The 115,343-nt window shown below is 37.8% G+C and carries 102 protein-coding genes, 1 pseudogene and 3 riboswitches (2 of these 106 running past the window's edge); of the genes and pseudogenes, 77 read left to right on the plus strand and 26 right to left on the minus strand.

The genetic code is table 11. From position 1 onward, the window contains the following. From R4Z10_RS02035 to R4Z10_RS02095, 13 genes are all read left to right on the plus strand, one after another. Window positions 1-1,278, plus strand: the 3' portion of a protein-coding gene (locus R4Z10_RS02035) for a DUF4129 domain-containing transglutaminase family protein (protein ID WP_338471575.1). Its footprint begins 915 nt before the window's first position; 1,278 of the gene's 2,193 nt are visible here — the last part of the coding sequence; the start codon falls outside the window, past its left edge; it ends in the stop codon at window positions 1,276-1,278. A 59-nt stretch (window positions 1,279-1,337) separates the two neighbouring features. After that, window positions 1,338-1,439, plus strand: a riboswitch (purine riboswitch). Window positions 1,440-1,738: 299 nt separating this feature from the next. Next, window positions 1,739-3,292 carry a glutamine-hydrolyzing GMP synthase gene (guaA, locus tag R4Z10_RS02040; protein ID WP_338473139.1) on the plus strand — a complete coding sequence of 518 codons (1,554 nt, stop codon included), beginning with the start codon at window positions 1,739-1,741 and terminating at the stop codon, window positions 3,290-3,292. Between the two features lie 155 nt (window positions 3,293-3,447). Next, window positions 3,448-3,549, plus strand: a riboswitch (purine riboswitch). A gap of 209 nt (window positions 3,550-3,758) precedes the next feature. Next, on the plus strand, window positions 3,759-5,084 hold the full coding sequence (locus R4Z10_RS02045) for an NCS2 family permease (protein ID WP_338471576.1): 1,326 nt from the start codon (window positions 3,759-3,761) through the stop codon (window positions 5,082-5,084). 133 nt (window positions 5,085-5,217) lie between these two features. After that, complete coding sequence (locus R4Z10_RS02050) at window positions 5,218-5,412, plus strand: NETI motif-containing protein (protein WP_338471577.1); 195 nt, start codon at window positions 5,218-5,220, stop codon at window positions 5,410-5,412. A gap of 94 nt (window positions 5,413-5,506) precedes the next feature. Further along, window positions 5,507-5,608: riboswitch (purine riboswitch) on the plus strand. A gap of 320 nt (window positions 5,609-5,928) precedes the next feature. Further along, complete coding sequence (purE, locus tag R4Z10_RS02055; protein ID WP_338471578.1) at window positions 5,929-6,417, plus strand: 5-(carboxyamino)imidazole ribonucleotide mutase; 489 nt, start codon at window positions 5,929-5,931, stop codon at window positions 6,415-6,417. Next, complete coding sequence (purK, locus tag R4Z10_RS02060) at window positions 6,410-7,528, plus strand: 5-(carboxyamino)imidazole ribonucleotide synthase (RefSeq protein ID WP_338471579.1); 1,119 nt, start codon at window positions 6,410-6,412, stop codon at window positions 7,526-7,528. The genes purE and purK overlap by 8 nt, the downstream gene beginning before the upstream one ends. Before the next feature lie 386 nt (window positions 7,529-7,914). Further along, complete coding sequence (locus R4Z10_RS02065) at window positions 7,915-8,085, plus strand: AIR synthase-related protein (protein ID WP_338471580.1); 171 nt, start codon at window positions 7,915-7,917, stop codon at window positions 8,083-8,085. Window positions 8,086-8,283: 198 nt separating this feature from the next. Further along, window positions 8,284-9,768, plus strand: coding sequence for an amidophosphoribosyltransferase (gene purF / locus R4Z10_RS02070; protein WP_338471581.1), 1,485 nt, complete (start codon window positions 8,284-8,286; stop codon window positions 9,766-9,768). 65 nt (window positions 9,769-9,833) lie between these two features. Next, complete coding sequence (gene purM / locus R4Z10_RS02075) at window positions 9,834-10,877, plus strand: phosphoribosylformylglycinamidine cyclo-ligase (RefSeq protein WP_338471582.1); 1,044 nt, start codon at window positions 9,834-9,836, stop codon at window positions 10,875-10,877. A gap of 30 nt (window positions 10,878-10,907) precedes the next feature. Beyond that, a complete protein-coding gene (gene purN / locus R4Z10_RS02080; protein ID WP_338471583.1) occupies window positions 10,908-11,489 on the plus strand; it encodes a phosphoribosylglycinamide formyltransferase in 582 nt (193 codons plus the stop codon). A gap of 49 nt (window positions 11,490-11,538) precedes the next feature. Further along, a complete protein-coding gene (gene purH / locus R4Z10_RS02085; protein ID WP_338471584.1) occupies window positions 11,539-13,074 on the plus strand; it encodes a bifunctional phosphoribosylaminoimidazolecarboxamide formyltransferase/IMP cyclohydrolase in 1,536 nt (511 codons plus the stop codon). A 256-nt stretch (window positions 13,075-13,330) separates the two neighbouring features. After that, window positions 13,331-14,608 (plus strand): phosphoribosylamine--glycine ligase, encoded by a 1,278-nt coding sequence (gene purD / locus R4Z10_RS02090; protein ID WP_338471585.1) that lies wholly within the window; start codon window positions 13,331-13,333, stop codon window positions 14,606-14,608. A 148-nt stretch (window positions 14,609-14,756) separates the two neighbouring features. After that, window positions 14,757-14,882 carry a hypothetical protein gene (locus R4Z10_RS02095; RefSeq protein WP_338471586.1) on the plus strand — a complete coding sequence of 42 codons (126 nt, stop codon included), beginning with the start codon at window positions 14,757-14,759 and terminating at the stop codon, window positions 14,880-14,882. Window positions 14,883-14,925: 43 nt separating this feature from the next. On the opposite strand, the gene R4Z10_RS02100 is transcribed toward R4Z10_RS02095, so the two are convergent. The 3 genes from R4Z10_RS02100 to R4Z10_RS02110 form a co-directional block, all read right to left on the minus strand. Continuing rightward, the gene (locus tag R4Z10_RS02100; protein WP_338471587.1) at window positions 14,926-15,594 is read right to left on the minus strand and encodes a DUF2642 domain-containing protein; all 669 of its coding nucleotides are present in this window, start codon (window positions 15,592-15,594) and stop codon (window positions 14,926-14,928) included. Window positions 15,595-15,627: 33 nt separating this feature from the next. Further along, window positions 15,628-16,971 carry an arsenic transporter gene (locus R4Z10_RS02105; protein WP_338471588.1) on the minus strand — a complete coding sequence of 448 codons (1,344 nt, stop codon included), beginning with the start codon at window positions 16,969-16,971 and terminating at the stop codon, window positions 15,628-15,630. A gap of 221 nt (window positions 16,972-17,192) precedes the next feature. Continuing rightward, complete coding sequence (locus R4Z10_RS02110; protein WP_338471589.1) at window positions 17,193-17,492, minus strand: DUF2892 domain-containing protein; 300 nt, start codon at window positions 17,490-17,492, stop codon at window positions 17,193-17,195. A 114-nt stretch (window positions 17,493-17,606) separates the two neighbouring features. Here R4Z10_RS02110 and R4Z10_RS02115 point away from each other — a divergent pair, with 114 nt between their 5' ends. The 13 genes from R4Z10_RS02115 to gatB all read left to right on the plus strand — a co-directional run bounded on the left by R4Z10_RS02115 (window position 17,607) and on the right by gatB (window position 35,071). Continuing rightward, window positions 17,607-19,355 (plus strand): adenine deaminase C-terminal domain-containing protein, encoded by a 1,749-nt coding sequence (locus R4Z10_RS02115; RefSeq protein ID WP_338471590.1) that lies wholly within the window; start codon window positions 17,607-17,609, stop codon window positions 19,353-19,355. Between the two features lie 48 nt (window positions 19,356-19,403). Beyond that, complete coding sequence (locus R4Z10_RS02120; protein WP_338471591.1) at window positions 19,404-20,456, plus strand: DUF3048 domain-containing protein; 1,053 nt, start codon at window positions 19,404-19,406, stop codon at window positions 20,454-20,456. 81 nt (window positions 20,457-20,537) lie between these two features. Continuing rightward, complete coding sequence (locus R4Z10_RS02125; RefSeq protein WP_338471592.1) at window positions 20,538-20,858, plus strand: YerC/YecD family TrpR-related protein; 321 nt, start codon at window positions 20,538-20,540, stop codon at window positions 20,856-20,858. Between the two features lie 193 nt (window positions 20,859-21,051). Then, window positions 21,052-21,750: a heptaprenylglyceryl phosphate synthase gene (locus R4Z10_RS02130; RefSeq protein WP_338471593.1), complete on the plus strand. Its 699-nt coding sequence runs from the start codon at window positions 21,052-21,054 to the stop codon at window positions 21,748-21,750. A gap of 55 nt (window positions 21,751-21,805) precedes the next feature. Beyond that, window positions 21,806-24,052 (plus strand): DNA helicase PcrA, encoded by a 2,247-nt coding sequence (gene pcrA, locus R4Z10_RS02135; RefSeq protein ID WP_338471594.1) that lies wholly within the window; start codon window positions 21,806-21,808, stop codon window positions 24,050-24,052. Between the two features lie 152 nt (window positions 24,053-24,204). After that, complete coding sequence (ligA, locus tag R4Z10_RS02140) at window positions 24,205-26,220, plus strand: NAD-dependent DNA ligase LigA (protein ID WP_338471595.1); 2,016 nt, start codon at window positions 24,205-24,207, stop codon at window positions 26,218-26,220. A gap of 191 nt (window positions 26,221-26,411) precedes the next feature. After that, complete coding sequence (locus tag R4Z10_RS02145; protein ID WP_338471596.1) at window positions 26,412-27,584, plus strand: CamS family sex pheromone protein; 1,173 nt, start codon at window positions 26,412-26,414, stop codon at window positions 27,582-27,584. A 267-nt stretch (window positions 27,585-27,851) separates the two neighbouring features. Beyond that, a complete protein-coding gene (gene aceB, locus R4Z10_RS02150) occupies window positions 27,852-29,453 on the plus strand; it encodes a malate synthase A (protein ID WP_338471597.1) in 1,602 nt (533 codons plus the stop codon). Window positions 29,454-29,597: 144 nt separating this feature from the next. Continuing rightward, a complete protein-coding gene (aceA, locus tag R4Z10_RS02155) occupies window positions 29,598-30,884 on the plus strand; it encodes an isocitrate lyase (protein WP_338471598.1) in 1,287 nt (428 codons plus the stop codon). A 243-nt stretch (window positions 30,885-31,127) separates the two neighbouring features. Further along, a complete protein-coding gene (locus tag R4Z10_RS02160) occupies window positions 31,128-31,571 on the plus strand; it encodes a YueI family protein (RefSeq protein ID WP_338471599.1) in 444 nt (147 codons plus the stop codon). Between the two features lie 297 nt (window positions 31,572-31,868). After that, entirely contained in the window at window positions 31,869-32,159 is a 291-nt protein-coding gene (gatC, locus tag R4Z10_RS02165) for an Asp-tRNA(Asn)/Glu-tRNA(Gln) amidotransferase subunit GatC (protein ID WP_338471600.1), read from the plus strand. 14 nt (window positions 32,160-32,173) lie between these two features. Next, complete coding sequence (gatA, locus tag R4Z10_RS02170) at window positions 32,174-33,631, plus strand: Asp-tRNA(Asn)/Glu-tRNA(Gln) amidotransferase subunit GatA (protein ID WP_338471601.1); 1,458 nt, start codon at window positions 32,174-32,176, stop codon at window positions 33,629-33,631. A 12-nt stretch (window positions 33,632-33,643) separates the two neighbouring features. Continuing rightward, window positions 33,644-35,071, plus strand: a complete 1,428-nt coding sequence (gene gatB / locus R4Z10_RS02175) for an Asp-tRNA(Asn)/Glu-tRNA(Gln) amidotransferase subunit GatB (protein ID WP_338471602.1) — start codon at window positions 33,644-33,646, stop codon at window positions 35,069-35,071. Between the two features lie 157 nt (window positions 35,072-35,228). On the opposite strand, the gene putP is transcribed toward gatB, so the two are convergent. Beyond that, window positions 35,229-36,722 (minus strand): sodium/proline symporter PutP, encoded by a 1,494-nt coding sequence (gene putP, locus R4Z10_RS02180; protein WP_338471603.1) that lies wholly within the window; start codon window positions 36,720-36,722, stop codon window positions 35,229-35,231. 266 nt (window positions 36,723-36,988) lie between these two features. On the opposite strand from putP, the gene R4Z10_RS02185 reads away from it, so the two are divergent. Further along, window positions 36,989-37,459, plus strand: a complete 471-nt coding sequence (locus tag R4Z10_RS02185) for a thioredoxin family protein (protein ID WP_338471604.1) — start codon at window positions 36,989-36,991, stop codon at window positions 37,457-37,459. Window positions 37,460-37,829: 370 nt separating this feature from the next. Here R4Z10_RS02185 and plsY read toward each other — a convergent pair whose 3' ends face one another. Together plsY and R4Z10_RS02195 are read right to left on the minus strand one after the other, a co-directional pair. Further along, window positions 37,830-38,438 carry a glycerol-3-phosphate 1-O-acyltransferase PlsY gene (plsY, locus tag R4Z10_RS02190; protein ID WP_338471605.1) on the minus strand — a complete coding sequence of 203 codons (609 nt, stop codon included), beginning with the start codon at window positions 38,436-38,438 and terminating at the stop codon, window positions 37,830-37,832. Between the two features lie 269 nt (window positions 38,439-38,707). Further along, the gene (locus tag R4Z10_RS02195) at window positions 38,708-38,860 is read right to left on the minus strand and encodes a hypothetical protein (RefSeq protein WP_338471606.1); all 153 of its coding nucleotides are present in this window, start codon (window positions 38,858-38,860) and stop codon (window positions 38,708-38,710) included. 53 nt (window positions 38,861-38,913) lie between these two features. Between R4Z10_RS02195 and R4Z10_RS02200 the strand changes: the two genes are divergently transcribed. The 3 genes from R4Z10_RS02200 (at window position 38,914) to R4Z10_RS02210 (ending at window position 43,034) form a co-directional block, all read left to right on the plus strand. Next, entirely contained in the window at window positions 38,914-40,089 is a 1,176-nt protein-coding gene (locus R4Z10_RS02200; protein WP_338471607.1) for a transposase, read from the plus strand. Between the two features lie 351 nt (window positions 40,090-40,440). Further along, the gene (locus tag R4Z10_RS02205) at window positions 40,441-41,796 is read left to right on the plus strand and encodes a hemolysin family protein (protein WP_338471608.1); all 1,356 of its coding nucleotides are present in this window, start codon (window positions 40,441-40,443) and stop codon (window positions 41,794-41,796) included. Window positions 41,797-42,110: 314 nt separating this feature from the next. Then, complete coding sequence (locus R4Z10_RS02210) at window positions 42,111-43,034, plus strand: diacylglycerol kinase (RefSeq protein WP_338473140.1); 924 nt, start codon at window positions 42,111-42,113, stop codon at window positions 43,032-43,034. A gap of 55 nt (window positions 43,035-43,089) precedes the next feature. Here R4Z10_RS02210 and R4Z10_RS02215 read toward each other — a convergent pair whose 3' ends face one another. From R4Z10_RS02215 to treP, 5 genes are all read right to left on the minus strand, one after another. Next, window positions 43,090-43,665 (minus strand): hypothetical protein, encoded by a 576-nt coding sequence (locus R4Z10_RS02215; protein ID WP_338471609.1) that lies wholly within the window; start codon window positions 43,663-43,665, stop codon window positions 43,090-43,092. Window positions 43,666-43,960: 295 nt separating this feature from the next. Continuing rightward, window positions 43,961-44,338 (minus strand): SET domain-containing protein, encoded by a 378-nt coding sequence (locus R4Z10_RS02220; RefSeq protein WP_338471610.1) that lies wholly within the window; start codon window positions 44,336-44,338, stop codon window positions 43,961-43,963. Between the two features lie 121 nt (window positions 44,339-44,459). Continuing rightward, window positions 44,460-46,142, minus strand: a complete 1,683-nt coding sequence (locus R4Z10_RS02225; RefSeq protein ID WP_338471611.1) for an alpha-glucosidase — start codon at window positions 46,140-46,142, stop codon at window positions 44,460-44,462. Window positions 46,143-46,271: 129 nt separating this feature from the next. Next, entirely contained in the window at window positions 46,272-47,933 is a 1,662-nt protein-coding gene (gene treC / locus R4Z10_RS02230) for an alpha,alpha-phosphotrehalase (protein ID WP_338471612.1), read from the minus strand. A 425-nt stretch (window positions 47,934-48,358) separates the two neighbouring features. After that, complete coding sequence (gene treP, locus R4Z10_RS02235) at window positions 48,359-50,293, minus strand: PTS system trehalose-specific EIIBC component (RefSeq protein ID WP_338471613.1); 1,935 nt, start codon at window positions 50,291-50,293, stop codon at window positions 48,359-48,361. A 367-nt stretch (window positions 50,294-50,660) separates the two neighbouring features. Between treP and rlmD the strand changes: the two genes are divergently transcribed. From rlmD to R4Z10_RS02250, 3 genes are all read left to right on the plus strand, one after another. Beyond that, window positions 50,661-52,040: a 23S rRNA (uracil(1939)-C(5))-methyltransferase RlmD gene (rlmD, locus tag R4Z10_RS02240; protein ID WP_338471614.1), complete on the plus strand. Its 1,380-nt coding sequence runs from the start codon at window positions 50,661-50,663 to the stop codon at window positions 52,038-52,040. Window positions 52,041-52,836: 796 nt separating this feature from the next. Next, on the plus strand, window positions 52,837-54,141 hold the full coding sequence (locus tag R4Z10_RS02245) for a phospholipase D family protein (RefSeq protein WP_338471615.1): 1,305 nt from the start codon (window positions 52,837-52,839) through the stop codon (window positions 54,139-54,141). A 1,377-nt stretch (window positions 54,142-55,518) separates the two neighbouring features. Continuing rightward, complete coding sequence (locus R4Z10_RS02250) at window positions 55,519-56,193, plus strand: cytochrome c biogenesis CcdA family protein (RefSeq protein ID WP_338473141.1); 675 nt, start codon at window positions 55,519-55,521, stop codon at window positions 56,191-56,193. 273 nt (window positions 56,194-56,466) lie between these two features. Here R4Z10_RS02250 and R4Z10_RS02255 read toward each other — a convergent pair whose 3' ends face one another. Then, window positions 56,467-56,847, minus strand: coding sequence for a VOC family protein (locus tag R4Z10_RS02255; RefSeq protein WP_338471616.1), 381 nt, complete (start codon window positions 56,845-56,847; stop codon window positions 56,467-56,469). Window positions 56,848-57,379: 532 nt separating this feature from the next. Here R4Z10_RS02255 and R4Z10_RS02260 point away from each other — a divergent pair. Together R4Z10_RS02260 and R4Z10_RS02265 are read left to right on the plus strand one after the other, a co-directional pair. Continuing rightward, complete coding sequence (locus tag R4Z10_RS02260) at window positions 57,380-57,838, plus strand: helix-turn-helix domain-containing protein (RefSeq protein WP_338471617.1); 459 nt, start codon at window positions 57,380-57,382, stop codon at window positions 57,836-57,838. Between the two features lie 26 nt (window positions 57,839-57,864). Then, window positions 57,865-58,299 (plus strand): hypothetical protein, encoded by a 435-nt coding sequence (locus R4Z10_RS02265; RefSeq protein WP_338471618.1) that lies wholly within the window; start codon window positions 57,865-57,867, stop codon window positions 58,297-58,299. A 251-nt stretch (window positions 58,300-58,550) separates the two neighbouring features. On the opposite strand, the gene R4Z10_RS02270 is transcribed toward R4Z10_RS02265, so the two are convergent. Beyond that, complete coding sequence (locus tag R4Z10_RS02270) at window positions 58,551-59,216, minus strand: type II CAAX endopeptidase family protein (protein WP_338471619.1); 666 nt, start codon at window positions 59,214-59,216, stop codon at window positions 58,551-58,553. A gap of 767 nt (window positions 59,217-59,983) precedes the next feature. Between R4Z10_RS02270 and R4Z10_RS02275 the strand changes: the two genes are divergently transcribed. Next, window positions 59,984-60,667, plus strand: a complete 684-nt coding sequence (locus tag R4Z10_RS02275) for an MgtC/SapB family protein (protein WP_338471620.1) — start codon at window positions 59,984-59,986, stop codon at window positions 60,665-60,667. Between the two features lie 173 nt (window positions 60,668-60,840). Here the strand turns inward: R4Z10_RS02275 and R4Z10_RS02280 are convergent, their stop codons facing one another. After that, window positions 60,841-61,695: a YsnF/AvaK domain-containing protein gene (locus R4Z10_RS02280; RefSeq protein ID WP_338471621.1), complete on the minus strand. Its 855-nt coding sequence runs from the start codon at window positions 61,693-61,695 to the stop codon at window positions 60,841-60,843. 760 nt (window positions 61,696-62,455) lie between these two features. Between R4Z10_RS02280 and R4Z10_RS02285 the strand changes: the two genes are divergently transcribed. Together R4Z10_RS02285 and R4Z10_RS02290 are read left to right on the plus strand one after the other, a co-directional pair. Further along, the gene (locus R4Z10_RS02285) at window positions 62,456-62,842 is read left to right on the plus strand and encodes a hypothetical protein (RefSeq protein WP_338471622.1); all 387 of its coding nucleotides are present in this window, start codon (window positions 62,456-62,458) and stop codon (window positions 62,840-62,842) included. 209 nt (window positions 62,843-63,051) lie between these two features. After that, complete coding sequence (locus R4Z10_RS02290) at window positions 63,052-63,207, plus strand: DUF1540 domain-containing protein (protein WP_338471623.1); 156 nt, start codon at window positions 63,052-63,054, stop codon at window positions 63,205-63,207. A gap of 328 nt (window positions 63,208-63,535) precedes the next feature. Here R4Z10_RS02290 and gltS read toward each other — a convergent pair whose 3' ends face one another. Beyond that, entirely contained in the window at window positions 63,536-64,747 is a 1,212-nt protein-coding gene (gene gltS / locus R4Z10_RS02295) for a sodium/glutamate symporter (protein ID WP_338471624.1), read from the minus strand. 594 nt (window positions 64,748-65,341) lie between these two features. Between gltS and R4Z10_RS02300 the strand changes: the two genes are divergently transcribed. After that, a complete protein-coding gene (locus tag R4Z10_RS02300; RefSeq protein WP_338471625.1) occupies window positions 65,342-66,310 on the plus strand; it encodes a tRNA-dihydrouridine synthase in 969 nt (322 codons plus the stop codon). 367 nt (window positions 66,311-66,677) lie between these two features. On the opposite strand, the pseudogene R4Z10_RS02305 reads toward R4Z10_RS02300, so the two are convergent. From R4Z10_RS02305 to R4Z10_RS02320, 4 genes and pseudogenes are all read right to left on the minus strand, one after another. After that, window positions 66,678-66,864 (minus strand): annotated as a pseudogene (locus tag R4Z10_RS02305) (metal-binding protein). Window positions 66,865-66,928: 64 nt separating this feature from the next. After that, entirely contained in the window at window positions 66,929-67,237 is a 309-nt protein-coding gene (locus R4Z10_RS02310; RefSeq protein ID WP_338471626.1) for an iron-sulfur cluster repair di-iron protein, ric, read from the minus strand. 39 nt (window positions 67,238-67,276) lie between these two features. Further along, complete coding sequence (locus R4Z10_RS02315) at window positions 67,277-67,510, minus strand: heavy-metal-associated domain-containing protein (protein ID WP_338471627.1); 234 nt, start codon at window positions 67,508-67,510, stop codon at window positions 67,277-67,279. 184 nt (window positions 67,511-67,694) lie between these two features. Next, window positions 67,695-69,554, minus strand: a complete 1,860-nt coding sequence (locus R4Z10_RS02320) for a heavy metal translocating P-type ATPase (protein WP_338471628.1) — start codon at window positions 69,552-69,554, stop codon at window positions 67,695-67,697. Window positions 69,555-69,966: 412 nt separating this feature from the next. Here R4Z10_RS02320 and R4Z10_RS02325 point away from each other — a divergent pair, with 412 nt between their 5' ends. Further along, window positions 69,967-70,434, plus strand: a complete 468-nt coding sequence (locus R4Z10_RS02325) for a hypothetical protein (protein ID WP_338471629.1) — start codon at window positions 69,967-69,969, stop codon at window positions 70,432-70,434. Between the two features lie 99 nt (window positions 70,435-70,533). Next, entirely contained in the window at window positions 70,534-72,801 is a 2,268-nt protein-coding gene (locus R4Z10_RS02330; protein WP_338471630.1) for an ATP-binding cassette domain-containing protein, read from the plus strand. A 178-nt stretch (window positions 72,802-72,979) separates the two neighbouring features. On the opposite strand, the gene R4Z10_RS02335 is transcribed toward R4Z10_RS02330, so the two are convergent. Beyond that, window positions 72,980-74,572 (minus strand): acetolactate synthase large subunit, encoded by a 1,593-nt coding sequence (locus R4Z10_RS02335; RefSeq protein WP_338471631.1) that lies wholly within the window; start codon window positions 74,570-74,572, stop codon window positions 72,980-72,982. A gap of 116 nt (window positions 74,573-74,688) precedes the next feature. Continuing rightward, entirely contained in the window at window positions 74,689-76,266 is a 1,578-nt protein-coding gene (locus R4Z10_RS02340; RefSeq protein WP_338471632.1) for an FAD-dependent oxidoreductase, read from the minus strand. 386 nt (window positions 76,267-76,652) lie between these two features. Between R4Z10_RS02340 and R4Z10_RS02345 the strand changes: the two genes are divergently transcribed. The 12 genes from R4Z10_RS02345 (at window position 76,653) to R4Z10_RS02400 (ending at window position 85,916) form a co-directional block, all read left to right on the plus strand. Continuing rightward, window positions 76,653-77,192: a copper resistance protein CopC gene (locus R4Z10_RS02345; protein WP_338471633.1), complete on the plus strand. Its 540-nt coding sequence runs from the start codon at window positions 76,653-76,655 to the stop codon at window positions 77,190-77,192. A 3-nt stretch (window positions 77,193-77,195) separates the two neighbouring features. Continuing rightward, window positions 77,196-78,293, plus strand: a complete 1,098-nt coding sequence (locus R4Z10_RS02350; RefSeq protein ID WP_338471634.1) for a CopD family protein — start codon at window positions 77,196-77,198, stop codon at window positions 78,291-78,293. Window positions 78,294-78,334: 41 nt separating this feature from the next. Further along, the gene (locus R4Z10_RS02355) at window positions 78,335-79,378 is read left to right on the plus strand and encodes an NAD(P)/FAD-dependent oxidoreductase (protein WP_338471635.1); all 1,044 of its coding nucleotides are present in this window, start codon (window positions 78,335-78,337) and stop codon (window positions 79,376-79,378) included. Window positions 79,379-79,428: 50 nt separating this feature from the next. Continuing rightward, window positions 79,429-79,689, plus strand: coding sequence for a DUF3986 family protein (locus R4Z10_RS02360; protein WP_338471636.1), 261 nt, complete (start codon window positions 79,429-79,431; stop codon window positions 79,687-79,689). 210 nt (window positions 79,690-79,899) lie between these two features. Continuing rightward, window positions 79,900-80,418, plus strand: coding sequence for a general stress protein (locus R4Z10_RS02365; protein WP_338471637.1), 519 nt, complete (start codon window positions 79,900-79,902; stop codon window positions 80,416-80,418). A gap of 119 nt (window positions 80,419-80,537) precedes the next feature. Next, window positions 80,538-80,834: a TIGR04104 family putative zinc finger protein gene (locus R4Z10_RS02370; protein ID WP_338471638.1), complete on the plus strand. Its 297-nt coding sequence runs from the start codon at window positions 80,538-80,540 to the stop codon at window positions 80,832-80,834. A 293-nt stretch (window positions 80,835-81,127) separates the two neighbouring features. Next, window positions 81,128-81,367, plus strand: a complete 240-nt coding sequence (locus R4Z10_RS02375) for a sulfurtransferase TusA family protein (RefSeq protein ID WP_338471639.1) — start codon at window positions 81,128-81,130, stop codon at window positions 81,365-81,367. Between the two features lie 38 nt (window positions 81,368-81,405). Next, window positions 81,406-81,768, plus strand: a complete 363-nt coding sequence (locus R4Z10_RS02380; protein ID WP_338471640.1) for a DsrE family protein — start codon at window positions 81,406-81,408, stop codon at window positions 81,766-81,768. Window positions 81,769-81,893: 125 nt separating this feature from the next. Next, window positions 81,894-82,607 carry an OsmC family protein gene (locus R4Z10_RS02385; RefSeq protein ID WP_338471641.1) on the plus strand — a complete coding sequence of 238 codons (714 nt, stop codon included), beginning with the start codon at window positions 81,894-81,896 and terminating at the stop codon, window positions 82,605-82,607. 14 nt (window positions 82,608-82,621) lie between these two features. Further along, the gene (locus R4Z10_RS02390; protein WP_338471642.1) at window positions 82,622-83,791 is read left to right on the plus strand and encodes a cobalamin-independent methionine synthase II family protein; all 1,170 of its coding nucleotides are present in this window, start codon (window positions 82,622-82,624) and stop codon (window positions 83,789-83,791) included. Between the two features lie 24 nt (window positions 83,792-83,815). Further along, window positions 83,816-84,268 (plus strand): OsmC family protein, encoded by a 453-nt coding sequence (locus tag R4Z10_RS02395; RefSeq protein WP_338471643.1) that lies wholly within the window; start codon window positions 83,816-83,818, stop codon window positions 84,266-84,268. A gap of 148 nt (window positions 84,269-84,416) precedes the next feature. Next, a complete protein-coding gene (locus R4Z10_RS02400; RefSeq protein ID WP_338471644.1) occupies window positions 84,417-85,916 on the plus strand; it encodes an aminotransferase class V-fold PLP-dependent enzyme in 1,500 nt (499 codons plus the stop codon). A gap of 76 nt (window positions 85,917-85,992) precedes the next feature. On the opposite strand, the gene R4Z10_RS02405 is transcribed toward R4Z10_RS02400, so the two are convergent. After that, window positions 85,993-86,295, minus strand: a complete 303-nt coding sequence (locus R4Z10_RS02405; protein WP_338471645.1) for a hypothetical protein — start codon at window positions 86,293-86,295, stop codon at window positions 85,993-85,995. Window positions 86,296-86,690: 395 nt separating this feature from the next. Here R4Z10_RS02405 and R4Z10_RS02410 point away from each other — a divergent pair, with 395 nt between their 5' ends. Beyond that, the gene (locus R4Z10_RS02410) at window positions 86,691-87,617 is read left to right on the plus strand and encodes a glycine betaine ABC transporter substrate-binding protein (protein WP_338471646.1); all 927 of its coding nucleotides are present in this window, start codon (window positions 86,691-86,693) and stop codon (window positions 87,615-87,617) included. A gap of 240 nt (window positions 87,618-87,857) precedes the next feature. Here R4Z10_RS02410 and R4Z10_RS02415 read toward each other — a convergent pair whose 3' ends face one another. Next, a complete protein-coding gene (locus R4Z10_RS02415) occupies window positions 87,858-88,484 on the minus strand; it encodes a YetF domain-containing protein (protein ID WP_338471647.1) in 627 nt (208 codons plus the stop codon). A 522-nt stretch (window positions 88,485-89,006) separates the two neighbouring features. Between R4Z10_RS02415 and ybaK the strand changes: the two genes are divergently transcribed. The 7 genes from ybaK (at window position 89,007) to R4Z10_RS02450 (ending at window position 96,834) form a co-directional block, all read left to right on the plus strand. Next, complete coding sequence (ybaK, locus tag R4Z10_RS02420) at window positions 89,007-89,501, plus strand: Cys-tRNA(Pro) deacylase (protein WP_338471648.1); 495 nt, start codon at window positions 89,007-89,009, stop codon at window positions 89,499-89,501. Between the two features lie 264 nt (window positions 89,502-89,765). Further along, window positions 89,766-91,151, plus strand: coding sequence for a rhodanese-like domain-containing protein (locus R4Z10_RS02425; protein ID WP_338471649.1), 1,386 nt, complete (start codon window positions 89,766-89,768; stop codon window positions 91,149-91,151). Window positions 91,152-91,793: 642 nt separating this feature from the next. After that, on the plus strand, window positions 91,794-92,678 hold the full coding sequence (locus R4Z10_RS02430) for a serine hydrolase (RefSeq protein WP_338471650.1): 885 nt from the start codon (window positions 91,794-91,796) through the stop codon (window positions 92,676-92,678). A 209-nt stretch (window positions 92,679-92,887) separates the two neighbouring features. Then, window positions 92,888-93,502, plus strand: coding sequence for a PH domain-containing protein (locus R4Z10_RS02435; protein WP_338471651.1), 615 nt, complete (start codon window positions 92,888-92,890; stop codon window positions 93,500-93,502). 104 nt (window positions 93,503-93,606) lie between these two features. Beyond that, a complete protein-coding gene (locus R4Z10_RS02440; RefSeq protein ID WP_338471652.1) occupies window positions 93,607-94,488 on the plus strand; it encodes a LysR family transcriptional regulator in 882 nt (293 codons plus the stop codon). Window positions 94,489-94,612: 124 nt separating this feature from the next. Then, window positions 94,613-95,677, plus strand: a complete 1,065-nt coding sequence (locus tag R4Z10_RS02445) for a branched-chain amino acid aminotransferase (RefSeq protein WP_338471653.1) — start codon at window positions 94,613-94,615, stop codon at window positions 95,675-95,677. 221 nt (window positions 95,678-95,898) lie between these two features. After that, the gene (locus R4Z10_RS02450) at window positions 95,899-96,834 is read left to right on the plus strand and encodes a DMT family transporter (RefSeq protein ID WP_338471654.1); all 936 of its coding nucleotides are present in this window, start codon (window positions 95,899-95,901) and stop codon (window positions 96,832-96,834) included. 123 nt (window positions 96,835-96,957) lie between these two features. Here the strand turns inward: R4Z10_RS02450 and R4Z10_RS02455 are convergent, their stop codons facing one another. The 3 genes from R4Z10_RS02455 to R4Z10_RS02465 all read right to left on the minus strand — a co-directional run bounded on the left by R4Z10_RS02455 (window position 96,958) and on the right by R4Z10_RS02465 (window position 98,321). Continuing rightward, window positions 96,958-97,296 carry a DsrE family protein gene (locus R4Z10_RS02455; RefSeq protein WP_338471655.1) on the minus strand — a complete coding sequence of 113 codons (339 nt, stop codon included), beginning with the start codon at window positions 97,294-97,296 and terminating at the stop codon, window positions 96,958-96,960. Between the two features lie 187 nt (window positions 97,297-97,483). Further along, the gene (locus tag R4Z10_RS02460; protein ID WP_338471656.1) at window positions 97,484-97,798 is read right to left on the minus strand and encodes a hypothetical protein; all 315 of its coding nucleotides are present in this window, start codon (window positions 97,796-97,798) and stop codon (window positions 97,484-97,486) included. An 82-nt stretch (window positions 97,799-97,880) separates the two neighbouring features. Further along, the gene (locus R4Z10_RS02465; RefSeq protein ID WP_338471657.1) at window positions 97,881-98,321 is read right to left on the minus strand and encodes a YtoQ family protein; all 441 of its coding nucleotides are present in this window, start codon (window positions 98,319-98,321) and stop codon (window positions 97,881-97,883) included. Between the two features lie 242 nt (window positions 98,322-98,563). Here R4Z10_RS02465 and R4Z10_RS02470 point away from each other — a divergent pair, with 242 nt between their 5' ends. The 16 genes from R4Z10_RS02470 to R4Z10_RS02545 form a co-directional block, all read left to right on the plus strand. Then, window positions 98,564-100,297 carry an ABC transporter ATP-binding protein gene (locus tag R4Z10_RS02470; protein ID WP_338471658.1) on the plus strand — a complete coding sequence of 578 codons (1,734 nt, stop codon included), beginning with the start codon at window positions 98,564-98,566 and terminating at the stop codon, window positions 100,295-100,297. A gap of 170 nt (window positions 100,298-100,467) precedes the next feature. Beyond that, window positions 100,468-101,271 carry a DNA-formamidopyrimidine glycosylase family protein gene (locus R4Z10_RS02475; protein WP_338471659.1) on the plus strand — a complete coding sequence of 268 codons (804 nt, stop codon included), beginning with the start codon at window positions 100,468-100,470 and terminating at the stop codon, window positions 101,269-101,271. Between the two features lie 67 nt (window positions 101,272-101,338). Continuing rightward, on the plus strand, window positions 101,339-102,172 hold the full coding sequence (locus tag R4Z10_RS02480; RefSeq protein ID WP_338471660.1) for a deoxyribonuclease IV: 834 nt from the start codon (window positions 101,339-101,341) through the stop codon (window positions 102,170-102,172). A 630-nt stretch (window positions 102,173-102,802) separates the two neighbouring features. Next, the gene (locus R4Z10_RS02485; protein ID WP_338471661.1) at window positions 102,803-103,294 is read left to right on the plus strand and encodes a DUF2975 domain-containing protein; all 492 of its coding nucleotides are present in this window, start codon (window positions 102,803-102,805) and stop codon (window positions 103,292-103,294) included. A gap of 9 nt (window positions 103,295-103,303) precedes the next feature. Next, window positions 103,304-103,519 (plus strand): helix-turn-helix transcriptional regulator, encoded by a 216-nt coding sequence (locus R4Z10_RS02490; RefSeq protein WP_338471662.1) that lies wholly within the window; start codon window positions 103,304-103,306, stop codon window positions 103,517-103,519. A 130-nt stretch (window positions 103,520-103,649) separates the two neighbouring features. Beyond that, on the plus strand, window positions 103,650-104,417 hold the full coding sequence (locus R4Z10_RS02495; protein WP_338473142.1) for a DUF817 domain-containing protein: 768 nt from the start codon (window positions 103,650-103,652) through the stop codon (window positions 104,415-104,417). Between the two features lie 22 nt (window positions 104,418-104,439). Further along, complete coding sequence (locus tag R4Z10_RS02500; RefSeq protein ID WP_338471663.1) at window positions 104,440-105,201, plus strand: isoprenyl transferase; 762 nt, start codon at window positions 104,440-104,442, stop codon at window positions 105,199-105,201. A 255-nt stretch (window positions 105,202-105,456) separates the two neighbouring features. After that, window positions 105,457-106,029, plus strand: coding sequence for a helix-turn-helix transcriptional regulator (locus tag R4Z10_RS02505; RefSeq protein ID WP_338471664.1), 573 nt, complete (start codon window positions 105,457-105,459; stop codon window positions 106,027-106,029). A 102-nt stretch (window positions 106,030-106,131) separates the two neighbouring features. After that, window positions 106,132-106,293 carry a hypothetical protein gene (locus R4Z10_RS02510; RefSeq protein ID WP_338471665.1) on the plus strand — a complete coding sequence of 54 codons (162 nt, stop codon included), beginning with the start codon at window positions 106,132-106,134 and terminating at the stop codon, window positions 106,291-106,293. Window positions 106,294-106,546: 253 nt separating this feature from the next. Continuing rightward, window positions 106,547-107,587, plus strand: coding sequence for an ABC transporter substrate-binding protein (locus R4Z10_RS02515; RefSeq protein ID WP_338471666.1), 1,041 nt, complete (start codon window positions 106,547-106,549; stop codon window positions 107,585-107,587). A gap of 16 nt (window positions 107,588-107,603) precedes the next feature. Then, the gene (locus tag R4Z10_RS02520; protein WP_338471667.1) at window positions 107,604-108,380 is read left to right on the plus strand and encodes an ABC transporter ATP-binding protein; all 777 of its coding nucleotides are present in this window, start codon (window positions 107,604-107,606) and stop codon (window positions 108,378-108,380) included. Continuing rightward, window positions 108,381-109,172: an ABC transporter permease gene (locus tag R4Z10_RS02525; RefSeq protein ID WP_338471668.1), complete on the plus strand. Its 792-nt coding sequence runs from the start codon at window positions 108,381-108,383 to the stop codon at window positions 109,170-109,172. Window positions 109,173-109,657: 485 nt separating this feature from the next. Further along, window positions 109,658-110,866 carry a glycine betaine/L-proline ABC transporter ATP-binding protein gene (locus tag R4Z10_RS02530; RefSeq protein WP_338471669.1) on the plus strand — a complete coding sequence of 403 codons (1,209 nt, stop codon included), beginning with the start codon at window positions 109,658-109,660 and terminating at the stop codon, window positions 110,864-110,866. Continuing rightward, window positions 110,867-112,600: a glycine betaine ABC transporter substrate-binding protein gene (locus tag R4Z10_RS02535; RefSeq protein WP_338471670.1), complete on the plus strand. Its 1,734-nt coding sequence runs from the start codon at window positions 110,867-110,869 to the stop codon at window positions 112,598-112,600. It abuts the gene before it with no gap. Window positions 112,601-112,886: 286 nt separating this feature from the next. Next, window positions 112,887-113,819 (plus strand): TIGR01777 family oxidoreductase, encoded by a 933-nt coding sequence (locus R4Z10_RS02540; RefSeq protein ID WP_338471671.1) that lies wholly within the window; start codon window positions 112,887-112,889, stop codon window positions 113,817-113,819. A 356-nt stretch (window positions 113,820-114,175) separates the two neighbouring features. Further along, window positions 114,176-115,343: the 5' portion of an SEC-C domain-containing protein gene (locus R4Z10_RS02545; RefSeq protein WP_338471672.1), read on the plus strand. 596 nt of this gene lie beyond the right edge of the window; the window shows 1,168 of its 1,764 coding nt (coding positions 1-1,168); it begins with the start codon at window positions 114,176-114,178; its stop codon lies beyond the right edge, outside the window.

Raw genomic sequence — 115,343 nt, forward strand, 5'->3', positions numbered from 1 at the left:
AGTACAGTGCCGATTACTTCTATTATTGAGAATGGAGCGGTTGAACGAATCGAACAAACCAGCTTTGTGAAGCAAGTTAAAGAATATCCTCATATTGTCTATCCTTTTGGAGTCAATGAGATCCAAAGCGGGGCAAACTATCGTTTTGAACTTGATCCTACCATTGAAAAATTCCACTCGTTTGCGGGTACTGACCCTTTAGGAATACCAGAGTACTCCGTTACATTTGAAAAGCCCAATTATTCGCTGACTGCTCTGCAAGCGACAAAAATGGTTCAGGATACGAATTTAAGTGAGGAATTTATCGAGCGGTATACCCAATTACCTAAGACCCTTCCACATCGGGTAAAAGAGTTAGCTGTGGAATTAACGAGGGGGAAAGAAACATGGTATGACAAAGCAAAAGCGATAGAACAATATTTGCAAGGGCCGGAATTTACCTATAGTTTACAAGACATAGCTGCACCTAGTGAAAATGAGGATTACGTTGATCAATTTTTATTTCAATCCATGATTGGGTATTGCAACAACTTTTCAACTTCTATGGTCGTTTTATTACGGTCATTAGACATTCCGGCAAGATGGGTCAAGGGATATACAGAGGGCGAATATATTGGATACGAAGATGGGATGTATGAATACGAAGTAACAAATAATAATGCCCATGCTTGGGTAGAAGTTTATTTTCCGCTTGTCGGTTGGGTAACTTTTGATCCTACGCCAGGATTCACAAATCCCATTGATTATTATATTGATGAAGAGGAGTCAGTAGAGGAGATTGCTGCAAATGTCGAAATGACTCAACCCGAAACGACAGATGATCTGGATTCAAGTGAGAAAACAGACTTAGAAGGAAATAACCGATTTAATCTACAAGGTTATTGGGCGAAGGTGACTAGCTTTTTCTCCCAGCATATCGGCTGGCTATATGGATTTGTTTTACTCTTCATCTTGGCTGCTGCCTATTTATATAAAATTCGAGCCAAATGGCTACCAATATATTATATAAGGAAATTTAAGAGTTTAGACGAAAATGAATGCTTTATCGACGCCTATCAAATCTTACTGAAGCAATTATACCGTTCGGGTTTGCATCGGAAATCTGGACAAACATTAAGAGATTATGCGGTTGAAATTGATCGGCATTTTGCTTCAAATGAAATGACTTTCCTAACCAGTCAATACGAAAAATATTTGTATGGAAATCGCCTTGAGAAAGGGACGTGGAGTGCCGCGAAACAATTGTGGGAAAATTTAATAAAAAGGTCAGGATCTTGACCATCCTATAAGGTCAATAGTAGAATAATGTTCGGGAATTATGAAATTCGGAAGATTTACTACAAATATTTAACTACCTTCATATATTTCGATAATATGGTTCGAAAGTTTCTACCCAATTCACCATAAATGATTGGACTATGAAGGCAGGAATCTGAGCGTTATGGAATTCTGTCTTCAGGTTTGAAGGGAATTCCTTTTTAATTTTATTGAGAAAGCTCTCCTGCATTTTGAGTGGATTATTGCTAGCTTAGCCACTTCAGTGAAGGTGATCCTCTAACTGAATAAATTAAGGCTGCCGGCAGATGATAAGCTTATGAATAGGGCTCGAAAAAATTCTGGGGGGCCAATACACCACTGTGTAAATAATTTTTGGGAAAAATATCCCTGCTCAAGGGAGTTTTACTTTATTAGTATTTAGTAAAGACTAGCAGTATACCAATATGGATGAGGTGAAAGACTGATGGGGAAAGCAATGCTTGAGAATCAAGAAATGATCGTTGTTCTTGACTTTGGAAGTCAATATAATCAACTAATTACAAGAAGAATTCGGGATTTTGGGGTGTATAGTGAGTTACATCCACATACGATTACAGCTGAGGAAATTAAGAAAATGAATCCAAAAGGAATCATTTTCTCTGGCGGCCCAAACAGTGTTTATGATGAAAATGCGTTTGGCTGTGATGAAGCCATTTTTGACTTAGGCTTACCTATTTTGGGAATTTGCTATGGAATGCAATTAATGACTAAGCATTTTAATGGAAAGGTAGAACCTGCTTCACAACGTGAGTACGGAAAAGCCGATATTGAAGTTAAAAACGAATCAGCTTTATTCAAAGGATTGCCAACAGAACAAGTTGTTTGGATGAGTCATGGAGATCTAGTGGTTGAAGCACCGGAAGGCTTTTCGGTAGATGCTACAAGTCCATCATGTCTAATTTCATCAATGAGCAATGAGTCGAAAAAGCTTTATGCCGTTCAATTCCATCCAGAGGTACAACATTCTGTGCATGGATTTGACCTGTTGAAAAACTTTGCCTTCAATGTCTGTGGTTGTAAAGGCGATTGGTCAATGGCAAACTTTATTGAAATTGAAATTGAAAAAATTCGTCAAACCGTTGGTGATAAACAGGTTCTTTGTGCCTTAAGTGGCGGCGTCGATTCTTCTGTTGTAGCGGTATTAATTCATAAGGCAATCGGTGACCAATTAACATGTATCTTTGTTGATCATGGCTTATTGCGTAAAGGGGAAGCCGAAGGTGTGATGAAAACTTTGGCAGAAGGATTCCAAATGAATGTCATTAAAGTCGATGCAAAAGATCGTTTCCTTTCAAAATTAGAGGGTGTAAGCGATCCGGAGAAAAAACGGAAAATCATTGGAAATGAATTCATTTATGTATTTGATGATGAAGCAACGAAGCTAAAAGGAATCGAATTCCTTGCTCAAGGTACACTGTATACAGATATTATTGAAAGTGGTACAGCAACTGCCCAAACGATCAAATCTCACCATAATGTTGGCGGCTTGCCGGAAGATATGCAGTTTAAATTAATTGAGCCACTTAACACATTATTTAAAGATGAGGTTCGTGCATTAGGTACACAACTAGGCATGCCGGATGAAATCGTTTGGCGTCAGCCATTCCCAGGACCAGGGTTAGGGATTCGTGTGCTTGGTGAAATTACAGAAGATAAATTAGAAATCGTTCGTGAATCAGACTTTATTTTACGAGAAGAAATCAAAAAAGCTGGCTTAGAGCGGGACATTTGGCAATACTTCACAGTTCTGCCAAACATTCGCAGTGTTGGTGTGATGGGGGATGCCCGTACGTATGATCACACGATTGGAATTCGTGCGGTCACATCCATTGATGGAATGACGTCTGATTGGGCTCGAATTCCATGGGATGTTCTAGAAAAAATCTCAACTCGAATTGTCAACGAAGTTCCACATGTTAACCGTGTTGTTTATGACATTACAAGTAAGCCACCAGCAACGATTGAGTGGGAATAATATGAAGGTACCGCTGGATTCTGTGTAAACAGAGAACAGCGGTTTTTTTTGAGCATTTTCATAATAGCGAACGTTCATAAATTCTTAATAAATAATGTTCGTTTATTATATTGACGAATAGGACGGTCATTGTTAGAATGTGAAAGTAATTTAAAACTGAAAACTTTAGTAAACATCGTATAATTTTGGGGATATGGCCCATAAGTCTCTACCAAGCTACCGTAAATGGCTTGACTACGAAGTGTACATAAAAAGATTATTAGTCCTATTATGTGTATATTTCTAGTCAAGCACTTCGTTTAATAAACGGAGTGCTTTTGACTTTGTTATTTTATTAAAAAGTGTGTGAGTGTTCAATTATTGGGTCATCCTAAGATTAGAATGACTCCATAAATAGGACATTCTGCTTTTTGATTAGAATAAATCTTAATGCCACTATTTTAGGACTTACTTGAGGAGGCTTATGATGAAGAAATATTTTCAGTTTGAAGAGTTAGGAACGAACTATCGTCGCGAAATCATTGGTGGTTTAACAACGTTCCTAGCGATGGCTTATATTTTAGTTGTAAATCCTATTACATTAACATTGCAAGATATACCTGATTTGCCAGAGCATTTAAGAATGGACTATGGTGCGGTATTTGCAGCGACAGCATTGTCTGCTGCTCTTGGTTGTATTATTATGGGCTTGGTCGGTAGATACCCATTGGCTCTTGCGCCAGGTCTTGGATTAAACGCATTCTTTGCATACGGGGTGGTTTTAGGAACTGGAGCCCCTTGGCAGCATGCTTTAGCAACTGTATTTGTTTCAAGTATGATCTTTTTACTTTTAACGTTAACCGGATTGCGTGAAAAATTAATTAACGCGATTCCGATCGAATTAAAACATGCGGTTGGGGCCGGTATTGGTTTATTCATTACGTTTGTCGGACTACAATCCTCTGGGATTATTGTTAATAATGAAGCAACGTTAGTTGGAATTGGTGATCTTACCCAACCAAATACACTCCTGTCTATATTTGGAATCATCGTAACTGTTATTTTAATGACGAGAGGGGTTAAAGGTGGCGTATTTTTTGGGATGATCATTACCATTATTGTAGGAATGATCTTTGGGTTGATTGAAACACCTACCAAAATTGTAGATAAAGTGCCTAGTTTAGAACCAACCTTCGGAGCGGTATTTACTGCATTTGGAGATCCTTCGTTCTACACAACAGCCATGATTGGAATTATCCTTACGTTTCTATTCGTAGATTTCTTTGATAACGCGGGAACGTTAGTAGCAGTTGCAAACCAGGCGGGGTTTGTGAAAGATAACAAACTTCCTCGTGCGGGAAAAGCTTTATTATCTGACTCGATTGCATCGGTTGCTGGCTCGATTCTAGGTACATCAACTGTAACATCCTATGTAGAGTCTTCAACAGGGGTTGCAGCTGGGGCAAGAACAGGTTTTGCTTCGCTCGTAACAGCAGCATGTTTCTTATTGTCGTTATTCTTTTTCCCACTCTTGCAGGTTGTTACATCCTATGTAACAGCACCTGCACTTATTATTGTTGGAGTATTAATGGTTTCTTCATTAGGAGACATTAATTGGAGAGATTTCGCAGTTGCAGTACCAGCCTTTTTGACAATGACGCTTATGCCTCTAACTTACAGTATTGCAACCGGGATCGCGGTAGGTTTTATTTTCTATCCTATTACGATGATTGTTACAGGTCGCCGTAAAGAAATTAACCCAATCATGTATATATTCTTTATTATATTTGTATTATATTTTATTTTTAAATAGAAATAGGGAGCTGGCTAAAAGGATAGTCAGCTCCTTTTTTATAAACATCAAATAAAAACAGGCGTCTTTGATTAACCTATACATAAGTTATCGTCTATGATTATAAAGTTTTGATGAAAGGACGTTAGAATTGATGAGTAAGAAAAAAATTTACGAAGTTGAAGAGCATGAAACGGTCAGCGATTGCTTAGAACGTATGAATAAGGACGGGTATATGCCCGTTAAGAGAATTGAAAAGCCTGTTTTTCAAGAAAAAGTAGAAGCAGGACAAGTGACCTACGAGCCAGTAGGAAGGAAAATTACCTTTGAGGCAAGAAATGTAGAGTAGCTAGAAAATCCGAACGATTTATTTTAAAGATTAAATAATTGTTCGTAATTTCCTGTTGACATTTGTCGAAAAGGCATGGTTTAATGGGAGTATCAATTAAATAAATCGTTGCCCTCATATAATAATAGGGATATGGCCTATAAGTTTCTACCCAATTACCTTAAATGATTGGACTATGAGGGAAAGCCATTACCGCGGCAACAGCCCCTATATAATTTATTTTAGGTTATATAGCTAGAATACATGTTGAAACCCGGACAGAATGCTTTCCCTTAATGGAAAATTCTGTCTGGGTTTTTTGGTTAATTGGACAAATAATAGAGTAAAATTATGAATTTTAAGGAACCGATTCTATTTAATAAATAATCGTTCATAAATATGGTTTATTAGTAAAAATTCCTTGAAATATATCGATGATGTTGGGTAATTTTCCCATAATAAATGTTATAATTTGCATAAAGATGTCGAACTGCGAAAATTCGTAATAATTAGGTGAAAGTGGATGGAGGGATTTTTATGAAGGCTCTAGTTGGAGTCATTATGGGAAGTCAATCAGACTGGGAAACGATGAAAAATGCTTGTGAAATGCTTGATATGTTGGAAGTTCCCTATGAAAAGAAGGTTGTCTCAGCGCATCGTACTCCAGACTTGATGTTTCAATATGCAGAGGAAGCGAGAAATAAGGGACTGAAGGTAATTATTGCTGGAGCAGGAGGTGCCGCTCATCTTCCGGGTATGGTTGCGGCAAAGACAACACTACCAGTAATCGGAGTTCCTGTTCAATCAAGGGCCTTAAACGGATTGGACTCTCTCTTATCCATTGTTCAAATGCCTGGGGGTGTCCCTGTTGCAACAGTTGCCATCGGAACAGCCGGTGCAAAAAATGCAGGATTATTAGCGGCACAAATCCTTAGCGCATTTGATGAAAGTTTAGCTGAAAAGTTGGAAAACTATCGATATGAAATGAAAAAAGCAGCTTTAGAAAGTAGTGATCAACTTGTCTAATAAAGTCATTTTACCAGGACAAACAATCGGTATCATTGGTGGCGGGCAACTCGGGAGAATGTTTGCTTTGGCGGCAAAGGCACAAGGTTATCGGATTGCCGTTCTTGATCCAACAGAGGATTGTCCGTGTGCACAGGTCGCGGACATTACGATCATTGGTCCATACAGTGATACAAACTCACTCCAAAAGTTGGCCCAAGTCAGCGATGTTATCACCTATGAATTTGAGAATATCGATGCCAATGGGCTTCGTTGGCTAAGTGAAAATGCCTATGTCCCACAAGGGGTCAAATTACTAGAAGTCACTCAAAATCGGGTGACGGAAAAACAAGCGGTTGTTGATGCAGGGGTAGAGGTAGCTCCATATAGAGTTATAGAGAATGAAGAAGATATAATTAACGGTCTAAACGAGTTAGGACACCCTGCCGTGCTAAAAACAGCTCGTGGTGGTTATGATGGCAAGGGACAATACGTCATTCACCATCAAGATGAGGTCAAGGAAGCCGCGAAACTATTAGATTCAGGTATTTGTGTTTTGGAAAAATGGGTTCCCTTTGAAAAGGAAATCTCTGTCATTGTATGTCGAAATGCGAGAGGCGAAACAGCTATTTTTCCAGTAGGTGAAAATATTCATCGGGAGAATATTTTACACGAAACGATCGTACCTGCTCGAATTAGTGAGGATGCTAAGGAAAAGGCAGTAGAAGTAGCTAAAAAACTTTCTCAACATTTTCAATTGGTTGGTATTTTGGCAGTGGAAATGTTCTTAACAAAAGATGGGATTTACGTGAATGAATTGGCACCAAGGCCGCATAATTCAGGCCATTATTCAATTGAGGCTTGTGAGACTTCTCAATTTGAACAGCATGTCCGTTCCGTTTGTAACCTTCCATTAGGCAGCACTGAACTTCTAAAGCCAGTTGTCATGGTTAACATCCTAGGGGAACATATGGAGAAAATCATCGAAAGTGTTCCAGAGAAAAAGGATTGGAAAATACATTTATATGGTAAAAAAGAAGCAAAAGTAAAGCGGAAAATGGGACATGTAACATTGCTACGTTCAACAGTTGAAGAGGCCCTAACGGAAATAGAAGATAGTAAAATATTTTAGCCAAATTAGGGGAGAATCTAGCATGTATATGTGGAGCTGAACAACTAGTGCTTACGAAGAAATAACTTTGGAAATCCAAAGAACCTAGAAATCTTCTGGGCAGATCAAAAAATCAACTGATGAGTTAGCAGAGACGTGTAGAGAACTAAATACACCAGTTATAAGCAGAAACATTTCTTTATATAATGAAACAAGTGGTGAAGCCATTTATCCAACACCAGTCATTGGAATGGTTGGGCTTATTAAAGACCTAGATCATATTACAACCCAATATTTTAAAGAAGACGGAGATCTTATTTACTTATTAGGAGAAACAAAGCCTGAATTCGGTGGCAGTGAGCTTCAAAAGTTAACAGAAAGAAAGATTTTTGGCCGCGCCCCAGAGATTGATCTTAGTTGTAGAGAAAAAACATCAAAAGGCTGTTCTTGAAGCAATTAGGGCTGGTTTTGTTCAATCGGCTCAAGATTTAGCTGAAGGTGGACTAGGTGTTGCTTTAGCTGAAAGTGCATTTGGTACAGGTCTAGGCGAAAGGTTAAAACCACTGGCAATGCGGTAACAGCATTATTCAGTGAATCTCAATCAAGATTTTTTACTAACTGTGAAAAAAGAACATCAAGCGGAATTCAAAAAATTAACTAGTGCAACTTTAATCGGGGAAGTCACAAAAGAACCAGTATCAAATTGTTAATGATGGTGAATCTGTTGTAAATTCTTCTGTAGAAGCATTAGAAAAAGCTTGGAGAGGAGCTATTTCATGCCTGGTAAGTTAATTGGAAAACCTAACTTAAACGGTTTGCCTGAAATAAAAAGGTTAGGTGAAATAAAAGGTTTAAATGAAGAGTGTGGACTATTTGGCATCTGGGGCCATAAGGATGCAGCACAAAATACGTATTATGGTCTCCATGCTTTACAGCACCGTGGACAAGAGGGAACGGGGATTGTTGTAACAGATGGAGAAGTCGTGAAAGGTGTGAAAGGGGAAGGTCTTGTAACCGAGATCTTTCACAGTGAAGCGATGAAGGAATTGGCATTTGGAAAGTCGGCAATTGGCCATGTACGTTATACAACAGCTGGCGGAGCTGGATTTGAAAATGTTCAACCTCTTGTTTTCCATTTCCAAACAGGAAGTCTTGCGCTTGCTCACAACGGAAGCCTAGTGAATGCAACTCATCTAAAAAGCCAACTAGAAGGTCAAGGAAGTATTTTTCAAACAAGTTCAGACACGGAAATACTTGCCCATTTAATTCGCCGTGGCGGTCATACTCCATTTAAAGAGCGTGTGAAAAATGCCTTAAGTATGCTTAAAGGGGCTTATGCCTTCTTGATTATGACAGAAGATCAAATGATGGTTGCTTTAGATCCGAATGGAATGCGTCCATTATCCTTAGGAAAACTCGGCGATGCATACGTGGTAGCATCTGAAACATGTGCCTTTGATGTTGTTGGTGCTGAATTCATTCGTGATATTTTACCAGGAGAATTATTAATCATTGATGATGAAGGCTATCGATCTGAGATATTTGCGCATGCTTCCAATCAAGCGATGTGCATGATGGAATATGTCTATTTTGCACGCCCAGACAGTAATATTAATGGAGTTAATGTTCACTCTGCACGGAAAAGATTAGGGAAAAAGTTAGCGGAAGAAGTAAGGATTGAAGCAGATGTTGTAACAGGAGTTCCTGATTCAAGCATTTCGGCGGCAATTGGTTTTGCTGAAGCATCTGGAATCCCTTATGAATTAGGTCTACTCAAAAATCGATATGTAGGACGGACGTTTATTCAACCTACACAAGCATTAAGAGAACAAGGCGTGAAAATGAAGTTGTCTCCTGTACGAGGTGTCGTTGAAGGAAAAAGAGTGATTATGGTCGATGATTCGATTGTTCGTGGGACGACAAGTCGCCGAATTGTACGATTGCTACGTGAAGCGGGAGCAACCGAGGTTCATGTTGTCATTAGTTCACCTCCGATTAAGAATCCGTGTTTTTATGGAATTGATACATCAAAAAGAGAAGAACTAATTGCCAATGATAAATCCATTGAAGAAATTAGAAAAATTATTGAAGCAGATACGTTGACCTTTTTAAGTGCAGAAGGAACAGTAGAAGCGATTGGCGGAACTGGTGAAGGTGAATACGGTGGACATTGTATGGCATGTTTTACTGGAAATTATCCGACTGAAATCTATGATGATTTAGAACAAATTAGAATGAAGGAAAAGCTTGTAGGAAAATAATAGTAATGGGGACGGTGCGATCTTTGGGTTGAACCGGCCTCAAAAAAAATTGGGGGATCTAATCAATGGCAAAAGCATATGAACAAGCAGGTGTAAATATTGAAGCAGGATATGAAGCTGTTTCTAGAATGAAAAAGCATGTGCAAAAAACGATGAGACCTGGAGTACTTGGCGGCTTAGGTGGATTTGGCGGCATGTTTGATTTATCCAGCTTACAATTAAAAGAGCCCGTATTAGTTTCAGGAACAGACGGAGTTGGGACAAAGCTTATGCTTGCGTTTATGATGGACCGTCATGATACGATCGGTATTGATGCTGTTGCAATGTGCGTAAATGATATCGTTGTACAAGGAGCAGAGCCGATTTACTTCCTAGATTACATTGCCTGTGGCAAGCAGGAACCCGCAAGAATTGAAGCCATTGTGAAAGGTGTTGCAGAAGGCTGTGAACAAGCGGGCTGTGCTCTTGTTGGCGGTGAAACGGCTGAAATGCCAGGGATGTACAGTGAGGAGGAATATGACCTTGCTGGATTTGCAGTGGGTGCTGTTGAAAAAAGCAAAATCATCACGGGGAATGAAATCAAGCAAGGTGATATTTTAATCGGCCTAGCTTCAAGTGGCATTCATAGTAATGGTTATTCACTTGTACGCAAGGTATTTTTAGAAGAAGCAAAAATGTCATTAACTGACCACGTCGAAGAGCTTGGCTGTACATTAGGTGAAGAACTATTACGTCCGACAAGGATTTATGTAAAATCCATTTTGGCTGCCCTAGAAAAATTTTCAATTAAAGGAATTTCCCATATTACAGGTGGCGGTTTTATTGAAAATATTCCAAGAATGCTTCCAGAAGGTTTAGGTGTTGAATTATCTGAAGAAAACTGGTCTGTTCCAGCTGTTTTCAATCTCATGCAGAAAATTGGTCAGTTAGACCGTCTAGATATGTACAATATTTTCAATATGGGTACTGGTATGGTCTTAGCTGTCCGTGAAGAGGAAGCTTCGGATGTGATTAAATTCTTCAATGAAAACGGTGAAAAGGCTTATCAGATCGGTGTAGTTACGGATCAACCTGAGGTGAAAATTCATCTAGCAAAAGAAGAGAAGTAGTCAATTTGCCGAACATCGGAGGAATAAAGAATGAAAAAAATAGCTGTGTTTGCTTCAGGGGTCGGAACGAATTTACAAGCCATTATTGATGCGATTGAAAGTGGAGATCTAGACGCAAAAATTGAGCTTTTGGTTTGTGATCAGGAGGGCGCTTTTTGTATTAAACGTGCCTTAAAGGCGAACATCCCTACCTTTGTTTTTACAGCTAAACATTACGAAAGTAAAGCGGCCTATGAACAAGATATTTTACAACAGTTGCAAGAGTTCAACATTGAATATATTGTTTTAGCAGGCTATATGCGCTTGATTGGACATACATTATTACATGCGTATCAAGGGAAAATGGTTAATATTCATCCTTCCCTCCTTCCTGCTTTTCCGGGAAAAGATGCAATTGGACAAGCTTTCACCGCAAGGGTCAAAAGGAGCGGGGTAACGATCCATTTTGTTGATGAAGGTATGGATACAGGGCCAATTATCGCACAACAAGAAGTCGATCTAGATGACAATGAAACGCTTGAGAGTTTTGAAGAGAAAATCCACGCGGTTGAACATAAATTATATCCAGCCGTTCTACAGAGACTGTTTTCAGAAGGAAAAACCTCTGTTTAAAGGCTTGTATCATTTAAGTTACGGAGAAACGGTAAGGAGGAGTCACTTTATGAGAAAACGTGCACTAATCAGTGTGTCAGATAAAACAGGGGTAGTTGATTTTGCTAAGCAACTTGTTGAGCTTGGCTTTGAAATTATTTCAACAGGCGGTACAAAGACAGCCATTCATGATGCAGGGATTCCAGTAATAGGTGTAAGTGATGTGACAGGATTCCCAGAAATTCTTGACGGTCGTGTTAAAACGTTAAACCCACTTATTCATGGTGGCCTATTGGCGAAATTTGACGATCCTAGTCACCAAGCGCAACTGGACGAACACAAAATTGATCCGATTCAAATTGTTTGCGTAAACCTTTATCCATTCCAACAAACGATTGAAAAGCCGGATGTCACAGTTGCTGATGCAATTGAAAACATTGATATTGGTGGGCCAACGATGCTTCGATCTTCAGCCAAGAATCATCAGTATGTTACCGTTGTTGTTGATCCGACAGACTATGCTACCGTAATTGATGAATTAAAAGAAGCAGGAGAGGTTGGATTTGAAACTCGCCGTTCTTTAGCAGCGAAAGTTTTTCGTCATACAGCTGCTTATGATTCGATGATTGCTGGTTACATGACAGAATTAGTTGGGTTAGAAACACCTGAAAAATTAACGGTTACATATGAGTTGAAACAGTCGTTGCGATATGGAGAAAATCCACACCAAAAAGCAGCTTTTTATCGCAAACCACTTGGCTCAACTTTCTCGATTGCAAATGCAGAACAATTACATGGGAAAGAACTTTCTTATAACAATATCAATGATGCAGATGCAGCCCTGCAAATCATTAAAGAATTCTCCGAGCCAGCAGCAGTTGCCGTTAAACATACCAATCCGTGTGGCGTTGGAATTGGGAAGGATATTTACACAGCTTACGAAAAAGCATTTGAAGCCGATCCTGTTTCCATTTTCGGTGGAATTATCGCTTTAAACCGTGAAGTGGATAAACGTACAGCTGAAAAATTACATGAGATATTCCTTGAAATTATCATTGCACCATCTTTCTCAGAAGAAGCGATTGAAATTTTAACAAGCAAGAAAAACATACGCCTCCTAACGATTCCATTTGGCAATCAAGAACAGAAGGAGCGTAAGTTAACTTCAATCGAAGGTGGATTATTGGTTCAAGATCGCGATGAATTTTCACTAGATAAAGCTAATATTACTTATCCTACAGAGCGTAAACCAACGGACGAAGAGTGGGAAGCTATGAAGCTCGGTTGGAAAGTAGTTAAGCATGTAAAATCGAATGCGATTGTTGTAGCAGATTCTCAAATGACGTTAGGTGTTGGTGCAGGCCAAATGAATCGTGTCGGTGCAGCAAAAATTGCTCTTGATCAAGCTAGTGAACGAGCAAAAGGGGCAGCCCTTGCCTCAGATGCGTTTTTCCCAATGAATGATACAGTTGAAGCTGCTGCAAAAGCAGGGATTACTGCGATCATTCAACCAGGTGGCTCGATTAAAGATGAAGATTCAATCAAGAAGGCCAACGAGTACGGAATCGCAATGGTATTTACAGGGGTTCGTCATTTTAAACATTAATTTCATTCAGCAGAAATCTCCTGTTTAAAAGTTAAGCATTGGATAAAGAGTTAAGTGTGTTCAAACCCCTGCTGACGAAATTGAGCCTCCGGCGGATGCCTCGGATTTTTTAAAAAAATTTTTATCAAACGAGTTGATAAAAATCCGGGCGCAAATTCGACGGGCGAATTTGATATTTTTAGGCTACATAAGCTTGTCTTAAAGACAAGCTTCTTAACTATATAAAGATAAATTATAAAATGGGAGCTGAAGCAGAATGAACGTACTAGTCATTGGTCGTGGTGGCCGGGAACATGCCATTTGCCGTAAAGTAAAGGAAAGCCCAAAGGTAGAAAAAGTCTTTGTTGCCCCTGGAAATGATGGAATGGTTGATGTTGCTGAATTAGTGGCGATTGATGAAGGAGCGCATGATCAGCTTGTTGAATTTGCTAAAGCAAATGAAGTTGGCCTTACGATTGTTGGGCCAGAAGTTCCATTACTAGCGGGGCTTGTTGATCGTTTTGAAGAGGCTGGTTTAAAAGCATTTGGTCCTAAACAAAAGGCTGCGGAAATCGAAGGAAGTAAATCGTTTGCGAAGGAATTAATGCAAAAGTATCATATCCCAACTGCCGAGTATGCTGTTTTTACTGAATATGAACCTGCCGTTGCTTATGTGAAGGAAAAGGGGTCGCCGATTGTTATTAAAGCGGACGGTCTTGCTGCTGGTAAAGGCGTTACCGTTGCTATGACATTGGATGAAGCCCTCGAGAGTTTGAAGGATTTCATGCTTGATGCTAAGTTTGGTGAAGCATCATCTAAAGTGGTGATCGAGGAATTTTTGAGTGGAGAGGAATTTTCATTAATGGCATTGGTAAATGGAGAAACTGTGATTCCACTAGAGATTGCCCAAGATCATAAACGTGCCTTTAATGGGGATCAAGGGCCAAATACAGGAGGAATGGGAGCTTATTCTCCGGTAGACCATATTGGACAAGAAACGGTTGATATCGGGATCGAAACCATTCTAAAACCTACGGCTAAAGCAATGATATCAGAAGGCCGTGACTTCTGTGGCGTACTATATGCGGGCTTGATTAAAACAGAAAAGGGTCCAAAGGTAATCGAATTCAATGCACGTTTCGGTGATCCTGAAACACAAGTAATTTTACCACGGATGAAATCTGATTTAGTCGACGTTTTAGAACGTGTGATTGATGGAGAACAAGTAGAAATTCAGTGGGATGAGCAGGCCATGCTTGGTGTTGTTGTTGCTTCTAACGGTTATCCTGAAGACTACGAAAAAGGTGCCGTCCTTCATGGCTTGAATCGGGTGAGTGAAGATTTATTTGTCTTCCATGCCGGTACGAAAAAAGGTGAATCTGGTGAGTTCGAAACAAATGGCGGCCGTGTCCTTTTAGCAGGTGTAAAAGCTAGTTCGTTAAAAGAGGCGCAGGAGGCTGTTTACAAGGGATTGCAAAGCCTTCAATGTGACGGTGTATTTTATCGTAAAGATATCGGTTATAAAGCGATTGATTTTGCTGAAAAAAATGAATAGGTTGGTTGACTCTGTTCGATTGCGAGCAGGGTCTTTTTTAATTTTTATAAAGGCATAGCCTGTCAAAAAGGATGCAAACTAGAAGTGTAGGTGCCTCGCATGGCTTTGGCATCTAAGATAAAAAAACTACACAATAAAGGTGATGGATATGGGTAAAGATAAAAAAAGTAAAAAGAATCATAAAGCCTTACCAGCAGCAGATGTAGAATTTGCGGAAGAAAGAGGAAATGGGCTTGAGAAAAAAGCGTTAAGAGCGATGAAAAGTCCAAAATAGGAAAATAACTAGGGACAGTTTTTAAAAATTCTGTCCCTAATCTTCAAGGTAAATGAATGGTCTTCAAATGATGACAATTCCAATAAACCATCTCTCCTTCAGCATTCACAAGGGCGAGTTTGTTATCAAATGCCTTCTTTAACAAACCAATCTTCTCTGGGTGATCGCCATTGTCGAGAATCACGATGTTGTTTTCAAGTCTTTTACATTGTTCTGAAAAGGTCCTAGCTAAAGATACGGAAGTGGGGTTCACGGGCAATTTTTCATTACTAAGTGAATAAGGGGTTGTATTCTTAATATAAGGAATCAGCCATTTAACATGATTCATCGATATATACATAACTTTATAAGCGGGTGAGTAGAAAACGAAATAATCATTCATTACACTTGTTAAATAACCATGAATGGTTCTGTTTCCTTCAACATTGAGAGATACAAAGATTCCTTTTGCATTGATTAAGATTTTTCGAAAGGATATATTGTCTGAAAATGATTTTAGCGGATGCTCAGGATGAAAGTTTACATCCCAATCATGTACCGATTCTGGATCAGGTTTAAAGCGCTGAATATGAGTAAAAGGAAGATAGTAGTATTGCTTGTTATAGATAACAAGGATATCTAAGCCTGCGTCAATTAACTTTCCATATAATTCCTTTTCACCTGAAACCTCAACTTTAATGTTTTGACCAATTAAAGAATTAAAATCAATCACGAGTCCCCCCTCCACCTTTCTTTTTGAGTTATCTTAGAATAACCATGAAACCCAATAATATAAAAGAACTAAAGTTACAATGGTAACGGGAGGAATGACAACGAAGGTCACTTTTAAATATTGTCTCCAGGTTATTTTTATTCCTCCGTCTTTTACAATATGCATCCACATAATGTTGGCTAATGTTCCCATAGGTAAGAGCAGAGAACCCATATCACTGCCAATTACGTTTGCAAGATAAGATATTTTTAATGTGAGTGGATCTAGACCCATATTCATTAATGTTAAGGTACCAACCATCAAGGCTGGGTGATTATTAAAAAGATTAGATAGAACGGACAGCAAGCTACCCATCAAGACGCTTGCATTGAGCAGGCTTCCAGAAACCATAGGATCCATAATTTGAATGAGCCAAGTTGTTAATCCTATATTATGCAAACCATAGACTACTACGTACATGCTAAAGGCAAAGATAAGGATATACCAAGGTGTTCTTTTTAGCATATCGATTGGCGAGATTTTCAAACGACACCAGCGCCATCCTAGTAATGCAGCAGAGCCAACGACAGCAGTAAGAGATACGGGAATTCCAAAGTATGATGCAACGAACAAACTAATTCGGACTAGTAAAACAAATAACAAAACTTTCAACATAAAACTGGTGTTCTCTTTAGACAATGGATTTGATGTTTGGTGTTTAAGTGGTTGTATAGAAGAGTTGGGAACGATGTGGACTTGTGTAGAAATGACTTTTGGAAGTTTTTTATAAAAAAGTAGATACAAAAGAAACACAAGTAATAATAATCCGGTAGTTGCAGGTACAAACATCATGGCAGTATGCAAATACAAATCCATATCAACGATTTTTAAAGCGATTAGGTTCACGATATTACTTACGCCAATTGGAGCACTTGAGGCAGTTGCGACCAACGCTCCAGACAGCAAATAGGGAATTTGTTGATTGGGCTTTAAACCTAAATTTTTCAATAAGATTAATAGGATGGGTGTAGTAATTAAAATGCTGCCATCGTTATTGACAAAAAGGGTCATTAAAAAGCAGAACAGATTGACATACCAAAAGAGCTTCAAGCCAGACCCTTTTGCTCGATTAGCCAAAACTTCAGCTGCCCACGTAAAGAAGCCGAAGCTTTCTAAAACGATCGCCATCACGATAGTTGCCATGATAGTAATAGCTGCACCACTTATTGTCTCAGTAATTTCACCTAAATCTGAAACCGAGACACTACCTGTCATTATAATTAAAATTGCCCCGATGGTTGCTGGAATCGCTTCGTTGACTCCCTTCGGCCTCCACATGACAAAGGTAACCGTTAGTAAAAAAAACAAGATTGTCAGTAAACTTGTAAATTCAAGCATTGCATCCACTCCATATATTTAATGAATTTAGGTGAATATCAATAAGGGACAAACCTCCCTTCACTTTATATGTCCTATATGTATATGCTCGTTGAATCGAACAAGCCTCTGACAATATCCTAATTTATAATAATTAAATAAAAATTATTAATTTTAATTAAAATGTTGTATAAAAAAAGAGAAGGGAAGTTGTTTAAAAAGCAATTCCTTCTCTTTCCATTTTATTTAGCTGTTGGTACTGTCTCACCAAATTCTGACGATTCCCTCTTAGGAGTTTTCTGATTTCCATCCATCTTTTCGAATGGATTGGACATATTGGTTTGTTGGAATAGAGCAGTCACCGGACAATAGCGCATAATCCCCTCTGCCACATGCATAGCACCCAATAAGGCAGTCCAGAAATAAGTCTGGAAAAAAGGTCTTTTTACCATTTTTGCTGTACTACAAGAAAGTACGGTTAACCCCAATGTGATGCGAATAAGCGCTCCAAGAATACCGATATTTGGTTTAATTTTTATCATAAAAAAACTCCTTTTAATTATTTTTAATACTTAAAAACTCTTTAGTGTGTTAAAAAGTGAAATATGTTAATATAGGTATGACATACAATTTAAAAATAAAAGGAGGGGCGTTACATGCTGGAACAGCGCTATCGTTGGAAAAACAAGCAATTGCGAGAACATGTTGATGTGATAGAAGGCAAGAAATCACCAAGTATTTTACTGAGAAATGCTCGCTATTTAAACCAAACGTTTCGCAAATGGATGACTGCCAACATATGGATTTACGATGACCGCATTGTGTACGTGGGTGAAAAACTACCACAGCGATTAGACGGTTGTGAAATTGTTGACTGTACCAATTATCTACTTGTTCCCGGCTATATTGAACCACATGCCCATCCGTTTCGTTTATATAATCCCCTAACGCTTGCAGCATATGCATCACAGTTTGGGACGACAACAATGATTAATGATAACTTACAACTATTTTTGCAAATCGAAAAAAAGAAAGCGTTTTCCTTTTTGCGAGAAATGAGACATATCCCGACTACCATGTACTGGTGGGCTCGCTTTGATGCCGAGACTGAGATGAAAGATGAAGAGGTAACCTTTTCGCATAGTAACGTTAAATCATGGCTTGAACACGATGCCGTATTACAAGGGGGAGAACTAACAGGATGGCCACGTATGCTTGATGGAGATGACATGATGCTCCATTGGGTTCAAGAGGCAAAAAGAATGCGAAAGAAAATCGAAGGTCATTTTCCAGGGGCTTCGGAAAGAACATTAGCAAAAATGACTTTATTTGGTGCTGATAGCGACCATGAGGCAATATCAGGAAAAGAAGTTTATGACCGGTTGATGCAGGGTTATATGGTTTCGTTAAGATATTCAGGAATCCGTCCAGATTTGCCAAGACTATTAGACGAAATTCATGAATTAGGAATTGATACGTACGATCGCTTTATGTTTACCACAGATGGTTCATCTGCAGACTTTTATGAAAATGGCTTCATAGATAATATGATCAAAATTGCCATTGATAAAGGGGTACCGGTTATTGATGCTTATAATATGGCAACAATCAATGTTGCGCGTTACTATAATATCGAGTATTTACATGGGAATATTGCAACAGGTCGAGTTGCGAACATTAACTTTTTACAGGACGAAAGGAATCCAACGCCTGTTTCTGTACTAGCAAAAGGGATTTGGGTCAAACGGAATGGCAAAAAGGATGTGGATCTATATGATACATTGCCATGGAATGAATTTGATTTAGAGCCTGTATCAATGGATTGGGAATTAGAATTTTCAATGGAAGATCTTCAATTTTCGATGCCATTCGGAATAGAAATTGAAAACACCGTTATTACCAAACCTTATTCAATTTCAATTGATGCCTCATTTGATGAGTTAAAGAGTCGAGATGAATCATTCTTTGTCTTTATTGACCGTTATGGCAAGTGGCGGATCAATACGATATTAAAAGGATTTGCTGAACGCCTTTCCGGACTGGCTAGCACATTATCCCGAACAGGTGATATTATTTTAATCGGAAAAAATAAGCATGATATGTTGCTGGCATTTAATCGTGTGAAGGAATTGGGTGGAGGGATTGTCATTGCGGAAAGCGGTGAGATTGTAAAAGAGTTACCTCTTCCATTAAAGGGCCTGATGTCTGATAAGCCAATTGAAGAATTGATTGCTGTTCACAAAGGATTTAGAGCCTACATGAAGGAAAAAGGCTATCATTTTAATGATCCATTTCAAACCCTTCTCTTTCTCTCGACAACTCATTTACCATATATACGAATCACTCAACGTGGATTATATGATGTTAAAAAGAAAATTGTACTCTTTCCAACTATAATGCGTTAAAATGTGAAAGAATTGTGGTAAAATAGACTAATGGATGAGGTGCGCTCAATGTGGAAAAGGCTGATCATCGTTTCTGTTGTTTGTCTTTTATTCTTTGTAGGTTGTAATAAGAAAGAGGCTTTAGAACTGGAACAACGACAAGACGAAGTGGCTACAGAGAGGGAAAAGCGGACTGTTCCTTCACAAAAAAATGACGAATATCCGTATCAATTTCCTTTAACAGGAATCGGAAGTGAAGAGGAAATCCAAGGCAGAGCGGTCGCTGTTATGATCAATAACCATCCATTAGCGAGGCCTCAATCAGGTCTAAATCAGGCGGATATTGTTTTTGAATTATTAGCTGAAGGAAAGGTCACACGATTCTTGGCTATTTTTCAAAGTGAAAAGCCGAACAAGGTTGGGCCCGTAAGAAGTGCGCGAAAGTATTATATTGAACTTGCAAAGGGCTATGACAGTCTTTTTGTAGCTCACGGCTATAGTCCTGAAGCGGAACAAATGCTGAAACACGGATTTATTGACCATATTAATGGAATGCAACACGATGGAACTCTTTTTAAAAGAGCGAAAAACCGAAAGGCTCCTCATAACTCTTATATCTATTTTGATGATATTGTAAAAGGAGCAAACAAGAACAATTACGACATGAATCAAGCACCTAATTCTTTAGATTTTCTGTCCGATAAAGAAATAGAAACTTTGGTGGGAGAGCAGGCAATCTCGATTGATATTTCTTACAATGATTCAGCTTTTAATTCAAAGTTAGAGTACGATGAAGATCTAAAGAAGTACGAACGCTATAGTGCTGGTAAGCTAACAGTCGATTACGATTCCGACGAACCTGTTTTAATCGATAATCTTTTAGTGATTGAAACGTCACATAAAGTAATTGATGATGCAGGAAGACGCGAAATAGATTTAACAAGTGGTGGCAAAGGTTACCTATTTCAAAAAGGGAAGATGATTACCGTTGAATGGAAGAATGTTGAAGGTAGAATATTGCCTTATTATAATGGCGTGAAAGCCGAATTGGTTCCAGGTAGAACATGGGTGAATGTAATTCCAAAGAGCTCAGGACTAGATGGAGCGATTTCTTTCCAATAGTATTGTTTTCTAAAGAAAAAGGTTCCTTTACTGAGGGCCACTGCCTATAATGGATTTTAGTGTTGAAAAGGAGTAAGAGTCATGCAAATTGATAAGCTAAGAGGAAAAGAATTAGACCAATTGTTTAATGCCGTTCTTTCTTTAGATAATTTAGAAGAATGTTACCGTTTTTTCGATGATCTTTGTACGGTAAATGAAATTCAATCATTGGCCCAACGATTAGAAGTGGCAAGGATGTTACAGGAAGGGAACACTTATCATACAATCGAGACGGAAACAGGGGCAAGCACAGCGACAATCTCACGGGTAAAGCGTTGTCTGAACTATGGAAATGATGCATATGAAATGGCGTTAAAACGAATTAAGAAGCAGCAGGAACCAGAAGAGGAAGCCGATAAATAAAGTCAGCTAGATAGCATTAATATAGATAGAGTTCATGCACAAGAGTCATTTTTCTTGTGCTTTTTTCAATTTACGTTTTAAAAAGGTTGACATGTTAAAATGTGACAGACGCATCCCTCTTATTTTCTTTTTTTCAATTAATATCTCAAATGCTATAATGGTGTAATGGAAATGTAGAATGGAGGAAGCTTGCATGTATGATTTCCGGGATTGGAGGCATGTTTTTAAACTAGACCCCAATAAAACAATTACGGATGAAGCACTAGAAAAGATCTGTGAATCAGGAACAGATGCAATTTTGATCGGTGGGACAGACGGAGTCACATTAGATAATGTGTTAGACTTAATGGCTCGTGTTCGACGTTATACCGTTCCTTGTATCCTAGAAATATCATCGATTGACACTGTGACACCAGGATTTGATTTGTATTTCGTCCCAACGGTGTTGAATAGTCGGGAGACAAAGTGGATTACAGGCTTACATCAGGAAGCCATTAAGGAATACGGGTTTGCCATGAATTGGGAGGAATTCGTCATTGAAGGCTACTGTATTTTAAATAGTGATTGTAAAGCAGCCAGGCTGACGAATGCACATACCGAATTATCAAAGGAAGACGTGGCAGCCTATGCGATAATGGCAGAAAAAATGTTCCATTTGCCAATCTTTTATATAGAATACAGCGGAACTTACGGCGACCCAGAAGTGGTAGCTGCCGTGAAAAATGAGCTTGAACAGACCGTTTTATTTTATGGTGGCGGGATTACAAATCAGAATCAAGCAAAAGAAATGGCGGCCTTAGCGGATGTCGTTGTAGTAGGAAACATTATTTATGATGATTTAAAGGAAGCTCTGTTAACTGTACAAACGGTAAGAGATAGTATTAAGAAGTGATCTATGATAAAATATAAATAAGAACATATGTTTGATATGGCGGTGATGAACGAAAATGAATTATTTAACAGACAAACTGTTAAATGGTCTAAATCCGGAGCAACAAAGGGCTGTTAAAACGACAGATGGCCCTTTATTGATCATGGCAGGTGCCGGTAGTGGTAAAACACGGGTCCTCACCCACCGGATTGCTTATTTAATGGTAGAAAAATACGTGAATCCTTACAATATTTTAGCGATTACTTTTACGAATAAAGCTTCGCGCGAGATGAGGGAACGGATTCAAAAAATGATGGGTGGAACGGCTGATCAAGTATGGATTTCAACGTTCCACTCCATGTGTGTACGGATATTACGAAGAGATATTGATCGAATCGGCTTTAATCGGAACTTTACAATCTTAGATACTTCAGACCAACTCTCAGTTATTAAACAAATTCTAAAGGACAAAAACATTGATCCGAAAAAATTTGATCCACGTGGAATCCTAAGCAGTATTAGTTCTGCGAAAAATGAACTAATCGATCCAGAACAATATGCGAAAAACGCTGGGGATTACTTTGAAAATGTCGTAAGTGAGGTTTATACCGAATTTCAAAAGCGATTACGTAAAAACCAATGTCTAGATTTCGACGACCTCATCATGACAACCATTCAACTATTCAAACGAGTACCCGAAGTTCTCGAATACTACCAACGAAAGTTTCAATACATCCACGTCGACGAATATCAAGACACGAACAGATCTCAATACATGCTTGTAAGGTTATTGGCGGCACGTTTTCAGAATTTATGTGTAGTCGGCGATTCGGATCAATCCATCTACCGCTGGCGTGGAGCAGATATTGGCAACATTTTATCGTTTGAAAAAGATTACCCAAGAGCAGAAGTGATTCTGCTTGAGCAAAATTACCGGTCGACGAAACGAATTCTTCAAGCGGCGAATAAAGTCATTTCCAATAACTCAAGTCGTAAGGAAAAGAACTTGTGGACGGAAAATCCTGAAGGGAATAAAATTGAATATTTCCGTGCTGACAGTGAACAAGGGGAAGCACAATTTGTCGTTAGTAAAATGAAAGAATTAATGAAGCAAGAGAATCGAAAGTATTCAGATATGGCGATTTTATACCGAACCAATGCCCAGTCCCGTGTCATGGAGGAAGTTCTTTTAAAATCAAACATTGAATACTCGATTGTCGGAGGAACAAAGTTCTATGATCGAAAAGAGATCAAGGATGTTCTCGCTTATCTTCGTTTAATTGCCAATCCAGATGATGATATTAGCTTGCAAAGAGTTATTAATGTTCCAAAAAGAGGAATTGGATCAACTTCATTTGATAAAATGGCTAATTTTGCTGGCAATCATGATATTTCTATTTATCAAGCTCTTGATTCAGTAGAATTAATAGGATTGAGCCCGAAAATTACAAAGGCAACAGTGCAATTTAGAAATTTAATCAATGGTTATACACAAATGCAAGAGTATTTATCTGTCACTGAATTGGTTGAAGAGGTCCTTGATAAAACAGGTTATCGGGATATGTTAAAAGCAGAAAATACGATAGAATCTCAAAGTAGACTTGAAAACATCGAAGAGTTTTTATCCGTAACAAAGAACTTTGAAGAAAATAGTGAGGATAAAAGTTTGATTGGCTTTTTAACAGACCTCGCACTTGTAGCCGATATTGATAAATTAGATGATGATGGTGAACAAGCGGATGCGGTTGTGTTAATGACAGTCCATTCAGCAAAAGGGCTCGAATTTCCAGTTGTCTTTTTAATCGGACTAGAGGAAGGGGTATTCCCGCATAGTCGATCTTTAATGGAATTGGAAGAAATGGAGGAAGAAAGACGGTTACTGTATGTAGCGGCGACTAGAGCTGAAGAACGGCTTTTCATCACGAATGCTCAAATGAGGACCCTCTTTGGAAGAACGACTATGAACGCACCTTCCCGTTTTATTAAAGAAATTCCGGAAGAGTTGATCGAGGGGACAAGTCCAAGTCAGAAAAGACGTGAGGCAGCCGCTTCAAGACCTATATCAACCTCAGGCTCGCCATTGCAAAGTCAAAGGCAGCCGTTTTCTTCAAGGAAGGCAGTAATGCGTCCAACCGTTCAAGATACCGGTGGTAATGAAGCAGGTTGGAAAGTTGGCGACAAGGCTCAACATGGAAAGTGGGGAATTGGAACGGTTGTTAGTGTAAAAGGGGAAGGAGAAGGAACTGAACTAGATATTGCGTTCCCGAGTCCAACCGGCGTAAAACGGTTATTGGCGAAGTTTGCCCCGATCACAAAAGTATAAAATAGGGCTTTAAAAGTCTAGGTGAAGGTTTGCAGTCCACTAGAAATCATTGGTTATCCTGCTCTAACAAACACTAATTTTAGCAGGCCCAGTGCGGTTAGGGTAGGTTAGCCATTTTCTACAAGAAAAAAGGAAAATGAAAGGAAGTTTCTATGGAGCGTCATAATGCAGAAAAAAGGATAGAAGAGTTAAGAAGTCTATTAAATAAGTACAGTTATGAATATTATGTGCTAGACAAACCATCTGTTCCCGATTCTGAATACGACCGTTTATTAAAAGAGTTACAAGATTTAGAGCTTGAATATCCAGATCTGATGACGCCTGACTCCCCTACACAACGTGTCGGTGGCCAGATTTTGGATATGTTTCGTAAGGTTACTCACGATATTCCAATGCTTAGCCTGGGAAATGCCTTTAATGAAGCAGACTTACGAGACTTTGATCGAAAGGTCCGTCAAGCGGTCGGGGATCAATATGAATATGTCTGTGAATTAAAAATTGATGGTTTGGCCGTGTCGTTAAAATATGAAAATGGAATTTTTGTTCGAGGTGCAACTCGTGGAGATGGGACTACGGGAGAGGATATTACCGCAAACTTAAAAACGATTCACTCCATTCCATTGCGTTTATCACAGCCTCTCACACTTGAAGTACGAGGCGAGGCATTTATGCCGAAGCATTCATTTCTGGGTTTAAATATGCAGAGGGAAAACAACGGTGAAGTATTATTTGCCAATCCAAGAAATGCAGCGGCTGGTTCTTTACGACAACTTGATCCAAAAATAGCTGCATCACGTAAGCTAGATATATTCTTGTATTCCATTGCAAATGCAGGTGGTGTCAATATATCGAGCCATAGTGAAGGGCTTGATTGGTTGGATACTCTCGGCTTTAAAACAAACCAGGAACGTAGGAAGTGTGACAATATAGATGAGGTTATCGATTATGTCAATGGTTGGCTTGAAAGACGTCCACATCTTCCATACGAAATCGATGGGATTGTCATTAAAGTAAATTCCTTTGCTCAGCAAGAGGTTCTTGGAACAACGGTGAAAAGTCCACGTTGGTCGATTGCCTATAAATTCCCAGCGGAGGAAGTGGTCACAACATTACTGGATATCGAACTAAATGTTGGTCGAACGGGAGTCGTAACACCAACAGCCATTTTAGAGCCTGTCAAAGTCGCAGGGACAACGGTAGGAAGGGCAACCCTCCATAATGAGGATTTAATTCGTGAAAAAGATATCCGAATCGGTGATACAGTGGTGATTAAAAAGGCTGGGGATATCATTCCGGAAGTTGTGAATGTTGTTCTTGATCAAAGGACTGGTGAAGAGGTTGAGTTTCGCATGCCAACTCATTGTCCGGAGTGTGAAAGTGAGCTCGTTCGTTTAGAAGAAGAAGTTGCTCTCCGTTGTATCAATCCGAAATGTCCGGCCCAAATTCGTGAGGGACTTATTCACTTTGTTTCTAGAAATGCGATGAACATTGAAGGACTTGGTGAAAAGGTCATCGCTCAATTGTTTGATGAAAAGCTAGTGGAAGATGTCGCAGATTTATATCGTTTAGAGCGGGAGCAACTGCTGAAATTAGAGCGGATGGGAGAGAAATCTGTTTCTAATCTTTTACAAGCGATTGAAAAATCAAAGGGGAACTCACTTGAAAAACTCCTATTTGGACTTGGAATCCGTCATGTGGGGGCAAAAGCGGCGAAAACGTTAGCTTTAGAGTTTCAGTCAATGGACCGGTTGGTTGGAACAACAGTGGAAGAGTTGACATCAATTAATGAGATTGGCGAAAAGATGGCTGATTCCGTTGTTACCTTCTTTCAACAAGAGGAAGTCCTAGAGCTTATTCAAGAACTAACAGTTTTGGGATTAAATATGGAATATACAGGGGTTCGTCCGGTTGTATCAAGTGAAGATGATGAGTCTATCTTCTTTGGAAAGACAATCGTTTTAACTGGAAAATTAGAACAATTAACTCGAAATGAAGCAAAAGAAAAAATTGAAATGTTTGGTGGAAAAGTAGCGGGAAGTGTCAGCAAAAAAACAGATCTAGTTATTGCAGGGGAAGATGCGGGATCAAAATTAAAGAAAGCAGAAGAGTTGGGAATAACGGTTTGGAATGAGGAGAAATTGGTCGAAGAACTATCGCGTCGTAACTAAAAAGGTTAAATAATGTAACGTAGTCAGGGTCAACTGTTAGTTAGATCCGAAACAATGAACGCAGACAACATCAAATATGCGCTATAGCAACGTCTGTATGACCAGCTTTCTGCTGGCCGCAAACTAACCATCAGTGGGAAAAAATACCCCACTGATGGAAGTTTCACTTTATTAGTTAGAAGGTGTAGTACGTGCAAAAAATCATATTTATAGCACTTAGTATTGTTCTGATCCTTACGGGGTGTGCCCCTAATTTTAATAAGCAAGAGGAAATTGTGCAAGATCAACAAGATTCGGAAGAAGAACAAGCGATCATTCCGAAGTATAAAATATCGGATGAATATTATCGAACGATTTTACCTTTCAAAGAGTCACAAACAAGGGGCTTGGTCGTTAATAACGTAAGTACAAAATATAATTTAAATGAGTTCGAGACAGGCTTAATGAGAGTAGCGATGCGCAATTTTGATCCTGACAAATATTTGTTCCAAGAGGGGCAATACTTAGATAAGGCAACTGTTACCTCGTGGTTAAAAAGGAAGTACACCCCTGCTCAGCTAGAGACAAGAAACCTTACAGAGGAAGAGAACTTAGGGTTAAATCCAATTGACGATGAACAGGGGAGTATTGCTGAACGAAATGAAAAGAATCCTATATACTTGGCACATATTCTCGAACATAATTATTTAATTAAGAATGATAATGGAAAGGTTCGATTGGGCGGGGTCGTTGTTGGTCTTGCGCTAAATTCAGTCCACTATTATCAAAAAGAAGCATATGGGGCTACCTTTCAAACAAAAATAGATCATAATAAATTAGTAGCTGAAGGAAGAAAAATTGGTGAAGAGGTCATAAAGCGGTTACGTGCGGTCGAAGGGCTTGGTGAAGTTCCGATTACTATTGCGTTATTTGAACAAGCGAGTAAAACATCGGTAGTACCTGGAAACTTCATCGCTTATGCTCATGCTAACAAAGGAAGTTCAAATTTAAGCGACTGGAAAAATATTGATGAGAAATATATTCTGTTTCCATCAAGTGAAGCAACAGAGAAACATCGGGATGATGTGACTTCATTTTCGAACTTTAAACAAGATGTCGAAACGTATTTCCCAAATTTTAATGGTGTTGTAGGCCGGGCATTTTACATGGGAGGTCAACTACAGGAATTAAATATAGACATTCCTATCCAATTTTATGGAAAAACAGAGGCTATTGGTTTTACTCAATTTGTTACTGGTAAAGTGATGGAACATTTCCCTAATTATATAGCCGTCCAAGTCAATATCACATCTGTATTGGGGCCAGAGGCTTTAATTGTCAAAGATGTAGATCAGAAAGAACCATTTGTTCACATATATAAATAAATAAATAAATAAATAAGGAACTTTAGGCACTTAACTAAGAGTGGTAAAAATTTACACATATGTGGAATTTGTTTTGCATATCTCTAAGTTGGGTGTCTTTTTGTGTGAAGAAAAATCATTGTTTATCATAGGTTTGTCACAATAATCAAAATAATGTCGAACGAATTTTCAGAATTATTTACAAAAAAGTGATATTATTTTGGATATTGTGTTATATAATACAGTAAGTAATTAAAATAATGTATTATAACAAAGGAGGTTCAACTATTGACTATACGCTCATCCAATATTCAAGTTGTTGGTGAAGTAAACGAAGGTTTTGAGACAATTTTAACTCCTGAAGCCTTACAATTTATTGCCCAGTTGGAAACAAGATTTGGATCTAAAAGGAAAGAATTATTATTAAGACGACATAAAAGGCAGAAGGAAATTGACCGTGGGGCACTTCCGACTTTCCTAAAAGAGACAGAATCGATTCGAAATGATGATAGTTGGACAATATGGCCGTTACCTCAAGATCTTCAAGATCGGCGTGTAGAAATAACAGGACCTACTGATCGAAAAATGGTAATCAATGCTCTTAACTCAGGAGCAAAAGTATTCATGGCAGATTTCGAAGACGCAACCTCCCCTTCATGGAGAAACGTTATGGAAGGCCAAATAAACTTAAAAGATGCGGTTAACCGGACGATTACTTTTCAAAATCCTGACGGTAGGGAATACCGTTTAAAAGATCAAACCGCTGTTTTACTTGTACGTCCAAGAGGCCTTCATTTGAAGGAAAAAAATATATTGCTAGATGGTCATCCCATTTCAGGTAGCTTTGTAGATTTCGGATTGTACTTCTTCCATAATGCTCATGAGCTGATTAAACGTGGAACAGGGCCATACTTTTACTTACCGAAACTAGAGAGTCATCTTGAGGCCCGCCTCTGGAATGATATCTTTGTTTTCGCACAAGAATACTTACAAGTTCCAAAAGGAACAATTAAGGCTACAGTCTTAATTGAAACGATTCTGGCTGCGTTTGAAATGGACGAAATTCTCTATGAGTTAAAAGAACATTCGGCAGGACTAAACTGCGGGAGATGGGACTATATTTTTAGTTATATTAAAAAACTTCGCAATCAAGAGAATGTAATATTACCAGATCGTTCACAGGTAACCATGACAGTTCCTTTTATGAGATCTTATTCATTGCTGACGATTAAAACTTGTCATAAGCGAAAAGCGCCTGCGATCGGTGGAATGGCTGCACAAATTCCTGTTCGTGGGGATGAAAGGGCAAATGAAGAAGCCTTTGCTAAAGTACGAGCAGATAAAGAACGGGAGGCTCGTGATGGTCATGATGGTACATGGGTGGCTCACCCAGGCTTAGTACCAGTTGCAATGGAAGTATTCAATCGCGAAATGCCGCAAAATAACCAAATTCGATCTGGGAAACAACGATCCTTGAAGATTAGTGAAGCCGACTTACTAGAGGTTCCAAAAGGAACGATCACAGAAGTTGGTGTCCGTATGAATATTAATGTTGGAATTCAGTATATTGCGGCCTGGCTCTGTGGAAGAGGTGCAGTTCCAATTAACAATCTAATGGAGGATGCGGCAACTGCAGAGATCAGCCGAGCTCAGCTCTGGCAGTGGATCCGCCACCCTGAAGGAAAATTAGATGATGGAAGAAAGGTGACTCTTGAGATGTATAAAATTCTGAAAGCAGAGGAGCTTGAAAAGATCAGGAAAGAAGTAGGGGAAGAATATTTTAATAAAGGTCGTTTCAATGAAGCTTCTAAACTATTTGATGAATTGATTATCCAAGAAGAGTTTGTTGAATTTCTAACGTTACCGGGCTATGGAAAACTAGAAGCCTAGTTGATTAAGAGTTTGATAGATTAGACACCCATGGTAAATTACGTTATTTATTCGAATAAAACTTATTCACATGCATACCATTGGCTTAGGACTACCATTAAATTTTAATGAACCTATTAATAAAAATAAAGGAGATGGATCATAATGCCAAATCGTAGAATTCAAGAATTAACAAATAGCTGGAATAGAGATGAACGTTGGAAAGGAATCAAAAGACCGTATAGTGCGGAAGATGTGATTAGGTTAAGAGGTTCCATTGATATTGAGCACACACTCGCAAAAAGAGGGGCTGAAAAGCTTTGGAAATATCTTCATGAAGAAGACTTTGTTCGGGCATTGGGGGCATTGACAGGGAATCAAGCGGTTCAGCAAGTAAAAGCAGGTCTTAAAGCGATCTATTTAAGCGGCTGGCAAGTAGCGGCGGATGCAAACCTTTCCGGACACATGTATCCAGACCAAAGTTTATATCCAGCCAACAGTGTTCCAAATGTTGTTAAACGAATTAACCAAGCACTACAGCGTGCGGACCAAATCCATTACCTTGAAGGCGATGATTCGGTTGATTGGTTCCAACCGATTGTAGCCGATGCAGAAGCAGGATTTGGCGGACAGTTGAACTGCTTTGAATTAATGAAGGGGATGATTGAAGCAGGAGCTGCAGGCGTTCACTTCGAAGATCAACTTTCCTCTGAAAAGAAATGTGGACATCTCGGTGGGAAAGTTCTATTACCAACACAAACGGCGGTTCGCAACCTAGTTGCCGCTCGCCTAGCCGCCGATGTCATGGGAACGCCGACGCTTTTAATTGCCCGTACTGATGCGGATGCGGCTGATTTAATTACAAGTGATGTGGATCCAGCAGATGCACCGTTTATTACAGGTGAAAGAACACCTGAAGGATTTTACCGTACAAGAGCAGGTATTGATCAAGCAATTGCTCGTGGTCTTGCTTATGCACCTTATGCTGATTTAATTTGGTGTGAAACATCTGAACCAAATCTTGAGGATGCTAGACGTTTTGCAGATGCAATTCATGAGAAATTCCCTGGTAAAATGTTGGCTTATAACTGTTCGCCTTCATTTAACTGGAAGAAAAAGCTGGATGAAAAGACGATCGCTACTTTCCAAGAGGAAATTGCGAAAATGGGCTATAAATTCCAATTCGTTACACTGGCTGGCTTCCATTCGTTGAATCACAGCATGTTTGAATTAGCTCGAGGCTATAAAGACTATGGAATGGCTGCCTATTCTCAGTTGCAGCAAGCAGAGTTTGATAGCGAACGTCATGGCTACACTGCAACAAGACACCAACGCGAAGTGGGAACAGGTTACTTTGATCAAGTTTCCATGGTTGTTACAGGTGGAACTTCTTCAACAACTGCATTAAAAGGTTCGACAGAAGAAGAACAATTTTCATCGGATCGAAAGTAAATAGTTGTTTATTATCCATTGGACCCCCTTTTCTTTTGAGAAGGGGGGTTTAAGTTTTCATTAGAAAGGATCCAAAGACCATTATCCAATGGGATTAGATTAAAAAAACCATAACAAAGATACTTTTCCAATGGATACATATGTTTAGAGCCTACCACAGGGCTATTAGGAAACTTTGCCCTTTGTTTATCACTTGTTAAAAGCCCTCATATACATAATAATAAGAATAAAGGGGGTGTTGTCTTGTCGGATTCGAAAGTAGAGGATTATCTTATGCAAGGGATTTATGGACCTAAAGAAACCAATCCTGATGAACGGAGGAAGTTTCTTGGTACCATCCGAGAGAGGATCGAAATTGCTTTAACAAAAGGGCAAGTAATGGAACAACAAATATATAATGAAATAGAACGAGCAATGAAAAATCAACCCAAGCTTCAATTGTTATTAAATGGTGATATTGATTATCGTTTCTTATCAAAATATATCGGGTTAGCCAACCGACAACAAATCCCCTTTACGATTGTCACGAATAAGGATCATCAAACAGATATTGGCCTTGTTCTTACCCATGAAGATGCCGTCAATACAGAGGAAATTTATGTAACAAAAAAGGCAGATTCATCTGAGACCGAACCACCAGAGAAAAAGAAAAAAGGCTTATTTTCCTTTTTAAAAAAGCGCTTATAAAAGCTCATAAAAAGGGTAAAGGCATTGACGTGGGGTTCAATGCCTTTACCCTCATTTAAGCAGAAGTGGAGACTTCTGTACCTGTCGTAAGCTTTCGATATAAAAGGATGTGCTGAACGAAGGTAAAGCCTTTAGCGAATGCCATAAATTTTTAGAGGAAGTTAATCGAGCAAGCTCGCTAAAATTTTTGTGGCGCAAGTACGCCAAGGCTTATTTGATATCTTGTTTGGGGCTTTAAAGTTTGATATTATCAATATTATCGTGGAATGATGCTCGAACCATTTGGAGGTGACAAAGATGACGAAAATTACGATTGATGAGGTAAAACATGTGGCTAATTTGGCTAGACTTGCAATTACAGACGCAGAAGCTGAAAAATTTTCCAAGCAATTGGACGCGATTATTTCATTTGCCGAAGAACTGAATGAATTGGATACAGATCATGTAGAACCAACCTCACATGTATTAGATATGAAAAACGTATATCGTGAAGATGTAGCGAAGCCAGGTTTACCAGTTGAAGAAGTCTTGAAAAATGCCCCAGATCATGAAAACGGGCAAATTAAAGTTCCAGCCATTATTGAGTAAAAGGAGGAGACACGGTGAGTTTGTTTGATCAAAAGGTAGCAGACTTACATAATCTGTTACAAAAAAAAGAAATCACAGTGTCTGATCTTGTTGATGAATCGTTCAAACGCATTCAAGAAGTAGAAGACAAGGTACAGGCATTTTTAACATTGGACGAAGAAAACGCCCGTCAAATGGCAAAAAAGTTAGACGAAAAAGTGGGTACTGACGAAGCCAAAGGATTATTATTTGGAATGCCAATCGGTGTAAAAGATAATATTGTCACTAAAAATATACGAACAACTTGTGCAAGTAGAATGCTCGAGAACTTCAACCCTATTTATAATGCAACGGTTGTTGACCATCTACATAAAGCAGAAACGATTACTATAGGTAAATTAAATATGGACGAGTTTGCCATGGGTTCTTCAACGGAAAACTCTTATTTTAAAAAGACGAAAAATCCTTGGAATTTAGAAGCGGTACCAGGCGGTTCATCAGGTGGTTCGGCTGCTTCTGTTGCGGCGGGAGAAATTCTATTTTCTTTAGGTTCTGATACAGGCGGTTCCATTCGACAACCGGCTGCATTTTGTGGTGTCGTAGGCTTGAAGCCTACTTATGGTCGTGTATCTAGACATGGTCTAGTTGCTTTTGCATCTTCATTAGACCAAATTGGTCCGATTACAAGAACGGTTGAGGACAATGCTTACTTATTACAGGCGATTTCTGGGTTGGATTCGATGGATTCTACTTCGGCCAATGTAGAAGTTCCTAACTACCTTGATGCTTTAACAGGTGATATTAAAGGCTTGAAAATCGCGGTACCAAAAGAATACTTAGGTGAAGGTGTCGGGGAGGAAGCTCGTCAATCTGTACTAGATGCATTAAAGGTATTGGAAAAACTAGGAGCAGAATGGGAAGAAGTTTCACTTCCACACTCTAAGTATGCACTAGCAACTTACTACTTGCTATCCTCTTCAGAAGCATCAGCGAACTTAGCTCGCTTTGATGGGGTTCGCTATGGCTACCGTTCACCAAATTCTGAAACCTTAATGGATCTTTATAAAAATACAAGAGCAGAAGGGTTTGGAGACGAAGTAAAGCGGAGAATTATGCTTGGGACGTTCGCTCTTAGCTCTGGTTATTATGATGCCTATTATAAAAAGGCACAAAAAGCGCGTACATTGATTAAAAAGGATTTTGACGATGTCTTGCAAAAATATGACTGTATCATTGGACCAACAAACCCAGGACCTGCATTTAAAATTGGTGAATTGATTTCAGATCCATTAACAATGTATATGAACGATATATTAACGATTCCGATTAACCTTGCGGGAGTACCAGCCATCTCTGTTCCATGTGGATTTACTAATGGATTGCCGCTTGGACTACAAATTATTGGAAAACATTTTGATGAAAGTACGGTTTACCGTGTTGCTCATGCGTTTGAGCAAGCAACGGATTATCATAAACAAAAACCTGCACTGTAAGGGGGGAGAACATTGGAATTTGAAACTGTCATTGGACTTGAAGTCCACGTTGAGTTAAAAACTAATTCAAAAATCTTTTCAGCTAGCCCGAATCAATTTGGAGCGGAGCCAAATTCAAATACATCTGTAATCGAGCTTGGTTATCCAGGTGTGTTGCCGGTTTTAAATAAAAAGGTCGTTGATTTTGGAATGAAAGCATGCATGGCGCTAAACTGTGAAGTTGCTTCGCATACAAAATTTGACCGAAAGAATTACTTTTATCCGGACAATCCAAAAGCCTATCAAATCTCTCAATTTGACAAACCAATTGGAGAGCATGGCTGGATTGAAATTGAAGTAGACGGCTATAAGAAAAAAATTGGCATTACTCGTATTCATTTAGAAGAAGATGCTGGTAAGTTAAATCATGAAGGTAGATATTCCCTATGTGATTACAACCGACAAGGAACACCTTTAATTGAAATCGTTTCTGAGCCGGATATTCGTACACCAAATGAAGCGTATGCTTACTTGGAAAAATTAAAGTCCATCATTCAGTATACAGGTGTATCTGATTGTAAAATGGAAGAAGGATCGCTTCGCTGTGATGCGAATATTTCCTTAAGACCTGTTGGGCAAGAGGAATTCGGAACAAAAACCGAGTTAAAGAACTTAAACTCGTTCAACTTCGTTCGAAAAGGGCTAGAATACGAGGAAAAAAGACAAGCTCAAGTCCTGCGTTCTGGCGGAGTAATCGAGCAAGAAACTCGTCGTTATGATGAAGCTAGCGGTACGACTAGTCTAATGAGGGTAAAAGAGGGATCTGATGATTACCGTTATTTCCCAGAACCTGATTTATTAGATGTATATATTGATGAAGAATGGAAAGAGCGTATACGGGCTGAAATCCCAGAGCTTCCAGATGAACGTAAAAAACGTTATGTCGAAGAGTTTGGATTGCCAGCCTATGATGCAGCTGTATTAACGGTAACTAAAGAAAGTGCTGATTTCTTTGAGGCAACAGTTGCTGCAGGTGCAGATGCGAAGCTTGCTTCCAACTGGATCATGGGAGATGTGTCTGCCTACTTAAATGCAGAGCAGAAAGAATTACATGATGTCGCCCTTACTCCTGAGGGGTTAGCAGGCATTATTAAATTAATCACAGATGGAACGATTTCTTCAAAAATTGCTAAAACTGTTTTTAAAGAGTTGATTGAAAACGGTGGCGATGCTGAAACAATCGTTAAAGAAAAAGGACTTGTTCAAGTATCTGATGAAGGTGCTTTATTACAATGGGTCACAGAAGCAATTGCTAATAACCCAAAATCGGTGGAAGATTATCAAAATGGGAAGAAAAAAGCAGTTGGTTCATTAGTAGGCCAAGTTATGAAGGCGTCTAAAGGACAAGCAAATCCACAATTGGTTAACAAAATCCTTATGGAAGAGTTAAACAAACTATAAATGAGAAGCGCTGGTAAACATCTTAATTTACCAGCGTTTTTTTGTATTGTTTTGGGATAATTTATTCAGAAATAAATCCAATCAATTACGACAAAATATTTACATATTTCCCGGGAAAAGACAAAAAAGACGACAGAATTGTCGTCTTTTGTCAGTATTAGTTTTCAGTTTTAAGTAAACGAATCGTCTCATCAAACTCTTTTTCAATCGTTTCATCTCGTTTATAAGTAATTAAACTTACAACAACAGAGAATAATAGATTCACTACAAAGCCAGGTACGATTTCATATAAAGAGAATGGAATGTAGCCTGATTCGGTTAAGTTGGCCCATACAATAACGGTCACAGCCCCACTAATCATTCCAGCTAGCGCGCCCCAATTGGTCATTTTTCTCCAGAATAAACTTAGAAGAATGACTGGTCCAAATGCCCCTCCAAAGCCTGCCCAAGCATAGGCAACTAGGTCTAATATTGTACTGTCTGGGTTAAGTGCTAAAATAAAGGCCACAATCGCAACAAGCAATACTGCCATTCTGCCTAAAAACACATACTCACGGTCAGTAGCATTTTTTCTGAATAATACTTTATATAAATCCTCAATTAAGGCACTTGATGTAACGATTAACTGGGAAGAAATCGTACTCATAATTGCCGCAAGCACAGCGGCTAATAAGAAACCTGCAATCAATGGGTGAAAAATAATCTGTCCTAATGTAATAAAGACAGTTTCTGGATTATCTAATGTATATTGCGGATTTTTCGCAAAGAAGGCAATTCCGACTAGTGCTGTCATCATCGTTCCAAGTAAAGAGAAAATCATCCAACTCATTCCGATTCGACGTGCACTTTTCGTTTCTCGTATCGTTTTAATCGCCATAAATCTCACAATAATATGGGGTTGTCCGAAGTAACCGAGTCCCCATGCTAAAGCGGAAATAATCCCGATAACGGTAGTTCCTTTAAATAAGTCTAGCATAGTCGGATCAATCGCACGGATTGTATTAAATGTTTCACCAGGACCGCCTGTATAAAAAATAGCGATTGAGGGCACTAGGATCAGTGCTATTAGCATCATCATACCTTGAAGAAAGTCAGTGTAACTAACTGCTAGGAAACCACCAAACAGTGTGTAAGCGATCGTAACTCCACCAACGATAATCAATCCAACTTTATAATCAACTCCAAAAGAGGATTCAAAGAATACACCGCCAGAAACGATCCCAGAAGAAATATAGAAGGTGAAGAAAATAAGAATGACTAAGCCAGAGACAATTCTAAGTAGTTTCGTAGAATCTTTAAAACGATTTTCTAAGTAGCTTGGAATTGTAATAGAGTCATTGGCCACTTGTGTGTATGAACGAAGTCTTGGTGCAACAAAGAACCAGTTGGCATAAGCACCGAGCGTTAATCCAATAGCAATCCACGCATCAGCAAGACCTGTTACATAGATTCCACCCGGCAAGCCCATAAGCAACCATCCGCTCATATCAGCTGCTCCAGCGCTAAGTGCAGTGACAGCCGGTCCGAGTGAACGACCTCCAAGCATATAGTCGGTTAGATTTACCGTTTTTTTGTATGAATACCAACCGATATACAACATGATCCCGAAATAAATAATAATCGTAATTAATTGATATATTTCATCAGTCATAAAATTCTCCTTTAATTTTATTTCCCAGTTATTGTTAAAAATATCACAAAAGTCAATATCTATATTCTATATTTTTTAAAAGTCTTTGACAATATAATAATAAAAGGAAAAAAAGGACGTGAAGTGTTTTTTTTATGGAAATCTGCCAGTTATCTATAATTCCCACAAAAGGAGGGCAGACTCAGTGTTCGGAAAGCTTGATATTAAAGGAAAATAGCAGGAAAATAAAGATAAGTTAGTAAAGTTCAACAAGGGACGTGAAGTTGATGGGATTAAAACAGTGGTTTGAAAAAGGATTAACAACAAAAGAGTATATTTCCGGAATGAAGGTTAATAAGGAAAAGATGGAACATATTAATGATGCCTTTACATTGAGTGTGAAAGAAAAAGAAGAAGCTCAAAAATTTCAAGGCTTGGGCTTAAGTGCAATTGTGCTTACAGAGGATTGGTGCGGAGACGCGATGTTAAATAATCCGATCTTGTTACACATTGCCGAGGAGGCAAAGATTGATGTTCGTTTCATCTTAAGGGACCAAAACCTTGAATTAATGGATCAATATTTAACGAATGGAACAGCTAGATCCATTCCAATCTATATTTTTTTTGATGAAAATGGGGAAGAAAAAGCGGTTTGGGGACCAAGAGCACCTAAGTTACAGGAATTAGTGACAAGCGAGCTAAGAAAACTACCTAGTCAAGATGATCCAGCCTTTAACGAAAAGCATGGCCTTATATAAACAATTAGGTGAACGCTATGGAGTTGAGGAAGAGTTATGGCATGAGGTAGCTGAAAGTATCTTAAGCACGTTAGCAAAAATTGCATAATCAAACAAAACTGAATGAATTAGAAAGTGGCCATCATGTGGAATGATGGCCACTACTGTCTCTTAACAAATTAGCCGTGCTGAATCTGCACCGAATTTTTGTCAGGCATTAAAATGCCACCCCTTTATGTCTAGCCTGACTAGGTCGTCCTGTCCGTCGACGAGCTTTCCCGATAAAAATCGGAGAGTTAGGCTTTGCAGCTGGGGGTTGAACGTTGAATTATATAGTGGAGGACTTCTGTGCCTGACAAAGCTTCCGTACAAAAAGCAATGGCTGAATGAGTTAAATAGGTTTTATGCGGTCATTGATTAAATTCTTATCTGTTACCTTAGGTTCTTTATGATGAATAAAGTTGCGGATGTTTGTCCGATGCAAAAAAATGAGTAAAAGCAGAAAAAAGAGAAACAAAAGATCATCTTCTGGGCCCTGATTCATGATCGTATATAAAAGTAAAATAAGTCCAACTGAGATCGAGCCGAAAAAAACATACTTCGTAATGAAGATGACAATGAAAAATGAGAGATAAGCGATTAAAAACAACCAAAAGTTGGCGACGAGTAATGTTCCAGCCGTTGTAGCAATGGCTTTACCTCCTCTGAAGCCTGCAAAGATTGGAAAGCAATGTCCAATAACGGCCGCAAGTCCTGGATAAAGCGGGCTGAGCTCTACTTGAAAAATAAATGGTATTGACGCAGCCAGGGCTCCTTTCCCAACATCAACAAGTAGAACGACTAAGGCTGCCTTTTTACCTAATACTCTAAGGGAATTGGTTGCACCTGGGTTTTGGCTCCCGTGTTCACGAATATCAATCCCGAAAAACACCTTTCCAATAATGAGAGCAGTCGGAATTGAACCGATGAAATAAGCAAGGATAAAAAGGGATATAAGCATAAATCTCTCCTTTCTAGCATTTTTCTCTCCTAACTATAAATATATATGAAAAAGCATGAAATAAAAGCCCTCGCTTCTTTGAAAATTGAGACTATACATTCAAATTCAAATATAAAGGAATTCATAGTTTATTTAACGGATTTCCAAAATTTATCTCCCTCCTCAAGGAACGACAGTAAGTAGGTGGGAGATGAATTTTGGTTAGGCGGTAGCCTAAATATTCTCGACATATTGCCAGTTATTATTGTGATAGGGAAGCTCGCAATCTTTCAGATTGATCTGTTTGTATGACTTACCAGGATACGTGATGTAATTGCCATGCTTGTCCCTGTATAGCCTGCTCTCTTTATTCTTCGTTTTTCTACCTTTTTTACTTCATACTTGGCAATCTTTTTCCTTGAAATATTTGAATCTTTAGACAAACACACGTTCTGTTCGTTATAATGAATATATACCGAATGTTGGAGGTGGAAACATGTATCGAACCTTAAAAACTCCGTTTCGTGCTAGTCATACAACGATTCAGCAATTATTCGATATTCGTAGATTAAGTGGAACCATATGGAATGATTGTGTTGAAGTGGCTCGTTATTATTATCGATTGGGGAATAAGTGGATCACACAAACCGAACTGCAAAAAGAATTAAAACGTCTGTACCCCCTTCACAGTCAAACGATACAAGCTGTAGCCCATAAATTTTTAGCTGCAAGAGAAGCGACAAGAGAGGCAAGGAAAAAGGGCCACAAAAACATCCGATATCCTTGGAGATATAAATTTGTGTTCAATCCCAAATGGGTAGATGATTCGTTCTCGATCGAGGGAAAAATACTGATTCTTTCGCTGGGGAATTGGAAGGGCAAAAGACAAAAACCTCTGCGTATTCAGTTGAATAAGGTCCCTGCGGAATCGATTAAAGAAGTCGAGTTAGTCTATGATCGAAAATGGTATGCCTGTCTTTCCTACGATGATGGGATCGAACCGATACAAAAAGAGGATGGCGTCACAGTAAGTATTGATCCTGGTGAAATTCATACGATCGCTAGTGTAACAGAAAAAGGGGATAGTTGTATCATTACAGGAAGATATATGAGAAGCATCCATCAGTTAAGGAACAAGAAATTAAAGGAACTGCAAATTCTCATGAGTCGCTGTAAAAAAGGAAGTCGTCAATGGAAAAAATACAATCGTGCTAAACGTTACGTATTATCCAAAAGCCAATCCCAATTAGAAGATGCTTTGCATAAAACGACTAAAGATTTCATGGATTGGTGTATGGAGCATGACGTTAAACACGTAGTTCTAGGATACCCCGAAGGCGTTCAACGAAAGACGAAAAAGAAGAAACGAAAAGAAACAAATCAAAAATTATCCAATTGGTCTTTTGGAAAAGTACACGATTTATTGGCATACAAATTAAAGGCAAAAGGGGTCACGATCGAAAAGGTGGATGAATCCTATACATCCCAGACATGTCCTGTCTGCGGAAACCGCAAAAAAGCAAAAGGGAGAAACTATACATGTAAATGCGGATACAAGGAGCATCGTGATATTCATGGTGCAAGAAATATCTTAACAAAAGAGTTGCACGGGAAAATGACTTATTTCCCTATTAAGCGTGCAACGTATCTACGACCTGTAACTCTGGGGTAGTTGACCAAAAGGACGTTAGTAGACGGGCAAAACCGCCCCTTGTGCGTTGGGAAACGTGCATGTTGCTTACGGTGGGAGTTGGCTGTTGAGAAACATCTAACGAAAGTACCACTAGATAAGGGTGAACACTCTTATCTGTCAGAGGGTAGGAAGTTTGGAGGTGTTGACGACACTAGAAGCATTGCTTCGTTTCGACTGGTCTATTCCTTAGACAAGAAACCCCTTCCTCGAACCAAATGGTTAGGTGGGGGAGGTTCATATTGCTAAAAGTGTATGATTAACTATATAATTCTTATAAGAGTTAATATAGATTGGTTAGAGATTCCTATTAACATTGGAGGGTACATTTCGTTGGGGACTGCACTAGTTACGTTAATTGTATTAATTTTTCTTAATGCTTTTTTTGCAGCATCTGAAATGGCATTGGTAGGGTTAAATGATAATAAGGTCAAACGGATGGCGGAGGATGGGGATAAAAAGGCAAATTTGCTGTATAATCTTATTTCTGAGCCGAGTCGGTTTCTTAGTACGATTCAAATTGGAATCACCCTAGCTGGCTTTTTAGCGAGTGCTTTTGCAGCTGATTTTTTTGCAGGCCCGCTTGCACAGTTTCTATATGATTTAGGGATTCCTTTAAGCCTAGAAGTATTAAGTACAGCTTCGGTCATCGTTATTACTGTTCTTCTTTCTTATTTTACGCTTGTGTTTGGTGAGCTTGTACCAAAGCAATTGGCCCTGCAAAAAGCGGAAGCGATTGCAAATCAAGTTGCAATGCCCTTAACATTACTTTTCAAGATCTGTTTGCCGGTTGTAAAGTTTTTAACCTTTTCCACTAATTCGGTTGTACGAGTTTTTGGTGTGGATCCAAATGCGAAAAGCGAAGAGGCAACCGAAGAGGAAATTCGCATGATGATTGATGTAGGAAGCGAACAAGGAACCATTCAAGCAGCTGAAAAGTTAATGATTCATAATATTTTTGAGTTTAATGATAAATCGGTTTCAGATATAGTGACACATCGTACAGATATGGTGGCTCTTCCTATTGATGCAACATTAGAGGAAACCGTTGAAGTAGTTAATTTAGAGAAATATACGAGATTTCCAGTTTATGAAGGCGATATTGATAATATTATAGGAATCTTTCACGTGAAATATTTATTTCAGTTTATGAGCAAGGATAATGAACAGAAATTTGATTTAAGCGAATTAATCAGGAAACCTTATTTTGTGCTCGAAACCCAGTCAATTGACACTTTATTTACAGATATGAAAAAGCATAACGTTCATATCGCAATTGTGTTAGATGAATACGGGGGAACAGAAGGATTAATTACCATTGAAGATATCATTGAGGAAATCGTTGGGGAAATATCAAGTGAGATTGATGGACCGGATGAAGAAGAAGTCAAACAACTTGCTGAAAATAAGTATTCAATAGAAGGGATCGTTAGTTTATATAAACTAGAGCCTTTATTAAAGATTGAATTACCAAAAGCTGATTATGACACCCTAAATGGTTTCCTTATTGGCGAAATTGGCTATATCCCGTCCATTCATGAACGGCCAGTTGTATCGTATCAAAACCTTCTTTTTGAGGTAATAGAGGTTTCCGAAAACCGAATAGAAAAAGTGATTGTAACGATAGAAGACAATGAAGAGATCCGTTTAGAAGATAAAGAGGAAACTCAAGATAAGGTTCAATCATAGTACAGGATCCTTTAAAAATCTTAACCTTCATCCATTGATGGGGTTAAGATTTTTTTGCGGAAACTGTTCGATGAGTCGAACGTATATAGTAATCAAACGTTTGATTACTCATAAAAGCGAACAAGCCCCTTAAACAAACGTTTGATTAAGGGATGTTTTTACCAAACAAAAGGACTAAACAAACGTTTGATTGATTAAAGCACTTTGTATTTTATTTCCATTTTTCGTGCAAAAAATTGCTAAATTTGTTTCTTTTCGATATGATGAAAGGGAAATTAATTGAAACTTACAAAGTTCGATATAGGATGATGGGTATGAAGAGAGCAAGAATTATATATAATCCAACTTCTGGTAGAGAGGCTTTTAAACGGCAATTACCAGATGTTCTTGAAATTCTTGAAAAAGCAGGATATGAAACATCTGCCCATGCGACGACAGGTGCGGGGGACGCAACCAAGGAGGCAAGACTTGCGGTTGAGCGTCGTTACGATCTGGTGGTAGCTGCCGGTGGAGATGGAACCATTAATGAAGTTGTTAATGGATTGGCTGAAAAGGAATATCGACCAAAGATTGGAATTATTCCAGTAGGAACAACGAATGACTTTGCTCGGGCTCTGCAAATTCCTCGAGACATCATCGGAGCAACTGAGGTCATTGCAAAAGGTGAGACCATTCCGATTGATATTGGCCGCATGAATGAAAAATATTTCATCAATATTGCTGGCGGCGGGCAGTTGACTGAACTTACTTATGATGTACCAAGTAAATTAAAAACAATGCTAGGGCAGTTGGCGTACTATTTGAAAGGGATTGAGATGCTTCCTTCACTTAAAGCGACTGGAGTCAGCATTGAATATGATGGCAAGCTCTATGAAGGGGAAGTCATGCTTTTTCTTGTGGGATTGACCAATTCTGTTGGTGGCTTTGAAAAACTCGCGCCAAATTCATCGATCAATGATGGCATGTTTTCACTACTTATTTTAAAGCAAACCAATTTAGCTGACTTTATTAGAATTGCGACTCTAGCTTTGCGCGGTGAGCATATTCATGATCCAAAAGTGATCTATACGAAGGCGAATCGAATTAAGGTAAAATCGGATGAAAAGGTACAATTAAACTTAGACGGCGAGTTCGGAGGAGTATTACCTGCAGAATTTGTTAATTTATATCGTCATTTAGAGTGTTTCGTACCGATTGATAAACTTCGTCCTGAAGATCGTCCTGAAAATGTATGGTAAGATTGACTATAAAAAGGATCGAGCATTTGCTCAATCCTTTTCTTGTGTTTTAATATTATTTTGCAGCTTTTGCAGCATCAACGATAAATTTAACATATCCTTCTGTGTCAGCAAGTGTGGAACCGCTTACAACATCAATCATTTTTTCACCTGGATTTTCTTGAAGAGTTGCTTCTAATTCAGCGACCGTTTTGCCTTTTACATATTCATGAATGGCAGCCATGTTCTCATCAAGAGAATTAGTAGCGCTGGCTTTTTCTTTCATGTTTTTGCTGTATTGTTCAGAGTTTTCATTTTTAGAAGCTAAAACTTTCCCAGAGTCTTTGAAACTTTCACCGAAAGCGCCATCAGCGTTAGGAACGCCTTTACTCGTTGCAGGGTCCATAAATTGGAATTCATCGATGTAAGAAGATACAATCTTGTCTCCTTCTAATGTTACAGCTGCGATACCAAAGGATTTGTCTCCATGTGGAGCACCGTTAATAACAGCTGTTTTGATCTCATCAGTACTTTCAGCTGCGGTTGTTGTTGCTTCTTTTGCAGTGTCCGTTGGAGCCGCTTCATCATTTGAACAGCCAGCAAAAATTCCGACAAGGCCTAATGCTAAAGCTAAGGTTAAAACTTTTTTCATTTTTGACATCTCCCTTTTTTCTAATTGTATGAGTTTGTGATAGCTTATAACATAAATTATATAATTTCTAATTATTTTAGCAATATAACAATAGAGGAGTTCAAACAATGCTCATAAATTCACAACACAAAGTTGTCAAAATATTTTTAAAGCCTTTAATATCAAGATTTATGAGCTGCTGTTTTAATGGGGGAAATTAAGGGTGAATTTAGTTTGTGATTAAAGTAACATTATTGTAATAAGTCAGACAAAAGTCAAGACCTGGTCCTTATGCTATGACCAGGTCTAATAAACATTATTCTTGATTAAACCATAACGGTTCCTGATCATCGACATCTCCATTATAGTTAATGAGGATTTCTTCACCAGCTTTTATATCCTTATGAGCAAAAAAGTCAAAGGTATGATTGGCAAAATTAATATCATAGTGGGCATTTGGAGTATAGGAGTGGTTAAACAACATCCCATAACCGAGTAATAGGGCAGAATGGTTTTTCCCATATTCAAATGCATAATCAGCAAGAAGTGTTTTTTCAATATGAACATGTTCTTCATTTGGATATGGGAGAGCAGGTGCCTGATGGAAAATAGTTCCTTTTTTAATATCCTCTGTAGCAAACACCCCTCGATTTAATTCCCCGTCACTAAGTGCGGAAGTTTTTACTTCAATCATATTTATCCACCTACATCTTCAAATTTTATTAAATATATTCTAGTTTGTACTTTACCACTGATTCGAATTAAAAGAAAAGCATTAGCGAATAAAATATCAACTAATGCTTTTCTATTGAATATTAAATTCCTTTATATACCCTGGCCTCATAGGGCTTTAGAGTAAAGTTCAAAGGAAGGTTTGTGTCCGCTATATGATAGTTACTAATGAGTATTTCCCTTGGTTCAAAAAGTACATCTTCCGGTAACTGAAAGGATACAGGGTCTTCACTGAAGTTGGTAATCACTAGTAGTTTTTCTATTTCGGACGTACGTAAGTAAGCATAGATCTGATCGTGATCCGGTAAAATCAGTTGATAGTCCCCGTAAACAATAATTGAATGCTGTTTTCTCAGCTGGATTAACTTCCGGTAATAATGATAAATGGAATGATCCTCTTTCACTGCTTTTTCAGCGTTGATCTCATTGAAATTTGGATTTACCTTTATCCAAGGCTTTCCACTTGTGAATCCTGCGGAGGGTTGATCGTTCCACTGGAATGGCGTTCTTGCATTATCTCTGCTTTTACTATAAATAGAATTCATCACTTCAGTTGGTTCCGCATTTTCCTCGATTACTTTTTCATGATACAAATTTATTGTTTCAATATCTTTGTAATCCTCTATTGAATCGTAACGGACATTGGTCATCCCAATTTCCTCCCCTTGGTAAATATAAGGGGTTCCTTGAAGCATATGGAGACATGTGGCTAACATTTTTGCCGACTCTACCCGGTAATTCTTGTCATTCCCAAATCTTGAAACAATGCGTGGTTGGTCATGGTTATTCCAATAAAGACTGTTCCATCCTGTTCCATGTAGGCCAGTTTGCCACTTTGAAAGATTCTCTTTTAAATCTGTTAATGCTAAAGGTTTGAGGTCCCACTTGCCATTCGGGCCAGAGTCCAGATTCATATGTTCAAAGGTGAAGACCATTTGCAATTCATTCCGTTGCTCATCTGTATATTTTTTCGCTTCCTCCACATCAACACCAGGCATTTCGCCAACAGTGATAATATCATACTTTGACAATACCTCTTGATTCATTTCTTGTAAAAACTCATGAATCCGTGGGCCGTTACGGTAGTATTTACTGCCAGATGCATATTTTTCACCTGCTTTAATCGAACCATCCGGTAAGCTGGGAACTTTCGAAATGAAATTGATCACATCCATACGGAAACCATCAATTCCTTTATCAAGCCACCATTTCATCATCTCGTATATTTCTTTCCGTAGCTTCGGATTCTCCCAGTTCAAGTCTGGTTGTTTTTTACTGAATAAATGTAAATAATATTCATCGGTCGTTTCATCATATTGCCAAGCAGAACCTCCGAAGGATGACTTCCAATTATTCGGTTCCTGTCCATTTTTCCCAGGTCGCCAAATATAATAATCACGATAGGGGTTGTTCTTTGATTTTCTTGACTCCTTGAACCATTCATGCTCATCTGATGTATGGTTTACAACAAGATCCATCATTAGCTTCATTCCGCGATGATGAACTTCGTTTAATAATTGATCCCAATCTTCCATTACCCCAAATTCACCCATGATCTTTTTGTAATCAGATATATCATAGCCATTGTCATCATTTGGAGATTCGTAGACAGGAGAAAGCCAGATGACATCGATCCCCAGGTCTTTTAAATAGTCTAGTTTCTCGATGATTCCTTTTAGGTCTCCGATCCCATCTCCATTACTATCATTAAAGCTCCTCGGATAAATTTGGTATACGACACTTTCTTTCCACCAGTTTTTTTTCATAAAAAATCCCTCCAAAGCAGCAAGGGCTTCTTTCTCAAAATAAAAGGTGTCAGGCGAATTACAATTTGTATGCCAGACACCTTATGAAAAGCCCTTAGTTTCTCGTTTATCGTAAAAAATTCTATGCTCTTAATTTAGGTAATAGATAATTGATTCATACGGTCTTAAATGTAAGTTTTCCAGATCTTTAGAAGAATTGTCATAATTGGATAGCAAGATTTCTGGTTGTGTATTTATCTTTTCGGATCGTAAATCAACCGTCACTTCTTTCCCGTAGAAATTACTGATTACAAGTAACTTTTCACCATTCCAATTTCTCGTATAGGCAAAAATTTGGGGGTCATTTTCAAAAAGCAACTGATAGTCTCCGTAAGTGATCACATCATATTGTTTGCGTAATTGTATTAACTTTTGATAATGATAGAAAATAGAATCTTGATCCTGTAATGCTTTCTCAGCGTTAATTTCTAGATAGTTTTCCGCTACTCCAATCCAAGGTGTTCCACTTGTAAATCCGGCCTGTTCATCTGTTGACCATTGCATTGGTGTTCGCCCATTGTCACGGGACTTTTGCTGGAGAATCCCAATAATCTCCTCATCGGCCATGCCTTTACTTTGTAATTCTTTATACGCATTTAAAGATTCTACATCACGGTATTGTTCAATCGAAGAGAAATTTGGATTGGTCATTCCAAATTCTTCTCCTTGGTAAACATAAGGAGTTCCTTTCATCATATGAAGCGTGGTTGCCAGCATTTTGGCTGATTCTTTATGATACTGCTTGTCGTCTCCAAAACGGGAAACGGCACGAGGTTGATCATGATTACACCAAAACAGGGCATTCCAACCTTCGCCTTCATGCATGCCAACTTGCCAATCGGAAAGGATTTGCTTTAATTTTAAAAAGTCAAATGGAGCCTTTGTCCATTTTTCCCCATTGGGATAATCAACTTTTAAATGATGGAATTGGAAGGTCATGGAGAGTTCTTCACGTTTTGGGTTCGTATATAACACACAGTTTTCTAAGGTGGTTGAAGACATTTCCCCAACTGTGAGCATATCGTATTTTGAAAAAACGTTTTGATTCATTTCTTGTAAATATTCATGAACTCTCGGTCCGTCTGTATAAAATCTTCGACCATCTCCACTATCATCGTTAGGGAAATGTTGATTTTTGGAAATCAGATTAATGACATCAAGTCGGAATCCATCAATCCCTTTTTCCGCCCAAAAACGCATCATTTCAAAAATATTTTCACGGAGATCTTTATTCTCCCAGTTTAAGTCAGCTTGTGTTTTATCAAATAAATGTAAATAATATTGACCCGTTTTTTCATCCCATTCCCATGCAGAACCACCGAACTTGGATACCCAATTACTTGGTGCATCCCCATCTACTGCATCTTTCCAAATATAGAAGTCACGGAATTGATTGTCTTTTGAAGATTTAGCTTGTTGGAACCATTCATGTTCTGTAGATGTATGGTTAACAACAAGATCCATGATTAATTTCATTCCGCGTTTATGTGTTTCATCTAGTAATTCTTGAAAATCATCCATTGTCCCGTAGCTTGGTTCAATGGAATAATAATCACTTATATCATACCCGTTATCATTTTGAGGGGACTTGTAAACAGGAGTCAGCCAAATGACATCGACACCTAAATTTTTAAGATAATCCAACTTTGCAATGATTCCTTGGATGTCACCCGTCCCTTTTCCTGTTGTATCGTAGAAACTTTTGGGGTAAATCTGGTATACAACTGATTTCTTCCACCATGCTTCATTCATCATTTAACTCCTCATTTCAATTGATTTGGTTTTTGTATTTGTTTTTGGGAAAAATGCTGTTATTAGTTAGAGGTTCATAACAGCTATATTGATTAAGCTCATAAGAAAAATGCAGCTATTGAGGTTGGGATAACTGCATTTTTGTATGGTTCCTAGAAAAATACAGTTATTGTAGGGGTGATAACAGCAATATTACAAACTTGTTGGGAGTTTGCTGTTATCGAGGGTACGATAACAGCAATTATGTGGAACCCTTCGAGAATATGCTGCTATCGAGGGTACGATACAGGCAACTTTGCGTAAACTTTCGAGAAGTTGCCGCTATCATTAGTTCGATAACGACAAATTTGCTCAACTCTAAAAGATATTGCTGCTATTAAGTTCGGATAAAGGCAAAAATTACCCAACTCCCAATAAAATTGCATTTATCTAGGCATTTTCCGTTTTGCAATCACTAACGTTATGATAAATGGAACAACAATAACGATTAACATGCCGATTAGGAAGGTAATCATGCTGCTATCGATTGATAAAAACGCAGGGATTCCTCCAACTCCAATGGAAGATGCTTGAACATTACCTACTGTAATAAAGGCACCCGCAATAGCTGTTCCAATTAAGGCCGCAAAGAATGGATAACGGTATTGTAAATTAACACCGAACATAGCTGGTTCTGTTACACCTAACCAAGCGGAAACCCCTGAAGTTCCTGCTAAGCCTTTCAATTTCTCGTCCTTTGCTGCTAAGAACATGGCAAAAACTGCAGAACCTTGGGCAATATTTGATAAGGCAACAATTGGCCACAAGAAAGTCGTTCCGGTGCTGCCGATTAATTGTAAATCAACGGCAAGGAATGTATGATGCATTCCTGTAATGACTAATGGTGCATAAAGAGAACCATAGACAAGTCCGCCAATTAGTGGTGCTGCCTCAAAAATAGCGACTAATCCATCTGTAATCCAACTACCGATTGTAAAAGTAACCGGTCCGATTAAAATAAATGCTAAGAAACCAGTTACGAGCAAGGCAATGGGTGCAACGACTAATAATTGCAAGGAATCAATGACACGCTTTTTCAACCATTTCTCGATACTAGCCAAAACCCAGGCGGCAACTAACACCGGCAAGACTTGTCCTTGATAGCCCATCATATTCACGTCAAATCCAAACACATTCCAAGTTGGCGCATTTCCTTCTGCTGTAGCTACTGCATAATCACTAGCAGGCATTAATGCCGGATGGACAAGGATTAGACCTAGAACAATTCCAAGTAAAGGATTTCCGCCAAAACGTTTCACTGCTGACCAACCAATTAAAGCAGGGAGGAAGGCGAATGCCGTACTAGCGATGACATTAATCATGTCAGCCACACCAGCCCAAGATGGGTACATTTCAATAATCGATTCGTCTGTAAAAATCGGATTAACTAAAATATTATTAAGTCCAAGAAGCAAACCGGCTGTTACAATCGCTGGAAGAATGGGTATAAAAATATCAGCCAGAGTTTTAATCGCACGCTGCAGCGGATTTAACTTTTTACCACTGGCAGCTTTAACATCATCTTTTGAAGATTCCTGAATACCGGTTTCAAGTACCATTGCTTTATATACTTTATCAACAGTACCTTGTCCAATGACAATTTGATATTGACCATTGGTAGAGAAGGTGCCTTTTACAACATCTAGCTTTTCAAGTGAATCTTTATCCACAATCCCTTCGTCTTTTAAAGCAAATCGTAGTCTTGTCACACAGTGTGTAGCTGCATCGATATTTTCCAAGCCGCCAACCGCTGCAACAATTTTATTAGCCTCTTCGCTGTATTGCATTCCTTGATTTGATTTTTTGTTAGTTTGTGAATTGTCAGGGGGAGCTTCTATTTCAGTACCCTGCAACGAAAGTTCAAGTAATGTCGACTCGCCGGCAATAACTGTGCTATCGGTTGTTTTTCCATAAGAGGCAACTTTATCCCCATTAGTCACGATGATTGGTGTAATATGGCTTGCGGCTTTTTCCTTGATTAATTGCAGATCAAAAGTGACAAGCGGATCACCAACTTTGACATGTTCTCCTTGTTTGACATGTACTTCAAAGCCCTCACCATTCATGGTAACAGTCTCAATTCCAATGTGAATTAATAGTTCAATTCCTGATTTACTTCTTAAACCAACAGCATGTTTAGTGGGAAAAGTTAAGATGACTTCTCCATCAACAGGTGAAACCACTTTTCCATCCGTTGGTTCGATGGCTATGCCATCCCCCATCATTTTTCCAGAAAACGTGGGATCTGGAACACTCTCAAGTGGTGTAACTTTTCCACTAAGTGGTGCAAAAATGGTTTCTTTCTGATTTAGGTTTACCATAAGTAACCCCCTCTTTCATTACTGATCTATGTTTACTTAAGAAATTTGTATATACAAGCTCTATATAAAGTATATCCTGTATATACAAGTTTTGCAAATGCTTTCAAATGGAAATTTATTACTTATTTAGCACATGCTTTTTGTACCGAAGGCTTGCCCAGGTGCAGAAGTGTTATGTAAAAATGGTTCTCTTTAAGGACTACCCTCTTTTTCATGTTTTAAGCTAAGAATCCTACTGCTTCCGCTTGATGACCGTTATTCATAATTTAATTAAGTAAGGTTTCCATTTAGTTATTTTTTTATCCGGAGGCTATTTATGATACAATTTTGGGAAAAGGATCGATACTATATGTAAAGGAAGAAACTCATGTCAAAAACATTACCTGTTCAAAAGAACGAATACATAGATGTTATATTTGAAGATTTAACTCATGATGGAGCCGGGGTTGCAAAGGTGGATGGGTATCCACTATTTGTGCCGAACGGTCTTCCAGGTGAAAAGGCTAAAGTGAAAGTGATAAAAGTAAATAAAGGGTACGGATTCGGGCGTCTTATGGAAATAACGGAGAAAAGCCCTTACCGTGTGGAACCAGAGTGCTCCATTTATAAAGAATGTGGGGGTTGTCAGCTCCAGCACTTGAGTTATAAAGGTCAATTAGTAGCTAAAGAAAAACAAGTGCGAGACGTTATGCAGCGAATTGGGAAACTGCCCAATGTTAAGATTCACCCCGTATTAGGAATGGAAGAACCTTGGCGTTATCGCAATAAATCTCAAGTACCGATCGGCGAGCATGAAGGTGGATTGATCGGTGGTTTTTATCAACAGCGCAGCCATCAAATCATTGATATGGAAACTTGTTTAATTCAGCAGGAAAAAAATGATGAGGTCGTCAAAAAGGTGAAGGAAATTTGTCGTACTTATGGAGTGCGGGCTTATGATGAGCAAAAACATAAGGGAGAGCTTCGCCATATAATGGCCCGTTATGGCTTGAAAAGCGAGGAAGTCATGGTCGTTTTCATTACGCGAACAAATGAGTTAACGAATAAAAAGAAAATCATTGAGGCAATCGTTGAGTCAATTCCAAATGTGAAGTCAATTGTCCAAAACGTGAACCCGAAAAAGACGAATGTTATTTTTGGTAATGAAACTCAGGTTCTCTGGGGAGAAGAAGTGATTTACGATTCAATAGGGGACATTCGATTTGCGATTTCCGCAAGATCCTTTTATCAAGTCAATCCTGAACAAACAAAGGTCTTATATGACAAGGCGCTAGAATATGCAGGCTTAACAGGAGAGGAAACGGTCATTGATGCGTATTGTGGGATTGGAACGATTTCTCTTTTCCTTGCTCAAAAGGCAAAGAAAGTTTATGGAGTGGAAATTGTTCCCGAAGCGATTGAAGATGCGAGAAAAAATGCAGAGTTAAACGGCATTACAAATGCAGAGTTTTCTATTGGAGAAGCGGAAACAGTCATCCCCCAATGGTATGAAAAGGGTGTAGTCGCGGATGTACTTGTTGTAGATCCACCGCGTAAAGGCTGTGATGAGAAATTGCTGCAAACCATTATTGACATGAAACCGAAAAAGGTCGTCTATGTTTCCTGTAATCCAGCTACTTTAGCCCGGGATTTACGGATTTTAGAGGATGGAGGGTACCAGACCGTAGAAATTCAGCCAGTGGATATGTTTCCGCAGACGATGCATGTGGAGTGTGTGGCGCAACTCATTTTAATAGAAGGCAACTAACCCTTGTGGTTGTTGCCTATTCTTGTTCTTGTAAGGATTTACGAGGTTGTAATGAATACGAAGATTACCATCAACGCTACAGTTTACTTTATTCATAAATAGAGCAAGACTTGAGGAGTTAAATTTTCTTAGTATTGTAACTTCATTAGGTTTATGCCTAAATCAACTGCATAATCTCTCGCTCAATTTTTTCAAATTTCCAATAATTCCCAATCTTAACTATTTCGAGTTGGACTACCTCCAGGTCTATTTGTTATCTATATTCAACAAGATTCTCGGGATATAATTTTGTCAATATACATATCAAGTCAATCTTTCTTGAACGTAATCTGTTTACCTTTAAATCTTCTAGAATGAGTTTTATTGTTGTTCCTTCTCCTGAATAACACAGTGAACTGCACTCAATTGTTGTTCCTACGCTACATGCTGAGATAAATAATCCATTGAAAATTCAAGTTCTTTTGGAGCTGAAGACATAATCCAGTTTTATACATATATCCTTCTAATCCGCTAAGACTCCCCAAAGTAAGGTAATGATTTCCATAGGAAAAGAAGATGACCAAATATATTGCTATTGCTATTTATTGCTTTGTTATTTGATAAAGATTTTGGACAAGCTATTAACAATTAGTGGGGCTTTATAGGTGTTAGAAAGGAGGAAAATTCGATAAAAAAAGTTAAGGGAACGGCTATTGTTATTCTCATTTTTTCTTTAATGTATATAACTATATTCGGCATCGTGATTTTTAAAGATAACCATCCTCAGGTTAATAGCACTTATAAGGAGCAGCATGGAGTGGAAAGATTCTATGGAAATGAGGAGTCACAGGATCGTGTGATTCTACTGGAAGAAAAAATGTTTTCAGGTCTTGCACGTGTTAACTTAATAGAAAATGCACAGGAATCTATTGATGTCTCCTATTATGCGATCCATAAAGGATACATTACTGATTTATTGTTAGGGATGATATTGGATGCGGCCGATCGTGGAGTAAAGGTAAGGATTCTTTTGGATGGAATTTTCCATGGTCTTAGATTTAGTCTGAAAGACGTTCAATACGCCTTAATCAATCATCCAAATATCGAAATTAAATTTTATGAACCATTAAATCCTTTACTGCCTTGGACATGGAATAATCGACTCCATGATAAATTACTTATTATCGATCATATGTATGCAATTATCGGCGGCAGAAATATCGGGAATCGTTATTTTATTCAAGAAGGTGAAAAATCCCCTACGAATGACCGAGATGTTCTAATCATTAATACGGATCCCAAGTTAAAGGAAGGCAGTGTTTTGTATCAAATGGAAGACTACTTTAATCACGTCTGGGACCATCCCATTACAAAAGTTCCTTTTAAAGAGCTATCCACACACCAACAAAAGAAAGCAAAAGAAGCCAATCAACAATTAAAACAGAAACTAGGAAATTTGAGAAAAACGGATAAAAAATTATTTGCTAGTTATTATGATTGGGTAAAAATGTCCCTTCCTACTAAAAATATCACCTTTATTCATAATCCTATACAAAGATTTAATAAAGAACCTTGGGCTTGGTATGATTTAACGAATCTCATGAAGAATTCGAAAAAGTCCATAGTCATTCAAAGCCCTTATGTTATTCCAACGAAACCTATGCTTCCTTATATAGATACGTTACAAGTCTCTCCTGAAAAGATAACGATTTTAACGAACTCGTTAGCATCGACAGCAAATGTTATGGCCTATTCAGGACATATTAAACATATTAATGGGATGTCAAAAAAAGGTGTGAATGTATTGGAATATCAGGGGCCTGACTCCCTACATGCTAAAACATTTATCTTTGATAATCAATTGAGTGCCATTGGAGCATTTAATATGGATTCTAGGTCGGCGTTTTTAAATACCGAGTCTATGGTCGTTATTGATAGCGTGGAATTTACCGAAATTCTCGAAAAAGAAATGAACCAGTATTTTAAAAAGAGCTTAAAGGTAGCAAAGGATGGGTCGTATATAGAAGACCCAAACTTAAAACCAGGTAAAGTAAGTTGGGTTAAATCATTCAGTATAAAAGGACTATCCTATATAACGGATTTATTCCAGCACTTATTATAAGGCTCTACTCAATAAACTCAGATAGCTATAGATAAATTGGATGAAAAAACACCAAACTTATCGAATACAGCCTTTAAAAAAGATTGATTGATAGTTGAGGTGGAATTTTCCAAGTTATTGACAAGTTCCCCAAAAAAGGCTGACATTCTAATTAGAATGTCAGCTTTTTTATTTGGGAAGTTATGTACTTAACTAACCTGTCCGGTTTAGTTTATGGGTAGACATTCACAAACTAATTTTTATTAGTGGTTTTCTGTTCCGCAAAGAACGGATCATTTTTTCCGAATTGACTGGCCCGAAACTTCGCACATTTGGCTCAATTTATCTGCATTATTCAATAATAAGTAATTAAAAAATAGCATTAGTAGGTAAAACCCAATGCTATATTTCTACTTCTAAATCACTACGGTAAATTGTATTAGTAAATACAACTTTTTCAGGGATTCCACTGCTCTTTTTGTGGTTAATCTTCCGACAAGGTATAGCAAACTTCGGGTCGTGCCAGGCCAGGCACCCAAAATAATTTCTTAAAAACACGAGGGCTTGCACCATGGATAAATAGACTAAGAAACTAGGCTAACGAAAAAACGTTATAGATATATTGGAATTTTTATACTTCTAGATATTTAAGAAAAGCAAAGAACCGAATTTTCAGTTTATTGCTTTCCTTTTTTCTATTTCAAATTAATTTTTGTTCTTCTTATTATATTAAAATAAAAAGTTTATATTTTTTATGCAGAAATTGTTAACTCTTTGTGAATGGTAGGTGATGGTAATTCGGTTTTAAAATCTAATAACGTTGAGATAATAGGATTCCTAATATTAATATTTATAAAATAGATAAGTTTTGAATTTGTTTATCGATAAAATAAACTTTATATTAGAATAATATTTATTTATACTTTAATAGTAATAAAAATATACATAGTGATATTCAACTACTTCTCTAATCTGGAGAATATTTGTGAAAAGTTGAATATTGTATTTTAACTCTTGTTTTTCCACTAATAGAGATGGCAGAAAGGAAGTGCAAGAATGAAGCGTAGATCATTCGTAACTACTCAGCCATACCCTTGATTTAGGAGTTTGTTAGGCAATATTTTGCTTTATTTGTTTTTGTTTCAGTAAAGACTTGTGCACATACCACTGCATCTTGTGGTGATGTTTGTCATACAACACAATAACAAAGCAGCTAAACACGCTTCTTGGTCAGATTTCTTTAGCTATCTGGTATCTTCATGGGGTGCCTGAGTAGTTACAAAAAGTGTTTTAATATTTTACAGATTGATAGATAGGAGGGTAAATATGGAAGGATTATCTCTGCTTTTAACATTTGGTGTCGGGGCTGTAGCATTTTGTTCACCCTGAGTATTGGCAATGTTCCCTGCGCTATTTGGATTTTTAAGTGGGGAAGTAGCTGGTTCAGCTACTGATCTTCGTTCAATAAGAAAGAAGTTTTGGAAGAATGCAGTTTTCTTTGTATTAGGATTTTCGATTATTATGGTGGTATTGGGGGTTATTGCCTCCTTTATCGGGGAAGCAGTTTCATCTGTTGTAGGAACAGTAAAGGTGATTTCGGGTATAATTCTATTATTCTTAGGATTACATCAAATGCGATTATTTCATCTTAAATTTTTACCGAAGTTCACAAAGCTTGAAACAGCAGTTGCAAATCAAGTTGGAGCTGTGAAGCCTGGTTATCTACGTTCTTTCGTAGCTGGTTTAGTTATTGCTCCTGGTTGGGGTCAAATCTTTTTAGGAAGTGTCCTGCTTGTTGTTGCAGTGAATGGGAATCTTGTTCTAAACATTTTACACATGATTGCCTATTCGTTAGGGTTTAGCCTTATGTTCTTTATTACGTTTATTTTTGGAGAACCTTTACGTCGTCTCTATCAGAAGTTAGGAGATAAAGCTAAGAGAATGGAACAATTCGGTGGGGCGATGATTGTCTTTGTAGCATTGTTAATGATTAGTGGAAAACTAAACTGGATTACTGATTTAGCAAATTGGAAGGGCGGCCTTCTTGTTCGCAATTTCATAGACCTTTTTTAGTTAGAGGTGAACAAAGCTACATCAATAAATTCATTATCTACAATCAGCACACCAGACATGTGGAGTGTGTGGCGAAACTAATTTTAAACTAATTGAGGGGAGCTTGTTTCTTAGCTGAAACGGCTCTTTTTATTTAGTTAGTTTTTGGACAAAATACAGCAAACTTCGGGTCGTGCCAGGCACCCATAATAAAGCCTAACCCTCGTTTCTCTATTTTGAATTAGAGGGTCGAGGGTTAAATCTTTTTACAAACTTTTTTGTATGTAGAACGTTTTATTTCTTACGCTTTACTTCGATTCTATAGCCATCAGGGTCAGTAACAAAGAAGTAAGAAGGTGTTCCACCTGAAAGTCCTCTCAATTCACCTGTTTCATAAGGAGAAGCTTTACAAATTTTATGCATTTCTTCTAAATCATCTACTGTTACGCCTAAATGACTGAAACCATTTCCTATAACATATGGTTCTGCATCATAATTGTAAGTAAGTTCTATTTGTACTGAAGAACCCGGTGAATTTAGATAGATTAAATCAAATTTATCTTCAGGGAATTCTCTGCGACTGGCTACTTCAAAATCAAAAAGCTTAGTATAAAAATCTAAAGTAGCATCAATGTCTCTAACACGTAAACAAATTTCAACAAGCACTTGGTTCATTTTATCATCCTCCGTAACTTTATTTGATTTTATCTTATCATAGATACTATATAAGTACATTTGATACGATTGATTAACGTTAATTGTTGTTTAAATGATTGTTAATGATTTAAAAACAGTATCTTAATTCCGACATACATTATAAGTATCTCGCATTATTAGAAAATGATACGACGTTAGGAGCAGTTCATTCAAGTAGAATATCTGGCAAAATTAATTTTATACTATAATGAAGGGAGTTTGTTTCTTAATTGAAACGACTCTTTTTTTAGTTAGTTTTCGACAAAAAATAGCACACTCCGGGTCGTGCCAGGCACCCCCAAAAAAAAGAAATAATTTTATACCAAATTCTCACTAACTCCTCTAAAAAACATGCAATTGGGGGTGAATTGATATCAATTCACCCCCAATTGGGTGTTTTTTAAGCGATTTCCGCGATATTTGGTAATTGTACAAAATTCGGCTCCTTCTATACATTTGGAATAGAACGTGCGGGAAATGAATTCCCGACTTTGACAAAAGGAGCTTCCCAATGGAAAAACTAAACTATGAAATAATTAAACAATATCAATCTTTTACATCTATTGACGAAATGGATCTAGCGGTTCGTGGGTTCTTATATAAATTCAAATCATCTCTATCAGAGGGAGTAATCAAAGTGTTGAATTTTCTGTGGAGATATTCAGTGAAAGTGGTTGGGGTGTCATTTGCGAAATATGATACCATTGCAAACGAAATCAGTTTGAGCCGCAGAACGGTCATTCGTGCGGTGAAGCTTTTAGAGGAACTTTTATTTCTTAAAAAGATTCCTACCGCACGCATGAATGGAAAGCAAGGAGTGAATCTCTTAGTGATCCAGCCTTTTGAATCGATTGACTCCTTTTACAACCTGTGTCACCCCAGGATGTCACTCTACCTGTCACTCCTAATAAAGCAGAGAATAAGCAAAGCTCACTCTGTGAGATTAATAAACAAAACCGTATTGACGTAATAAGGTCTCAAAATCATCAAGAGTCCATGGAAACTACTCATTCTCCAAAAACACATGCAGAGGAGAAACAGAACAAAAATGTAGAAGAGCAAACTAACGCTACTCAGAACCGTCAAACTCAACTTCATGAAACAGCATGGCATGAACTAGACTCAAGTTTCTTACCAGATTATGTTCATGAAGATTTTATAAAAGCAGCTAAGCCTTTCTTGCCCATTGACGACATCTATAACCTTTGGTCCAAAGTTCATCTTGCTTGTCAAAAATTAAACCTGTCGATCCCTTTAGATGATGTGATCGAATCTATTATCACGGACTTTAAACAAACCATTTTCAAGTACAAGAAAGGGAAAATTCATACAACCTTTGAAGGGTACTTTTACAGGGTCGTGTATAGCAGACTTTGGCATGTGAAAAAAACTGAACATATCCAGCATTGGTACAACAATCTTTTAAGCTAATATTTTGGCATGCAATTTTTCTCAACAATACTAGTACCTAAAGTGTTAAAAAGTAGACACTCTTTAAAAAGAGCTCCTTTTAATCGGTAAATAGCAATATTTTTATAAAAATAGACACCAAAGTTCAATTTTGCCCTCTTTTATTAAAAGGATATTTTCGTATAGATTGTTGCTTTCTTAACCATACTATGTCAAGAAGTTCATAAAAAAAGACCTTAATTAAAAGGTCGATATTTTTTATAATTTGTTTCTTATTGTAACAATGCCCCTAGAAAGACAAAGGCATTTACAAATGAATGAGTTATGATTGAAACGATTATTCTCTTCGTTTTAACATATACAAATGATAAAACGAATCCCGTTGCAATGTAGGATAATAAGTGTTTAAAATCCATATGCGGAACAGCAAAGGCAATTGAAGATACCAAACTTGCAATAAAGAAGTTGGTCTTCGTGTATAGTGTACCAAAAATAATTTTCCTACACATAACTTCTTCAAAAAGGGGTGCAAAAATAATAGTGGTTACTAAGTTAATTAACAACATAATGGGACTTAAAGTGTCTAAAATATCAGTTTTTGATTGACTACGTTCAGATACAGGATTTGTATTGAATATATAAGTTTCGATTAATCCAACTATTATTTGAGCGACTATTATCATAAAAAAACCTATTATAATCCACTTTATAGACTTTTTAAACGGAAGAGCATCCTTTGATACTCCCTTTTTTATATCAGGATTTAATAGAAATAAAATAATAATCGTAGTTAGAATTGAACCTATCAATTTACCATATAAGAAAGCATTTTCTTTTGGAATACCGAATCCGTTTATCAATATGGGAGCAACTACATACAAAACTGAAAAAACAAAACAAATATAAGTCATCAACACTCCCCAATATCTTTTAGACATAAAAACCTCCTATAAGAATATCTGAATAATATAATAACATTTATACCACACTTCTCTTAGTTTTATTTATTTTTCCTCTTTTTTTGAGGTTTCAAAATCCTATTTTGTCTATTAACCACAATTTATACGAAAACAGCCTATAAAAAAGAGCTTCTAAGTTAGTTAATAAATCTAATCAAAAAAATGTTTTGTCCTTTCCAAACTTTTGATTGACGCGTTACGTTCATTTATTTTCCCATAAATTATGTAATAGTCTTAAAAAGAGTAATTCTTTTGATAGATTATAGGATTAGTAATTGAGAACTTAAGAAGAAGAAATGGACAGACGAAAGAGGGTTTAGCAGGGAAATGCTTATCTTGAGTGCTCAACGATTTATATTGAAAGGGATCAGGATATTTCAAACTTGTCGACCATATTGAACATTGCGCTTTGCTATTAGGATTTCGTGCCAGGCACCAGAAAGTATCGGAAGCAGATAAAAATATTCAAAAAATTGTTCAAAATTGCTGATAGATTATATTATGGAGAGAATATATATAGAAATTCCCAAAAATTCGGTTCCTAACTGAAGAGTTTGATTTTTTAGGATATACTTGATAGAACAAAAAAACTTGGTAATAAAGTTAAGTCGTTCATTTCTGAATCACAAAGTGTAAAGAAGTAATTGTAGCAATTCCAATTAAAACATAGAAAAATGGACGGGAATTTTTATGGGAATAATGCCTTACTGGAAATTAATAATACTAAATAAGAAAGGGTGGTATCGATGGTGATAGACACAGTTTTATTAATAAAATTAGGGATTGCAGCATTGCTTGGGTTGTTGTTAGGGATTGAACGGGAAGTTAAACATAAACCAGTCGGCATGAAGACATCTGTCGTTATCAGTGTTGCCGCCTGTTTATTAACGGTTGTATCGATTGAATCCAGTTACCGATATGCGGAAGAGTATATTCGGCCGATGGACCCGCTAAGACTTGCGGCTCAAATCGTGTCAGGAATCGGTTTCTTAGGGGCGGGGGTTATTCTTAGAAGGTCCAATGAAGTGATTTCAGGGCTTACAACGGCTGCCATTATTTGGGCTGCGGCAGGAATAGGGATTGCGGTTGGAGCTGGTTTTTACATAGAAGCTGTAGTAGGAGTAGTTTTAGTGCTTATTGCCGTCCAAGTAATCCCGTGGTTGATGGAGTGGATTCTTCCAAGGAAAATGCAACAACAACAAATTCGACTCAAAATTCGTTTACGCCATGATGCTGATTTAACAAAGTTATTAAAAGAATTAAAAGCACTTAAAGTTACAACGAAACATGTTCGTGTGAAAGATTCTGAGAACGAGTCGAAAAATATGGTTTTAGAAGCCATGATTGATAAAAGGCGATACATTACAGATGTCTATGAAGATGTTAAGAAAATTGACGGTGTTATATCGGCAGAGGTCGAAGGGAAATAAGAAGGCATGAATCCGCGCAGGTGGAAAATAATGCGGGTCGTACTAGGTACCAAAAAAGGCACAAAAACCCAAAGAACCCAATTCGATATTGGGTTCTTTGGGTTTTTGACATGTGAAACAGGAACTTCCGAGGTTATTCGGAACGTTTCCGGTCGTTACAGGACTTGGAGGGATTAACACCCTCTCTTTTTGTCGTCTTTACGATTGAGCTCCTCATAAAATGCTGCTTCCAGTTCACGATCCTGCTCTTTTAAAGTTTCATTCTCTTCATGAATATTCGCTTTTTCACGAAGTACGGTTTCCCGGACTGTTTCAGTGTCCTGAGTTTTTCGTTTGCCAATGACGACTTCTTCAGAGACAACTGGTTTTTTCGTTACTTCCACTCGCTCTTCTGTAATCGGAACACGAATCGTTTCACCATCTTTGAACGGACGGGCAGTTTTATCGAATACGTCGTCTTCTAGATGTATATTGTTGTTGTCCTCCACAGGTCGGCGTTCAACATATACTTCCTCACGCTCAACAGGAACTTCCAATACTTGGTTTTCTTCTACAACTTCTTTATCTACGCGCATTTCACCCGTCTTGACACGCTCTTTATTTACATTCAGACGCTCTTCATGAAGGCGTAATTTTTCTTCCTCTGTTAGATTGGTTCCTGTCAGATCAGTTGCTGTCAGATCTGTATTTAGGTCATTGTATTCTTGATCGACGTATAAAAGATAGCCGCCATTTTCTATTTCATTATAATATCTTTCAGATTCTACATCCGTAAACCCTATCATACGGAATTTTTCGCGTACAGGATCTTCACCTGTTAGGAATGATATAAACCGATCACTCCATGAGCGATTTGCCGACTGTACTTCCACATCTACACGACCACGCAGGATGGAAGGGGCTTCGTCATCCTTTGTAATGACATAAATATCATCTTGGGAGTAGCCTTTTAATGTTAACTCCTCAATTTTTGACAACAATTCTGCTTGATTTTGAAAAACACCAATAATCTTTTTACTCTCATTCATTATGGAAACCTCCTCTAGAATCTTGTTAAGATTTGCTATATCATGTATACCCGCAACTTTTGTTCTGAAACTTTCGTTGAAGATTGTAATATTTTTTTAATAAAAACCTTTACGATTTGGGAGGAGCATGATGAGTAGGGATAGTCTTACGAAATGATTTTGAACTTTTTATGGAAAAATCTAAAGAAAAAACTTCTTAGTTAATTAAATAAAGGGTTGTTCTCATCTTGGTAAAGATAATAGATTCCGTTTTTTCAATAGGAAGTAAAAAAGTGAAAAGTTTATATCATAGGCATACCCTTATCGTTTAAACTCTTTTTGAAAGAGATCAAAAACCTCTATTATATGAACAAATTATGAAAAATGAAAGTAATAATTAACTTTTTTTGGAAAAAATATTGTTATTCTAGAGAAGGTTTAGTAAAATTGTAATTAACTTGTAATAATTGTTGACTTTCTAATGGTGATAGGTTTGGTCTCAGTTTGGAGGAAGAAAATTCCTTATACAGCTGGTAAATTATTTCACAGAAATCTATCGATCGTTAGAAAAAGGATATTTTTTGTTTTTAGAGTTAATGGGATGTAGTTTGTCGCATGTTTTTTTTTGTTTTTTATTCTTTTATGGACGCTTAAGACATATAGTTAAATACCATGTCTTTTTAAGAAGAGAAGAAATAGGACTAGGTACAGTTATCGCTATTGATCTCTTCTGTTACTGCAACTTAGATTGCTGGTAATTTAATAAGAAAGAGGAGAATGAATGAGAACTCTAAGTGGTAGATTTGATATCGTTTCGAAAATGAACGATTTAATAGATAAAGCTGAATCTCTGGGATGTAAAGTAGTTTTAACACATGATAAGAGAATTTGTTTTACACCTGATCGAATAATTTATATCCCACCATTGGCGGATTTAGATACGATGTACGCATTAGCTCACGAAATGGGCCATTTGTTAGATTACTTAGACGGAACGCTTGATTATGATTCTTGGAAAACAAATAAACAATATAGAATCAACGCTGAAATGAAAGCTTGGATTAATGCTTATTCATTATTAAGTGAGGTAGATGCACCGTTTGAGAATTGGGAAAAGCATATTCAGGGTAAATTATCTACTTACTTTGAATACGAAGAGGTTTCATAAAAAAACAGTTATTATCAAAGAAGATTCAAGGATTTGAGTTGTAAGCTTATTAAAAGATTAATAACTGAACAAGGCCAACTTTAACTGCACCATAATTGTTAGACGCAAACTAACAATTATGGTGCAGTTTTTTTGTGAGTGACAAAGGGTTTGAGAAAATGTTCAGAGGGTATTGAATAATTAAATATTTTTAAAGGAGGTACCAAATCATGAGATTAGAGGTAAAATGCAATGTTGAGAATTGTAAGTATTGGGAAAAAGGTGACCAGTGCGTTGCTGATTCGATCTATGTGGTTGGTTTAAATGGTAGGGAAGAGGCTGCTAGTGTCGACGAAACGGCTTGCAAAACTTTTGAAGAGTGTTAATAGGCTTTCCAAAACGAGTGAAACTAGAGGGAAAAAGCTGTATACGAAATATTGAGCCTTAATAACTCATACACTTTCCCGTTACTAGAAAAAGGATTGAGTGCTCTATGAATCTTGGGTTCATGAGCCCTCAGTCCTTTTTTTGATCCTGCAATGATTTTTATACAGTTATCAAAGAGGTTTACAAATGCCAGAGCGGAATGATAAACAGCACTTCCAGGCACAAAAAACAAAAAGAACCCATTATTGGGTTCTTTTGCGTAAGGCATGTGAAACAAGAAAATTCGAGTCTTTTCGAGATTTTTCGGGTCGTCCCAGTGACCTTGTTTTAAGTAAAATAGTTTAAAAACCCGGTAATGATGATGGCGTTGAAGAAATCTGAGAAGGTCCCACCGATTGGAATAGCTATATAAGCAGCTGGAGAAGGACCGTATTTTCTTGTGATTGTCTGCATGTTTGCCATTGCATTAGACGTTGAACCCATTGCATAGCCAATGAAACCAACAGTCTGAACGGTTGCATCATAACTTTTACCCAATATATTGAATAAGATAAAATAACTAAATATAAACATAAATATCACTTGGGCAATGAGAATCACAATGATTGGAATCGCCAAATCGGCTAATACCCATAGTTCTAGTCCCATCATAGCCATGGCAAGGAATAAGGAAAGAGACACTTCACTAATCGTGTGTAATTCATAATCTGGATGCTGGTGGCCTGTTAGCTCAACAATATTTCGTATGACAGCCCCCATCACTAAGGCTCCCATATATCCAGGGAATGTAATCCCAGTAGACGCTAAAAGTTCAGATACGATGACGCCTGTCCCTAAAGCTAGCGCAAGTAACATCCCTGCATTGACGAAACGTGAACTATTTGTTTTAAATGTATCTTCTTCTAATGTTTCTGCCCCTTTTTCTTTCGCAGCAGCGACTTCAGTCATAGCAATTTGCTTCTTCCGTTCGAGCTGACTTATCCGTTTGCGCATCGTTGGTCCACCTAACAAGCTACCTGCCACGAGTCCAAAGGTTGCGGCAGCTAGACTCACGGCAGTCGCACCTTCAACACCGTAAATGGGGCTTTCCATCGTAGCACCAAATGCAGCAGCTGTACCAGGCCCACCCATAAGTGCGATCGAGCCAACTCCGACACCTAGTCTAGGATCAATCCCAAATAGTGAGGCAATACTTGTCCCAATCAGATTTTGAATTGTCAGGACAACAACCGAGACAAATAGAATCAGTACAATTAGTTTTCCACCCCGTCTAATAAGGGGGATACTAGCAGAAAATCCAACAGTCGTGAAAAAAACGGTCATTAAGATGGACTGTAATGTACTGTCTAATGAAATGGTCATTGTTCCGCTTGCAGTAAGGATTGTGTTAAGTATTGCAAATAAGAGCCCGCCAACCAATGGTGCAGGAATATAATATTTACTTAAAAAGGCACTTTTCTTAATTAAAAAATTTCCTATCCAAAAAATAATCGCAGCTAAACCTACAGTCTGATACATATCTAGTTGTAATTCAAACATATATTTCCTCCAATTTATTTATGATGTTATTTTTTCATTGATGAACAATGATGGGTTAATAAAAAGTTAGCATTCTAAAAACCTAGTAGATTAAGATAAATGAGCAATACTTATAATTATGAACTATCAAAGGTGTTTTTAGCAAGTGTCTCTATTTTATAAAATTATTGTTAAGATAGACATGTTTAATATAATACATTTAAGTGTAGAATTTCATTTAATAATTGAGGCGAACTCTACTATATTAATAAGTCTGTATTTAGTAATTAAGCAGTGTGGAATGTGTGGCGAAACTAGTTTTAAAACCTTGAAATAATACTTGGATGTAACTACCATTTAGGATAAAAATTTAAACTTGAACTTAATCGTAGGATTAGTTTTAATTAGTTATGCAAGTTGATTGTTGAAACAAGATTTATCGAGGGGTCACAGGAAAATTTGTGGGGATTGCCTTATTTTCGTACAGAAATGGATAAAATGTATGAAATAAATTATGATGATTAATATAAATTTAATTAGAACCCGAATTTTCGAGGATATTCGGGATTTTTCGGGTCGTCCCAGGGACTTAGGTTTTGAAGAAAGGATTTGAATATGAAAGATAATTTTTGGAATGATTTACCTAGACCATTTTTTATACTCGCCCCAATGGAAGATGTGACGGATGTTGTTTTCCGTCATGTAGTAAGTAAAGCGGCTAGACCTGATGTATTTTTTACAGAGTTTGCAAACACTGAGAGTTATTGTCATCCAGAGGGACAGCAAAGTGTGCGTGGGCGTTTGACTTTCACAGAGGATGAACAACCCATTGTGGCCCATATTTGGGGTGATAAACCTGAATATTTTCGGCAAATGAGTATTGGGATGGAGAAACTTGGGTTTCGGGGGATTGATATCAATATGGGTTGTCCTGTACCTAATGTGGCGTCGAACGGGAAGGGAGCCGGACTCATTCAACGTCCAGAAGTTGCGGCAGATATAATTCAAGCAGCAAAAGCAGGAGGGTTGCCTGTTAGTGTAAAAACAAGGCTTGGTTATACAGATGTAGACGAATGGCGCGATTGGCTGACTCATTTATTGAAACAGGACATTGTTAATCTATCGGTTCATCTTCGTACAAGAGAGGAAATGAGCAAAGTTGCTGCCCATTGGGAACTGATTCCGGAGATTAAGAAACTTCGTGACGCGATCGCACCCGATACCCTTTTAACCATTAACGGAGATATTCCTGATCGGCAAGTTGGCATGAAGCTCGCTGAACAATATGGTGTGGATGGAATTATGATCGGGCGCGGTATTTTTAAAAATCCATTTGCCTTTGAAAAAGAGCCAAAAGAACATAGCAGTAAGGAATTGCTTGATCTCTTGAGGTTGCAGCTTGATCTTCATGATCAATATTCAAAAGAAATGGAGCCGCGTTCATTTCCTCCTCTCCAACGCTTTTTTAAGATTTATGTCAAAGGTTTCCGGGGCGCGAGTGAATTAAGACATCAACTGATGAGCACAAAATCAACGGATGAAGTGCGGGAAATGCTCGATCACATTGTGATTGAAGAGGATTAATTATAGCAATTAAAAACCCATTTAATGATACAGAGCCTAAGAGGATTGGTTAGGTCTATTAGCCCTTTATTTCGTGCTAAGGATAAAACAGTAACGATACAATTTTAAAAAACATCATTGTTATGCTCTATAGCATTGTATAACAATGATGTTTTTTTAATATTTTCAACCTTGTGTACTAGCCTAAACGGCATCTTTCCCATATTCGGGTCGTCACAGGGACTTTGTTTTAAAAAGGTAACCCCTAGAAAGGTCAGAACATACTTGAAGGTAAAGTTAAAAGGCATGAGTCCAGTTCATTACTGAATCCATGCCTTACAAGTAGTTTATTAACTTTTAGTGAAGTTCAGAACTTTTCCTATGTTTCTTAGGCAGGCTTTACTTTCGTTTTGAGGACAGAATACCCAAGGTCTTCAATAGCCATTTCGATATCTTCGATTGCGACCATGTTTGAATGGAAATCCGTTTTTACTTTCCTTGAGTTGAATCATACTTTTACGTATCCTCTGCAACGCCGCCGTTTAGTTTTTTACTGCATTCTCAATTTTTTGCATACAGGATGGACAAAAGAGTGTGTCTAGTTGAATGGTAGGTTTTGTAAGGTTTTTCCCTTTTTTCTCAAGCTTGGTAAGCTTTGTCTAATTCTGATAACATAGTATATGTGGTTTCATACGTTTCACATACATCCCCAGGAACTTTATAGTTGTCTGTGATTATACGTAATTGAGTAAATTCAGCATCCAAGTCTGGTTTGTTTACGTGTCCGATTTTTACTTTTTCGCTGATTTTTGTAAATAATTCACGTACTTCAAAAGCTTCTGGATGACTTTTACCATGAGCCCGCGTAATGGCATGAGTAAATAAATCTAATTTTTCAAGATAGTTTGTTGCCACTTCGTTAAAAGTTCTATTTTGGACTGACATCATTGTTTCCCTCTTTCTTGAGTCATTTTTTGTATCTGAGTTTTAGGCAGATCTTACTTTTGATTTGAGGACCTCATAGCCTAAGTTTTCGATGGCTTTTTCAATATCGTCAATAGCTACTGTATTTGAATCAAAATCCAATCTTACTTTGCTTGCATTAAATAATACTTTTACGCTATCTTGATGGATCCCTTTCACCCCTTTTACGGCATTTTCAATTTTTTGCATACATGATGGACAAGATAATGTTTCTAATTGAATGACTGCTTTTTGCATAATTGATTTCCCCTTTCCCATATCTATTAGGCTTTGTTTGTTCTTTCTTTTTCTCTTTACAATTTAAGTGTAGCTTAGTTTTAACGAACTAAAATTGATAGAAATCAAGTTTTATAAAAAAGTAGGGGAAGTGGTTTGTACGTAAGAATTTAATTTTCCCCCGTTCTTTTTCATAGCTCTCCTTTTAGAATTTACCTCTTAAACGGTATTTCAACAATCTCATGCCATTTAAGATAACTACTAGAATACTTGCCTCGTGTACCAACATCCCAATTGACATGTTCATCCACTCACTAAATAGTAAGCTTGCGAGCAAGACCAATACTACACCTACTGCAATGAAGATGTTTTGTTTCATGTTTCTAGCAGTTGACTTTGTCAAACCTAATGCGTGTGGCAAGCGGCTGAAGTCAGAGTTCATCAAGACGACATCGGATGTTTCAATCGCAACGTCTGTTCCACTTCCCATGGCAATACCGATATCCGCTAAGGCTAAGGAAGGACTGTCATTAACCCCGTCACCGACAAAGGCGACAATTTGACCTTCTGCTTGCATTTTTTCAATATAAGCAGATTTTCCTTCAGGTAACATATGACCATACGCTTCTGTTAAACCGAGTTCACGAGCAACTAAATCAACGGTTCCTTGGTTGTCTCCTGAGAGGACGACCAGGTTTTTCACGCCTAGTTTTTTCAGTTTTTGAAGATCTTGTTTTACGCCCGGGCGGATTATATCCCGAATACCCATTAGAACTTTTAATTCTCCATCAACTGCAGTTAGGACAAGAGAGTTTCCGTTCTTTTCAAAACGTTTGACGTCTTTCATGGCCTTTTCGTTTAATTCTACCTTTTCCTTTTCCATTAAAGCTACGTTACCAACGGCTATACGATGACCATTAACCTTTGCGACAATTCCTCCACCTTTAACAACCTCGGTTTCTTCTACAGCAGAGAAAGTTGTCTCACCAATGTCCTTTAGGACGGCCTTTGCCAGTGGGTGGTCTGACTCACGTTCTACACTAGCTAAGTATCCTAGTATTTCCTCCGAATTATTTCCATAGAATTCTTTTTCTGCAACTTCGGGATTTCCTACTGTCAATGTTCCTGTTTTATCAAAAACAATTGTATCTACTTTGCTAAAGTCATTGATAACTTCACTACCTTTTAAGAGTACGCCATTACGTGCACCGTTTCCGATACCAGCAACATTGGATACAGGAACGCCGATCACTAATGCTCCAGGGCACCCTAATACAAGAATTGTGATTGCTAGTTCAATATCTTTTGTGAACATCCAAATGATAAAAGCCAGGACTAAAACGGCTGGTGTATAGTATTTTGAGAACCGATCAATAAACCGTTCTGCTTCTGACTTTGAATCTTGAGCCTCTTCAACTAATTCGATAATTCTACCAAAAGTAGTGTCTTCCCCGACACGGTCGGCTCGAATTTGAATGGTTCCATTTTCTAAGATGGTTCCTGCGAATACTTCAGAATCTGCCTTTTTGCTTACGGGCACAGATTCACCAGTTATACTTGCTTCATTGATGTGACCTTCACCAGTCAACACGGTTCCATCAACAGGGACTTTAGAACCAGTTTTAACTAACAAAATATCCCCTTCGTCCACCTCATCGACGTCAACTTCTTCAAATTCTCCATTTTCCATTTGTTTCAAAGCACTTTCTGGTGCCATCTCAGTTAATTCTTTAATAGCGGAGCGGGTTTTGTTTAAGGTACGTTGTTCCAAGTAAGAACCGAATAAGAATAAGAAGGTAACGATCGCTGATTCTTCATAGTTTTGAATCAATAATGCTCCAATAACCGCAATGGTAACTAATACATCGATACTGACAACTTTTACCTTTAATGCCTGATAGGCTTGTATAGCAATCGGTGCTACTCCAAGAATGGAGGCGATGATGAGCGACCAATTGAAGATTACCATGTTTTCTAAAGCAAATCGGCCAAAAAATCCAAGCGCAATTAAAATGGCACTAATGAGTGTAATAGGGTTCTTCTTACTTAATATAAACCTTTGCATTTTGAATCCCTCCAAACATTTTTGTTCATAATGCTAGTATAGGATGCTTTGAAAATATAAAAATTGATTCGAATCAAGTTACATCATTTGTTTTCACCATGGTTTATTTCTCCTTTACGTTTTTAAGATGTTAGTTAATTTGTTTATCCATATCTTCTTTACACTTTCAGTATAGAGTGTTTTGGGTTGATAAGAATTGACCGAAATCAAGTTGTAAAGTTATTAAGAACATAACTCATAACTGTGTTTTATAACCTATTTGATTTGCGAGGACTTTCACTTAACTAAAGGTTAGCTGTTTTATTAAGCGAGCCTAAAATATCTGACCTGCAAATCCGATTAGCTAATTTAATATGTTAAGATTATTAGAAATATGGATTAGGCAAAATTTCAACTTAAGGGAGAGTGAATAATGAAAAATCAACGGGTTGATCATCTTTCAATGATTTTAAAAGATTTGAGAGGAACAGTTGATGAGAAAGTTGCTGCAAAACTTGAATTAGATAAATGCAATCGAATCATTCGAAGGTTAAGTTCCTTTTCATCCGATTGTGTAGTATGTAATCAACATTTTCTTGATTTGGGAGAACAGATCATTGAACTAACAGATCAGTCAAAAGCGCGTGAAACACACAATTATAAACAACATAGACGATTATTAGGATTTATCAGTTCTCATCTAATGAAACAGCATAAGTTGGTAACAAATGGATTTTATTTGAGTGTTTATACGTCCATTGGTTTGGGATTAGGTGTTGGACTGGGTCAGGCTTTACTAAATAATAATACGGCAATTGGGATCTCTCTTGGAATTGGGATTGGCCTAGCTATTGGTGCGAGACTAGATGTAAAAGCCAAGAAAAAAGGATTGATTTTGTAACATGGGTAAACGCAAGCAGAGAAGAATAAAGGCATTGCAATTTATTTTCTTGTAAAGAAAGGCTTTCGGGTCGTCACACCCAGAAAGGAGGATGACAAAATGTCAGAAATAAAAGATGAAATTATTTTACGAGGACTTAAAGAACATAATTTAAAAAATGTAGATTTAAATATCCCTAAGGAAAAAATCGTTGTATTTACTGGTCTTTCAGGCTCAGGAAAGAGCTCGGTCGTTTTTGATACATTAGCAATCGAAAGTAGAAGACAAATGACATTGAACTATCCTTCCTATGTCAGAAATCAAATGCCAAGGTACGAAAGGCCCCAAGCCGATCTTATGCAAAACTTAAGTCCGGTCATTGTGGTTGAACAAAGAGCAATAGGCGGCAATTCCCGTTCAACAGTTGGCACATATATGGATATCCATCCTTTAATTCGACTCTTATTCTCAAGAATAGGAGATCCACCAATTGGTTCTGCCACTGACTTTTCAAGCCAAAGCTCCTTTGGCAGATGTCCAGAATGTAGTGGATATGGAGAGGTCATTGCACCAGACTTAAATAAGATGATAGATTTTGAAAAGTCCCTCCGAGATTATGCTGTAAAATTTAAGCCATTGTCGCCTTCTGGTTGGCAAGGGAGATGGATGATGACTGGCGGATTATTCGATCCAGAGCAACCGATAAAAGACTATCCAGAAGAAAAACTTCAACTGTTATTATATGGCCCTCAAGGTGGTGAAAAAGTTTATGCGCCATTCCACACAAAAAATGGACCCCAGCCACATGAATGGGATGGTTTGCTGCCCAGATTTACGCGCCTTTATATCAATCGGGATATTTCGAAGCTAAGAGAAGTATCCGAGGATGATGTCTTGGCCGTAACAACTAAATCCTTATGCCTAACTTGCCATGGTTCAGGCCTGAACCCAAAGGTATTAGAATGCAGAATAAATGGTCTGAATATTGCGGAATACGATCAATTAGAACTTCCGGAGATTCTAGAAGAACTAAAGAAAATAAACGATCCGATGGGGCAATCTATCGCCCAACAAGCCATCCCACCTATCAATCAACTAGTCACCATGGGGCTAGGATATTTGAGTTTATCTAGAAAAATGGGCACTCTGTCAAGTGGGGAAGCTCAAAGGGTAAAAATTGCGCGTCATTTAGGGAGCAGTTTAAACAATCTTACATACATTTTCGACGAACCAAGTGCGGGACTTCATCCTGAAGAAGTGGATATGTTAATAGGGATGTTAAAAAGGTTAAAGGATCAACATAATACAGTAATTGTAATTGAGCACAATCTCGCGGTCATAAAAGCAGCCGATCAAATCATTGAAATGGGACCTGGAGCTGGTGTAAATGGAGGAGAAGTTGTTTATCAAGGAACAATAGAAGGAATAAAAAACTCTCCCACGGCAACAGCCCTTAATCACAAGCTAAAAGTAAATAACCATTCAAGGGAGATAAAAGGAAACTTTATCATTAACCAAGCAAGTAACAATAACTTAAAAAATGTAAACGTACATATCCCTAAACATGTCTTAGTCTCTATATGTGGAGTATCGGGTTCGGGTAAAAGTTCCTTAATGTTAGAGGCGTTCACAGATAAGTATCCAGAAACAATAACAGTAGGACAAGGCAGTATTGGGATCTCTAATCGTTCGACACTTGCAACCTATATGGGAATCATGGATGATATTCGCTCCATCTTTTCAAGAGAAACAGGACAACCAGCAGGTTTGTTTAGTTTTAACTCTATAGGTGCATGTCCGACCTGCAAAGGAAAAGGCGTCCTAAAGCCAGATGTAGCCTTTGCAGATCCAGTAACAATTCCCTGTGAAGCATGTGGCGGTACAAGATACTCAGAAGAAGCGCTTTCCTATCGATATCAAGATAAAAATATCGTAGAAATTTTAGAATTAACGATCGACGAAGCCATTCATTATTTTAAAATACCAAAGATCATAAAAAGAGTGCAGACGTTAAAAGAAGTAGGATTAGGCTATCTAACTTTAGGACAGACGACAAGCTCACTAAGCGGAGGAGAAGTACAACGTCTAAAACTTGCAAGTCATTTGCAAAAAGAAGGACAAATCTATCTATTAGACGAGCCATCGTTAGGGCTGCACACTGAGGATAACGAAAAGCTATTAGACGTATTTCAAAACCTTGTAAACAGAGGTAACTCTGTCATCATCATCGAACATAATTTAGACTTTATAGCGGCGAGCGACTGGGTGATCGAATTGGGCCCAGGAGGAGGAAAACAAGGTGGACACATCATATTTGCAGGCACACCAGAAGAAATGTTACACGCAGAGACATTAACGGCGAAATGGTTAAAGAGGGCAGAGGTTTAGTTCAAGTGGGTCAATAATTCCGACAAACTTCGAGGTATTTCGGGACGTCCCTGTGACAAGGAGTGAATATATGCAAAATAAAGTACAAAAAATTAGAACCAATTTTTGGAGTTAAAAACACTCTAACACTATTTAACTTTAACAAAAAACGTAAGAAACGCGGGGGAATCCCCGCGTTTCACGATAGAACTGCTTCTATTAAGAAGGGTTCATTTGAAGTGGTTAGTGCTTCTGTCAGGACCGTTTCAAATTCAGTTGAGTTACAAGCCTGCACGCCTTTAATGCCGAAGCTCTCTGCCAGTTGAACAAAATTGGGATTTTGAAAGGTGACGCCATAACTTTCACCGAACTGTTTAGTCATTTGCTGAACCTCAAGCTTTAACATCGAATCCTTTAAAACAATGATGATGAAGGAAAGACCGAGACGTTTAGCTGTCTCAATTTCGGCAACATTCATTAATGCCCCACCATCACCGGTTATGCAAATAACAGGATCATTGGGACAAGCAAGCTTTGCTCCAATCGAACCCGGAATGGCGATTCCCATCGAAGCAAGCCCGTTTGAGATGATAAGCCGGTTTGGCTTTTTCGGCTGATACGTACGAGCGATCGAGACTTTATGTGCTCCCACATCTGAAAGGACTATCGTGTTCTCTGATGATACCTTTTCAATACAATGGATGATCTCTTCAATCGTAAACGACCCATTGTTGATTTTGGGTTGATGATCATTGATATGATAAGCATTGATCATTCTCTTCTTAAGATTTCCGTATGGGTTCCATGGTTTGGCAGGGAGTTCTGATCGGTTAAGAATTTGGAGTGTTCTTCTTATGTTTCCAACACATTCAACCTCCACTGGATAGTATTCATTTATTTCGGCAGGTACAGTATCAATATGTAAAACGGGAATTTTCCTTTTGTTCCAATCTTTCGGAAGCTGCTCCACAAAGTCGAATCCAATCGTAATTAATAGATCCGCCTCATCAATTCCTGGTAACACTTCATCATTTTCCTTAAATCCAAATGTAAAATAATTAGAAGCATGTTCTTTCTCTAAAATTCCTTTTGCCATAAAACTATGTGTCACTGGGGCCTGAAGAGTGTTGATGAAAGTTTGAAGCTCCTGATGAGCCTCTTGTCTTACTACACCGTTTCCAATGATAATAAATGGTTTCCTTCCATTTTGGATGAGCGTACGAGCGGCCTGTATCGTGTCCATAACTGGGACTGACTCGGGCAGTGGTTGAATCGGCAAGGGTTGATTAGCGACATTTTGGGTTAAAAAGTTCTCTGGGACAACTATGGCGACCGAGCCAGGCTTCTCCATTTGTGTTGTTCTAAATGCCTTTCGTATCACTGTCGGAACGGTCTGGGCATCCATAATTTGCGTGCTCCACTTTGTGACCGGGCCGCATAGCTTCATAATATCCACATATTGATGTGACTCAGAATGATTCCGCCCTACATCCGCCTGTCCAATGAGAGCAATTACGGGTGAATGATCGAGATTTGCGCTAGCTAAACCGGTTAACAAGTTGGTCGCCCCCGGACCTAATGTTGATAAACAAACACCGGCCTTTTTTGCAAATCGCGCATACACATCTGCCATAAATGAAGCCCCTTGTTCATGCCTGACATTCACATATTGAATTTGGTTTGACTTTGACAATGATTCGGCAAGATCTAAAACTTCAGTACCCACGATTCCAAAAACATACTCCACTCCTTCCGCTTCTAAGCATTTCACAATAACGTCAGATACTTTCATAATCCCATAATTTCTCCTTCAAGACTTTTTCGTAAATGAAGGGCGGTTCTTTCGTTCCTCAAATGCCTACAATATGGTGAACTTTTGGGTTAACGAGAGAATCGCCTTTTAATATATCAATAACCAGAATCATCCGAAAGAAGGTTGTCTAGCATGGTGTAGTCGTATTGTTGTAATGGTTTTTCTGCTGGTCCTTCTAAGACTTCACCGGTATAGGAAAATCGGGATCCATGACAAGGGCAGTCCCAAGAGCAATCGCCACTGTTCCACTCGACTTCACATCCGACATGGGTACAGGTGGTATCCACAATAAATACGTTTCCATCTTCATCTTTATAGGCACCTTTTCGATGACCGTTGACGCTTATAACCCCGCCTTCTCCGTTTGCTAAGTGGTTAATTGTTTGATTGGAGATTTCAAGCTTTCCTTTAATTAAATGCTTAACAACATCAGCGTTTTCCTTAAAGAAGTTTTTCAGGCTTGGATTAGCATAAAAACGTGATGGAGTATACAACTTTTCAAAAGGACTGTCTTTTCCTTGAATGATATCCCTAAATAATAAGGCAGCGGCTGTTCCATTTGTCATTCCCCATTTTCGATAACCTGTGGCCACTAGGATATTCGGCTGGCCTGAAGTGAGTTCACCGATATAAGGGATTTTATCCAATGTTACTAAGTCTTGGGCTGACCAGCGATAAACAATCTCTTCAGAATCAAAAACTTGTTGAGTAAATGTTTCTAGTGCCTTATAATGCTCCATCGTGTTTGGATCCTGGCCTGTCTTATGACTTTCGCCTCCGATGATAATCAAGTCTTCCCCATTCATGCTTGTTGACCGAAGCGAACGTGACGGTTGATCGACACTGAGGTACATTCCTCCTGGGAAACGATCCTTTGCTTTAATCCCCAGAACGTAGGAACGATCTGCATACATTCTAGCTGAATAAAGGCCCATTCCTTCATAAAATGGAAAGTGGGAACAGGATAGAACATAATTGCCGGTTACGCGTGCTCCTTCCCGCGTAAGAACAACTGGTTTGTCTCCTGTTTCAATATTGACTGCTACAGTATGTTCATAGATTAGCCCGCCTTTTTCCTTAATGAGTTCGACAAGATGGGCCAGATATTTCACTGGATGAAACTGTGCCTGATTTTTCATAAAAAGGGCCTTTTTTATTTTGATGTTAAAAGGAATTTGATCAACGAGCCCACCATCAATTCCGATTTTATTGTAAGCTTCGGCCTCTTTTTCAAGCTTTCGGGCATATTCATCTGTCGTTGCATAGAGGTAAGCATCCTCTTCACTGAAATCACAATCAATTTGATGTTCGTTAATGGTCTTTTTGATAAAATGCAATGCCTCTGTATTTGCCTCATAGTATAGTCTTGCTGTTGTTCTTCCAAAGTTTTGGAGGAACTCATCGTAGATCAAGTCATGCTGAGCCGTAATTTTCGCTGTCGTATGACCAGTCGTACCGTTTAGCAATTTGTCAGCTTCTAAAACAGCTACCTTCAAGCCTTCGTTCACTAACAAATAAGCAGAGGTAAGACCAGTAATCCCACCGCCAACGATGACGACATCTACTTTAATATCCTCATTCAACGAGGGAAACGTCGGTATATCAATAAATTCCCGCCAATATGGTTCAGGAGCCTGGGGCAACTTTCCAACTTTATCTTCATTTTGAGTCACAATGAATCCTCCATTCTTTTCTTTACAATCCTGCTATAAGGATTTCCATACATGTAAAAATCATACCCTTGAGTTAGCAAGGACTAACCCTTTATATTGGAAAAATAGTTTTAATTTAAAAGGGCTTGAAATAAAGAGGATTTCAAAAAACATAATGTCTACATTGTGTGAGAGGAAGGATAAGATGAAACTTTAAATGCTTGGTAACATAATCATTATAAATTTAAGGACTAGTAAACTATCAGAGGTGACATTGTTGTGAAATCGTGTAGTGAAACGTTAAAATAGATCTATACAATCGATAGAGCTAAGTATCTCTTTATAGGAAACCAAACTGGAATAATTACTGGTCAAACGATAATAAATTACCGCAAGGAGTTCTAAAAATGCCTAAAATAATCATACTATTGTTACTCTTCATATTTATTGTTATGCCTGCTAATCAAGCAATAGCTCACACATCACTTCAAGAGTCGATACCAAAAGATGGAGAAATCGTAACAGATTCAGTTCAAGAATTAAGGTTGATTTTTAGTACGAGGATTGAACAGACAAGCATGATAAGGGTTTTCAATTCAGAGGGAGAATCTGTTACACTGGGAAATTCCACAATAAAAGGAAATGAAATACGAGCAGATTTCAATCAACCTTTAGCGTTTGGAAACTATGATGTTAAATGGACGATTGTGGGTGAGGATGGGCATCCCATAGAGGGAGCTATATCGTTTTCTGTGGAAGTCCAAATGGATAAAACGGAGATAGAGGATCAAGACACAGTAGACGATAATCAAGAAGGCCCTATTAATCAATTAAAACCTGAAATAAAACAAAGTAACCTACCTTCCTATGTGATTCCCTCGATTACAGGCGTTTTATTTCTAATTGTTGTTGGGAGTACTTTTGGGTTAATAAGGAGGAAGAATTAACAGATGCATTTTTTAGGAATCATTAGTGAGTCATTATTATATCTATGTTTCTCTATTCTAATCGGAAGTTTTCTTCTAAGTATTTTCCCTAGTACATATCGACCGGCCTTTCGTGTGTCTAAAGGTTTTTTAATGGCAGCAACAGTCGGAATTGCGATCTTATCATTTGTTCCTGTTTTACAAATCATTTTGTATTTATATGAGGATATTGGATTTACAGCAACCTTTACATCGGTTCTTTTTACTTTTGAAGTGGGAAAGGCATGGATATTTACTTATCTTGTTGCAAATGTATTATTTATCTATATTGTTTGGTTTGATTATCGAAAAAAGGCTTGGTATGCCCTCATTGGTATCGCCTTAACATTTATTTTAATTCTTGCATTGGGTTGGTCCGGTCATGCGAGTTCCTACGATCCCGTCTGGGGTTTTATTAATCACACGGTACATTTTACGGCTGTCAGTGTTTGGGTGGGAATTTTACTTGTCGTTAGTTGGTTTTCTACAAATCATTCCAATTGGTTCAACTTCCTAAAATGGTTTTCCCCTGTTGCCATTATTTGTTTTGTTACAACGATGCTATCAGGATTATATTTAATGACAATAGTCGTTGATTATAAAGATTATATGAATTCATGGATGCTCCCTTATGGACAAGCGCTTTTAATTAAGCATTTGCTCATCATACCTTTGATTGTCTATGCTTTTATAAATAGTGTTTTTGTTAGAAAAGAGTTAAATAGGAATGTTGATTTTAATCCAATCCGTTGGACAAAAGCTGAAAGTTTAGTAGTTTTTCTTATTTTTGCTGCTACGGCTGCATTGGGGCAACAAGAACCACCGCATGATATTAGAACAACATTAGCATCTTCTGGGGTTTCGAAGTTGTTTGACCTATTTTATCAAGGAACCATTACTCGCGATTCTATAGTCTTACTTGGGCTCAATTTTAATAATATGATGTTATTGATAATTGCCTTATTATTTCTAGGTTTAATAATAGCCTCGTATATAAAGAGAACTTCTAATATATTCAGTTTTACTATGAGTGTATTACTTGTATTCACTGTATATTTGTCACTAATTGTTAGTATCCGTTAAATAAGAACGTTTTAAGGCGACGTCAAAAGGATGGGATTGTAATGAAATATGATGTGATCATTATTGGTGGTGGGCAAGCAGGGCTTACAATGGGGTATTACTTGCAGAAAACTAGCTTATCCTACTTGATTCTTGATAAGGAGGAACGAATTGGAGAGGTTTGGAAAAATAGGTATAATTCTCTCACATTATTCACACCACGCTCATATAGTTCCCTTCCAGGCCTGGAGTTAAATGGAGATCAGAATGACTACCCTACAAAGGATGAAATAGCAGACTATTTATCTTTATATGCTCGTACGTTTAGCCTTCCTATAAAGTTAAACACTATAGTGAAAGGTTTGCATAAAATTGAGAGTGGATTTCGAATTTTAACAGATAGTAAGGAAATTATAGCGAAAAATGTTGTTGTAGCAACTGGAGCGTTCCAGAAACCGCATATTCCAAGGTTTGCGAATATTTTGTCAGAGGATGTCTTACAATTACATTCTTCCCAATATAAGAATGCTAAACAATTGAGGAATGGGCCTGTATTAGTAGTGGGTGGCGGGAATTCCGGTTCACAAATAGCTGCCGAATTATCAAATAATAGAAAAACTTACTTATCAGTCAGTCATAAGCCAAAGTTTCTTCCGCAAAACTTGATGTCAAAAAGCATTTTCTGGTGGTTTGATAAATTTGGAATCTATACTGCAGATGTTCAATCCAAAGTGGGACAAATTTTAAAAAAACAATCCGATCCCATTTTCGGTTTTGAGCTTAAATCACTCATAAAAAGTGGGCAAGTAATTGTAAAGCCACGAACGATGTCCATACAAAATGACTATTTTATTTTTGAAGATCATAGTGAAGTGCAAGTAAATAATGTAATCTGGTCAACAGGTTTTGAATCGGATTATAGTTGGATTGATATCGCTGAAGTTTTCAAGGCTAAAAATCACCCTCGTCACCGAAGAGGGACTACTTCCGTAAAGGGGCTTTATTTTTTAGGGTTGCCCTGGCAATCCAGTAGAGGATCTGCACTTCTCCAAGGAGTTGGATCTGACGCAGAATATTTGTATAAACATATCTTAGAAAGCCAGTAGATTGATAGTTTGAATGAAGTATAACTAAAGAAGGGGCCGCGTGGATCCTTATGTATGATAACAGATACCATCTACATATTGGATATTATGAAAATAATAATGATGTTGAGTGTGTGGCATTAAAAAGACAATTCGAAGACGTTTGGGATGTGTTTTTTGATTTCGAACATTATGGTTATCGAATTCCGGAAAACACTTTATCAATCGAAGGTTATGGAAGTAGGATCTTCTCCATTTTTGTTAAAGAAATTGATTATGATGCTAGTGTGAAGAAATTTGAGTATTGGTTATTTGATCAAGGGCTGATCTAAGATGTTTTGAAAAAGGATGATTCTCTTAGGAGTAGTATTTGCCAACTCCTGTTTGTCATAATATATTTTTAATATGGGAGTTTAAAGTTAAGAGGGGATAGGTAAGTGGAATGTAAGGTAGACCTAGTTTCATTGTTAAGAAGTAAAAGATAAAGGTGATTGATATACATAAATGTTTTCAAGAGAAGGTTCCATTAGAGGTGAAACATATTGAAAAAAGACTTGGAGAAGAGACTCTCGTATTTATATACAGGGGAATCCTTGGCAGTCGTATGTTTTTTGATTGTTAGTTTATTATTAAATAAGGTAAATCCGTCATTACAATTGTATTCACTAGCTTCTTTCTGGGGATCATTTTTTCTGTTAGAGTTTCTATTAGTGCAGGGAAGTGTATACTGGTATGCAAAGTGGAAGCGATTAAAGGAAGAGAGGATTTCGATAACGCCTATTTCGACTGTTAAGATATTGAAAAAGTTGCAGAAATGGAATGTTAGCTTGATGATGATCCTGCCATTTATGTTCGTTTTTGATCTTATTAAATGGAGTCCATCCTTGCCTTTAGGCGGATTATATCTGTCAGGCTTTATTTACCTATTTGTGATCGTTGAGTATATAAACTATTTTCATATACAACTATCATACGATAATCTTTCAGATATCAAGTATTTATTAAAATCAAAGAAATTAAAACAAGCTTGTCTAAGTAAAGATTTTGAACGAATCGTTTAGACGAATTACTAATTTATTAATTAATAATTTAGTAGTTAAGGGTGAATTCTTTGGCCCTCTAAAACTTATCGGAACATACAATTATTAACTAAAGGTTTCGTGGAAAGTGGGGATATCTTATGCCAATCTGTCAAAACTGTAAAAGAAAGTGGTCTTGGTTGGATTCGATGAAGAAGTTATTAACGTTTCGCAGAAGTATGAAATGTAATCATTGTGGTGCCATTCAATATCAAAGTATACCTTCAAGAAATATGACCTCTTTATTGGTTTTATTCCCCATAATGATTATACCCATTGCTCAAATTTTTGATTTATCCTTACTCTCTTTACTATTCTTGGACCTTGCCTTAGCACTTGTCGCTTTAATAATAATGCCATTATTATTAAAGTTGACTGATAGAGAGGAATTATGGTGATATGAAAGCGGACTACGACAAGCCCCTTTTATATCACTATTCGGGGCGTCATAGTTACGTGAAAACTATATTAAGATGTTAATATTTTGTGAACACCGGTCGATATGAATCGATTCGAGGATTTAGAAAACGTTGATATAATCATATTTATAAATTTCGTATCGACAAAATAGATAAGTAATAATCAAATGCATCGATAAAATAATTTTATATTAGAATAATACTTGCCTATAATTTAAGTGTATGAGAAATATAATGTTTAAAGAAATGCACATGCTGAAGGGAATTAAAAAATGAAGAAGCAATATTCACCAGTTATGACTTATGATGCAGGTCCAACAGGTTGTGGCGAATTAATTATGAATTTGTTTCTAACCATGAAAAAAATGAATAGTGGAGAAATTATCGAAGTTATCTCTTATGATCTAGGCGCACGTGAGGATCTTCCAGCGTGGTGTCGATTGCAAAATCATCATCTATTGGAACGAACAGATGATGGAAAGATTAGTCATTATTTTATTAAAAAAGGATAATTTGTCTTTTATTATAGGAATTTTAGGAGGATATAAAAATGGCAGGAAAATTTTTAGTAAGTTTAACAAATGCAAAAAATGACCCAGATAAAGCGACAGTTGGTTTTGTTGTAGCAAATGCAGCGGTAGCATCAGGGCAAGATACGGTAATCTTTTTAAATGTTGAGGGAGCTTATCTAGGATCTAAAGGGTATGCAGAAGACATTCATGAGGAAGGATTTGCTCCATTAAAACAACTTATGGATCAGTTTATTGAAGCTGGTGGAACTCTTTGGGTTTGCAGTCCATGTTATAAAAAACGTAATTTAACGGAAGAGGACTTAATTGAGGGTGCGACAATTGTAGGTGGAGCTAAAGTTGTTGAGTTCTTAACTCAAGGTGCAGCTTCGATCACTTATTAAGAAACTTTTCGTATCTTAATAATAATCGCTAACCTTTTGTTCCCTTTATATATTTGAAAGGGGAGCAAAAGGTTCAAGGTTTATAAACAAGTGAAAAGGTTAACAAAACGAAAAAAGGTGATTTTATGGAGAATCCAAAGGCAGTTTGTGATGGTGGAGATTTAGATTGCGGTTCTGGCCTATTGTTAATCATCAAAAAAGCAATGGATCCCTTATTAAATGGAGAAATATTAGAAGTTCGAAGTCGTGAACGGACGGTTGCTGATGACCTGCCTGCTTGGTGTAGGATGGTTGATCACGTGTTTCTCGGTTCAGAGCCAGGAGACAATACGACTAGATATTTTATTCGAAAAGGGTCCGGACAAGATGAGCTAGCTGATGACTTCGAAGCTGCAAAAGGATATAAGTGGAATGTTCGAGTCCAGTCTGGAAGCGCTTTAACAGCTAAGGTTCATTCCCGAAATCATACTTTTGTAGTTGGGCAACCTGCTGATTTTAGCTCGAAAGTGAACGCCCCTAGCGCAATTGATTATTTACTTGGAGCTCTTGCATCTGATTTAGCAGTCGGTTTTAAGGGACAGGCCTCTAGAAGAAACTTTGAAATTGACCAACTAGAAGTATCGATAAAAGCAGGATTGGAAAATGTTTTGTATCATCTGGAATTGGAGGATGAAGGAAGTCCACAAATTCAAGAGATTAAAGGCACCTTCTATGTTTCCTCACCACAGTTAGAAGAGACTCTTGAAGAGCTGTGGGAAACAACGCTTGAACGGTCTCCAATATATCAAACCCTAAGGCAAACAATTAAAATCGATATACAGTTTTCGATTGTATATTGAGGAGGTTTTCTACAATGACATTACCATTATTCCCAACGACAGTAATTGGCAGTTGGCCACGCTCTAAAGACGTACAACGGGCAATGCGTGATAAACGCGCGGGTCGAATAACGGAAGAAGAATTCCAAACGGTTGCCAATGAAGCCGTGTTACAAATCTTGAACTGGCAAGAGGAAGCAGGAATTGATATTGTTTCCGATGGAGAACAGCGTCGAGATAATTATATTTCCTTTGTGGCTGAACATTTGAATAATGTTCGTATGCTAAGTGTTTCGGAGTTACTTGATTATGTAGAAGATAAATCCAGTTTTGAAGAAATTCTCGGAACGTTAGATGTACCTGCTTTTTCAATGTCAAATCCGGCAGCAACAGGAAAGATTAGCCGCAAAAAACCACTTGCATTAAATGACTTTTTATTTTTAAAACAACATACAGACAAAGCAGTTAAAGTGACTTTGCCTGGTCCATATTTGTTGACGAGATCCATGTGGGTAGAGGGACTATCAGAAGGGGCTTACCCAACCAAAGAGGATCTCTCGATTGATATTATCAAAGTTTTACGCGAAGAATTAGAGGATCTCATCGCAGCAGGCGTTGAATTTGTCCAATTTGATGAGCCTGTCTTAACTGAAGTTGTATTTACGCAAAAGAATGCAAATCGAACCTTCATGTGCGGTGCATTAACAGCAAAGGCTGATGCAGAAGTGGAGTTAGCTTTTGCTCTAGAGTTGATCAATCAAGTGACCGATGGAATGCTTGGAAGAGGCACAACCATTGGCGTTCATATCTGCCGCGGGAATTGGAGTACAGAGGATGATATTTTACTACGTGGCCCGTATTTCCCATTAATCCCTTATTTAGAAAATGCAAATGTTGACCAATTAGCTTTAGAATATGCGACACCACGTGCAGGGGAAATTGATGCTGTAAAGAGCATTGGTGGAAAAACATTAGGTTTTGGTGTCATTAATCCTAGAACAGTTGATGTTGAATCAGTAGACGATATTGTCGCACGTGTAGAGGAAGTAAGAGCGATCTTGCCTGATGAAAAAATCCTTCTAAATCCAGATTGTGGTTTTGGAACCTTTGCACAGCGCCCGATGAATAGTGATGAAATTGCCTTTAATAAATTAAAAGCAATGGCCGAAGCAGCAAAAAAGCTTCGTGAAACGGTTACAGTTTAAGTCTTTTATGTAGGAGTGGAAAAAATGGGACAAAAAATGACAGTTAAAGTAGAAGGAATCGGAAATGGAATGAGAACAGATTCAGTGGCAGGAAAGCATAAAATTGCCATTGATGAACCCATAACCATGGGAGGAAAAGATTCTGCGATTGATCCACTTTCAACTTTTTTAGCATCACTTATTGGCTGTGAAAATGTAATGGCACAAATAATTGCAAAAGAAATGGACTTTGACCTTCAAGGGATCTCTTTTGAAGTGGAAGGTGAACTGGATCCTAGCGGTTTAATGGGAAATTTGGAAGTGAAACCATATTTTGAAAAGGTAGTCATTAAAGCGTTTGTTGAAACAACTGAATCTCAAGAAAGAGTGAATGAAATGCAGGCTGCCGTTGATCTGCGCTGTCCGGTCTTTAGAACCATTAAAGACGCTGGAATTCCTGTTGAAAACCAATGGGTTAAAGTAACAGAAGCGGCGTAAATTGTGATAGTAACGGATCTCGTTATACGGGATCCGTTACTTTTATAAAGAAGATTCATTCAGTCGTAGTTAGATAGTAGTCTACCTGCTTTTTTTGTAATATGGCCTTTAGTAGATTAAATGGATATAGGGTTGAGGTGAACGAGAAGTGAATGATTTAGAGGAGCACTTTCAATTCTTTAAGAAAAATATAATTGGAAATGAGCAATTTTTTAATACTCCCTATGGTACGAAAAAAATTCACTACGCAGATTGGGCAGCTAGCGGAAGGTTATATAAACCCATTGAAGAGAAAATTTTATATCAATTTGGCCCCTTTGTAGCTAATACGCATACAGAAACGAATGTTACGGGGAAAAGTATGACATGGGCTTACCGTGAAGCTAAGAACATTATAAAAAAACATGTAAATGCTGATGAAAACGATATTCTTATTTTTGAAGGTTCTGGGATGACAGGGGCTATATGTAAAATTCAAAGATTATTAGGATTACTTGTTCATGAAAACGATAAAAATTTCTACAAACAAAGAGATCGATCAAAACCAGTAATCTTTATTACTCATATGGAACACCACTCCAATCAAATTTCTTGGGAAGAAACCTTTGCTGATGTCGTTATTGTGCCACCAAATGATCATGGGGATGTTTCTCCAATCATGCTCGAGAAGATGATTAAACGATATGAAGATCGACCATTAAAAATTGGTTCATTTACAGCCTGTTCGAATGTAACGGGGATTGTGACCCCTTATCATGAGTTAGCAGAGGTGATGCATAAATACGGAGGAATCTGTTTTGTTGACTTTTCTGCATCGGCACCTTATGTGAAAATGAATATGCATCCTGAAAAAGCGATGCAGCATTTAGATGGAATATTCTTTTCCCCTCATAAGTTTTTAGGGGGACCAGGGACAATGGGCGTTGCGATTGTTTCTAAGAAAGTTGTACAAACGAAAACACCTGACCGTCCAGGTGGAGGAACGGTAAATTGGACCAATCCATGGGGTGAAAAATCCTATATAGCTAATTTGGAAGAAAGAGAAGATGGCGGGACACCAGGATTTTTACAAGCCATTAGAACAGCCTTAGCGATTCGTTTGAAGGAAGAAATGAGGATTGAAAATATATCTGTACAAGATAAAAAATTGACGCAGCTGCTATTTAAACAATTAGAGCAAAATAAACGAATTAATATATTGGAAAAACGTAAAAAAGACCGTCTTCCGATCCTTTCATTTTATGTGGACAACCTTCATCATCAATTATTCGTAAAGCTTCTAAATGATGTATACGGAATACAAGTAAGAGGCGGTTGTTCATGTGCCGGTACTTATGGGCACTATTTGTTTGGTATCAATAAACAACAATCCGAATCAATTAAAGAAGAAATTACTAAAGGCCATTATGAGTCAAAGCCAGGGTGGGTAAGACTTTCCCTTCATCCAACGATGACAGAAGAAGAAGTTATATTTCTAGCAGAGGCAATAAATGATATTACGTTTAATATGAAAACATATAAAAAAGATTACACTTATTTGCCAAATTTTAATGATTTTCAGCATAAGAACGAAAGGAAAATCAATTATGAGAGTTGGTTTGATTTAACAGAAAAGAGATATATACAACCTGTTTCTGGAAGGCAGTAGCACAGCATTAATAAGGATGTAGGGACATATCTGTCCCTCTAAACACAAATTTATATTTGAAATTCTTTTTGTATAACTAAATAGCTTTTACCTTAAATTGTTCAAGCCATATTTCTTTGTCATAGGCAGATGGTTTATAATCGATGGATATTTTGTCTGTATGCTTTAGCATCAAATTGTCATAAATGAACGGAATACTATCAATAATAACGACGTTTTCGCCTTCTTCTTGTTCTGCAGGGGCGAGTGAATAACTTGCCGCTCCGCCACCGCCACAGCCTACACCTGCAACGTACACATACATCCCTTTTTTGCTCTTATCTTTTTCTAATAACTCTTTTATCGTTTCTAAAGCAATGTTGCTCACCTTAATGTCCACTATATTTTCCCCCCCTCTATTTTTTTACTACTCTTCTGTTATATAGGTTAATAATTGTCCTCTGTCCTTTTCGATCTTTCTATTCTTAGCAGTCCCTCTGTCAAAATTCTCGTTTGGTACTATACGAATATTATATCACTATTAATAGGAGATGATGGTGAAAAACGGAGTGAATTGAAAGAAATGAATGAATTTTCCTAAAAAATAATGTTATATATAAACTGAACTAACTATTTGTACAATTATTCCTGAATATACAGTTTGAAATGTTAATGAGATAGAGTTATAGTGTAAGAATGTTGTCGTTGAGAGGAAATCGGTATGTACATTGATGACAATCATAAGCATTGTAGGAAATAAAAAAGATAGGAAAAACTGGAGAGGTGTTGTAGAGCTTGAAGAATTTTAAATGGAAAAGAGCAGGACTAATGTCTATTTTAACCTTATCTCTTGTTGCGGCAGGATGTGGGTCAGAAGAGAAGGGTGCGACTTCTGACAAGGATAATGGAGGGGGTTCGACCCCTAATTATAGTGAAGAAGTGAACTTTACGATTACAGGAATTGAGCCGGGTGCAGGGATTACAGAGCAAACCTTAGCGACCATTGAGGAATATGAGAATTTGGAAGGGTGGAAACTTGAGGAAAGCTCCACTGCAGGTATGTTAGGTGAGCTAGATCAGGCGATTAAAAATGAAGAACCTATTATTGTTACAGGTTGGGCTCCTCACTGGAAATTTTCCGCCTATGATCTTAAATATTTAGAAGATCCGAAAGGTACGTTTGGCGGTGCTGAAAATATTAATACAATTGTTAGAAAGGGACTAGAAGAGGATATGCCTAATGTCTATCAAATTCTAGATCGATTCTACTGGGAATTGGAAGATATGGAAACAGTCATGTTCGATGCACAGGAGTCCTCTTTTGAAGAAGCGGCCAAGAAATGGGTAGAGGAGAACTCGGAGAAAGTTGCACAATGGACAGAAGGTGTTGAGAAGGAAAACGGAAAGGAAATTGAACTAGTATACACACCGTGGGATTCTGAATATGCTTCTGGCTACGTAATGAAAGAGGTATTAGAACAACAAGGATACAAAGTAACATTGACACCTGTCGATCCAGCCATCGTGTTCCAAGCTGTTGCTACAGGGGAAGCTGATGCATCTTTAGCTCCATGGTTACCTTCCACACACGCATCCTTCTATGAGAAACACCAGGATGACATTGTTGATCTAGGCGAAAATCTAAAAGGTACACAAAATGGACTAGTGGTTCCTGAATATATGGACATTGATTCAATTGAAGATTTAAAACCGAAGAAATAATAAGTTTAGAAACTGAGTAAAATTAGGATTACTCCTTAAAGACAAGATAGTAAAGATCTTTTTGAAGGTTAAAAAGGGTCAGTCCCCTGCTGGCAAGGAGTATTACCGTAGCGGGAGACTGACCTTTTTTCGTACGAACAATAAATTGGTAAAAGTAAGTCCATAAGTCCCAATAGGATAGTTAATGGGCTTGTGTAGTTAAATTTTGTTATATATGTATTAATAAAGGTACCTCGTAATTTAATGAATTTGTGGTTTATAGTCCTCTATGTCTGCCTCGTCATAAGCTTCTTGGAATAATGGCGGTGTACTCGCTTTTGACTGACTTTGGGATAAGGGGCGAATCCCATTTTCAGCTAAAAGGTCTATGATTTTCTGTATATCCTCTTTTGTAGCAGGTGCTTTGCTTGGCTTTAAAGTTGTTGATATCTTACCGTTGGATTCTAATAGAGCCAATTCAACATCCTCGACATTCCCGATTGCTTTAAGACGAAGTGCACCTTGTAGCTCATCTGTTGTTAACCTGGCCTTTTTAAGCTCCTCTAATTTCATCTCTCCATTTTTAACGAGTACGGATGGTACTCCATTGATAAATTTTCTGGATTTTGGTAACCATACTTGTATTTTGGCTAGCAGGACAATTCCTATAATAAGCAAGGTTCCAGCATATATTGCCTGCCATTCATCTCTTATTGCTAAAGGTTGGATGAGCACAGCACCAATTGAAATCCTCAACACAGCTTCTGAAACGGTCGTTTCCGCAAGTGACCTTTTTCCTGCAACCCGTAAAAGAAGTACGGCTGCACAAAAAATGAGCAATGCCTTTAAAATATAAGGTAAGTCAGGTAGTCTTTCTAAAAAATCCATCAATTGTTCTCATTCCTTTGTTTTTATTTATATTATCTATCTAATCTACTTCGTATATGTAGAAATTTTTCGAAAGTTGAAAGGAAAACAGTCTCTGACAAACTGTAAAGGGTACACATAGGGGGTGCCTTTTATTAGAATAAAAACAGTGAGGCAGATTACGTTTCTCCTATTAACTTGTATAGACGCTTACGAAACGTTATCTACCTAAGCTTATTGGTATAATGAAAATATTCGTTTTCAAGGGGAAAAGGATAGGTAGCAATAATCGGTTTTGGAGAAAAACGTTGTGGATTGGTAGTTACATCATTGTGCTGCTGATTATGAACACATTGTATTAGGGTTAATCTTTTTTATATGAAGAAATAGCCCTCCTTATCGATGTATTAGAAAGGCAATTAAGAGATATAAAACTTTGGAAAATGACATATTCATTGCCCCCACCAATGATTAAACAAAGACAGTTAAAGGATAACGGATACTGAATGGGATGTATAACTAAAGTTAGGAGCGGGAAAGTGAATGGCAAAAAAAGTGACAAAGACAAATGCAGTTCGTTTGGATGAACAACAAAAAATCCCTTATGAGTTATTAAGTTACGGAGTGGAAGAGGGGCAACCTGTAGATGGCCTCTCTGCTTCCGAAAAAATAGGATATTCTTTCGAATACGTTTATAAAACATTGGTTACGACAGCTGGAAAAAATCGATATTACGTTTTTGTTGTACCAGTTGCAGCGGAACTAGACTTAAAAAATGCCGCAAAGGTAGTGGGTCAGAAGAAAGTCGAAATGATTGCGGTGAAGGAACTGCTGGGAGTAACAGGTTATGTCCGTGGAGGATGTTCGCCCATTGGAATGAAAAAATTGTTTCCTACCTATATCGATGCAACTGCGGAAGAACTAGATTTTATGATAGTTAGTGCGGGAAAAGTTGGGATGTCGATAAAAATATCACCGCGAAACTTAGGTAATGCATGTAGGCGAAGTTTGCTTCAATTATATAAAGAAAACTATTGATAAAGGCCAAATCGGATACGATTGGCCTTTTGTATTTTTAAAGGTTATCGGAAGTTATAAGTGAGCAAGAGTCCCGACCATTATCTAGTTAGTGGAGATTATTATACCGGGGGTCACAGCACGACTTTATTTTCCCTACCAATTTCCGACAAATCTCGGGGCGTCCTAGTGATTTTTTGCACATACTTAAACGTCGTTTTAATGTACCCTATACTAGTATATACAACTTATCTGGCTTATAAATGATTAAAAGGAGGAGCAGAAATGGTTAAGAACAAAAGAAATGTGTTTATCTTTATAATGATGATTTTAAGCGTATTTATAGCCTCTGCCTGCAGTTCAAACGCGGATGAAGAGGCGAAGCAATCCAGTGAAACAAGTGATACAGTAAGTGCGATTACAACTGAAGATTTGAAGAAAAATCTGAATGATGATTCGTGGGTAATTGTTGATACAAGGATTAACGATGCTTTTAATGGATGGAAGTTAGAGGGGGTTGCCAGAGGCGGCCATATAGAGGGAGCGGTTGACTTCTCCGCTAATTGGTTAAAGGTGGATGTTGAAGATAAGGAAAAGAAATTAGACGAAACCCTTGAAATAAAAGGAATTAATGCAAATAAAAACATCGTTTTATATGATGCAAATGGCGAAGACGCTAAAGAAGTGGCAAAGTATTTAGGTGAAAAGGGTTATGAGAATCTTTACACTTATGATGTAAAACAATGGGCTGAGGATGAAAGTCTTCCAATGGTTCAATATAAAAATTATCATAAGATCGTTCCGGCTTCAGTGGTAAAAGATGTGATTGACGGCAAGACTCCTGAAACATTTGAAGACGGAAAAAAGGTTAAAATCGTTGAAGCGAGCTGGGGAGAAGAAAAAGAATCATATGCAAAAGGACATGTACCTACAGGCTTCCATATTAATACAGATACGGTCGAGCCGCCTCCAGAATGGATGCTAGCCAACGATGAAGAATTGGCTAAATTTGCTTTAGACAATGGTTTTACAAAAGATGACTCTATTATTGTTACTGGGGAAAGTCAAATGGCTGCGTATCGCGTGGCTGCTGTTCTTAGCTATATAGGAGTTGAGGATGTCCGAGTATTAAATGGCGGCTTGGCAGCTTGGACTGGGGCAGGCTATGAACTTGAGACAACTAGTAATAAACCAGAACCAGTAAAAGATTTTGGTGCTGCGATTCCTGCAAATCCGGATTTAGTAGATAGCCAAGAGGAATTAAAATCAAAAATCCTAGCTAATCCTGAAGAAGCAACGTTAGTTGATAACCGTACATGGGAAGAATATATTGGAGAAACATCCGGTTATTCTTATTATGACAAAGCCGGTCGTATCCCAGGTGCTGTATATGGATATGCCGGAACAACTGACGCAAACTCATTAGAATATTTCCGTAATATTGATAATACGATGCGCAACTTCGAAGAAATTGTAGCGTTATGGGAAGAAGCAGGAATTGATATGGACAACCATCTTTCCTTTATGTGTGGAAGCGGATGGCGTGCAGCTGAAGTCATGATCTATGCAAATGTCTACGGTCTAGAAGATGTTTCTTTATACAGTGATGGTTGGATTGGCTGGAGCAGTAACCCTAGTCATCCAGTTGAAACCGGAGAACCAATGGAATAGATAGCCATGAAAAAGCAAATTGTACAAAAACTACTCTATTTTTTACTACTATTCATACAGGTCGGTTTAATCATAGCTGTTTTTGTCGTTAATTATCTTTCAGGTACAAAAGCGGGCGTATATCGTCATGTGTATACCAAAAGAATGCAATATATGGAGGGGATATACAGCCCGACTTCAATTCAATGGCAAAGTTTAATAGTTGCTAGCTTTTGTATCCTGCTTATTATTCTTTTATTTTATTGTATAAGGAAGAGATGGAACCTGCTTTACAAAGTTCAGGTTGTTATAGCAATCCTAGTAAGTGTTTTCATCCTAATTGTAATGAACAGCGAGTTTTTTATGGCAATGATGGCGTATCCTTATATGATTATGGTTTTTGAAATTATTTTAGCGATACAACTCATCATCGTTATCGCATTGAGCCTAATAAGGTCTAAACAATAACAGAGAAGTAATACCTAAGCTTCAAAAAGTGGTTTTTCTAAAACTCCTTTTCGAAGCTTTTTTTGTAGAAAATGAATTTATTATCCCCGCACATTTTACGAACCTTGGGGTGTTCCAGGGACATTTTTCAAAATTCATAAAAAAGGATATGATTAAATGGTGATGAGCCTTAATACAGCTTGAGGGGGTCTAAAGATGTCATATAATCATGGATGTGATTCTCTTATTATATCTGCAGAACTTGCTAAGAAAGCTTTTGTTGAAGAAATGAATCATAAAGTTAAAAAAATGGGACTATCCCATTCAAATTTTATCGAACCTGCTGGATTTCCTAGTACAATCGAACATAAGATGTCAACTAGGGATATGGTTAAAATGGCCATACATGCTTCCGGGTATAAAGAACTTGCAGGAATCTGGAACAAAAAGTCATACACATTTAATATCGAAGGGAATAATTCTAGAGAAATTACGATAAACACAACAGTTACATTACCAATAATAGAAAACGACTATTACATATATGGTGGAAAAACGGGGGCTATTTGGGGCACAAATGAAATCGATGGGTATCATATGGTACTAATAACAAGTGCGCCGAATGACAGAAAGTTTGTAATAGCCATTAGAGGAGCTTCAACAGAAGAAGAAAGATGTAAGGATATAAAAGCTTCTTTGGATTATGCAAAGTTGTTGCTTAATCATCCAGAAGCAACAGTAGAAGGTATTGCATCCGATAGTGTCGCTGTTTGTTTATTGCCTATGCATCAATCGTTATCATATGAACAACATGATATCCCATTAATATATTCAAAAAACGCTGATATGGCAGGTCACCCGGCATCTGTAACTAAGATTATGACCGCTATAACAGCTTTAGACTATATGAAAAATTTAGATGGAAAAATTGTAATTCAAGAGTCAGATATTACTCCGGGAATGGGGTACTATTTTGAGGTAGGGGATATCATCTCTTTTAGAGACGCGTTATACAGTATGATGTTACCATCGTCCAATACTAGTGCAACGGCTGTGGCGAGGACAGCTGGAGAAAAAATAGTTCGACAGATGAATCGATAATGTTACAAACGAGTTCAATTAATAGTCCAAATAGAGACAAGATTAATGTCGTTTCCAGATACAAACTATCATGAATTATTGTTTGGAATTAAGGTGGAAAACTAATAAATATATAGTAGCCCATTTAAATCACACTTTTTTAAAAATTTTTTGGTATTCTAAACATAGAATAAATAGATTGATATATTCCGAAAAAGGGAGAGATATAAATGTTGAAAAAATTTGCTTCAGATGCGTTAGGATTATCAGATGTTGGAAAGATTATTGAACCACATGATTATGAAAAAACACAATCCGATGACTTTGTTAGGCATGAGGATAATGAAAAGATTTATTTTCTGATTATGACAAAAAGTGACGAATATTGTTTCACAAATTTAGCTCTCATACATATTGACGGTCAAAATGCCGTTTCCTCGAAACGTGTGATGAAACGTTATCCATACAGTCAATACCCAATTTCAAATGTGCTACTCGAAACAGCGGGGAAAATTGACTTAGATGTGGAAATTAAGTTTCATTTAGGGGTTCTGACTTTCTCAATTGATGTAGATAAAAAGGAGATTGAAAAATTAAAGGACCTATACAAAGCTCTTCTTTTCATGGCGGAAAAGGTGCACGAAAATAATACTTACCTTAAAATGTCAAACGACAGTCTAAATAAAGCAGTAGAGGTGTTGTATAATTCTCGATTAGAGGGCTATGATTTATCTAAAGAATATACCGAACTAACTGAGTATTCATTTGATTGGTTAAAATCGAACTTTGAAAAGTATCATGAAAAAGATTTTGGCTATGTCTTCGAGAAATATATTCTTAACTAAAAAACAACAAATTTAGGGGCTATCAACAACAACATGATAGCCCTTGTTATAATTGATTCTAATCGACAAACTTCGGGGCGTCCCAGTGACGAAGGAGGGATAAAATGGATATTCAACACCTTAAATATTTTGTAGAAGTGGCTAGGCAACGAAATTTTACAAAGGCATCGCAAATTTTGCTTGTCTCACAGCCATCGATTAGTAAGATGATCAAAAGTCTTGAGGATGAATTGAAAGTTACTTTACTAGACCGTTCTGAGAGACAAATTAAGTTGACCGATGCTGGGGCTGTTGTTTATGAACAAGCGATAAAAATTTTGCAATCAGTCGAGGATGTTTATGATTCCGTTAATGAACTGGTTCAAGTAAAAAAGGGAACGATTAAATTAGGGTTAATGCCTACAACGGGTGTATTACTATTTCCAAATGTACTTGCCGGGTTTAAAAAAGAGTATCCGCAAATAGATTTCCAAATGGTTGAATACAGTGCAAAACAATTAGCAATTAAGGTAGAACAAGGAGACCTTGATTTAGGAATTACCGTCCTGCCGGTGAACCCTAAGCTTTTCGATGCGATTCCTTTGTTATCGGAAGAGCTGGTTGTCCTTGCACATAATGAACATTGGCTTGCCGAAAGAGAGTCTGTACGTTTGTCTGAGTTGAAAAATGAATCTTTCATTCTCTTAACCGAGGATTACGCCCTTCATGACGTGGTAAAACAAGCGTGTATGCAGTCAGGGTTTCAACCAACGGTCGCTTTTAAAAGCTCTCTATGGGATTTAATCGGTGAAATGGTTACCGCAAAGTTAGGGATTTCGTTAATTCCTTGGTCGATGGTCAGTCGTTTTAACCATCGGAATGTACATGCGATTTCAATTTCAGATCCACTGATTGAATGGGAATTAGTCCTCATTTATAGAAAAAATAAATATCTTTCTTTTGCCGCTCGAACATTCATCGAGTATATTCGGTTGCATATGTTTTAAAATTACTATAACTTTTTTGCATAGTTTCTATAGTTTATATATATTTTACGAATCAAAGTACCCTGAGTAGAATGATTATAAATTATTCGATTTCTTGGAAAAAGGACTCATGGGGGCATTGATAATGGTACATATAAAAATTCAATTAACAACAAATAAAAAAGAAAAACCTGCTGTAAGTAAGCTAGGTTTTGGAAATTTTTTCACTGATCATATGTTTATTGTAGATTATAATGAAGGAAAGGGTTGGCATGACCATCGTATTACCCCGTATGGATCGATCTTCATTGATCCAGCGGCAAAGGTTTTTCATTATGGTCAAACCGTATTTGAAGGATTAAAAGCGTATTCAACAATAGATGAAAGGGTCCTATTATTTCGCCCAGAGAGAAATTTCAGCCGATTAAATGCTTCGAATGAGCGACTGTGCATTCCTGCTATTAATGAAGAAAAAGCATTGGAAGCGCTAAAAAGATTAATTTCAGTCGATCGTGAATGGATTCCAAGTGAACCTGGTACATCCTTATATATTCGTCCATTTATTATCGCAACCGATCCAAGTTTAGGTGTCGCTCCATCAAAGAGTTACCAATTTATTATGATTATGTGTCCAGTAGGCTCTTATTACGAAGGAGGCATAAAACCAGTTAAAATTCTAGTAGAGGAACAATATGTTCGCGCGGTTGAAGGGGGAACAGGTGCAGCGAAAACAGCCGGTAACTATGCTTCAAGCCTTAAAGGACAAGAACTAGCTGAGAAGAATGGGTACTCTCAAACGTTATGGTTAGACGGGAAAGAAAAACATTACGTCGAAGAAGTAGGTAGCATGAATATTTTCTTTAAAATAAACGGAACAGTTGTAACACCTGCATTAAATGGGAGCATTCTGCCAGGAATTACGCGTGATTCTATGATTCAATTATTAAAATCAAAAAATATTCCAGTTGAAGAACGTAAGGTATCAATTGAAGAGGTTGTTGAGGCTTACCATAACAGAACATTAGAAGAAGCATTTGGTACTGGAACAGCAGCGGTCATTTCGCCCATTGGTGAATTAAAATGGAAGGACGAAAGAATAACGGTGAACAATGGTGACATTGGAGAAGTAACACAGATGCTCTATGATACATTAACAGGAATCCAAAATGGGTCAGTAGAGGATTCTTTTGATTGGACAATGACACTATAAAAATATATAAAAACGAGTCGACATAACTTTGTTTACATTTGAATCAAAATCGCTAGGAACGTCACTTCGTTTCATTTAAGAAACGAACAAATAGGATCTTTAACAGTTTTAAAAGAAGTGGGCAACCACAGACGGGTGGTAAAAGGGAAGAATGGAAAAAATGATATCTGATCGAAGGAAAACTTTAACAGAAAAACAGAATGACTTGAAGGGGAAGAATGATGGAAAATAAACACTCTACTGGTCATTTGCTAGCTTTATTCACCATTATCATATGGGGAACTACCTTTATTTCTACTAAAATCTTACTAATCGATTTTTCACCTGTTGAGATTCTATTTTTTCGTTTCATATTGGGCTTGGTTGCGTTAATGATTGTATACCCACACCGAATGAAGATAGTGAATAAAAAGCATGAATTATTTTTGGCGGCTGCTGGTTTTTGTGGGGTTACATTATATTATTTATTGGAGAATATCGCCCTTACGTTTACGATGGCTTCCAATGTAGGTGTGATCTGTGCATTAGCACCATTTTTCACTGCTATTTTTTCTTATTTATTTTTGAAAGAGGAACCGTTGCGGATCAATTTCTTCCTCGGTTTTGTCGTTGCTATGGCCGGTATGTTTCTAATCAGCTTTAGCAGTACTTCAAATTTTCAACTAAATCCGTTGGGGGACTTATTGGCGATGGCTGCTACCATTGTTTGGGCAGTTTATTCTGTTTTGACGAGAAAAATTAGTAGTTTCGGCTATAATACGTTCCAAACAACAAGAAAGATATTTATTTATGGAATTTTATTTATGTTCCCGGCTTTGTTTCTATTCGAGTTCAATTTGGGGCCCCTGGAGCGTTTTGTGAATCCTATCAACCTTTTTAATTTAATATTTTTGGGCCTAGGTGCCTCTGCGCTTTGTTTTGTAACATGGAACTTCGCTGTTAAAGTATTAGGTCCCGTAAAAACGAGCATCTATATCTACATGATTCCGGTCATTACAGTGGTTACGTCCGTCATCGTATTACAAGAAAAAATTACGTGGCTGGCGGCAATAGGAATAGCTCTGACGTTAGCTGGACTATTTCTTTCAGAGGGCAGAATCTTTTTAAAGAAAAGAACTTCTGAAGCAGAACAGAGGAATCGTTATAAAGTTTCGTAGAATGACAGAGAACTTGTTGAAAGAAGAGAAGAAATAATTTTACAAGATAAAAAGCAGTGAGTATGGATTACGCTCACTGCTTTTACTTTTAGAAATTTAGGGGGCGTCACAGTGCCCTCTTTATTATGATAGTGTAATAACTTCATATTTTGAGGCTAATTCAATAAATTGGTCCATTCCGCTTATTTTCCCGGCTATTAACTTTCCATCTAACTTATAGTAGTCTACACAAGTTTTACATGCAAGAACGTCAACGCCTTTTTCCTCTAGATCATTTAATTGGAGGGATACAAGCGATTCTTCTGTTAATGTAAATACACCTTGATTCATACAAAAAACAGCTACAGGCAGTTCTTCCCTTTGTTTAAGAATGGTAAAGAAGGTTTCTAAAATACCTTCACCTAATTCTTTTTCTCCTTTACCTAACTGATCTGATGCCAGTAAAATTACTTTATTTTTCACTATCTTCACCTCATTCATTATTCTTATCTAGTTGTTAGATTTGAAGTAGATAATAAGATAATAAGAGCTTTAGTAAATGTTATCTATTTCACATACATAATTTAATTTTATCATTAGTCTAGCTCATTCATCTATTTATTTTTTAGATGTAATCTACAGACTCTTATCTACTTTGTAGGGACATGGGTTAACTCTTTGTTTCTTTTCGAAATTGAAGCTTGTAATCTTCCACATATTGTTTAAAACGAATCGGCTTTCGACCTAAGAGCTGTTCTGTATCATCTGTTACAAGTTGGGCAGTTCCTAATTTGGTCATCGTGTATAACATCGTCATTACATTCGCGAATTCTTTTGGTGTACCTCGTTTAATGAGTGTCCTCCTGAATTCAAGTACACCAGGATTACGATAGATGATGGGGCGATTTAACACATAGGACATAATAGAAGCAACTTCATTATATGTAATCGCTTCACGGCCTGTTAATGTATTTTGACTCGTCACAGTGACTTGTCGAATGGAAACTTATTAACATATGAAAAAAAACAGTGAGTGTGGTTTACGCTCACTGTTTTTCATTTAGTTATTATTCAAAAATGTAACTAATGACATCTACTGCTTGATCAACGGTTTCTACTGTTACATTTGCTTTGTTTGAAAGCTCCTTTAATGGGTGAATTAAGGATTCAGGTCTAATGATAATTGTTGGCTTGTTCATTGCAATGGCCATACTAGCGTCCATTGCTGTATTCCATTGTCGATACTTTTCCCAAAATAAAGCAATGACGATATCCGCCTTTTGCATTAAAACTTGTGTTCTGAAATTATTTATATCTGAAGCTGCGTCATCTTTATACAGATTAGAAGGTTGTTTGCCCAGAATCTCCTCACCGATATCGTCTGAACGATCATGGTTTGTTTGCGGGGCTACAAATACGAGAGGAAGATTTCTCTCTTTTGCCTTCTTGGCAACTACCTCTCTCCAATCATCATGAATCTGACCTGCTAAATAAACAGTAAGTTCCATTCCAATTCCTCCAATACAAAATGATCTAACTCTAATAGTATCTAATTTGATGGAGTTTTCAAAGTAATTGAAAATTAAATTTGGGGCGTCACTGTGACGACGAACTGTGACCAAGTACTTTTTTGTTGCTTATTGGAAGGAAAAAGAATATTATTCGTGATTGAGGACGTATTCAGGGAAACGCGGCAGAGTTTTGGAAGGTTGGCTGTTTCTATTAACATATAATTAAGGAGATAAAACGAATGGATAAACAAAGAGATGGATTGAAACCATTTATTAACCTAATTTTATCAACCAATATCCCCAAATTGGCGTTAACCATTGGATTAGTCGGTAGCATAATTACAACAATTGTGGGTCTATCCATTCCGTTATTAACAAGAGAGCTTGTTGATGGTTTTTCAGCGGCATCCATCAATATTAATATCATCCTGATCATTACAGTCGTATTTATTTTACAAGGTGTGATTGATGGGGTATCGACATACATGTTAGCATCTGTCGGACAACGGATTGTGGCAGGTTTGCGTGAGAAAATGTGGGTGAGGCTCATACGGTTGCCTGTAAGTTATTTTGATCAACAACAAAGTGGTGAGTCCGTCAGTCGTGTTGTCAATGACACAGGAATTGTCAAAGACTTAATTTCACAGCATTTCCCTCAATTTATTACCGGGATAATTTCCATTTTTGGAGCCATCATCATCTTACTGATTATGGATTGGAAAATGACCCTTTTAATGCTCATTGCGGTCCCGCTTACAATTGGAATCATGATGCCACTTGGTGGTAAAATGGCCAAAATATCAAGAAGATTACAAGATGCAACAGCTGCATTTTCAGGAAACATTCAACAAACCATCAGTGAAATTCGCTTAATGAAATCTTCTACAGCTGAAAAATTTGAAGAGGAGAAAGGAACTGCAGGAGTGAGAAGTCTTCTCTCCTATGGATTAAAAGAGGCAAGGATCTTTGCATTAATTGGACCTATTATGTACACCATCGTCATGATTGTGATTGTGGTGATCATTGGTTATGGTGGAATACGAGTGGCCAATGGATCCATGACTACCGGTTCTCTCGTGGCTTTTCTGCTCTACCTATTTCAAATTATCTATCCTATCACATCATTTGCGATGTTTTTTACACAGCTTCAAAAAGCTAAAGGGGCTACAGAGCGAATTATTGATATCATGGAGCTGCCTTTAGAAGAAGGTCTAGAAGGGCTTGAACTTGATCTTTCTAATGAAACCATTCATGTTCAGCAAGTGTCTTTCGCATACAGTGAAGAGGAACCTGTTATTGAAGATGTCTCGTTCGAGGCAAACCCAGGTCAAATGATTGCATTTGCTGGACCTAGTGGTGGAGGAAAGACGACGCTATTCGGTTTGCTTGAACGGTACTATGAGCCGACCTCAGGGGAAATTCGAATTGGAGAAACACGAATCAGTGAATTATCCTTAGATTCATGGCGTGGCCAAATTGGCTATGTCTCCCAGGAAAGTGCCATGATGGCTGGAACCATTCGTGAAAATCTATGCTATGGACTAAAAAGTATGGAGAGTATATCAGATGAACGGTTATGGGAAGTGGCAAAAATGGCCTATGCGGACGAATTTATCAAATCGTTCCCAGAAGGATTAAATACTGAAGTGGGGGAGCGGGGAGTCAAATTATCGGGCGGTCAAAGACAACGAATTGCGATTGCTCGGGCTTTTTTGCGAAATCCTAAGATTCTCATGATGGACGAAGCCACAGCAAGCTTGGATAGTCATTCGGAAAGCATTGTTCAAGAAGCACTCTCTCGTTTGATGGAAGGACGAACGACATTTGTTATCGCACACAGATTATCCACAATCGTAGACGCAGATCAAATTATTTTTATTGAAAATGGTCGGATAACAGGAAGAGGAACTCATTCTGAACTAATAGAGTCCCATGATTTATATCGAGCTTTTGCCGAACAGCAATTAACGTAATTACGATAGGGTTCATCCTCTCTCTCCTAAAAAAATCTAATAAAAGGCCCTGTGAAAACTCATAGGGCCTTTTCGGGCGTCACTGTTACTAAGAACAAGTCTTCCTATTCATGATTTTCTCTCATTAGGAAATACTGAAATTACAGTATGCATAATGGAGGATAGGGATGATGCCTGAATTACCAGAAATGGAAACGTATCGAACATTATTGGGTACTTTAATTGGCGGCCAAAAGATTACAGATGTTGTGATACAACGGGAAAAGTCTATTAATGTACCGGTAGATCAATTTACTAAGCAAATTTCTAACCAGACGATTAAAACGATTTCTAGGCGGGCTAAGTATTTGATTTTTCAGTTGGGGGATGGTTCTTACTTACTGTTGCACTTGATGCTCGGCGGATGGATGTTTTTTGGCAAAGAGGAAGATAAACCAGATCGGACTATTCAAGTACGATTATCGTTTGGAGACCAACATTTATTTTTTATTGGGTTGCGTTTAGGCTACTTGCATCTTTTATCATCTGACATGGTCAACAAAGAGTTAGAGGATATGGGACCTGAACCGCTTGATCCTCAATTTTCAATAGATGCCTTTCAACAGTTGATGGAAAAAAGAAAAGGAACACTTAAAACTACATTAATTAATCAAGATGCGCTCGCTGGCATAGGGGGTGGATATTCCGATGAAATCCTTTGGCATGCCGAGCTTCGGCCGGATAAAAAGGTTAACGACCTTGATGGTCAGCAATTAACCCGCCTCTATCATTCGATTCAGTTTATCCTTCAAAGAGGAATCAAGCAGGGCGGTTACATGGAAAATCCGCTATATAAAGGGGACGGCAAAACAGGAGGCTATCAATTTTATGTTCATGCCAGAGAAGGGGATGAGTGTTCGCGCTGTCATGCTCGTATTGTCATGGAGAAAATTTCTTCACGTAAGGCTTATTTTTGTCCAAACTGCCAGCACTAAAAAACATTAGCCACGGTTTAGGTCAATCTTATTTAACTATTTCATTTATTTATAAGGAGGTGTTCTTATGAGGTTTGGCTGCCATCTTTCCATTAAAAATGGATATTTAGCTGCAGCGAAAAAGGCATACGGAATGAAGGCTGCCGCATTTCAATATTTTCCCAAAAACCCACGAAGCCTATCAATTAAGGAATTTGATAAAGAAGAAGCAGCAAATTGTAAGGCTTTTTGTGAGGAAAAAGGAATCCTATCTGTTAGTCATACTCCGTATCCCACGAGTCTCACTCCTCATAATGCTGAGATACGCAGTCAAATTGTTCGGTCTCTACTGAATGACTTGGAGATTGCAGAAGCTTGCGGATCGATTGGAGTGGTCGTTCACTTTGGTAAACACCTCCCAAAAATCTCTTTGCTGGAGAGCTACCAACTAATGATTGAAATGCTAAACGAGGTGCTGGGCCAGTGGGAAGGTCACGTTAAACTTTTACTGGAAAATAGTGCCGGATCACCTGGGGGGATTGGGACGACATTAGAGGAACTTGTCCAAATTCGAAAGCTTTGCCATGAGCCAGAAAAAATAGGCTTTTGCTTTGATACTTGTCATGCGTTTTCCTGCGGATTATGGGATGGAGATAATTGGCTGGAAGTCACAGAAAAAGCTGCAGAACTAGGTTATTTTAAAGAACTTAAAGTTGTGCATTTAAATAATTCTAAATATCCATCGGGAGAAGGAAAGGATCGACACGCTCCCATTTATGGACCGGGCTACATCAAAGAGACCCAATTTGATGAGTTGCTGAAAACTCCAGCACTAAAACAAATCCCCTTTATTCTTGAAACCCCTAAAGAAGAAATCACGCATGAAAAGGAGTTATCCTTGTTAATGGAAAGATGGGCATAGTGAATTGCAAATTAATCAATTAATTAAAGGATGCCAATAGGAGACTTTTGATGAAAGAATTTAAGTGTGTGGATCAAGCAAGATGCTCCTTTTTTATTTAAAACACAATAATTTTATAAAAGGTTCCTACACATTTAAAAGTGAGGAACTTTATTACGTTATCCCCATCCGATTAAAACTATTTTCCTCTTCTTAGCCGTTTTTTGCTGTTATCGTGGTCTTGATAACATCAATTTTCCTATTCCTAGTTGTTATTTGCTGTTATCGCCATCTTGATAACGGCAACCTTCCAATTCCTGGCTGTTATTTGCTGCTATCGCGGTCCTGATAGAGGTAACTTTCCCAATTCCGGCAGCTTTTTGCTGTTATCGCCATCTCGATAACGGCAACCTTCCAATTCCTGGCTGTTATTTGCTGCTATCGTGGTCCTGATAGAGTCAACTTTCCCAATTCCGACAGCTTTTTGCTGTTATCGCCACCCGATCCTTGTTTTTAGTTAAATGGATTAGGTAAAAGGTACAGATATAGGTGTGTTTCAATAAAATAATAACCTAATTCAATATTTTTTTATTGAAAAACGATAAATAATGTATTAGAATCAAATATGAAATAATGAAATGAGGTGTATTTATGAAAAATGGTTCAACACTCTTTTTAAAATTAGCGTTATTTGTAATAGGTATTCCCGTTTTGGTCCTATGCATCTTTTTATTGCCACAGCTAGCGAACACGGCATTTAGAGAAGCTGCAAACGGAGCCTCATTAGGTTATATGGTCCTTGGTATATTAGTGATTATGTATGTTTCCGCGATACCGTTTTACATTGCATTGTATCAAGCGTTTAAGCTTTTAAGTTATATTGACAAGAATGAAGCTTTCTCGCAAGTGTCTGTAACAGCGCTAAAGAAAATCAAAAACTGTGCCATCTCCATCAGTAGCTTGTATTTGGTCATTATCCCGTTTGTTTTTATCATAGCGCAGTGGGATGACGCGCCTGGTCTTGTATTAATCGGCTTGGTTGTTATTGGTGCTTCCCTCGTGATCGCAGTCTTTGCAGCTGTTCTCCAAAGGCTATTACAACAAGCAATTGATATTAAAAATGAAAATGATTTAACGGTCTGAGGTGAGAGAATGGCAATTATCGTGAATCTTGATGTGATGTTAGCTAAAAGAAAAATGAGTGTAACAGAGCTTTCGGAGAGGGTTGGTGTAACGATGGCTAATATTTCCATATTGAAAAATGGAAAGGCTAAGGCCATTCGCTTCTCTACGTTAGAGGCAATTTGTAAGGCATTAGATTGCCAGCCAGGAGATATATTAGAATACAAAAATGATGAGGAAGCGTAAGGTTAATTTCATAGAAGCAGATATGTTTTTAAAATAGGTTCCTTTTGTTATTAAAGTTATAAAAGGGGAGTTCTATATGAATATTACGATTCAAAAGGAATCTCAAAAAAGGTCATCAAAGATCCAAATTATAAAATCGTTTAAACAACTTGTTCATTTTGGTTGGGAGCAGGCTCTATCTTGTTTGTTCCCAGTTGTTATTTTTTCCGCCTTAGCCATTACACAAATCGTGCCGCTTCCAATCCTGCCAAGGTATGACTGGCTGCTCATTATCTTCCTTCTCATGCAATGGTGGATGGTGCGTTCTGGGCTTGAGACACGGGATGAGCTAAAGGTTATCACCCTATTTCACCTAATTGGTCTAGCTCTTGAAATCTTCAAAGTACATATGGGCTCTTGGTCATATCCAGAGGAAGGCTATTTTAAAATCTTAGGAGTGCCCTTGTACAGTGGTTTCATGTATGCAAGTGTAGCGAGTTATCTTTGCCAAGCATGGAGAAGGTTAAAGGTTAATCTTGTAAAGTGGCCTCCGTTTATAGTAGTCGTTCCTTTAGCAGGAGCTATTTATTTTAATTTTTTTACCCATCATTTCTGGATTGACGTTCGCTTATGGTTAGCTGGGCTAGTCATGATCGTGTTTTGGCAAACATGGGTCACATTTGTGGTAAATGGAACGCGTTATCGGATGCCGCTCGCACTATCCTTTGTTTTGATCGGATTTTTTATTTGGATTGCAGAGAATATTGCCACCTTCTTTGGAGCTTGGGAATATCCAAATCAAACAGATGCATGGAGTCTCGTTCACTTAGGAAAGGTGAGTTCATGGATATTATTGGTGATTGTCAGCTTTTTGATTGTAGCAACGTTAAAGCAGGTTAAGGGAAGGAAAAATGAATAAGTTTTACAGGGGGGGATAGAAAATGGCAATGAAAATTCCTTTATTCAATCAAAGTCAACCGAGAGAATCCAAACTGAATCAGGAGAGTCATATTCCAGAACATATAGCCATTATTATGGACGGAAATGGCCGCTGGGCTGGAAAACGTGGGATGCCTCGATTTGCGGGCCATAAAGAAGGGGTATCAACCATTGTAAAAATTGTTAAGGCAGCCATCAAATATAAGGTTAAGGTATTGACGCTTTATGCGTTTTCAACAGAAAACTGGAAACGTCCAAAGCCTGAAATAGATTTTATATTGCGGCTTCCTAAGGAGTTTCTCGATATTTATTTGCCAGAACTTATATCCAACAATGTACGTATTAACGTAATTGGTGATATGGAAAAGCTCCCATCCTATTCAAGAGAAGCTGTACAGTATGCGGTTGATCGTACAAGGGATAATGGCGGCCTTCAGCTGAATTTTGCGCTTAACTATGGAAGCAGGCATGAGCTTTTGAACGCCATGAAAAAAATACTCACAGATATAAATGATGATAAATTAACTTGGGATGAACTAGACGAACAGCAGGTTTCAAGATACCTATATACAGCAGGACTTCCAGAGCCTGATTTGCTTATTAGAACAGGCGGGGAAAAACGGCTCAGCAATTTTCTCCTTTGGCAGCTAGCCTATACGGAATTCTGGTTTACGGATGTGCTGTGGCCTGATTTCTCCGAGACGGAATTCCTGGATGCATTGGAAGAATACCGGCAACGCAAAAGGAGATTTGGTGGCATTTAAACGAGTAAAAAATAGAATGTTGGAGATGGGAACTAGTTCAGATTCCTTGCAGGTCATTTATTTATATTTAATAAAAATTATTATCTAGATCTATCAATTTTGATAAAAAGGGGCCTTTACCACAGATATAAGGTGGTATAGGCCCCTTTTTTTATCATGCTACACAACGTATCATGTATGTAAACCTAGGTTTCTAGGAAAATATGAATCAAAATGGTATAACTTTCATCATAAGAGCATAAGGAGGAATGGATTTTGACACTAGGTGAAAAAATAAAAGAGTTTAGAAAGAAAACAGGTTTATCACAGGAACAGTTGGCGGATAAATTGAGTGTGTCAAGGCAGGCAATTACCAAATGGGAAAATGACAGGGGCATTCCTGATATTACTAATTTGCAATGTCTTGCTAACTTATTTGATGTGAGTATTGATTCATTAATTAATAACTCTAAAAATATTACAACTATCGTAAATAAAGAAGATATTGAAATAGATACATATAAGATTACCGGAAAATGCCGTTCCAAGTACGATGCAGTGGTAAAAGATAAATATCAAGCTGCTGAAACCATATATCCCCTAATACGAAGGAAAAAATTAAATTTGGCACAAGAAATTGTTGATTTTATTGTCCAGCCTGGTGTTCTGCATGTTGCGGATGCACTTAACGATATGTCTGCGTACTATTTGGTTGAAACCCATAACAAGCAGCTGCTAGTGCAGGTGACGAAAACATATATCAAGGGAAAAGAATTAAACATTAAATTTCATTCAAAAAAATGCATAATTGACGGCCATGTTTTTAAAAAGGCTACATACACACTCTAATACCCCGTGTTTTATTAATCCATAAAATTATTGGTATTGAAAAGGGAATACAGTGAAATATAAACATGTAAAAAAATTTCAATTCAATTGGGGGATTAGGAAATGGAAAAGGAAAATAATGATCTAAACGAACTGATAAAAAATAGGGAAAACAGTGAAACTCTTGAAATTAGTTCAACAGGGTATGGATTAGAATCGGTTACACACGAAGCAAAGGAAAATAAACAGATCGATCGTAACCCGTCAGATTGTGGAGGTTTGTAAGGTAACAGAAGGAAGATGCCGGCCGTTCAAAAAAATTTAGGAATCGCTCTTGCGCCAGATAGGGTCAGTACCTCAACATTCGAGGGACTGATCCTTTTTATTACTTCAAATGTTTCGAGACTTTGTAATATTTCTGAGAAAAAAAGAGGAGTATAGGGGATCGTGTCGAATTATATTTTGTTAAAGATTCAGTTTATTGATATTTTTATGAGCAAAGAGGAATCTTAAAAATATAGAATGATGGGGGATTCATGTGAGAAAATTAACAGGTTTTATTATGGCTCTAATCACAATCGGTCTAATATTAACTGGTTGTGGAAATGCAGAGCAAGAACAGTCTAACAAGGACGATCAGAGCACTGAGAAAGACTCCGTTAATATCGGAATGTTGAAATTAACTAGTTCGGCGCCACTTTTCATAGCTTTAGAAAAAGGCCTTTTTGAAGAAGAAAACATTAAGGCTGAGGCAACTTGGTTTGAAGCAGCACAACCGATTGCCGTAGCGACAGCAGGAGGCAGCGTGGATGTAGGTGCGACTGGAATTACAGCTAGCATTTACAATATGGTTGCAGGAGGACAGCAGCTTTGGATTGTAGCTGATAAAGGACGTGAGGAAGAAGGGTATTCATCAACGGCCTTAATGGTAGCGAACGATTCGGATATTACGAAAGTAGAAGAACTGAAAGGGAAAAGAGTTGGAATTACACAAACAGGTTCAACGTTCCATTATATGGCAGGCAGGGTTCTGGAAAACCATGGATTAACATTAGATGATATTGAACTAGTTCCGTTAAATAGCATTCCAGGACTGATGGATTCCTTGAAAGGAAAACAAGTAGATGCTGTTCTATTGAATGAACCAAACATTTCAATTGCTGTGGAAGAAGGCTATGGGAAAGTGATTACCCAAGTAGGGGAGGAAATCGATTACCAAACCTCAGCGATCTTTTATTCACCAAAGTTTGCTGAAAATCGAGATTTAGCTGTTCGTTTTATGTCTGCCTATGAGAAGGCTGTGAAATATTATCATGATGCTGTACTAATAAAGGAAAACGGGGAACTGGTAAAGGGTGAAAATTATGATGAAGTTATCAACATCATTGCCAAATATACCGACCAGGAGCCAGCCTTAATTGAAAAAGGTCTACCTTATATTGAACCAAAAGGAAGATTATTAGAGGAAGATATTCAAACACAGATCGATTGGTACGCTGAGAAAAAATTGATTGAGAATAAGATTGATAGCAGTGAGATTGTGAATACAGAATTTCTAGAAGAAGCCTTGAAAAAGTAGGAAGTGAATGGACATCATGAGAATCGTCGTAGAAAATGTAGGAAAAACCTTTGTTGACTCTAAAAAACACGAGGTAACGGCTTTAAAGGATATTAATTTTTCAATTGGGGAAGAAGAATTTGTCGTTCTTGTCGGTCCAAGTGGATGTGGCAAATCAACCCTTTTAAATATTGTGGGCGGCCTCATGTCGCCCAGTACGGGGCAAGTGTATTTTGAAGGAACAACAGGGAAGGATCCTAAATTAGGCGTTGTGTTTCAGGAAATTGCTTTATTTCCTTGGCGGACCGTTTACGAAAATGTGATTTACGGTCTAGAGGAAAATGGGAATAGTAAAAAGGAGTGCCAAGAAAAGGGTAAATATTATATTGATATGGTAGGACTAACTGGGTTTGAAAAAGCTTATCCGAAACAGCTATCAGGGGGAATGAAACAGCGTGCTGGAATTGCCAGAGCTCTATCCGTGGAACCTGATTTGTTATTAATGGATGAACCTTTTTCAGCTTTGGATGCACAAACACGAACGCTTATGCAGGAAGAGCTGCTTCAAATTTGGGAACGAACCCGATTAAGCACCTTGTATGTCACGCATAATATTCAAGAAGCGGTTGCTTTGGCTGATCGGGTAATTGTGTTGTCGCGACACCCTGGACAAATTAAAAGTGTCATTCATATTGATTTGCCAAAAATGGAGCGTCAACAAGAGCAGTACCGTGAACAATTCGAGCATTATTCCAATGAGATTTGGAATTTAATACGCCATGATGCGCAAGAAGCGTTAAAGGAGGCGTATTAAATGCAAGAATCAAGAACGATTATTAAAAATAAGGTAGATTTTCTTGATAAGAAAGTTCCACGCTATGCTCCCGTATTGGGAATCATTGGAATCCTTATCGTATGGGAGATCGTTTGCAAATTGCAAATTGTTCCTCCGTTATTTCTACCAGCGCCAACGGCCATTTTACTAGCTGGCTGGGACATGATTATTTCGGGAGAGCTTCATCAAAACCTATTAGCAAGTCTTTACAGGATTGTAGGTGGTTACTTTATCGGAGCTATCGTTGGAATCATTATAGGACTGATTCTCGGTTTTTCAAAGTGGGCAGATGCCATTCTAAATCCGATTGTTTATTCCATTTATCCAATTCCAAAAATTGCCCTATTGCCACTCATTATTTTATGGTTTGGAATCGGAGAAATGCCAAAAGTTGCAATTATTGCACTTGGGGTCTTTTTCCCGGTAGTGATTAACACGTATTCAGGTGTAAAAAATGTCGATTCGATTCTCATTAAAGCGGCTGTCACATTTGGCTCGAATCACTTTAATGTCATACGAAAGGTCATCTTGCCAGGTGCTCTGCCAACAATCTTTGCCGGATTGAGATTATCTGCAGGTACATCACTATTACTTCTTGTCTCTGCTGAAATGATTGCAGCAAAGAATGGGATTGGGGCAATGGTTCTGCACTATGGAAATTTGATGGTCATCACTAAATTAATGGTTGGGGTCCTAGTCCTCTCTCTCCTCGGTCTACTCTTTAACAAAGGATTACACTGGCTTGAAGGAAAACTTCTACCGTGGAAATAAAGTGAAACTTCCATAAGTGGGGGCTTTCCTGTCCGTTTAGCCTGATAAAAAGTAGCCTGACACTATTTAGAAATAGATGGTGTCAGGCTTTTTTACTTTATTCAGCAAATGCCTTTTATAACAAAAGCTTGCGGCAGATCCGGAAGTTCTCTACTTCTATAAGTGGTAGAGAAAAACTATTATTGCTAAATGAAGTGAGGTCTCCCTAGAATGCCCCGGAGGCTTTAAGGTGTTTTATCAAGAGAGCCGACGACTTTCAACTGACTGAATATACATTCAGTTGAAAGTCACAGGATGTGGCGATTTGACACGTGATATATACCCGGACGCAAATTCGGCGGGCGGATGTGTTATTTAAAAACGTACACGGTTTTCAAAGGTAAAACAGAAGACTTTCCTGCATTTCATTAGGTCTTTTCATATCTAACTCGAAATAGGGAAAACTTCAATTAGTAAACAATTAACCCAAATGAGGTGATGATTTGATGGATCCATTAGTGGAGGTCAGGAGTGTATCGAAGATTTTTGGCAGATCCCCTAAAGCTGCCATTGATTTATTGAAACAGGGGAAATCAAAGAAAGAAATTTTGAAAGAATCAGGGCTCACGGTTGGCGTTAATAATGTAAGTTTCAAAATTTATCCTGGTGAGATTTTCGTCATCATGGGTTTATCCGGGAGCGGAAAGTCCACTTTAATTCGGATGTTTAACCGTCTGATTGATCCTACGATTGGAGAAATACTGATAAAAAATGAGGATATCGTTAAAATGAATGCCGCAAGATTACGAGAAACTAGACAAAAAAGAATCAGTATGGTTTTTCAAAACTTTGCGCTTTTTCCTCATAAAACGATTTTGGAAAACGCAGAATTTGGTCTTGAAATCAAGAAGGTGGCCCGGGATGAACGTCGTGAAAAGGCGATGCAGGCTTTAGAGGCTGTCGGATTAAAAGGTTACGAACACCAATATCCATCACAATTGAGTGGTGGAATGCAACAAAGGGTGGGTCTTGCTAGAGCCCTTGCAAGCGATACGGATATTATCTTAATGGACGAAGCCTTCAGTGCACTTGATCCACTAATTCGCAAAGATATGCAAGATGAACTAATAGGGATTCAGGAACAATACAAGAAAACGATTATTTTTATTACCCATGATTTAGATGAAGCACTAAGAATTGGTGATCGAATTGCATTGATGAAAGATGGTAGCGTCATTCAACTTGGGACCCCCGAAGAGATTATGATTAATCCTGCAAATAAATTTGTTGAGAAGTTTGTTGAAGATGTTGATTTATCAAAGGTCATAACAGCCTCACACGTGATGAAGCGTGGAGAAAGAATTAGTGTTGATCGTGGTCCACGGGTTGCGTTAGAAATTATGCGAAATCAAGGGTATTCCAGCATTTTTATTGTAGATCGTAAAAATAAGTTGTTGGGAGCACTTACTGCTGAACAAGCACGTCAAGCCATTGATCAAAATCAAACCATTGCCGAAGCTATGACAACGGATATTCCTACGGTTTCAGAAGATACATTGCTTACCGACCTAATGGATGTGATCGCAACATCCAGTTTACCAATATCGGTTATTGATGAAGAAAATCGATTCAAAGGAATTGTCATACGTGGGGCCGTCATAGCGGCTTTAGCGGGAAATAAAGATTCTTTGAATGAATTGGAAGTGACAAGTTAAATGGCTATCCCTAAAATTCCACTAGGAGAATGGGTAGATTCTTTTGTCGCATGGTTAACGGTTGCTTGGGCTGGATTTTTTACTTTTATCACTAATCTAATTGACGGTCTATTGGACATCATTGTTGATGTATTAAGTGTAGGCCCTCCAATCGTCTTAGTTATTGTCTTAACGCTAGTGGTCACCTACACTAGCAGATGGCCTTTAGGAGTTTTTACTTTAGTTAGTTTATTGTTGATTGATAATCTTGGGTATTGGGAATCAAGTATTCAAACCATTGCGATCGTATTATTATCCGGATTGCTTACGATCATTATCGGAGTTCCTCTGGGAATATGGTGTGCACAGAGAAAAACAGTGCAAAACATCCTTACACCTATTTTAGACTTTATGCAGACGATGCCTGCATTTGTATATTTAATTCCAGCTATTTTATTTTTTGGGATTGGGGTTGTGCCAGGAATAATTGCCTCCTTTATCTTCGCGATTGCACCAACGATACGTATGACAAATCTTGGTATTCAGAGGGTGCCTAAAGATTTAACGGAAGCGGCCAATGCATTTGGTGCGACTACCAGTCAAAAGTTATTCAAAGTTCAATTACCATTAGCCACTCCAACGATTATGGCTGGGATTAATCAGAGTATTATGCTTGCCTTATCAATGGTTGTTACAGCGTCATTAGTTGGGGCACCTGGACTTGGAGCAGATGTATACCGGGCGGTTAGTCAAATTGACGTAGGACAAGGTTTTGAAGCTGGATTGTCGATCGTTTTTATCGCAATTATTCTTGATCGTATTACGCAAAACTTACGTAAACCAGCCTATAGGGATGTTGTCAAGCCTAAAATTGTTTATTCTATTTTAGCGTTACTTGTACTGGTGACGGCTATTGTAGTACCGATTACTGAAAATAAAGGTACGATGAATGGGAATGCGAACGGGATTGGTGCTCAAACAGAATATGAAATTATTGGGATTGAACCTGGAGCAGGTATTATGGGTTTGACAAACGACGCGCTAGAAGATTATGGGCTAAATAATTGGACGTTAGTCGAAGGTTCCTCTGCCGCAATGGTTGCTGAGCTACAGAAGGCCTATAGGAGTCAGGAGCCAATTATTATCACTGGATGGTCTCCACATTGGATGTTTTCTTCATTCGGTTTGAAGTATCTTGACGACCCGAAAGGCTCCTTTGGTGGATCTGAAAGCATCCATACAATTGTACGAAAGGGTCTTGAACAAGATGCCCCTGGTGCTTATAAAATTCTTGATCAATTTTCTTGGGAACCAAGTGATATGGAGGCTGTAATGGTCAATATTACAGAGGGAGTTGACCCAAGTGAAGCCGCTGAACAGTGGATTGGTGCTAATCCTGAAAAAGTTTCCCAATGGACAAACGGTGCCCAATCAGGAAGTGGTGAACCGATCAATCTTGTTTATGTTGCTTGGGACACAGAAATAGCCAGTACATATGTAGTTGGCAAGGTTCTCGAGCAAAATGGTTATGATGTGACATTAAGCCAAGTCGAAGTGGGGCCTATGTTTGCTGGAGTAGCCAACGGAAGTGCAGATGGGATGGTGAGTGCATGGCTTCCAACTACACATGTTGAATTTTATGATACCTATAAAAATGATTTTATTGACCTTGGAGAAAACCTTCAAGGGACGAAAAATGGGTTGGTTGTACCAGAATATGTGGATATTGATTCAATTGATGACTTGAAAAAATAAGATAAGGGAGACCGTTCTAGTTTTTCATAAATGGTACTTTCATTTATTGAAACATCAGAATGGTCTTCTTCATTTATTAAAATACATTATAATATTCCCATGGACAAAGTCTTTACTTATTAGTGAAATTACACAGCTAAAGAAGGAATTGGGACAAATTCCGAATTAAATGAGAACCATAGAAATAATTTTTATAATGTAATTTAGACTAAAAAGTTTGAAGGAGAAATCAAACCTCCCTAAGAAATAGTTAAGATGATTCATAGAAAATTATGTGGAGGGGAAAATGAAGATAGTCATTGCAGGTGGAACAGGGTTTATTGGGCGGAAATTAACGGAACTTCTACTTGGTGAAGGACATCAAATTATGATCTTAACAAGAAAGATTAAAAAACCTGAAGGAAATGTTTCGTATGTTCAATGGCTTGAGAATGGAACATCCCCTGAAGTTGAAATCAAAGAAGCGGATGCATTTATAAATCTAGCCGGGGTTTCAATTAATGACGGGCGATGGAATGCAAAGCACAAGAAACAAATTTATGAGAGTCGAGCGGAGGCAACAGATGAGTTATTGCGGATCATCTCCTTATTACCTAAAAAACCTGCTGTATTAGTGAATGCAAGTGCGATTGGCATTTATCCAACCTCAATCAATGCTAGGTATACAGAAGATTCGATAGAAACATCAAATGACTTCCTCGGGAAGACTGTATATGATTGGGAAAATAAAGCGAGGAAAGTAGAAGCGTACGGTACTCGTACAGTTTTTATGAGATTCGGCGTTGTTTTGGGAAGAGATGATGGCGCGCTGCCTCTCATGGTGTTGCCGTATCGATTGTTTGTCGGTGGCACGATTGGATCAGGTAAACAATGGGTATCTTGGGTTCATGTCGATGATGTTGTCCGAGCGATTGCGTTCGTCATGAATCATCCCGAATTAAGTGGGCCTGTAAATGTGACCGCACCTTCACCAGTACAGATGATCGATTTTGGCAAGGAGATTGGAACAGTTTTACATCGTCCGCATTGGCTGCCTGTTCCTACTTTTGTTATGAAATTAGTACTTGGACAAAAAAGCACTCTTGTTCTTGAGGGACAGCATGTGGAACCTCAAGTTTTAATGCAAAAAGGATTTCAATTCACTTTTCCAACTCTTCGCCAAGGTTTAGAGGATTTATCAGGCTTAACGGGCAGTAAGACCCCCACCTCAAGATTCTGAGTAAAATAAAAGAAGAGAGGTGGAGGATCAACTGCCCGTAAAGCTCCGATTGGTTCAACTAACCATCAGTGGGGGATGAAAGAAAACCCCCACTAATGGAAGTTTCACTTTATTGATCGTAAAGTAAAAAGGGTTTGCCATCCAGTTAATATTTTAATATATTGGATGGCTCTCTTATTTTGTTGTCAGTACCTCGACTAGTTTCAAGTCTTTTCCTACTTGATAAACATCAGCAATGCCTTGTTATTGGATGGCCTAAGGTGCATATGGTAAAATATATTGCATGGTTATCTTAATATAATGAAAGTATGATAATCATTACATCAGGAACATTACAGATTTGGAAGTGAAAAGAAATGGAAATTAAAAGAAATGACCCTTGTCCTTGTGGAAGTAGGAAGAAGTATAAAAAGTGCTGTCAATCGAAGCATAACCAGCTTCAATTACAACAAGCAAGCCAGGAGCGGTTTTTTGATTTAAAGCATCAAATGGTATTTCTGATTTCTAATTTTATTTATTCGAAAGTGACGCTTAAAGAGCAGCTTATACTCGAAACTAAGTTTAGAGAGCGAATAAACTCAAAAATATCTAAAGGTATAATTGACTCGTTTTTTAAATTTTGGTTTCTCTTTTTCCATGAATTTGAAAATAAGAAACGTGGCGTTGAATGGTTTTATGAGGTAGAAGGAAAATCTCTCCCTCCTGAACTACGTGAGATCGCTCATAGGTGGACAACACTTGCTCCTGCCCTTATTCAAGCTGTTAACTATAATGAAAATGGAATGACCGCTCAAAACTTTTCAACAAATAAAACCATATTTATGCCTTATAGCGATACCTTACAAGAAGTTAAACCTTGGCAGGTTACTTTTGGCCTTGTTGAGCCATTTGATAATGGATACTTCTTTAATGGGGTTTTTTCGTGGGCAACCCCACAGGCATTAGACGAAATTGGAAACGAAATCAATCGATTACAATCTGAAACAGGAAAATCCTTTAATCAAGTTGCTATGGAATTTTACCCTGAACTATTATCAATTTTGTTAAAGAATATTCGGGTGAGTGGGTCGAGCGGGAGTGGCTCTACCACACAAGTGGTTAAAGAAACATTAACATACACCTTACATAATAAAGATAGAATTATTGATCAATTGCTTAATAGCAAAGATTTTGTTGTAGAAGAGAATGAACAGGATATTACTTGGGTTGGCGATTGGTATAAGTATAGTGATAATGTCTTAGAAGATCCAATTTATCTTGCAGACTCCTATGGGGATATTACGGTAAGGGATGGAGAATTGACGTTTGAAAGTATTTATCCAGAAAAAGTGAGCATTTTTGAGGAGTGGGGAAAACAATTTTCGAATGATATGATTCTGAAGAGCAGGGATCAAATAGTGCGAAACGTTCCTGGTTCTATTAGTCTATTAAATAGTTATGTTCTCATGCCAAATACCACACCAAAATATTTACCTTTTTATGCTAAATCTCGATTGGAGTTAAATAACTTGGATTTATCCAACC

The organism is Niallia sp. XMNu-256 (genome assembly GCF_036670015.1).
In the GTDB taxonomy this organism is placed as follows: domain Bacteria; phylum Bacillota; class Bacilli; order Bacillales; family Cytobacillaceae; genus Bacillus_BD.

Coding starts and splice junctions, on each gene's coding strand:
- R4Z10_RS02445 (WP_338471653.1), top strand. CDS start 94,613: ATGGTACATATAAAAATTCAATTAACAACAAATAAAAAAGAAAAACCT.
- R4Z10_RS02520 (WP_338471667.1), top strand. CDS start 107,604: ATGAGAATCGTCGTAGAAAATGTAGGAAAAACCTTTGTTGACTCTAAA.
- R4Z10_RS02275 (WP_338471620.1), top strand. CDS start 59,984: ATGGTGATAGACACAGTTTTATTAATAAAATTAGGGATTGCAGCATTG.
- R4Z10_RS02490 (WP_338471662.1), top strand. CDS start 103,304: ATGGCAATTATCGTGAATCTTGATGTGATGTTAGCTAAAAGAAAAATG.
- gatC (WP_338471600.1), top strand. CDS start 31,869: ATGACGAAAATTACGATTGATGAGGTAAAACATGTGGCTAATTTGGCT.
- R4Z10_RS02325 (WP_338471629.1), top strand. CDS start 69,967: ATGAAAAATCAACGGGTTGATCATCTTTCAATGATTTTAAAAGATTTG.
- R4Z10_RS02415 (WP_338471647.1), bottom strand. CDS start 88,484: ATGGATTTTTTAGAAAGACTACCTGACTTACCTTATATTTTAAAGGCA.
- R4Z10_RS02115 (WP_338471590.1), top strand. CDS start 17,607: ATGCTGGAACAGCGCTATCGTTGGAAAAACAAGCAATTGCGAGAACAT.
- R4Z10_RS02105 (WP_338471588.1), bottom strand. CDS start 16,971: ATGCTTGAATTTACAAGTTTACTGACAATCTTGTTTTTTTTACTAACG.
- treC (WP_338471612.1), bottom strand. CDS start 47,933: ATGAATGAAGCATGGTGGAAGAAATCAGTTGTATACCAGATTTACCCC.
- R4Z10_RS02535 (WP_338471670.1), top strand. CDS start 110,867: ATGGCTATCCCTAAAATTCCACTAGGAGAATGGGTAGATTCTTTTGTC.
- purM (WP_338471582.1), top strand. CDS start 9,834: ATGGCAAAAGCATATGAACAAGCAGGTGTAAATATTGAAGCAGGATAT.
- R4Z10_RS02370 (WP_338471638.1), top strand. CDS start 80,538: ATGCCAATCTGTCAAAACTGTAAAAGAAAGTGGTCTTGGTTGGATTCG.
- R4Z10_RS02530 (WP_338471669.1), top strand. CDS start 109,658: ATGGATCCATTAGTGGAGGTCAGGAGTGTATCGAAGATTTTTGGCAGA.
- R4Z10_RS02510 (WP_338471665.1), top strand. CDS start 106,132: ATGGAAAAGGAAAATAATGATCTAAACGAACTGATAAAAAATAGGGAA.
- R4Z10_RS02435 (WP_338471651.1), top strand. CDS start 92,888: ATGTTGAAAAAATTTGCTTCAGATGCGTTAGGATTATCAGATGTTGGA.
- gltS (WP_338471624.1), bottom strand. CDS start 64,747: ATGTTTGAATTACAACTAGATATGTATCAGACTGTAGGTTTAGCTGCG.
- purE (WP_338471578.1), top strand. CDS start 5,929: ATGAAGGCTCTAGTTGGAGTCATTATGGGAAGTCAATCAGACTGGGAA.
- R4Z10_RS02250 (WP_338473141.1), top strand. CDS start 55,519: ATGTTCCCTGCGCTATTTGGATTTTTAAGTGGGGAAGTAGCTGGTTCA.
- R4Z10_RS02255 (WP_338471616.1), bottom strand. CDS start 56,847: ATGAACCAAGTGCTTGTTGAAATTTGTTTACGTGTTAGAGACATTGAT.
- R4Z10_RS02345 (WP_338471633.1), top strand. CDS start 76,653: ATGCCTAAAATAATCATACTATTGTTACTCTTCATATTTATTGTTATG.
- R4Z10_RS02130 (WP_338471593.1), top strand. CDS start 21,052: ATGTATGATTTCCGGGATTGGAGGCATGTTTTTAAACTAGACCCCAAT.
- plsY (WP_338471605.1), bottom strand. CDS start 38,438: ATGCTTATATCCCTTTTTATCCTTGCTTATTTCATCGGTTCAATTCCG.
- R4Z10_RS02480 (WP_338471660.1), top strand. CDS start 101,339: ATGAGGTTTGGCTGCCATCTTTCCATTAAAAATGGATATTTAGCTGCA.
- purN (WP_338471583.1), top strand. CDS start 10,908: ATGAAAAAAATAGCTGTGTTTGCTTCAGGGGTCGGAACGAATTTACAA.
- R4Z10_RS02395 (WP_338471643.1), top strand. CDS start 83,816: ATGGGACAAAAAATGACAGTTAAAGTAGAAGGAATCGGAAATGGAATG.
- R4Z10_RS02475 (WP_338471659.1), top strand. CDS start 100,468: ATGCCTGAATTACCAGAAATGGAAACGTATCGAACATTATTGGGTACT.
- R4Z10_RS02385 (WP_338471641.1), top strand. CDS start 81,894: ATGGAGAATCCAAAGGCAGTTTGTGATGGTGGAGATTTAGATTGCGGT.
- purF (WP_338471581.1), top strand. CDS start 8,284: ATGCCTGGTAAGTTAATTGGAAAACCTAACTTAAACGGTTTGCCTGAA.
- aceA (WP_338471598.1), top strand. CDS start 29,598: ATGCCAAATCGTAGAATTCAAGAATTAACAAATAGCTGGAATAGAGAT.
- R4Z10_RS02350 (WP_338471634.1), top strand. CDS start 77,196: ATGCATTTTTTAGGAATCATTAGTGAGTCATTATTATATCTATGTTTC.
- R4Z10_RS02200 (WP_338471607.1), top strand. CDS start 38,914: ATGTATCGAACCTTAAAAACTCCGTTTCGTGCTAGTCATACAACGATT.
- R4Z10_RS02045 (WP_338471576.1), top strand. CDS start 3,759: ATGAAGAAATATTTTCAGTTTGAAGAGTTAGGAACGAACTATCGTCGC.
- R4Z10_RS02330 (WP_338471630.1), top strand. CDS start 70,534: ATGTCAGAAATAAAAGATGAAATTATTTTACGAGGACTTAAAGAACAT.
- R4Z10_RS02485 (WP_338471661.1), top strand. CDS start 102,803: ATGAAAAATGGTTCAACACTCTTTTTAAAATTAGCGTTATTTGTAATA.
- R4Z10_RS02375 (WP_338471639.1), top strand. CDS start 81,128: ATGAAGAAGCAATATTCACCAGTTATGACTTATGATGCAGGTCCAACA.
- R4Z10_RS02465 (WP_338471657.1), bottom strand. CDS start 98,321: ATGGAACTTACTGTTTATTTAGCAGGTCAGATTCATGATGATTGGAGA.
- R4Z10_RS02300 (WP_338471625.1), top strand. CDS start 65,342: ATGAAAGATAATTTTTGGAATGATTTACCTAGACCATTTTTTATACTC.
- R4Z10_RS02540 (WP_338471671.1), top strand. CDS start 112,887: ATGAAGATAGTCATTGCAGGTGGAACAGGGTTTATTGGGCGGAAATTA.
- ligA (WP_338471595.1), top strand. CDS start 24,205: ATGGAGCGTCATAATGCAGAAAAAAGGATAGAAGAGTTAAGAAGTCTA.
- R4Z10_RS02310 (WP_338471626.1), bottom strand. CDS start 67,237: ATGATGTCAGTCCAAAATAGAACTTTTAACGAAGTGGCAACAAACTAT.
- R4Z10_RS02450 (WP_338471654.1), top strand. CDS start 95,899: ATGGAAAATAAACACTCTACTGGTCATTTGCTAGCTTTATTCACCATT.
- R4Z10_RS02440 (WP_338471652.1), top strand. CDS start 93,607: ATGGATATTCAACACCTTAAATATTTTGTAGAAGTGGCTAGGCAACGA.
- R4Z10_RS02215 (WP_338471609.1), bottom strand. CDS start 43,665: ATGAAAAAAGTTTTAACCTTAGCTTTAGCATTAGGCCTTGTCGGAATT.
- R4Z10_RS02110 (WP_338471589.1), bottom strand. CDS start 17,492: ATGATAAAAATTAAACCAAATATCGGTATTCTTGGAGCGCTTATTCGC.
- R4Z10_RS02120 (WP_338471591.1), top strand. CDS start 19,404: ATGTGGAAAAGGCTGATCATCGTTTCTGTTGTTTGTCTTTTATTCTTT.
- R4Z10_RS02225 (WP_338471611.1), bottom strand. CDS start 46,142: ATGAAAAAAAACTGGTGGAAAGAAAGTGTCGTATACCAAATTTATCCG.
- R4Z10_RS02210 (WP_338473140.1), top strand. CDS start 42,111: ATGAAGAGAGCAAGAATTATATATAATCCAACTTCTGGTAGAGAGGCT.
- R4Z10_RS02320 (WP_338471628.1), bottom strand. CDS start 69,554: ATGCAAAGGTTTATATTAAGTAAGAAGAACCCTATTACACTCATTAGT.
- R4Z10_RS02270 (WP_338471619.1), bottom strand. CDS start 59,216: ATGTCTAAAAGATATTGGGGAGTGTTGATGACTTATATTTGTTTTGTT.
- R4Z10_RS02095 (WP_338471586.1), top strand. CDS start 14,757: ATGGGTAAAGATAAAAAAAGTAAAAAGAATCATAAAGCCTTACCAGCA.
- treP (WP_338471613.1), bottom strand. CDS start 50,293: ATGGTAAACCTAAATCAGAAAGAAACCATTTTTGCACCACTTAGTGGA.
- R4Z10_RS02380 (WP_338471640.1), top strand. CDS start 81,406: ATGGCAGGAAAATTTTTAGTAAGTTTAACAAATGCAAAAAATGACCCA.
- rlmD (WP_338471614.1), top strand. CDS start 50,661: ATGTCAAAAACATTACCTGTTCAAAAGAACGAATACATAGATGTTATA.
- R4Z10_RS02315 (WP_338471627.1), bottom strand. CDS start 67,510: ATGCAAAAAGCAGTCATTCAATTAGAAACATTATCTTGTCCATCATGT.
- R4Z10_RS02430 (WP_338471650.1), top strand. CDS start 91,794: ATGTCATATAATCATGGATGTGATTCTCTTATTATATCTGCAGAACTT.
- R4Z10_RS02500 (WP_338471663.1), top strand. CDS start 104,440: ATGGCAATGAAAATTCCTTTATTCAATCAAAGTCAACCGAGAGAATCC.
- R4Z10_RS02185 (WP_338471604.1), top strand. CDS start 36,989: ATGGGATTAAAACAGTGGTTTGAAAAAGGATTAACAACAAAAGAGTAT.
- R4Z10_RS02470 (WP_338471658.1), top strand. CDS start 98,564: ATGGATAAACAAAGAGATGGATTGAAACCATTTATTAACCTAATTTTA.
- R4Z10_RS02280 (WP_338471621.1), bottom strand. CDS start 61,695: ATGAATGAGAGTAAAAAGATTATTGGTGTTTTTCAAAATCAAGCAGAA.
- pcrA (WP_338471594.1), top strand. CDS start 21,806: ATGAATTATTTAACAGACAAACTGTTAAATGGTCTAAATCCGGAGCAA.
- putP (WP_338471603.1), bottom strand. CDS start 36,722: ATGACTGATGAAATATATCAATTAATTACGATTATTATTTATTTCGGG.
- ybaK (WP_338471648.1), top strand. CDS start 89,007: ATGGCAAAAAAAGTGACAAAGACAAATGCAGTTCGTTTGGATGAACAA.
- R4Z10_RS02355 (WP_338471635.1), top strand. CDS start 78,335: ATGAAATATGATGTGATCATTATTGGTGGTGGGCAAGCAGGGCTTACA.
- R4Z10_RS02290 (WP_338471623.1), top strand. CDS start 63,052: ATGAGATTAGAGGTAAAATGCAATGTTGAGAATTGTAAGTATTGGGAA.
- R4Z10_RS02260 (WP_338471617.1), top strand. CDS start 57,380: ATGGAAAAACTAAACTATGAAATAATTAAACAATATCAATCTTTTACA.
- R4Z10_RS02220 (WP_338471610.1), bottom strand. CDS start 44,338: ATGATTGAAGTAAAAACTTCCGCACTTAGTGACGGGGAATTAAATCGA.
- R4Z10_RS02425 (WP_338471649.1), top strand. CDS start 89,766: ATGGTTAAGAACAAAAGAAATGTGTTTATCTTTATAATGATGATTTTA.
- R4Z10_RS02335 (WP_338471631.1), bottom strand. CDS start 74,572: ATGAAAGTATCTGACGTTATTGTGAAATGCTTAGAAGCGGAAGGAGTG.
- R4Z10_RS02525 (WP_338471668.1), top strand. CDS start 108,381: ATGCAAGAATCAAGAACGATTATTAAAAATAAGGTAGATTTTCTTGAT.
- R4Z10_RS02360 (WP_338471636.1), top strand. CDS start 79,429: ATGTATGATAACAGATACCATCTACATATTGGATATTATGAAAATAAT.
- R4Z10_RS02050 (WP_338471577.1), top strand. CDS start 5,218: ATGAGTAAGAAAAAAATTTACGAAGTTGAAGAGCATGAAACGGTCAGC.
- R4Z10_RS02390 (WP_338471642.1), top strand. CDS start 82,622: ATGACATTACCATTATTCCCAACGACAGTAATTGGCAGTTGGCCACGC.
- R4Z10_RS02265 (WP_338471618.1), top strand. CDS start 57,865: ATGGAAACTACTCATTCTCCAAAAACACATGCAGAGGAGAAACAGAAC.
- R4Z10_RS02285 (WP_338471622.1), top strand. CDS start 62,456: ATGAGAACTCTAAGTGGTAGATTTGATATCGTTTCGAAAATGAACGAT.
- purH (WP_338471584.1), top strand. CDS start 11,539: ATGAGAAAACGTGCACTAATCAGTGTGTCAGATAAAACAGGGGTAGTT.
- R4Z10_RS02125 (WP_338471592.1), top strand. CDS start 20,538: ATGCAAATTGATAAGCTAAGAGGAAAAGAATTAGACCAATTGTTTAAT.
- purD (WP_338471585.1), top strand. CDS start 13,331: ATGAACGTACTAGTCATTGGTCGTGGTGGCCGGGAACATGCCATTTGC.